The organism is Pseudomonas sp. B21-015 (assembly GCF_024749285.1).
Classification (GTDB): domain Bacteria; phylum Pseudomonadota; class Gammaproteobacteria; order Pseudomonadales; family Pseudomonadaceae; genus Aquipseudomonas.
In genome coordinates, this window is record NZ_CP087196.1 from 4,629,726 (window position 1) to 4,745,068 (window position 115,343).

General features: G+C 59.7%; 112 protein-coding genes and 1 pseudogene (2 of these 113 cut by a window edge). 21 read left to right on the forward strand and 92 right to left on the reverse strand.

Going from position 1 to position 115,343, the window contains the following annotated elements; genetic code table 11:
• Positions 1-257, forward strand: the 3' portion of a protein-coding gene (locus LOY38_RS21155) for a DUF3108 domain-containing protein (protein WP_258696894.1). Its footprint begins 457 nt before the window's first position; 257 of the gene's 714 nt are visible here — the last part of the coding sequence; its start codon lies off the left edge, out of view; the stop codon is at positions 255-257.
• Between the two features lie 69 nt (positions 258-326).
• Here the strand turns inward: LOY38_RS21155 and LOY38_RS21160 are convergent, their stop codons facing one another.
• Positions 327-791 (reverse strand): DUF3859 domain-containing protein, encoded by a 465-nt coding sequence (locus LOY38_RS21160; RefSeq protein WP_258696895.1) that lies wholly within the window; start codon positions 789-791, stop codon positions 327-329.
• 214 nt (positions 792-1,005) lie between these two features.
• Between LOY38_RS21160 and LOY38_RS21165 the strand changes: the two genes are divergently transcribed.
• Both LOY38_RS21165 and LOY38_RS21170 read left to right on the forward strand, forming a co-directional pair.
• Positions 1,006-1,422: an OsmC family protein gene (locus LOY38_RS21165; protein ID WP_258696896.1), complete on the forward strand. Its 417-nt coding sequence runs from the start codon at positions 1,006-1,008 to the stop codon at positions 1,420-1,422.
• Positions 1,423-1,486: 64 nt separating this feature from the next.
• Positions 1,487-2,374 carry a pirin family protein gene (locus LOY38_RS21170; RefSeq protein ID WP_258696897.1) on the forward strand — a complete coding sequence of 296 codons (888 nt, stop codon included), beginning with the start codon at positions 1,487-1,489 and terminating at the stop codon, positions 2,372-2,374.
• Positions 2,375-2,524: 150 nt separating this feature from the next.
• Here LOY38_RS21170 and htpG read toward each other — a convergent pair whose 3' ends face one another.
• From htpG to LOY38_RS21185, 3 genes are all read right to left on the reverse strand, one after another.
• Positions 2,525-4,429: a molecular chaperone HtpG gene (gene htpG, locus LOY38_RS21175; protein WP_258696898.1), complete on the reverse strand. Its 1,905-nt coding sequence runs from the start codon at positions 4,427-4,429 to the stop codon at positions 2,525-2,527.
• 81 nt (positions 4,430-4,510) lie between these two features.
• Positions 4,511-4,963 (reverse strand): PaaI family thioesterase, encoded by a 453-nt coding sequence (locus LOY38_RS21180; RefSeq protein WP_258696899.1) that lies wholly within the window; start codon positions 4,961-4,963, stop codon positions 4,511-4,513.
• Positions 4,960-5,436: a PaaI family thioesterase gene (locus LOY38_RS21185; RefSeq protein ID WP_258696900.1), complete on the reverse strand. Its 477-nt coding sequence runs from the start codon at positions 5,434-5,436 to the stop codon at positions 4,960-4,962. The genes LOY38_RS21180 and LOY38_RS21185 overlap by 4 nt, the downstream gene beginning before the upstream one ends.
• 157 nt (positions 5,437-5,593) lie before the next feature.
• Between LOY38_RS21185 and LOY38_RS21190 the strand changes: the two genes are divergently transcribed.
• Positions 5,594-5,839, forward strand: coding sequence for a hypothetical protein (locus LOY38_RS21190; RefSeq protein ID WP_123496139.1), 246 nt, complete (start codon positions 5,594-5,596; stop codon positions 5,837-5,839).
• Positions 5,840-5,916: 77 nt separating this feature from the next.
• Here the strand turns inward: LOY38_RS21190 and LOY38_RS21195 are convergent, their stop codons facing one another.
• The 12 genes from LOY38_RS21195 to sdhC form a co-directional block, all read right to left on the reverse strand.
• Positions 5,917-6,318 (reverse strand): MAPEG family protein, encoded by a 402-nt coding sequence (locus LOY38_RS21195; RefSeq protein ID WP_258696901.1) that lies wholly within the window; start codon positions 6,316-6,318, stop codon positions 5,917-5,919.
• Entirely contained in the window at positions 6,318-7,055 is a 738-nt protein-coding gene (locus LOY38_RS21200; protein ID WP_007936050.1) for a DUF599 domain-containing protein, read from the reverse strand. The genes LOY38_RS21195 and LOY38_RS21200 overlap by 1 nt, the downstream gene beginning before the upstream one ends.
• A gap of 227 nt (positions 7,056-7,282) precedes the next feature.
• Entirely contained in the window at positions 7,283-8,596 is a 1,314-nt protein-coding gene (gene brnQ, locus LOY38_RS21205) for a branched-chain amino acid transport system II carrier protein (protein ID WP_258696902.1), read from the reverse strand.
• Between the two features lie 384 nt (positions 8,597-8,980).
• Positions 8,981-9,862 carry a succinate--CoA ligase subunit alpha gene (gene sucD, locus LOY38_RS21210; RefSeq protein WP_007919877.1) on the reverse strand — a complete coding sequence of 294 codons (882 nt, stop codon included), beginning with the start codon at positions 9,860-9,862 and terminating at the stop codon, positions 8,981-8,983.
• Positions 9,862-11,028: an ADP-forming succinate--CoA ligase subunit beta gene (sucC, locus tag LOY38_RS21215; RefSeq protein WP_007919879.1), complete on the reverse strand. Its 1,167-nt coding sequence runs from the start codon at positions 11,026-11,028 to the stop codon at positions 9,862-9,864. The genes sucD and sucC overlap by 1 nt, the downstream gene beginning before the upstream one ends.
• A 196-nt stretch (positions 11,029-11,224) precedes the next feature.
• Complete coding sequence (gene lpdA, locus LOY38_RS21220; RefSeq protein WP_258696903.1) at positions 11,225-12,661, reverse strand: dihydrolipoyl dehydrogenase; 1,437 nt, start codon at positions 12,659-12,661, stop codon at positions 11,225-11,227.
• Between the two features lie 110 nt (positions 12,662-12,771).
• Positions 12,772-13,992 (reverse strand): 2-oxoglutarate dehydrogenase complex dihydrolipoyllysine-residue succinyltransferase, encoded by a 1,221-nt coding sequence (odhB, locus tag LOY38_RS21225; protein ID WP_258696904.1) that lies wholly within the window; start codon positions 13,990-13,992, stop codon positions 12,772-12,774.
• 42 nt (positions 13,993-14,034) lie between these two features.
• On the reverse strand, positions 14,035-16,866 hold the full coding sequence (locus LOY38_RS21230; protein ID WP_258696905.1) for a 2-oxoglutarate dehydrogenase E1 component: 2,832 nt from the start codon (positions 16,864-16,866) through the stop codon (positions 14,035-14,037).
• 262 nt (positions 16,867-17,128) lie between these two features.
• Entirely contained in the window at positions 17,129-17,833 is a 705-nt protein-coding gene (locus LOY38_RS21235) for a succinate dehydrogenase iron-sulfur subunit (protein WP_018925107.1), read from the reverse strand.
• 11 nt (positions 17,834-17,844) lie between these two features.
• Positions 17,845-19,617 (reverse strand): succinate dehydrogenase flavoprotein subunit, encoded by a 1,773-nt coding sequence (gene sdhA / locus LOY38_RS21240; RefSeq protein ID WP_258696906.1) that lies wholly within the window; start codon positions 19,615-19,617, stop codon positions 17,845-17,847.
• Between the two features lie 3 nt (positions 19,618-19,620).
• Positions 19,621-19,989, reverse strand: a complete 369-nt coding sequence (gene sdhD, locus LOY38_RS21245) for a succinate dehydrogenase, hydrophobic membrane anchor protein (protein WP_003210573.1) — start codon at positions 19,987-19,989, stop codon at positions 19,621-19,623.
• On the reverse strand, positions 19,983-20,357 hold the full coding sequence (gene sdhC, locus LOY38_RS21250; protein ID WP_015096190.1) for a succinate dehydrogenase, cytochrome b556 subunit: 375 nt from the start codon (positions 20,355-20,357) through the stop codon (positions 19,983-19,985). The genes sdhD and sdhC overlap by 7 nt, the downstream gene beginning before the upstream one ends.
• A 363-nt stretch (positions 20,358-20,720) precedes the next feature.
• Here sdhC and gltA point away from each other — a divergent pair, with 363 nt between their 5' ends.
• On the forward strand, positions 20,721-22,010 hold the full coding sequence (gene gltA / locus LOY38_RS21255) for a citrate synthase (protein ID WP_105339798.1): 1,290 nt from the start codon (positions 20,721-20,723) through the stop codon (positions 22,008-22,010).
• A 1,016-nt stretch (positions 22,011-23,026) separates the two neighbouring features.
• On the opposite strand, the gene LOY38_RS21260 is transcribed toward gltA, so the two are convergent.
• The 3 genes from LOY38_RS21260 to LOY38_RS21270 all read right to left on the reverse strand — a co-directional run bounded on the left by LOY38_RS21260 (position 23,027) and on the right by LOY38_RS21270 (position 26,140).
• Positions 23,027-24,685, reverse strand: coding sequence for a cation acetate symporter (locus LOY38_RS21260; RefSeq protein WP_258696907.1), 1,659 nt, complete (start codon positions 24,683-24,685; stop codon positions 23,027-23,029).
• Entirely contained in the window at positions 24,682-24,993 is a 312-nt protein-coding gene (locus LOY38_RS21265) for a DUF485 domain-containing protein (RefSeq protein ID WP_007939152.1), read from the reverse strand. Before LOY38_RS21265 ends, LOY38_RS21260 begins: the two co-directional genes overlap by 4 nt.
• Positions 24,994-25,288: 295 nt before the next feature.
• Positions 25,289-26,140, reverse strand: coding sequence for a glycine betaine ABC transporter substrate-binding protein (locus LOY38_RS21270; RefSeq protein WP_258696908.1), 852 nt, complete (start codon positions 26,138-26,140; stop codon positions 25,289-25,291).
• 286 nt (positions 26,141-26,426) lie between these two features.
• On the opposite strand from LOY38_RS21270, the gene LOY38_RS21275 reads away from it, so the two are divergent.
• Positions 26,427-28,022 carry a beta (1-6) glucans synthase gene (locus LOY38_RS21275; protein ID WP_258696909.1) on the forward strand — a complete coding sequence of 532 codons (1,596 nt, stop codon included), beginning with the start codon at positions 26,427-26,429 and terminating at the stop codon, positions 28,020-28,022.
• Between the two features lie 99 nt (positions 28,023-28,121).
• Here LOY38_RS21275 and LOY38_RS21280 read toward each other — a convergent pair whose 3' ends face one another.
• Positions 28,122-28,490 (reverse strand): hypothetical protein, encoded by a 369-nt coding sequence (locus LOY38_RS21280; protein ID WP_258696910.1) that lies wholly within the window; start codon positions 28,488-28,490, stop codon positions 28,122-28,124.
• A gap of 224 nt (positions 28,491-28,714) precedes the next feature.
• Between LOY38_RS21280 and LOY38_RS21285 the strand changes: the two genes are divergently transcribed.
• Together LOY38_RS21285 and LOY38_RS21290 are read left to right on the forward strand one after the other, a co-directional pair.
• A complete protein-coding gene (locus tag LOY38_RS21285; protein WP_258696911.1) occupies positions 28,715-30,013 on the forward strand; it encodes a serine/threonine protein kinase in 1,299 nt (432 codons plus the stop codon).
• Positions 30,006-30,794, forward strand: a complete 789-nt coding sequence (locus tag LOY38_RS21290) for a VacJ family lipoprotein (protein ID WP_258696912.1) — start codon at positions 30,006-30,008, stop codon at positions 30,792-30,794. The genes LOY38_RS21285 and LOY38_RS21290 overlap by 8 nt, the downstream gene beginning before the upstream one ends.
• A 175-nt stretch (positions 30,795-30,969) precedes the next feature.
• Here LOY38_RS21290 and LOY38_RS21295 read toward each other — a convergent pair whose 3' ends face one another.
• Positions 30,970-31,884: a DUF808 domain-containing protein gene (locus LOY38_RS21295; protein ID WP_258696913.1), complete on the reverse strand. Its 915-nt coding sequence runs from the start codon at positions 31,882-31,884 to the stop codon at positions 30,970-30,972.
• A 134-nt stretch (positions 31,885-32,018) separates the two neighbouring features.
• On the opposite strand from LOY38_RS21295, the gene LOY38_RS21300 reads away from it, so the two are divergent.
• Complete coding sequence (locus LOY38_RS21300; protein WP_258696914.1) at positions 32,019-32,627, forward strand: TetR/AcrR family transcriptional regulator; 609 nt, start codon at positions 32,019-32,021, stop codon at positions 32,625-32,627.
• A 125-nt stretch (positions 32,628-32,752) separates the two neighbouring features.
• On the opposite strand, the gene LOY38_RS21305 is transcribed toward LOY38_RS21300, so the two are convergent.
• Positions 32,753-33,211, reverse strand: coding sequence for an REP-associated tyrosine transposase (locus LOY38_RS21305; RefSeq protein WP_258696915.1), 459 nt, complete (start codon positions 33,209-33,211; stop codon positions 32,753-32,755).
• 211 nt (positions 33,212-33,422) lie between these two features.
• Entirely contained in the window at positions 33,423-33,863 is a 441-nt protein-coding gene (locus LOY38_RS21310) for a heme-binding protein (RefSeq protein WP_258696916.1), read from the reverse strand.
• 266 nt (positions 33,864-34,129) lie between these two features.
• On the opposite strand from LOY38_RS21310, the gene gcl reads away from it, so the two are divergent.
• From gcl to LOY38_RS21350, 8 genes are all read left to right on the forward strand, one after another.
• On the forward strand, positions 34,130-35,905 hold the full coding sequence (gcl, locus tag LOY38_RS21315) for a glyoxylate carboligase (RefSeq protein ID WP_258696917.1): 1,776 nt from the start codon (positions 34,130-34,132) through the stop codon (positions 35,903-35,905).
• A 146-nt stretch (positions 35,906-36,051) separates the two neighbouring features.
• Positions 36,052-36,834: a hydroxypyruvate isomerase gene (gene hyi / locus LOY38_RS21320; RefSeq protein ID WP_258696918.1), complete on the forward strand. Its 783-nt coding sequence runs from the start codon at positions 36,052-36,054 to the stop codon at positions 36,832-36,834.
• A 153-nt stretch (positions 36,835-36,987) separates the two neighbouring features.
• Positions 36,988-37,878, forward strand: a complete 891-nt coding sequence (locus LOY38_RS21325; protein ID WP_258696919.1) for a 2-hydroxy-3-oxopropionate reductase — start codon at positions 36,988-36,990, stop codon at positions 37,876-37,878.
• 163 nt (positions 37,879-38,041) lie between these two features.
• Positions 38,042-39,322 (forward strand): glycerate kinase, encoded by a 1,281-nt coding sequence (locus LOY38_RS21330; protein ID WP_258696920.1) that lies wholly within the window; start codon positions 38,042-38,044, stop codon positions 39,320-39,322.
• The gene (gene pyk, locus LOY38_RS21335; RefSeq protein WP_258696921.1) at positions 39,312-40,727 is read left to right on the forward strand and encodes a pyruvate kinase; all 1,416 of its coding nucleotides are present in this window, start codon (positions 39,312-39,314) and stop codon (positions 40,725-40,727) included. The genes LOY38_RS21330 and pyk overlap by 11 nt, the downstream gene beginning before the upstream one ends.
• 141 nt (positions 40,728-40,868) lie before the next feature.
• Positions 40,869-41,783 (forward strand): urea transporter, encoded by a 915-nt coding sequence (locus LOY38_RS21340; protein WP_258696922.1) that lies wholly within the window; start codon positions 40,869-40,871, stop codon positions 41,781-41,783.
• A gap of 21 nt (positions 41,784-41,804) precedes the next feature.
• Positions 41,805-42,629 carry an ion transporter gene (locus LOY38_RS21345; RefSeq protein ID WP_258696923.1) on the forward strand — a complete coding sequence of 275 codons (825 nt, stop codon included), beginning with the start codon at positions 41,805-41,807 and terminating at the stop codon, positions 42,627-42,629.
• Between the two features lie 215 nt (positions 42,630-42,844).
• Positions 42,845-43,843, forward strand: coding sequence for a sulfate ABC transporter substrate-binding protein (locus LOY38_RS21350; RefSeq protein WP_258696924.1), 999 nt, complete (start codon positions 42,845-42,847; stop codon positions 43,841-43,843).
• Positions 43,844-43,930: 87 nt separating this feature from the next.
• Here LOY38_RS21350 and LOY38_RS21355 read toward each other — a convergent pair whose 3' ends face one another.
• The gene (locus LOY38_RS21355) at positions 43,931-44,560 is read right to left on the reverse strand and encodes a hypothetical protein (RefSeq protein ID WP_258696925.1); all 630 of its coding nucleotides are present in this window, start codon (positions 44,558-44,560) and stop codon (positions 43,931-43,933) included.
• A gap of 235 nt (positions 44,561-44,795) precedes the next feature.
• On the opposite strand from LOY38_RS21355, the gene LOY38_RS21360 reads away from it, so the two are divergent.
• Positions 44,796-46,001, forward strand: a complete 1,206-nt coding sequence (locus tag LOY38_RS21360; RefSeq protein ID WP_258696926.1) for an MFS transporter — start codon at positions 44,796-44,798, stop codon at positions 45,999-46,001.
• A gap of 164 nt (positions 46,002-46,165) precedes the next feature.
• Positions 46,166-47,053, forward strand: coding sequence for a LysR family transcriptional regulator (locus tag LOY38_RS21365; protein WP_258696927.1), 888 nt, complete (start codon positions 46,166-46,168; stop codon positions 47,051-47,053).
• Positions 47,054-47,123: 70 nt separating this feature from the next.
• Here the strand turns inward: LOY38_RS21365 and LOY38_RS21370 are convergent, their stop codons facing one another.
• The 10 genes from LOY38_RS21370 to ccmA all read right to left on the reverse strand — a co-directional run bounded on the left by LOY38_RS21370 (position 47,124) and on the right by ccmA (position 54,501).
• Positions 47,124-47,519, reverse strand: a complete 396-nt coding sequence (locus LOY38_RS21370; protein WP_258696928.1) for a hypothetical protein — start codon at positions 47,517-47,519, stop codon at positions 47,124-47,126.
• A 14-nt stretch (positions 47,520-47,533) separates the two neighbouring features.
• Positions 47,534-48,754 carry a c-type cytochrome biogenesis protein CcmI gene (gene ccmI / locus LOY38_RS21375; protein WP_258696929.1) on the reverse strand — a complete coding sequence of 407 codons (1,221 nt, stop codon included), beginning with the start codon at positions 48,752-48,754 and terminating at the stop codon, positions 47,534-47,536.
• Positions 48,747-49,220, reverse strand: a complete 474-nt coding sequence (locus LOY38_RS21380) for a cytochrome c-type biogenesis protein (RefSeq protein WP_258696930.1) — start codon at positions 49,218-49,220, stop codon at positions 48,747-48,749. Before LOY38_RS21380 ends, ccmI begins: the two co-directional genes overlap by 8 nt.
• A complete protein-coding gene (locus tag LOY38_RS21385; RefSeq protein WP_258696931.1) occupies positions 49,217-49,753 on the reverse strand; it encodes a DsbE family thiol:disulfide interchange protein in 537 nt (178 codons plus the stop codon). The genes LOY38_RS21380 and LOY38_RS21385 overlap by 4 nt, the downstream gene beginning before the upstream one ends.
• Positions 49,750-51,738, reverse strand: coding sequence for a heme lyase CcmF/NrfE family subunit (locus tag LOY38_RS21390; RefSeq protein WP_258696932.1), 1,989 nt, complete (start codon positions 51,736-51,738; stop codon positions 49,750-49,752). Before LOY38_RS21390 ends, LOY38_RS21385 begins: the two co-directional genes overlap by 4 nt.
• Positions 51,739-51,741: 3 nt before the next feature.
• Positions 51,742-52,197: a cytochrome c maturation protein CcmE gene (gene ccmE / locus LOY38_RS21395; protein ID WP_258696933.1), complete on the reverse strand. Its 456-nt coding sequence runs from the start codon at positions 52,195-52,197 to the stop codon at positions 51,742-51,744.
• Positions 52,194-52,370, reverse strand: a complete 177-nt coding sequence (ccmD, locus tag LOY38_RS21400; RefSeq protein WP_008145547.1) for a heme exporter protein CcmD — start codon at positions 52,368-52,370, stop codon at positions 52,194-52,196. Before ccmD ends, ccmE begins: the two co-directional genes overlap by 4 nt.
• Positions 52,367-53,122, reverse strand: coding sequence for a heme ABC transporter permease (locus LOY38_RS21405; RefSeq protein WP_258696934.1), 756 nt, complete (start codon positions 53,120-53,122; stop codon positions 52,367-52,369). The genes ccmD and LOY38_RS21405 overlap by 4 nt, the downstream gene beginning before the upstream one ends.
• A 78-nt stretch (positions 53,123-53,200) precedes the next feature.
• Positions 53,201-53,869, reverse strand: coding sequence for a heme exporter protein CcmB (gene ccmB / locus LOY38_RS21410; RefSeq protein ID WP_093225052.1), 669 nt, complete (start codon positions 53,867-53,869; stop codon positions 53,201-53,203).
• Positions 53,866-54,501, reverse strand: coding sequence for a cytochrome c biogenesis heme-transporting ATPase CcmA (gene ccmA, locus LOY38_RS21415; protein WP_258696935.1), 636 nt, complete (start codon positions 54,499-54,501; stop codon positions 53,866-53,868). The genes ccmB and ccmA overlap by 4 nt, the downstream gene beginning before the upstream one ends.
• A 197-nt stretch (positions 54,502-54,698) precedes the next feature.
• Between ccmA and LOY38_RS21420 the strand changes: the two genes are divergently transcribed.
• Together LOY38_RS21420 and LOY38_RS21425 are read left to right on the forward strand one after the other, a co-directional pair.
• Positions 54,699-56,273: a flagellar hook-length control protein FliK gene (locus tag LOY38_RS21420; protein ID WP_258696936.1), complete on the forward strand. Its 1,575-nt coding sequence runs from the start codon at positions 54,699-54,701 to the stop codon at positions 56,271-56,273.
• Positions 56,270-56,599, forward strand: coding sequence for an EscU/YscU/HrcU family type III secretion system export apparatus switch protein (locus tag LOY38_RS21425; protein ID WP_258696937.1), 330 nt, complete (start codon positions 56,270-56,272; stop codon positions 56,597-56,599). The genes LOY38_RS21420 and LOY38_RS21425 overlap by 4 nt, the downstream gene beginning before the upstream one ends.
• Before the next feature lie 108 nt (positions 56,600-56,707).
• Here the strand turns inward: LOY38_RS21425 and LOY38_RS21430 are convergent, their stop codons facing one another.
• The 58 genes and pseudogenes from LOY38_RS21430 to LOY38_RS30215 all read right to left on the reverse strand — a co-directional run.
• Positions 56,708-57,100: a DUF2802 domain-containing protein gene (locus LOY38_RS21430; RefSeq protein ID WP_105339832.1), complete on the reverse strand. Its 393-nt coding sequence runs from the start codon at positions 57,098-57,100 to the stop codon at positions 56,708-56,710.
• A complete protein-coding gene (locus tag LOY38_RS21435; RefSeq protein WP_258696938.1) occupies positions 57,101-57,586 on the reverse strand; it encodes a chemotaxis protein CheW in 486 nt (161 codons plus the stop codon). It lies immediately after the preceding gene.
• Positions 57,587-57,674: 88 nt separating this feature from the next.
• Positions 57,675-58,541: a CheW domain-containing protein gene (locus LOY38_RS21440; protein WP_258696939.1), complete on the reverse strand. Its 867-nt coding sequence runs from the start codon at positions 58,539-58,541 to the stop codon at positions 57,675-57,677.
• 120 nt (positions 58,542-58,661) lie between these two features.
• Positions 58,662-59,450, reverse strand: coding sequence for a ParA family protein (locus LOY38_RS21445; RefSeq protein ID WP_258696940.1), 789 nt, complete (start codon positions 59,448-59,450; stop codon positions 58,662-58,664).
• 43 nt (positions 59,451-59,493) lie between these two features.
• Entirely contained in the window at positions 59,494-60,387 is an 894-nt protein-coding gene (gene motD, locus LOY38_RS21450) for a flagellar motor protein MotD (protein ID WP_258696941.1), read from the reverse strand.
• Positions 60,388-60,402: 15 nt separating this feature from the next.
• Positions 60,403-61,143, reverse strand: a complete 741-nt coding sequence (locus LOY38_RS21455; RefSeq protein WP_030130561.1) for a flagellar motor protein — start codon at positions 61,141-61,143, stop codon at positions 60,403-60,405.
• The gene (locus LOY38_RS21460; protein WP_258696942.1) at positions 61,143-62,279 is read right to left on the reverse strand and encodes a chemotaxis response regulator protein-glutamate methylesterase; all 1,137 of its coding nucleotides are present in this window, start codon (positions 62,277-62,279) and stop codon (positions 61,143-61,145) included. The genes LOY38_RS21455 and LOY38_RS21460 overlap by 1 nt, the downstream gene beginning before the upstream one ends.
• A 49-nt stretch (positions 62,280-62,328) precedes the next feature.
• Entirely contained in the window at positions 62,329-64,584 is a 2,256-nt protein-coding gene (locus tag LOY38_RS21465) for a chemotaxis protein CheA (RefSeq protein ID WP_258696943.1), read from the reverse strand.
• Between the two features lie 55 nt (positions 64,585-64,639).
• Positions 64,640-65,428, reverse strand: coding sequence for a protein phosphatase CheZ (locus tag LOY38_RS21470; RefSeq protein WP_258696944.1), 789 nt, complete (start codon positions 65,426-65,428; stop codon positions 64,640-64,642).
• A 22-nt stretch (positions 65,429-65,450) separates the two neighbouring features.
• Entirely contained in the window at positions 65,451-65,822 is a 372-nt protein-coding gene (locus LOY38_RS21475) for a chemotaxis response regulator CheY (protein ID WP_167331167.1), read from the reverse strand.
• Between the two features lie 167 nt (positions 65,823-65,989).
• Complete coding sequence (gene fliA / locus LOY38_RS21480; RefSeq protein WP_007894214.1) at positions 65,990-66,730, reverse strand: RNA polymerase sigma factor FliA; 741 nt, start codon at positions 66,728-66,730, stop codon at positions 65,990-65,992.
• Positions 66,727-67,557 carry a flagellar synthesis regulator FleN gene (gene fleN, locus LOY38_RS21485; RefSeq protein WP_003222917.1) on the reverse strand — a complete coding sequence of 277 codons (831 nt, stop codon included), beginning with the start codon at positions 67,555-67,557 and terminating at the stop codon, positions 66,727-66,729. The genes fliA and fleN overlap by 4 nt, the downstream gene beginning before the upstream one ends.
• 116 nt (positions 67,558-67,673) lie before the next feature.
• A complete protein-coding gene (gene flhF, locus LOY38_RS21490) occupies positions 67,674-68,999 on the reverse strand; it encodes a flagellar biosynthesis protein FlhF (protein WP_258696945.1) in 1,326 nt (441 codons plus the stop codon).
• A gap of 11 nt (positions 69,000-69,010) precedes the next feature.
• On the reverse strand, positions 69,011-71,140 hold the full coding sequence (gene flhA, locus LOY38_RS21495) for a flagellar biosynthesis protein FlhA (protein ID WP_258696946.1): 2,130 nt from the start codon (positions 71,138-71,140) through the stop codon (positions 69,011-69,013).
• Positions 71,141-71,373: 233 nt separating this feature from the next.
• Positions 71,374-72,513: a flagellar biosynthesis protein FlhB gene (gene flhB, locus LOY38_RS21500; protein ID WP_258696947.1), complete on the reverse strand. Its 1,140-nt coding sequence runs from the start codon at positions 72,511-72,513 to the stop codon at positions 71,374-71,376.
• A gap of 3 nt (positions 72,514-72,516) precedes the next feature.
• Complete coding sequence (gene fliR, locus LOY38_RS21505) at positions 72,517-73,299, reverse strand: flagellar biosynthetic protein FliR (RefSeq protein ID WP_258696948.1); 783 nt, start codon at positions 73,297-73,299, stop codon at positions 72,517-72,519.
• Positions 73,300-73,302: 3 nt separating this feature from the next.
• Complete coding sequence (gene fliQ / locus LOY38_RS21510; RefSeq protein WP_258696949.1) at positions 73,303-73,572, reverse strand: flagellar biosynthesis protein FliQ; 270 nt, start codon at positions 73,570-73,572, stop codon at positions 73,303-73,305.
• Positions 73,569-74,327, reverse strand: a complete 759-nt coding sequence (gene fliP / locus LOY38_RS21515) for a flagellar type III secretion system pore protein FliP (protein WP_258696950.1) — start codon at positions 74,325-74,327, stop codon at positions 73,569-73,571. Before fliP ends, fliQ begins: the two co-directional genes overlap by 4 nt.
• Positions 74,327-74,776, reverse strand: a complete 450-nt coding sequence (fliO, locus tag LOY38_RS21520) for a flagellar biosynthetic protein FliO (protein ID WP_258696951.1) — start codon at positions 74,774-74,776, stop codon at positions 74,327-74,329. Before fliO ends, fliP begins: the two co-directional genes overlap by 1 nt.
• The gene (gene fliN / locus LOY38_RS21525; RefSeq protein WP_008039811.1) at positions 74,777-75,235 is read right to left on the reverse strand and encodes a flagellar motor switch protein FliN; all 459 of its coding nucleotides are present in this window, start codon (positions 75,233-75,235) and stop codon (positions 74,777-74,779) included.
• Between the two features lie 68 nt (positions 75,236-75,303).
• A complete protein-coding gene (gene fliM / locus LOY38_RS21530) occupies positions 75,304-76,272 on the reverse strand; it encodes a flagellar motor switch protein FliM (protein ID WP_007938639.1) in 969 nt (322 codons plus the stop codon).
• 9 nt (positions 76,273-76,281) lie between these two features.
• On the reverse strand, positions 76,282-76,782 hold the full coding sequence (fliL, locus tag LOY38_RS21535) for a flagellar basal body-associated protein FliL (protein ID WP_258696952.1): 501 nt from the start codon (positions 76,780-76,782) through the stop codon (positions 76,282-76,284).
• Positions 76,783-77,008: 226 nt separating this feature from the next.
• Positions 77,009-78,376: a flagellar hook-length control protein FliK gene (locus LOY38_RS21540; protein ID WP_258696953.1), complete on the reverse strand. Its 1,368-nt coding sequence runs from the start codon at positions 78,374-78,376 to the stop codon at positions 77,009-77,011.
• Between the two features lie 105 nt (positions 78,377-78,481).
• A complete protein-coding gene (locus LOY38_RS21545; RefSeq protein ID WP_258696954.1) occupies positions 78,482-78,829 on the reverse strand; it encodes an Hpt domain-containing protein in 348 nt (115 codons plus the stop codon).
• 31 nt (positions 78,830-78,860) lie between these two features.
• Positions 78,861-80,564, reverse strand: coding sequence for a fused response regulator/phosphatase (locus LOY38_RS21550; RefSeq protein WP_258696955.1), 1,704 nt, complete (start codon positions 80,562-80,564; stop codon positions 78,861-78,863).
• A 5-nt stretch (positions 80,565-80,569) separates the two neighbouring features.
• The gene (locus LOY38_RS21555) at positions 80,570-80,875 is read right to left on the reverse strand and encodes an STAS domain-containing protein (RefSeq protein WP_258696956.1); all 306 of its coding nucleotides are present in this window, start codon (positions 80,873-80,875) and stop codon (positions 80,570-80,572) included.
• Positions 80,876-81,041: 166 nt separating this feature from the next.
• Positions 81,042-81,491 carry a flagellar export protein FliJ gene (gene fliJ / locus LOY38_RS21560; protein ID WP_258696957.1) on the reverse strand — a complete coding sequence of 150 codons (450 nt, stop codon included), beginning with the start codon at positions 81,489-81,491 and terminating at the stop codon, positions 81,042-81,044.
• A gap of 6 nt (positions 81,492-81,497) precedes the next feature.
• Positions 81,498-82,856, reverse strand: coding sequence for a flagellar protein export ATPase FliI (fliI, locus tag LOY38_RS21565; RefSeq protein ID WP_258696958.1), 1,359 nt, complete (start codon positions 82,854-82,856; stop codon positions 81,498-81,500).
• On the reverse strand, positions 82,846-83,655 hold the full coding sequence (gene fliH / locus LOY38_RS21570; RefSeq protein ID WP_258696959.1) for a flagellar assembly protein FliH: 810 nt from the start codon (positions 83,653-83,655) through the stop codon (positions 82,846-82,848). The genes fliI and fliH overlap by 11 nt, the downstream gene beginning before the upstream one ends.
• A 7-nt stretch (positions 83,656-83,662) precedes the next feature.
• Positions 83,663-84,682 carry a flagellar motor switch protein FliG gene (fliG, locus tag LOY38_RS21575; protein ID WP_003184041.1) on the reverse strand — a complete coding sequence of 340 codons (1,020 nt, stop codon included), beginning with the start codon at positions 84,680-84,682 and terminating at the stop codon, positions 83,663-83,665.
• A pseudogene (gene fliF, locus LOY38_RS21580) lies at positions 84,675-86,461 on the reverse strand (flagellar basal-body MS-ring/collar protein FliF). The gene fliG and the pseudogene fliF overlap by 8 nt, the downstream one beginning before the upstream one ends.
• A gap of 15 nt (positions 86,462-86,476) precedes the next feature.
• A complete protein-coding gene (gene fliE, locus LOY38_RS21585; protein WP_258696960.1) occupies positions 86,477-86,806 on the reverse strand; it encodes a flagellar hook-basal body complex protein FliE in 330 nt (109 codons plus the stop codon).
• 276 nt (positions 86,807-87,082) lie between these two features.
• On the reverse strand, positions 87,083-88,468 hold the full coding sequence (gene fleR, locus LOY38_RS21590) for a sigma-54-dependent response regulator transcription factor FleR (protein WP_258696961.1): 1,386 nt from the start codon (positions 88,466-88,468) through the stop codon (positions 87,083-87,085).
• Positions 88,469-88,473: 5 nt separating this feature from the next.
• Entirely contained in the window at positions 88,474-89,679 is a 1,206-nt protein-coding gene (locus LOY38_RS21595; RefSeq protein ID WP_258700771.1) for a PAS domain-containing sensor histidine kinase, read from the reverse strand.
• 128 nt (positions 89,680-89,807) lie between these two features.
• Positions 89,808-91,283: a sigma-54 dependent transcriptional regulator gene (locus LOY38_RS21600; RefSeq protein WP_258696962.1), complete on the reverse strand. Its 1,476-nt coding sequence runs from the start codon at positions 91,281-91,283 to the stop codon at positions 89,808-89,810.
• Positions 91,284-91,455: 172 nt separating this feature from the next.
• On the reverse strand, positions 91,456-91,752 hold the full coding sequence (locus LOY38_RS21605; RefSeq protein ID WP_258696963.1) for a flagellar protein FliT: 297 nt from the start codon (positions 91,750-91,752) through the stop codon (positions 91,456-91,458).
• 10 nt (positions 91,753-91,762) lie between these two features.
• Positions 91,763-92,158 (reverse strand): flagellar export chaperone FliS, encoded by a 396-nt coding sequence (gene fliS, locus LOY38_RS21610; RefSeq protein ID WP_258696964.1) that lies wholly within the window; start codon positions 92,156-92,158, stop codon positions 91,763-91,765.
• A gap of 129 nt (positions 92,159-92,287) precedes the next feature.
• Positions 92,288-93,703 carry a flagellar filament capping protein FliD gene (gene fliD / locus LOY38_RS21615; protein ID WP_258696965.1) on the reverse strand — a complete coding sequence of 472 codons (1,416 nt, stop codon included), beginning with the start codon at positions 93,701-93,703 and terminating at the stop codon, positions 92,288-92,290.
• A gap of 82 nt (positions 93,704-93,785) precedes the next feature.
• Positions 93,786-94,142, reverse strand: coding sequence for a flagellar protein FlaG (locus tag LOY38_RS21620; RefSeq protein WP_258696966.1), 357 nt, complete (start codon positions 94,140-94,142; stop codon positions 93,786-93,788).
• 74 nt (positions 94,143-94,216) lie between these two features.
• Entirely contained in the window at positions 94,217-95,065 is an 849-nt protein-coding gene (locus tag LOY38_RS21625) for a flagellin domain-containing protein (RefSeq protein WP_258696967.1), read from the reverse strand.
• A gap of 245 nt (positions 95,066-95,310) precedes the next feature.
• Complete coding sequence (locus LOY38_RS21630) at positions 95,311-95,583, reverse strand: hypothetical protein (protein ID WP_258696968.1); 273 nt, start codon at positions 95,581-95,583, stop codon at positions 95,311-95,313.
• Complete coding sequence (locus LOY38_RS21635) at positions 95,580-96,872, reverse strand: motility associated factor glycosyltransferase family protein (RefSeq protein ID WP_258696969.1); 1,293 nt, start codon at positions 96,870-96,872, stop codon at positions 95,580-95,582. Before LOY38_RS21635 ends, LOY38_RS21630 begins: the two co-directional genes overlap by 4 nt.
• 86 nt (positions 96,873-96,958) lie before the next feature.
• Entirely contained in the window at positions 96,959-97,885 is a 927-nt protein-coding gene (locus tag LOY38_RS21640; RefSeq protein ID WP_008072591.1) for a ketoacyl-ACP synthase III, read from the reverse strand.
• A gap of 230 nt (positions 97,886-98,115) precedes the next feature.
• The gene (gene pseI, locus LOY38_RS21645; RefSeq protein ID WP_258696970.1) at positions 98,116-99,168 is read right to left on the reverse strand and encodes a pseudaminic acid synthase; all 1,053 of its coding nucleotides are present in this window, start codon (positions 99,166-99,168) and stop codon (positions 98,116-98,118) included.
• Entirely contained in the window at positions 99,165-100,667 is a 1,503-nt protein-coding gene (pseG, locus tag LOY38_RS21650) for a UDP-2,4-diacetamido-2,4,6-trideoxy-beta-L-altropyranose hydrolase (RefSeq protein WP_258696971.1), read from the reverse strand. The genes pseI and pseG overlap by 4 nt, the downstream gene beginning before the upstream one ends.
• Positions 100,664-101,371 (reverse strand): pseudaminic acid cytidylyltransferase, encoded by a 708-nt coding sequence (pseF, locus tag LOY38_RS21655; RefSeq protein ID WP_258696972.1) that lies wholly within the window; start codon positions 101,369-101,371, stop codon positions 100,664-100,666. The genes pseG and pseF overlap by 4 nt, the downstream gene beginning before the upstream one ends.
• Positions 101,368-101,988: a pseudaminic acid biosynthesis-associated methylase gene (locus LOY38_RS21660; RefSeq protein WP_258696973.1), complete on the reverse strand. Its 621-nt coding sequence runs from the start codon at positions 101,986-101,988 to the stop codon at positions 101,368-101,370. Before LOY38_RS21660 ends, pseF begins: the two co-directional genes overlap by 4 nt.
• A gap of 32 nt (positions 101,989-102,020) precedes the next feature.
• On the reverse strand, positions 102,021-103,178 hold the full coding sequence (pseC, locus tag LOY38_RS21665) for a UDP-4-amino-4,6-dideoxy-N-acetyl-beta-L-altrosamine transaminase (RefSeq protein ID WP_258696974.1): 1,158 nt from the start codon (positions 103,176-103,178) through the stop codon (positions 102,021-102,023).
• Positions 103,175-104,176 (reverse strand): UDP-N-acetylglucosamine 4,6-dehydratase (inverting), encoded by a 1,002-nt coding sequence (gene pseB / locus LOY38_RS21670; RefSeq protein ID WP_258696975.1) that lies wholly within the window; start codon positions 104,174-104,176, stop codon positions 103,175-103,177. Before pseB ends, pseC begins: the two co-directional genes overlap by 4 nt.
• A 30-nt stretch (positions 104,177-104,206) precedes the next feature.
• A complete protein-coding gene (locus LOY38_RS21675; protein WP_258696976.1) occupies positions 104,207-107,125 on the reverse strand; it encodes a TIGR00180 family glycosyltransferase in 2,919 nt (972 codons plus the stop codon).
• 55 nt (positions 107,126-107,180) lie between these two features.
• A complete protein-coding gene (locus LOY38_RS21680) occupies positions 107,181-107,918 on the reverse strand; it encodes a cephalosporin hydroxylase family protein (protein ID WP_258696977.1) in 738 nt (245 codons plus the stop codon).
• A gap of 17 nt (positions 107,919-107,935) precedes the next feature.
• The gene (locus LOY38_RS21685) at positions 107,936-109,006 is read right to left on the reverse strand and encodes a class I SAM-dependent methyltransferase (RefSeq protein WP_258696978.1); all 1,071 of its coding nucleotides are present in this window, start codon (positions 109,004-109,006) and stop codon (positions 107,936-107,938) included.
• Positions 108,996-109,853 carry an NAD(P)-dependent oxidoreductase gene (locus LOY38_RS21690; protein ID WP_258696979.1) on the reverse strand — a complete coding sequence of 286 codons (858 nt, stop codon included), beginning with the start codon at positions 109,851-109,853 and terminating at the stop codon, positions 108,996-108,998. The genes LOY38_RS21685 and LOY38_RS21690 overlap by 11 nt, the downstream gene beginning before the upstream one ends.
• A complete protein-coding gene (locus LOY38_RS21695) occupies positions 109,850-111,076 on the reverse strand; it encodes a class I SAM-dependent methyltransferase (protein WP_258696980.1) in 1,227 nt (408 codons plus the stop codon). Before LOY38_RS21695 ends, LOY38_RS21690 begins: the two co-directional genes overlap by 4 nt.
• Entirely contained in the window at positions 111,073-111,633 is a 561-nt protein-coding gene (locus tag LOY38_RS21700; RefSeq protein WP_258696981.1) for a dTDP-4-dehydrorhamnose 3,5-epimerase family protein, read from the reverse strand. The genes LOY38_RS21695 and LOY38_RS21700 overlap by 4 nt, the downstream gene beginning before the upstream one ends.
• Entirely contained in the window at positions 111,630-112,712 is a 1,083-nt protein-coding gene (gene rfbG / locus LOY38_RS21705; protein ID WP_258696982.1) for a CDP-glucose 4,6-dehydratase, read from the reverse strand. Before rfbG ends, LOY38_RS21700 begins: the two co-directional genes overlap by 4 nt.
• Positions 112,694-113,467 carry a glucose-1-phosphate cytidylyltransferase gene (rfbF, locus tag LOY38_RS21710; RefSeq protein ID WP_258696983.1) on the reverse strand — a complete coding sequence of 258 codons (774 nt, stop codon included), beginning with the start codon at positions 113,465-113,467 and terminating at the stop codon, positions 112,694-112,696. Before rfbF ends, rfbG begins: the two co-directional genes overlap by 19 nt.
• Before the next feature lie 300 nt (positions 113,468-113,767).
• Positions 113,768-115,343, reverse strand: partial view of a calcium-binding protein gene (locus LOY38_RS30215; RefSeq protein ID WP_309475855.1) — the 3' portion only. It continues 1,025 nt past the right edge of the window; the window shows 1,576 of its 2,601 coding nt (coding positions 1,026-2,601); its start codon lies off the right edge, out of view — the gene reads right to left on this strand; it ends in the stop codon at positions 113,768-113,770.

A 115,343-nucleotide genomic window follows, 5' to 3' on the forward strand; every position in this document is an offset into this window, starting at 1 on the left:
ATGACGGCGAAGTCGATACCTACGACTTCCGCGTGCTGGGTTCGGAGAAAGTCGACACCAAGGCTGGCCAGATCGATGCGATCAAGGTCGAGCGCGTGCGCGATCCGACACAAAGCAAGCGCATCACCGTGCTGTGGTTCGCCAAGGATTGGGATTACCTGCTGGTCCGTCTGCAACAGGTCGAAACCGACGGCAAGGAGTACAACATCATGCTCCTCGACGGTACGGTCAACGGCAAGACGGTGAAAGGCAGCTGATCCGCAACGACATGAAAGCCCCGCAAACGCGGGGCTTTTTTTCGTCTGGCGTTTCGTTGAGCGGAGCGATCAGCGCACTGTAAAGCGTTGCTGAGCCAGCAGACGATCGCCCTGGAACACCATGAAACGCCATTCACCAGGAACGACTTCGTGACTTTCAGTGAACTCGAAGGCCATCAGGTCCAGCGGAGCGCCTGGCACCAGTTTCTGAATCACTTCCAGTTTGTCGTGACGCACACCATCCGGGGTGCGGATGCCCGGCGTGAAATAGAGCAAAGTCAGCGGCTCACCTTCGGCGACTTTGCCGGCCAACTGGTAACGCATACCGAATTTTGTGCCCAGTTTCGCCGGGACGATTTCGGTCTGCTGAATCTGTTCATTGCTGCGGCGCAAAACTCGCTCGCCCGATTGCAGTTCGGCTTTCGCGCTGGCGAACACGCCGTATTCCACCGAACCTTCGACGCGGACTTCGGCACTGGCCAGAGCACTGACGAACATCAACGTGGCCAGGGCAGTTAAACGGGTGAGGTGCATGGTGCGCTCCTTGATTGAGATGAGCGCGAGGGTATGACGCGGGGGTGACAAGACGATGACAACCTTGAGTTCCGCGCAATCCTGTGGGAGCGAGGCTTGCCCCTCGCGGTCAAATCACCCGGCAAGAAAGTGGAACGCTAACGTGAAGGAATTCTCTATAACTTCAGGGTCTTTTTTGATCGAATGACTTTTCCTGTTGCCTACGAGGTTTCCCATGACCGTTACCGTCAATACCGTCTCCGCCGAAGGTTTTCGTCACAGCGTCCAGATCGATGACCATGAACTGTTTGCCGATGTACCCAAGTCGTCCGGCGGCGAAGGCACGGCACCCGAGCCACACGACTACTTCGATGCAGCCCTCGGTGCCTGCAAGGCCCTGACACTGAAACTGTATGCGAAGAAGAAGGACATCCCACTGACCGGCGTCGGGGTTGAGGTCAAGCGCGACAACAGTGAAGAGCAGAAAGGCAAATACGTCCTGCACGTCAAACTCACGCTCAAGGGCGTACTCACCGACGCCCAGCGCGAAGAGCTGCACCGCGTGGCCGACCGCTGCCCGGTACACAAGCTGATGACCACCTCCGAGGTCAGCATCGAGACTCATCTGTCGGAAGGCGCCTTCAGCCAATAGCGGCAAGGGCTGCGCAAGCGGGTTATGCTCACGGCGTCACCCGCTCAGCCTGGAATGCAGCACCATGAACACTCCGCTCGTGATCCGTCCCCGCGCCGAAGATGTCGAAGGCCAGCCGATTCTTCGGACGCTGCCGTCAGCCAAATGCCGCAACGTCGGACCTTTTGTGTTTTTCGACCACATGCTCGAAACCCGTTATCCACCGGGTAAAGGCATGAACATCCGCCAGCATCCGCACATCGGCCTGTCCACCCTGACCTACCTGTTCGAAGGGCAAATCCAGCACAAGGACAGCCTCGGTTCCGATCAACTGGTGAATGCCGGCGATGTCAGCTGGATGACCGCCGGCAGTGCGATTGCCCACATCGAACGCACGCCCGACGCATTGAAGGACAGCGGCGGTACGATGCACGGCTTACAGATCTGGCTGGCGTCACCCAAGGACCGTGAACACGGTCCGGGACACTACAGCCACCATCCGGCAACCACGCTGCCCGTCAGCGATAACCTTGGCGTGAAGATACGGATGATCGCCGGATCAGGCTTTTGCCTCGAGTCGCCGGTCCCAGTGCTTTCTCCTACGCTATATGCCGAATTGAACCTGCAAACGGCAACCACGCTGCTGATTCCCACCGAGCATGAAGAACGGGCACTGTATGTGCTGAGCGGTGAGGTGCAACTGGACGGCGAACTGCTGGAACCGCACTCGCTGGTGGTGTTGCCGGTCGGGGAAGAAATGACGTTGTTCGCCGAGAGTGACTGCCATGCCGTGCTGTTTGGCGGAGCGCCATTGGATGGGCCGCGACGGATCAACTGGAATTTCGTGGCCAGCGATCCGGCATTGATCGATGAAGCACGTCGACACTGGGCTGCCGGGGAGTGGCCGACAGTGCCGGGGGAAAGTGAGCGGATTGAGCTGCCGAAACACCGAAGCCCGCCAACTCCCTTGTAATTGATCGGCTGGTCGTTCCCATGCTCTGCGTGGGGATGCAGCCCGTGACGCTCCGCGTCACTGGACGCGGAGCGTCCCTAGAGGCATTCCCACGCAGAGCGTAGGAACGATCAAAAAACCCGCCGAAGCGGGTTTTTTTCTACAACGCGGTTAAACCGACAGTTCAACCAACAGCTTGTTCAAACGGCGCACATACGCGGCCGGGTCTTTCAAGCTGTCGCCGGCCGCCAGGGCCGCCTGATCGAACAGGATGTGCGACAGATCGCCGAAGCGCTCGTCGCTCTGCTCGTTGTCGAGTTTCTCGATCAGCGGGTGAGCCGGATTGAATTCGAAGATCGGCTTCGAATCCGGAACCTTCTGACCACTGGCTTCCAGGATCTGACGCATTTGCAGGCCCAGGTCCTGCTCGCCGATCGCCAGAATCGCCGGGGAATCGGTCAGACGGTGGGAAACCCGCACCTCAGCAACGGACTCACCCAAAGCGGTCTTGAGACGCTCAACCAGACCTTCTTTGGACTTGGCGACTTCTTCCGCGGCTTTCTTGTCTTCTTCCGAGTCCAGGTTGCCGAGGTCCAGGTCACCGCGTGCCACGTCGACGAAGCTCTTGCCGTCGAAGTCGCTGAGGTAGCTCATCAGCCACTCGTCGATGCGGTCGGTCAGCAGCAGCACTTCGATGCCTTTCTTGCGGAAGACTTCCAGGTGCGGGCTGTTTTTGACTTGCGCGTAGGTTTCGCCAGTCAGGTAGTAGATCTTGTCCTGACCTTCCTTGGCACGGGCCAGGTAGTCGGCCAGACCCACAACCTGCTCGCCGTCGTCGCCCTGAGTGGACGCGAAGCGCAGCAGACCGGCAATTTTTTCTTTGTTGGCGAAATCTTCTGCCGGGCCTTCTTTCATGACCTGACCGAAGTTCTTCCAGAAGCCTTTGTATTGCTCAGGCTCGTTCTTCGCCAGTTTTTCCAGCATGTCCAGAACGCGCTTGGTCAGCGCCGATTTCATGGTGTCGATGATCGGGTCTTTCTGCAGGATTTCCCGCGACACGTTCAGCGACAGGTCGTTGGAGTCGACCACGCCTTTGATGAAGCGCAGGTACAGCGGCAGGAACGACTCGGCCTGATCCATGACGAACACACGCTGCACATACAGCTTCAGGCCTTTTGGCGCTTCACGCTGGTACAGATCGAACGGAGCACGGGTCGGTACATAAAGCAGCGAGGTGTACTCGAGCTTGCCTTCGACCTTGTTATGGCTCCAGCTCAGCGGGTTCTCGAAATCGTGAGCAACGTGTTTGTAGAACTCCTGGTATTCCTCATCCTTCACTTCAGTGCGAGGGCGAGTCCACAGGGCGCTGGCGCGGTTGACGGTTTCCCACTCAAGCGCAGGCTCCTCTTCGCCTTCGGCGGCTGCCACTTCTTTCGGCAACTCGATCGGCAAGGCGATGTGGTCGGAGTACTTCTTGATGACGTTGCGCAGACGCCAGCCATCAGCGAACTCGTCTTCACCAGACTTCAGGTGCAGGACGATGCGAGTACCACGGTCGGCTTTCTCGACGGTGGCGATTTCGAATTCGCCTTCGCCCTTGGACGACCAGTGCACACCTTCGCTGGCAGCAAGGCCGGCACGGCGGCTGAATACGTCAACTTTATCGGCGACGATGAAGGCCGAATAGAAACCGACACCGAATTGACCGATCAGGTGCGAGTCTTTTTTCTGATCGCCAGACAGGTGCTTCATGAAATCGGCAGTGCCGGACTTGGCGATGGTGCCCAGATGGGTGACCGCATCCTCACGGCTCATGCCGATGCCGTTGTCTTCGAGGGTGACGGTTTTAGCGTCCTTGTCGAAGCTCACACGGATTTTCAGTTCAGCGCCGCCTTCCAGCAACTCAGGCCTGGCCAGCGCTTCAAAGCGTAATTTATCGACAGCGTCAGAGGCGTTCGAGATCAATTCGCGAAGGAAGATTTCCTTGTTGGAATACAGCGAATGGATCATGAGGTGCAGCAGTTGCTTCACCTCGGTCTGGAAGCCCAGGGTTTCCTTTTGAGTTTCCACACTCATGGTCATCAAACTCCAATCAGATGGCAGTGGCCGCGACCTTGAGGGTCGGCGGCGGGTTGTCATCAAAGTTGGGGGCTTAGATCAGGATTTCAAGGGCTCTTCGATTTTGAAGTGGGCCCGGGCCGTGGCAATGGGCTCGGCTTCAGTGCTTTGCCAGGCGGTAATCGCCACGTTTGCCACCCGGCGCCCCTGTCGGCAAACCAGGCATCGGGCCCAGGTATCGCGAAATTGCCCCGCGCGCAGGTAGTCGAGGGAAAAGTCGATAATCTTCGGCACGCCGGGCGAACCGGTGAAAATCAACAGGTGCAGCGCCGCCGAAAGCTCCATGAACCCGGCAATCACCCCGCCATGAATCGCCGGCAATAAAGGGTTACCAATGTTGTCCTTGTTGGCCGGCAGACGAAACAGCAGCTCATCTCCTACCCGCGAACATTCGACGCCGATCAGCTCGGCGTAAGGAATCAGCTGCAACAGCGCTGTGTAGTCCCCCTGCGCATGAGCCTGTTGGAGTTGCTCCTTGAACGTGTCGGTCATTTCGCACCTCCAGCAATGACACCACCAAAGCCCTTGGTGCCTTTGACGCCCTTGCCCATGCGCATAAAGGTGCCCACCACGTGGGCGATGGGCTGTTCGGGGTCGTCCTGATAGGCAAAACCGCGCGCGAAGATCACGTCGGTGGTCACTCGGTAACATTGGGCGAAGCCGTACACGTCCTTGTGCGGCTCAGCGGCGTGCATGTAGTCGATGCGCAAGTCGAGCGTCGGACAGACTTCGAACTTGGGCAGCACGCAAAGGGTGGCCATGCCGCAGGCGGTGTCCATCAGTGAGGTCAGCGCACCGCCATGAATCACCCCGGTTTGCGGGTTGCCAACGATTTGCGGGCTGTACGGCAGAATCACCGTCAGCCCTTCGCTGCTGGCACTGTGAACGCGCATTCCGAGAACCTGACAATGCCGCAATGCCGACAGGAATCGCGTCGCACGCTCAAAAACGGGGTTTTCGGCCATTTGATAAAACTCTTCTTAGTATCCAGACAAAGTAGCAGGCTAGTGGGCAAAAGTTCCGTGGCAAAACAAACATATATATCTGTGTGAACTGAGGAACTTAACCCTGATCACCGCGCTCGAAAGGCCAGTAGATATTTTCCATCAGGAGAAACACCCCATGCGTAAGACTTTAGCTATTGCCTTGATGTTGACCGCTTCCCTCGGTCTCGCTGCTTGCGATAAAAAATCCGAGGACAAAGCTCAAGATGCTAACCAACATGCCGAGCAAGCTCAGGAAAAAATGAGCGAAGCTCAGGATAAAGTGAACGAGGCAGCAAAAGAAAACGCCGAAGCTGCCAAAGCTCAGGCCGAATCGAACGCAGCAGCGACAAAAGAAGCCGCGCCAGAAGCACCTAAAAACTAAAAGCGTTTTTAGTGATAAAAGAAAACCCGCCAAGTGCGGGTTTTCTTTTATCGGCGGCTTTTGTTTGCAATGCAGTATTAGATCAAAATCGTCCTAAAAGTCGGACTAATCATCAGCAACAACGAACACACTAAACCCACGAACCACACCAGACTGCGCTGCCAGGCCAGATCTGCCCAATAGCACAGCAAGTAAATGATGCGTGTGATCACGAAGATGATTGCCAGCGTATCGATCAGCCACCCCGCCGTCTGCGTGGTGTGCGCCATCAACACCCCAACCGCAAATATTATGAACGCCTCGAAACTGTTCTGGTGGGCCGCCAATGCACGAGCACCGAAGCCTGTAAGTTGCGCCTGTTGCTGGCGCGGCAGGTGATTGTTGTAACCGCCCTGCGCGCTCATGGCCTTGGCCACTGGCATGCGCGCCACGAAAATCAACAAGGCGCTGATAAACACACACCAGAACGGAATACTCATCAAGCCGCCTCTTTGTTCAGCTCAGGCAATGGCGCCTCTGTAGGGGTATAGACCATCACGTCAAGAACGTCGGAGTGAAACTCGCGGCGATACAACACAAACACGACACCGGCGCTCATCAACATGAACAACCAGGGGCTGACAAACCACGCCAACATGGTCATGCCGAAGTAATAGGAACGCAGACCGAAGTTGAACTGGTTGGCCGCCATGGAAATGACACGAGCGGCTCGGGAAGCAAAGGCTTTACGCTCTTGCTCGGACACATGGCGCTCACCAATCATCGGTGCCGAGCCCACAAGAATGGCCGCAAAGTTGTACTGACGCATGCACCAGCTGAACGTAAAGAACGCATAGACAAACACCAGCGCCAGACACAACAGCTTGATCTCCGACATGCCTTGGGAGGCCTGTTGCACCATCGGGATATCCGCCAGCAATGACACAGCTCTTTCGGACGCGCCCAATACCGTGAGGATGCCGGCCAGGATAATCAACGTACTGGAAGCGAAGAACGAGGCGTTGCGCTCAAGGTTGCCGATCACGCTGGCATCGGCAATGCGGTTGTCGCGCAACAGCATGCGGCGCATCCAGTCTTCACGATACAGGTGCAGCACACTGGCCAGGCATGCAGTGTCACGGCCCTTCCATGTCGCGTAACGGGTGTAGCCACCCCAGCAGACGACAAACCAGAGCGCGGCGAGGATATGGATCAGATTAGCGTGGATGAACGACATGCAGTTCCTTGTGAGATCAGTGTGAAATACCGGGATCCTGTGGGAGCGGGCTTGCTCGCGAAAGCGGACTTCCAGTCAACATCGCTATTGAATGTTAAGCCCTCTTCGCGAGCAAGCCCGCTCCCACATTTGATCTTCGCACGCCCATAAAAAATGCCCCGTATCGATTGATACGAGGCATTTCAATTTGCAGCTCAAAGCCCGCTTGTGGCGAGCCATGAAGCAGTTTAAGCCAGCGCTTCTTCGCGCTTGCCCAGCAGACGGTCGCAGACCACGGCGACCGCCAGGGTCATGACCGACGGCACCAGCCACGCCAGCCCCTGCTCGCTCAGCGGCAGGTGAGCCAGTTGCGTCGGCATCCAGTCGGCCAGACCGGCGCCTTTGAGGGCGTCGATCAGGCCGAAGATGAACGACACCAGCATCACCGGACCGACGATGCGGCCCTGCTCATGCCAGAAGTCCTTGCAGAAGCTCAGGGCGACCAGGGCGATGCACGGCGGGTAGATGGCGGTCAGCACCGGGATCGAGAACGCGATCAGCTTGGTGAGGCCCAGGTTGGACACCAACAGGGAGAACGCAGCCAGGATGATCACCAGCGTCTTGTAGGACAGCGGCAATACACCGCTGAAGTATTCGGCACAGGCGCAGGTCAGACCGACCGCTGTCACCAGGCAGGCCAGGGAGATCAGCACCGCGAGGAAACCGCTGCCCAGGGAGCCGAAGGTGTGCTGCACGTACGCGTGCAATACCGCCGCGCCGTTGGTAGCACCGGCGGCCACTTCATGGCTGCCCGAACCGAGCCGGAACAGACTGACGTAAACCAGCGCCAGACCCACGCCGGCAATCAGCCCGGCAATGATCGCGTAACGGGTGATCAACACCGGCGAATCCACGCCACGAGAGCGGATCGCATTGACGATGACAATGCCAAATACCAATGCGCCCAGGGTATCCATAGTCAGGTAACCATTGATGAAGCCCTGGGAGAACGGTGCTGCCACGTATTCAGGGGTGGCCACGCCGATGTCGCCAGCCGGCAGCGCGAACGCCGCGATACCGAGAACGGCCAGGGCGATGATCTTCAGCGGTGCGAGGAACCGTCCTACGGTGTCCAGCAGACGGCCTGGATAGAGCGAGATGAAGAACACCAGCAGGAAGTACACCGAGCTATAGAGAAACAGCGCCAGCGGGCTCTCGCCAGTCAGCGGCGCCAGACCTACTTCGAACGACACGGTCGCGGTGCGCGGCGTCGCGAACAACGGGCCGACAGCCAGGTAGCACGCGGCTGCCAGCAGGCCGCCGGCGATTTTACCGATCGGGCTGCTCAAGGCATCCATTGCGCCGCCGACCTTGGCCAGGGCGACAACGGTGATCACCGGCAGACCGACTGCGGTGATCAGGAAACCCAGCGCCGCCATCCAGACATTAGGCCCGGACTGCAAACCGACGATAGGCGGGAAAATGATGTTGCCGGCCCCGACGAACAGGGCAAACGTCATAAAACCCAGTGCCAGGATGTCCTGGCCTTTCAACACTTTCATTAAGGAAATACCACACTACTGAATCGGAATTTAGAGAGGGATTTCCCTTATGGGTGAGGGAAATGCTGTCGATCCGTATAGGACCGACCCGTTTAGCGCGTCGCTGCCTTGTGGGCCGCGGACGCAAAAATGGCTGCTAGCCTAACGAATTTGTCTGACAAACGCACTATTACAGGGCGAACTATCCGATACGCGACATTTCAATGTCGCGCTTACATATCTAATTTTCCTTGAAAATCAAAAGATCGCAGCCTTCGGCAGCTCCTACATGGCATCGCATTCACTGTAGGAGCTGCCGAAGGCTGCGATCTTTTGATCTTCAGAAACAACAAAGGCCACCCGAAGGTGGCCTTTGTCTGGTGAAGCGTCAGTTAAGCCCGAGGCTTACTTGACGGCCCAACCGGTCAGCTCGGCCAGGGCCTTGCCGATGTCTGCCAGCGAACGCACGGTTTTAACACCTGCGTCTTGCAGTGCAGCGAATTTCTCGTCTGCAGTGCCTTTGCCGCCAGAGATGATTGCGCCAGCATGGCCCATGCGCTTGCCCGGAGGAGCAGTCACACCAGCGATGTAGGAAACAACCGGCTTGGTCACGTGTGCCTTGATGTAGGCAGCCGCTTCTTCTTCAGCCGAACCGCCGATCTCGCCGATCATGACGATCGCTTCGGTCTTCGGGTCTTCCTGGAACAGCTTCAGGATGTCGATGAAGTTCGAACCCGGGATCGGGTCACCACCGATGCCGACGCAAGTCGACTGACCGAAACCAGCGTCAGTAGTCTGCTTCACAGCTTCGTAGGTCAGGGTGCCGGAACGGGAAACGATACCGACCTTGCCTGGCAAGTGAATGTGACCTGGCATGATGCCGATCTTGCATTCGCCTGGAGTGATCACGCCTGGGCAGTTAGGACCGATCAGGACTACGCCCAGCTCGTCGCACTTGACCTTGGCATCCAGCATGTCCAGGGTAGGAATGCCTTCGGTGATGCAAACGATCAGCTTGATGCCGCCGAATGCTGCTTCCAGGATGGAGTCCTTGCAGAAAGGAGCTGGAACGTAGATCACGCTGGCGGTGGCGCCAGTGGCTGCTACAGCGTCTTTCACGGTGTTGAACACTGGCAGACCCAGGTGCTCGGTGCCGCCTTTACCAGGAGTTACACCACCGACCATCTTGGTGCCGTACTCGATGGCTTGCTGGGTGTGGAAACTACCTTGCGAACCGGTAATGCCCTGGCAGATAACTTTGGTGTCTTTATTGATCAGGACGCTCATTATTTGCCCTCCGCAGCTTTAACGACTTGTTGAGCAGCGTCGGTCAGGCTGGTAGCAGCGATGATGTTCAAACCGCTTTCTGCCAGTACTTTAGCGCCCAGCTCAGCGTTGTTGCCTTCAAGGCGAACAACAACCGGGATTTTCACGCCGACTTCTTTCACGGCGCCGATGATGCCTTCGGCAATCATGTCGCAACGAACGATGCCGCCGAAGATGTTGACCAGTACTGCAGCGACGTTAGTGTCGGACAGGATGATCTTGAACGCTTCGGTAACGCGTTCTTTGGTAGCACCGCCGCCCACGTCGAGGAAGTTGGCTGGTTTGCCGCCATGCAGGTTGACGATGTCCATGGTACCCATGGCCAGGCCAGCACCGTTGACCATGCAACCGATGTTGCCTTCCAGTGCCACGTAGTTCAGTTCGAACTTGGCAGCGTGCGCTTCGCGCGGATCGTCTTGCGACGGATCGTGGAAAGTCTTCAGCTTAGGCTGACGGTACATGGCGTTGGCGTCGATGTTGATCTTGGCATCGAGGCAATGCAGATCGCCGTCAGCCTTGATCACCAGCGGGTTCACTTCCAGCAGAGCCAGGTCGTGATCCTTGAACAGCTTGGCCAGACCTACGAAGATCTTGGCGAACTGAGCGACTTGCTTGCCTTCCAGACCCAGCTGGAATGCCAGCTCGCGACCCTGGAATGGCTGAGCGCCAACCAGTGGATCGATAGTGGCCTTGAGGATTTTCTCAGGGGTGTCGTGAGCGATTTTCTCGATGTCCACGCCACCTTCGGTGGAAGCCATGAACACGATGCGACGGCTCGAACGGTCAACGACAGCGCCCAGGTACAGCTCTTTAGCGATATCAGTGCACGACTCAACCAGGATCTTGGTGACTGGCTGACCATTGGCGTCAGTCTGGTAAGTCACCAGACGCTTGCCCAGCCACTGCTGTGCGAAGGCTTTGGCGTCTTCTTTGCTGCGAACCAGCTTGACGCCGCCCGCTTTACCGCGACCACCGGCGTGAACCTGGGCTTTGACAACCCATTCGCTGCCGCCGATTTTGTCGCAAGCTTCTGCTGCTGCTTCCGGGGTGTCTACCGCGTAACCGGTGGATACTGGCAGGCCGTACTCAGCGAACAGCTGCTTACCCTGATACTCGTGAAGATTCATGCTTATTACCGTCTTCGTTAGGTACTGCGCATTCGGTGCTGCACTCATTCAAGTGCCGCACCACCTGTGACTGCTGCTTGCGTAACCTTTCCGGGTACCCGGTGCAGCTACGCAAGACTGCGTCCAGCGGACATTCCGCGGTGAGTCTTGCATGCAAGGCTCACGACGGGCCGTACCGCCGTGGTTTCTTATTGTCTTAGCGTTTCTTGCGGTTGGCGATGTGGATGGCGCCGCCATTCACTGCCAACGCAGCTTCGTGCAAGGCTTCAGACAGGGTCGGATGGGAGAAAACCATCATGCCCAAGTCTTCAGCGCTGGTGCCGAATTCCATGCCGATCGCGCCCTGCTGAACCAGTTCTGCGGCGCTCGGGCCAATCACGTGGACACCCAATACGCGGTCAGTCCTGGCATCAGCGATGACCTTGACGAAACCACCGGTATCGTTGGCGGCCATGGCACGGCCAGAGGCTGCGAACGGGAAGGTGCCGACGTTAACTTCTACGCCTTCAGCTTTCAAGGCCTGCTCGGTTTTACCGACCCACGCGATTTCCGGGTGAGTATAAATAACCGAAGGGATCAGGTCATAGTTCATCTGGGCTTTATGGCCCTTGATGCGCTCGACAACCATGATGCCCTCTTCCGAGGCTTTGTGAGCCAGCATCATGCCGCGAACCACGTCACCGATGGCGTAAACGCCCGGTACGGTGGTGGCGCAGTGATCGTCAACGTGCACGAAACCGCGCTCGTCGAGGGTCACGCCGCAATCGGCAGCCAGCAGATCAGTGGTCACCGGACGGCGACCAACGGCTACGATCAGCTTGTCGAAAGTGATGTTCTGTTCGCCGTTGGCATCGGTGTAGTTCACAACGACTTCGTCGCCGTTCACTTTGGAACCGGTCACGCGAGCGCCCAGCTTGATGTCCAGCCCCTGTTTGGTCAGGGTTTTCAGCGCTTCCTTGGAAACAGCGGTGTCCGCTGCCATCAGGAAGGTATCCAGCGCTTCGAGAACGGTGACTTCGGCGCCCAGACGGGACCATACCGAACCCAGTTCCAGACCGATAACACCAGCGCCGATCACACCCAGGCGTTTTGGTACGGATTGGAATTCCAGAGCGCCAGTCGAATCGACGATCACATTCTGGTCGACCGGAGCCGGTGGAATGTCGATCGGACGCGAGCCCGGAGCCAGGATGACGTTTTCGGCTTCGATGACTTCAACCGAACCGTCAGGCTTGGTGACTTCGACTTTCTTGCCGGCCAGCAGTTTGCCGTGGCCCTGGATCGAAGTGACGCCGTTAGCCTTGAACAGGGTGGCAACGCCAGAGGTCAGGCCTTTGACGATGTTGGCTTTACGGCCGACCATTGCTGGTACGTCCATGGTCACGCCAGCGTGGTTGATGCCGTGGATCGCGAAGCCGTCTTGCGCTTCGTGGAACTTCCAGGAGCTGTCCAGCAGCGCCTTGGATGGAATGCAGCCGACGTTCAGGCAAGTACCGCCGAGGGCCAGTTTGCCTTCCTTGTCGGTGTATTTCTCGATGCAGGCAGTGGTGAGGCCCAGTTGCGCTGCTTTAATGGCAGCCACGTAGCCGCCAGGGCCCGCGCCAATCACTACCACGTCGAATTTCTGAGTCATGTGTCATTCCTTCTCGAATCAAACCGGACGGCCCCTTTTGGGGACCGTCGTGGGACGAAGCTGGTCATTACAGAAGGGCCGCCCATCGCTGAACGGCCCGTGCAACGAAATCAGATATCCAGCAGCAAACGAGCCGGGTCTTCCAGCAGGTTCTTGATGGTAACCAGGAAGGTCACAGCTTCTTTGCCATCGATCAGACGGTGATCGTAGGACAGTGCCAGGTACATCATCGGACGGATAACGACTTGACCGTTGATCGCCATAGGACGCTGCAGAATGTTGTGCATGCCCAGGATGGCCGCTTGTGGCGGGTTGACGATCGGGGTCGACATCATCGAACCAAAAGTACCACCATTAGTGATGGTGAAAGTACCGCCGGTCATCTCGTCCATCGACAGTTTGCCGTCACGAGCCTTCTTGCCGAAGGTGGCGATGCCGCCTTCGATTTCAGCCAGGCTCATCAGTTCGGCGTTACGCAGAACCGGAACAACCAGACCGCGGTCGCTGGAAACAGCTACACCGACGTCAGCGTAGCCGTGGTAAACGATGTCAGCACCGTCGATCGACGCGTTGACAGCCGGGAAGCGTTTCAGCGCTTCGGTGGCCGCTTTCACGAAGAACGACATGAAGCCCAGGCGCACACCGTTATGGCTCTTCTCAAAGAGATCCTTGTACTTCGAACGCAACGCCATGACTTCGGTCATGTCGACTTCGTTGAAAGTGGTCAGCATTGCCATGTTCGATTGAGCTTCAACCAGACGCTTGGCGACGGTGGCCCGCACGCGGGTCATCGGTACGCGCTTCTCGATGCGATCGCCGGCAGCGAACACTGGAGCAGCAGCGGCAGGAGCAGCCGCCTTGGCAGGCGCGGCAGCCGGAGCGGCTTTCTTGGCAGCTACAGCGGCAACAACGTCTTCCTTGGTCACACGACCGCCTTTGCCAGTGCCGGCAACGGAAGCGATGTTGATGCCGTTTTCTTCAGCCAGCTTGCGAGCAGCCGGTGCAGCAACAGGATCATCTTCGCCTTCAGCGGCTGGAGCAGCAGCTTGTGCAACGGCCGGAGCAGCGGCGGCAGCTGGAGCGGCAGCTGCGCCGCCTGCTTCGATGGAGCCCAGGACTTCGTCGGACAGAACGGTGTCGCCTTCGTTCTTGACGATAGCGCCCAGCACGCCATCAGCGGTGGCCAACACTTCCAATACGACTTTGTCAGTTTCGATGTCGACGATCAGGTCATCGCGCTTGACGGCGTCGCCCGGTTTTTTGTGCCAGGTGGCAACGGTGCCATCGGCAACCGATTCCGGGAAAGTGGGGGCTTTGATTTCGATAGCCATTATCTGTGGGTCCTTAAATTCGGTTTCAGGTGCGCGAAGGCGTTAAACAGTGAAAGCATCTTGCAGCAGTTGTTCCTGCTGCTCGGCGTGCATCGATGCGTAACCGCAAGCAGGTGCGGCAGACGCCTCACGACCAGCGTATTCCAGGACCAGGCCTTGTTTATGGTTGGTCAGGCTGCGACGCATGTGATGCTGGCTGCTGTACCAGGCGCCCTGGTTCATCGGCTCTTCCTGGCACCAGACCACGTTTTCGAGGTTGGTGTAAGGGGCGAGCGTCTCCATCAGGTCGTCCTCAGGGAACGGATACAGCTGCTCGAGACGCACGATGGCGATGTCTTCACGACCTTCGGCACGGCGTTTTTCCAGCAGGTCATAGTAGACCTTGCCGCTGCACAGGATCATGCGAGTGACCTTTTTCGGGTCAAGTGCATCGATTTCCGGGATAACGGTCTGGAACGAACCTTCGGCCAGATCTTCCAGGGTCGAAATGGCCAGTTTGTGGCGCAACAGCGACTTCGGAGTCAGAACGATCAATGGCTTGCGTAGCGGGCGAATGACCTGACGACGCAGCAAGTGATAGATCTGAGCCGGCGTAGTCGGTACGGCTACCTGAATGTTGTGCTCGGCGCACAGCTGCAGGTAACGCTCCAGACGAGCCGAGGAGTGCTCAGGCCCCTGACCTTCGTAACCGTGCGGCAACAGCATGGTCAGACCGCAGAGACGGCCCCACTTGTGTTCGCCACTGGTGATGAACTGATCGATAACCACCTGGGCACCGTTGGCGAAGTCGCCGAACTGGGCTTCCCAGATCACCAGCGCATCAGGCGTGGTGGTCGAGTAACCGTATTCGAACGCCAGTACGGCTTCTTCGGACAGGAACGAATCGTACAGGTCGAAACGTGGCTGGCCGTTATACAGGTTCTGCAACGGGATGTAGGTGCCCGCGTCTTTCTGGTTGTGCAAGACAGCATGACGGTGCGAGAACGTACCGCGACCGATGTCCTGACCCGTCATGCGAATCGGGTGACCTTCGAACGCCAGGGTCGCGTACGCCATGGTTTCGGCGTAACCCCAGTTGATCGGCAGGCCGCCGGCTTGCATCTTCTGACGGTCTTCGTAGATTTTCGCGACCTGGCGCTGAACCACGAAGCCTTCAGGAATTTCCAGCAGCTTGGCGGACAGTTCCTGCAAGGTTTTCAGATCGAAGCGAGTGTCGTGACGCGCAGTCCAGGCATGGCCCAGATACGGACGCCAGTCCACGAACAGCTCTTTGTTCGGCTCTTTGACCAGACTTTTTACAACATGCAGACCGTTGTCCAGCGCGTTGCGGTATTCGTCGATTTTCGACTGCACACGCTCTGCGTCCAGCACACCGCTCTGGGTCAGGCGATCGGCATACAGCTCACGGGTAGTGCGCTGTTTGGTGATCTGCTGATACATGATCGGCTGGGTACCGCTTGGTTCGTCAGCCTCGTTGTGGCCGCGACGACGGTAGCAGACCAGATCGATCACCACGTCACGCTTGAACTGCATGCGGTAGTCGATGGCCAGCTGGGTCACGAACAATACAGCTTCCGGATCATCACCATTCACATGGAGGATCGGCGCCTGGATCATTTTCGCGACGTCGGTGGCGTACTCGGTGGAACGCGAGTCCAGCGGGTTGCTGATGGTGAAACCGACCTGGTTGTTGATCACGATGTGCACGGTGCCGCCGGTTTTGAAACCGCGGGTCTGCGACATCTGGAAGGTTTCCATGACCACGCCTTGACCTGCGAATGCAGCGTCACCGTGGATGGAGATCGGCAGAACCTTCTCGCCGGTAGGATCGTTACGACGGTCCTGACGGGCGCGAACCGAACCCTCGACCACCGGAGAAACGATTTCCAGGTGAGACGGGTTGAACGCCATGGCCAGGTGAACTTCACCGCCAGCGGTCATCACGTTGGACGAGAAGCCCTGGTGGTATTTAACGTCACCGGAACCCAGCTCGACCTTCTTCTTGCCTTCGAACTCGTCGAACAGCTCGCGCGGGTTCTTGCCGAAGGTGTTGACCAATACGTTCAGACGACCACGGTGGGCCATGCCGATGACGATTTCCTTGGTGCCGTAGGAACCGGAACGCTGGATCAGCTCGTCAAGCATTGGAATCAGGCTTTCGCCGCCTTCCAGACCGAAACGCTTGGTACCCGGGTATTTGGTGCCCAGGTATTTTTCCAGGCCTTCACCGGCGGTCACGCGCTCGAGCAAGTGGCTCTTGATGTCGGCGGAGTACGTCGGACGACCGCGCACGCTTTCCAGACGCTGCTGGAACCACTGGCGCTGCTCGGAATCGGTGATATGCGTAAATTCAGCACCGATGGTGCGGCAATATGTCTGCTGCAACGCTTCGTGAATTTCGCGTAGGCTCGCCTCCTCTTTGCCGATGAACAGGTCGCCGGCACGGAAGGTCGTATCAAGATCGGCATTGGTCAAGCCGTAATGATTGATTGACAGGTCTGCAGGTGCAGGACGCTGCCACAGCCCCAGCGGGTCAAGCTGGGCTGCCTGGTGGCCACGCATACGGTAGGCCTGGATCAATCGCAGCACTTCAACTTGCTTCTTCTCGTGCTCACTGCTCACGCTGCCGGCGGAAACCGGTTGGGCGCGGCGCTGGTTCTTTGCCAGCAAGACGAAATGATCGCGAATTGTGGAGTGCGAAACATCGGTAGCAGTGTTGCCGTCAGCAGGCAACTTCTGGAAGTAGGTGCGCCACTCTTCTGGCACAGCGTTAGGGTCGTGCAGGTAGAGCTCGTAGAGCTCTTCCACATAGGCAGCGTTACTACCGGAAAGGTAGGCGCTGTTCCACATGCGCTGCATCACGCTTTCTTGCATGCTTGGTCACCCTCGGTTAGGGGAACACCACCGGCGTCGACACCGAGCAAACTTGCAGAAGTCCGAATGCAGCGACTAAAACAAGCCACTTAGGATCACGCTGATAGTCCGGGTACCAGCCCGGATGCCCCTGCTTGTCTCATTTCTTCAAAATAAGAGCCGCAGCCTTATGGGCTGCTGCTCAGGTTAAAACTACGGCGCCGGTTGAAGCCTGCGCCGTAGCATCTACGGGTATTGCGGTCCTACGGGTACAGCAGCTGAATCACACGCCGCTTTGCAGCAGCATGTTACGGATGTGACCGATGGCCTTAGTCGGGTTCAGGCCTTTCGGACAAACGTTGACGCAGTTCATGATCCCCCGGCAGCGGAATACGCTGAACGGGTCATCCAGCGAAGCCAGACGCTCGGACGTTTTGGTGTCGCGGCTGTCTGCCAGGAAGCGGTACGCTTGCAGCAGAGCAGCCGGGCCCAGGAACTTGTCCGGGTTCCACCAGAAGGACGGGCACGAAGTCGAGCAGCAAGCGCACAGGATGCACTCGTACAGACCGTCGAGCTTTTCACGCTCTTCTGGGGATTGCAGACGCTCGATGGCCGGAGCCGGCGTGTCGTTCTGCAGGTATGGCTTCACCTTTTCGTATTGCTTGTAGAAGATGCTCATATCGACGACCAGGTCACGGATAACCGGCAAACCTGGCAGCGGACGAACGATCAGCTTGTTACCTTTTACGACGGCAGACAGCGGCGTGATGCACGCCAGACCGTTTTTGCCGTTGATGTTCATGCCGTCGGAACCGCAAACACCTTCACGGCAAGAGCGACGATAGGAGAAACCTTCGTCCTGCTCTTTGATCAGGGCCAGCACGTCCAGCACCATCAGGTCTTTACCACCGGTATCAACCTGGAATTCCTGCATGAACGGCGCAGCGTCCTGATCAGGGTTGTAACGATAAACACTGACTTGCAACATGGCGGCCACCCTTAATAAGTCCGAATCTTAGGTTCAAAAGTCGGAACAGTCTTCGGCGAGAAGTTCACTGCACGCTTGGCAACGCGCTTCTCACCCGGGAAGTACAGGGTGTGGCACAGCCAGTTTTCGTCGTCACGGTCTTCGAAGTCTTCACGGGCGTGAGCACCGCGGGACTCTTTGCGTACTTCTGCAGCGATGGCGGTAGCTTCGGCCACTTCCAGCAGGTTCTGCAGTTCCAGCGCTTCGATACGTGCAGTGTTGAAAGCCTGCGACTTATCGTTGATCTTCACGTTGGCGATGCGCTTGCGCAGGTCAGCCAGCTGGGCAATACCCTTCTGCATGTATTCGCCGGTACGGAATACACCGAAGTAGTTCTGCATGCAGTTCTGCAGCTCGCGACGCAGGGTAGCCACGTCTTCGCCTTCGGTACGGTTGTTCAGAGCGTTCAGACGCGACAGGGCAGCTTCGATATCGGCTTGGGTAGCGTCGTCGTATTCGATGCCGTCGGTCAGCGCCTTTTCCAGGTGCAGGCCGGCAGCGCGGCCGAATACCACCAGGTCGAGCAACGAGTTGCCGCCCAGACGGTTGGCACCGTGAACCGATACGCAAGCCACTTCGCCCACGGCGAACAGACCTGGGATGATGGCGTCGACACCTTCGTCGTTCTGGGTGATTGCCTGGCCATGAATGTTGGTGGCAACGCCGCCCATCATATAGTGGCAGGTCGGAACAACCGGAACCGGAGCGACGACCGGGTCAACGTGCGCAAAAGTTTTCGACAGTTCGCAGATGCCTGGCAGACGGCTGTGCAGCACTTCCTCGCCCAAGTGGTCGAGTTTGAGCATTACGTGGTCGCCATTCGGGCCACAGCCGTTGCCGGCGATGATTTCTTTAACCATCGAACGGGCAACAACATCACGACCTGCAAGGTCTTTGGCGTTCGGAGCATAACGCTCCATGAAACGCTCGCCGTGCTTGTTGATCAGGTAACCACCTTCACCACGGCAACCTTCGGTAACCAGTACACCAGCGCCGGCGATACCGGTCGGGTGGAACTGCCACATTTCGATGTCTTGTACCGGTACGCCAGCACGCAGAGCCATGCCGACGCCGTCACCGGTGTTGATCAGGGCGTTGGTGGTGGACGCATAGATACGACCTGCACCGCCGGTGGCCAGAACGGTAGCCTTGGCACGGATGTAGGTGGTTTCGCCGGTTTCGATGCAGATGGCAATCACACCGACAAAAGCGCCATCCTGGTTTTTCACCAGGTCAACAGCGTAGTACTCGTTCAGGAACGTGGTGCCGGCTTTCAGGTTGCCCTGATAAAGGGTGTGCAGCAGCGCGTGACCGGTACGGTCGGACGCAGCGCAAGTACGGGCAGCCTGGCCACCCTTACCGTAATCCTTCGACTGACCGCCGAACGGACGCTGGTAGATACGACCTTGCTCGGTACGCGAGAATGGCATACCCATGTGGTCCAGCTCGTAAACGGCAGCCGGGCCTTCCTGACACATGTATTCGATCGCGTCCTGGTCACCGATGTAGTCGGAACCCTTGACGGTATCGTACATGTGCCAGCGCCAGTCATCGTTCGGGTCGGCCGACGCGATGGCGCAGGTGATGCCGCCCTGGGCCGATACGGTGTGCGAACGGGTCGGGAAAACCTTGGTGATCACGGCAGTCTTGTGACCGCCTTGTGCCAGTTGCAGCGCAGCGCGCATGCCGGCACCGCCGCCACCAATAATGATGGCGTCGAAAGAAATCGTTGGAATGTTAGCCATGGATCAGATACCCCAGAGAATCTGCACACCCCAGACGAAGTAAGCGAACATCGCAACGCCGCATACCGCCTGGAAAAGGAAACGTACTGCAGTCGCGGACTTGCCCAGCGCCATCGGCGTCAGGTAGTCGGTCGCGATGGTCCACATGCCGACCCAGGCGTGAGCGCCCAGGGCCACAAGGGCCAGCAGACTGAAGATACGCATCCCGTTGTGGGCGAACAGGCCATGCCATTGGGCGTAGCCAATGCCAGGATTCGCCGCGAGGTATCCGATCAGGAAGATGAAATAAGCCGCGAGAACAACCGCAGACACACGTTGCGCCATCCAGTCATAGAGGCCCGAACGCGAAAGGTTCGTAACGCTGGTTACCATATCCAAACTCCTGCCAGAACGATCAACACCACGGAAACGGCGATGATAATTTTCGAGCCCAGGCGGCCGCCTTCAAGCGTCTCGCCGATGCCCATATCCATGATCAAGTGGCGCACGCCGGCTACCAGGTGATACAGAAGAGCGGACAGGAGGCCCCATGCTACGAACTTGGCCAGCGGACTGGTCAAGCATGCCTTCACCTCGGCAAAACCTTCCTCGGAACCCAGAGACTTGCCCAATGCATACAGCATGAAGCCAAGGCCCAGGAAGAGGATGATGCCGGAAACACGGTGAAGAAACGACGTAACGCCGGTGATGGGGAGTTTGATGGTCCTTAGGTCTAGGTTTACAGGTCGTTGGCTTTTCACGGCTTTTTTTTCACACTGAAGAGCCCCTAACAATCAGGGCAAAGTTGTTGGGGAGTGCACTGGTCAGGTAACCACCACCCAGGGATGCGACCCCCAATAAAGCAGGCCCAAAAGCCCCTGGCGGTCGGTGGCCGAGTATAGACAGTTAGGCTACTAATGACAACGCGTTCACCTTCCCCTAATAGCTGATTGCACAAGTCAGATAAAAGGCGTAAACGGCAGTCAATTTCGAGGAAAAAGTCCGGTTAAAGCCTTCTGGAGCAAGACTTTAGGCAAATTGACATTCAAATTTATCTCACTATAGTGGTGCGGGCCCTGCGTGGGGGGTCTGTCTGATGATTTCAAGCATAAATAGGAGGCCACATGGCTGACAAAAAAGCGCAGTTGATCATCGAGGGCGCAGCCCCCGTCGAGCTGCCCATTTTAACCGGCACCGTTGGTCCCGATGTTATCGACGTTCGGGGCCTGACGGCCACGGGCCGTTTCACCTTTGACCCTGGTTTCATGTCGACCGCCTCCTGCGAGTCGAAGATCACCTATATCGACGGCGACAACGGCATTCTGCTGCACCGCGGCTACCCGATCGAACAGCTGGCTGAAAAGTCGGACTACCTGGAAACCTGCTATCTGCTGCTCAACGGTGAATTGCCGACCGCAGAACAGAAGGCCCAGTTCGTCGGCACCGTGAAGAACCACACCATGGTTCACGAGCAATTGAAGACCTTCTTCAACGGCTTCCGTCGCGACGCCCACCCGATGGCCGTCATGTGCGGCGTAGTGGGCGCCCTCTCGGCGTTCTACCACGACTCCCTCGACATCAATAACCCGCAGCATCGCGAAATCTCCGCGATCCGCCTGGTTGCCAAGATGCCGACCCTGGCCGCAATGGTTTACAAGTACTCCATGGGCCAACCCATGATGTACCCGCGCAACGACCTGTCGTACGCGGAAAACTTCCTGCACATGATGTTCAACACCCCGTGCGAGATCAAACCGATCAGCCCGGTACTCGCCAAGGCCATGGACCGGATCTTCATCCTCCATGCCGACCACGAGCAGAACGCATCGACCTCCACCGTACGTCTGGCCGGTTCGTCGGGTGCCAACCCGTTCGCCTGTATCGCCGCCGGTATCGCTGCACTGTGGGGCCCTGCCCACGGCGGTGCGAACGAAGCCGTGCTGACCATGCTCGATGAAATTGGCGATGTCTCGAACATCGACAAGTACATCGCCAAGGCCAAGGACAAGAACGATCCGTTCAAACTGATGGGCTTCGGTCACCGGGTTTACAAAAACCGCGACCCACGCGCCACCGTCATGAAGCAGACCTGCGACGAAGTACTGAAAGAACTGGGCATCACCAACGATCCGCAACTCGAACTGGCCATGCGCCTGGAAGAGATCGCCCTGACCGACCCGTACTTCATCGAACGCTCGCTGTATCCGAACGTCGACTTCTACTCGGGGATCATCCTCAAGGCGATCGGCATTCCAACCAGCATGTTCACCGTGATCTTCGCCCTGGCGCGGACCGTCGGCTGGATCTCCCACTGGAAAGAAATGCTCTCCAGCCCGTACAAGATCGGCCGCCCGCGCCAGTTGTACACCGGCTACGAGTCGCGTGACATCACCCGGCTTGAAGACCGCAAATAAGACCTGTCTTGCGATAACGTCTTGAGCTGTACCGGAAACGGCCTCTATTTAGATAGAGGCCGTTTTTGTTTGTGCCTGACATTGAGTGACGCGGCGGCCTGAGGGCCGACCGGACTCTATGGCTGTGTACATATCCGTTTCTTCGGTTGCGCCAGCTGGCGGTTCCGCTCTTACAGCGGGTCACTTTCGAAAAGCGCGAAAGTAACCAAAGCGCTTCTGCCCCTTTCGTTCGGTGCCTCGCCCAGGCTCGGCATGCCCTCGCTCCGGTCCTGCTCCGTGGGCCCGCCGCGATCGGCCATCCATGGCCGTGCGCGGCTAACCCGGCATCCATGCCGGGTTGCCCACTGCGCAGAACCTCCTCTCGGCCTCTCGAGGGGGCGGTGCGTCAAGATCAAAAGCTGCAGGCGAGCTAACGCTCGACCTGTTGAGTGGTGAAAAGCAGAGCGGATATGCTCTGATTTTTTGTGGGAGCTGGCTTGTCGGGTCGCCGCATCGCTGCGATGGCGGCCTGTCAGCCGACCAATCGTCCCCCGGATATACCCAGTCCAACTGTGGGAGCGAGCCTGCTCGCGAAGCTGTTGATCTTGCTGTTGCTGTTGCTTTGGCTTTTGATCTTGATCTGTCTGCCCCTTTCCCAGAGGCCGAACGCAGGTATTGCGCAGGGGGCACCGCGGCAAGGATGCCGCGGTAGCCGCCCCCGGCCATGGATGGCCGATGGCGGCGGGCCCCCGGAGCAATGCCGGAGTGAGGGTATGCCGAGCCTAGGCGAGGCACCGAATGGTGGGGCAAGACCTTTTGGTTACTTTTGGGGCGTTTGCCAAAAGTGACCCGCTGTAAGAGCGGAACCATAAGTGGCCGTTACCACAGAAACGGATATGTACTCGATCAAAGAGCCCGGTCGGCTATCAGGCCACCTCCGCGAAAAAGCCATACACTGTGCGATAACCGCCCAATAAAAAAATGCCCCGATCTCTCGACCGGGGCATTCGTTTTAGCGCGGCTTATATATAGAAGCCTTAGTGCGCAACCGCCCCACTCGCCCCCAACCCGGTCTGCGAACGAACGAACTGCGGGAAGAACAGCGCCCGCTCGTTCACGCCCTCGGCGGACTTGTCAGTGACCGAGAAGAACCAGATCCCGACAAACGCAATGGCCATGGAGAACAGCGCCGGGTATTCATACGGGAAGATCGCCTTCTCGTGACCCAGGATCTGCACCCAAATGGTTGGCCCCAGCACCATCAAGCCAACAGCACTGACCAGACCCAGCCAGCCGCCGACCATCGCGCCGCGAGTCGTCAGCTTCTTCCAGTACATGGAAAGCAACAGCACCGGGAAGTTGCAGCTCGCCGCGATGGAGAACGCCAGGCCCACCATGAACGCGATGTTCTGCTTCTCGAACAGAATGCCCAGGCCGATCGCCAGCACCGCCAGGGCGATGGTGGTGATTTTCGAGACACGGATCTCGTCCTTCTCGTTGGCCTTGCCCTTCTTGATCACGCTGGCATACAAGTCATGGGACACCGCCGAGGCACCCGCCAGGGTCAGGCCGGCCACGACCGCCAGGATGGTCGCGAACGCTACCGCCGAGATGAAGCCCAGGAAGATACTGCCACCCACCGCGTTGGCCAAATGCACCGCCGCCATGTTGTTGCCGCCCAACAGCGCACCAGCCGCATCTTTAAAGACCGGATTGGTGCTGACCAACAGGATCGCACCGAAACCGATGATGAACGTCAGGATGTAGAAGTAGCCAATGAAGCCGGTTGCATACAGCACGCTTTTACGCGCTTCTTTCGCGTCACTCACGGTGAAGAAGCGCATCAGAATATGCGGCAGGCCAGCGGTACCGAACATCAGTGCCAGGCCGAGGGAGAACGCCGAGACCGGATCTTTCACCAGACCGCCCGGGCTCATGATCGCTTCACCTTTAGGGTGAACCTTGATCGCCTCGGAGAACAGCGCGTTGAAATCGAAGTTGACGTGTTTCATCACCATCAGCGCCATGAACGAGGCACCGGACAGCAACAGCACCGCCTTGATGATCTGCACCCAAGTGGTCGCCAGCATGCCGCCGAACAGCACGTACAGGCACATCAGGATGCCCACCAGGATCACCGCAACGTGGTAGTCCAAGCCGAACAGCAGCTGAATCAGCTTGCCGGCACCGACCATTTGCGCGATCAGGTAGAACGCCACCACCACCAGCGAGCCGCACGCCGACAGCGAGCGGATCTGGGTTTGCCCCAAGCGATAGGACGCCACGTCGGCAAAGGTGTACTTGCCCAGGTTACGCAGACGCTCGGCGATCAGGAACAGAATGATCGGCCAACCCACCAGGAAGCCGATCGAATAGATCAGGCCGTCGTAGCCGGAGGTGAACACCAGGGCGGAAATCCCCAGGAAAGACGCCGCGGACATGTAGTCACCGGCAATCGCCAGACCGTTCTGGAACCCGGTGATCTTACCGCCCGCCGCATAGTAGTCGGCCGCCGATTTGTTGCGCTTGGACGCCCAGTAGGTGATGCACAGGGTTGCCCCCACGAACACCACGAACATCAGGATCGCGGAAACGTTGAGCGGTTGTTTCTGTACCGCGCCCGTCAGGGCTTCAGCCGCCCAGGCGCCAGGTGCGAAGGCTGCGATGCTCAATAGAGCCATTAGACGCCGGATCATTGCTGAGCCTCCTTGAGAATCGCATTGTTCAAGTCGTCGAATTCGCCATTGGCGCGTCGCACGTAGATGCCTGTCAGGACAAAGGCCGAAACAATCAGCCCGACACCGATCGGAATACCCCAGGTAATCGATGACTCAGGGCTGATTTTCGCGCCCAGAATATGCGGCCCGTAAGCAATCAAAAGGATGAATCCGGAGTACAGCCCAAGCATGATCGCTGAAAGAATCCAGGCGAATCGTTCCCTCTTGCTAACCAGCTCCTTGAAGCGTGGGCTGTTTTGAATCGAGAGGTAAATGCTGTCGTTCATTGTTTTTATCCTCGCAGCACAGATTTTAGTTGGAACGCTATCTACTCTATGCGGCTGCCGGACAGGTTCCAGACGACCTTAGTATTAGAACGACATGACAGACTCGCCATTTCCCAGCAGGCGTTAAACAATGTGGGAGCGAGCCTGCTCGCGATTACGGTGTGTCAGTTAACATCAATGCCGACTGATACATTGCAATCGCGAGCAGGCTCGCTCCCACAGGGAAAAGCAAAAAGCCCCTTGGCATTTAAGCCAAGGGGCCTTGATAGGTGCTGACCAGACGCTTCAAGTCAAATCATTTGGTCCAGTCGGCAACGCGATCCGGGTGTTTGGCCACCCAGTCTTTCGCTGCGGCTTCAGGTTTGGCACCGTCCTGAATCGCCAACATGACTTCGCCGATTTCGTCTTTCGACGCCCACTGGAAGTTCTTCAGGAACTTCGCAACTTCAGGCGCTTTGGTTGCCAGTTCTTTGCTACCGATGCTGTTCACGGTTTCAGCCGCGCCATAAACGCCTTTCGGGTCTTCCAGGAAGCGCAGTTTCCACTTGGCGAACATCCAGTGCGGCACCCAACCGGTGACGGCAATGGATTCGTTTTTCTTCTCGGCACGGGTCAGCTCGGCAATCATGCCGGCGCCGGAACTGGCCTTGAGGGTGTAATTGTCCAGACCGTAATCCTTGATGGCCTGATCGGTCTTGAGCATCACGCCTGAACCGGCGTCGATGCCGACGATACGGCCCTTGAAGCTCTCGTCGGTTTTCAGATCCGCAATCGACTGGGCCTTGACGTACTCCGGCACGATCAGACCGATTTTCGCATCCTTGAAGTTCGGGCCGTAGTCGACGACCTGATCCTTGTTCTTCGCCCAGTATTCGCCGTGAGTCACAGGCAGCCACGCCGACAGCATGGCGTCGAGTTTGCCGGTGGCCACACCTTGCCACATGATCCCGGTGGCAACCGCTTGCAGTTTCACGTCATAACCGAGCTTCTGTTTGATCACTTCAGCAGCCACGTTGGTCGTGGCGACGCTGTCCGACCAACCGTCGACATAACCGATCGTTACTGCCTTGCCTTCAGCGCTGGCTACGGTAGAACTGATCGCCAGCACCAAAGCGGCACCTGCGCCCAAGAGTCGTCGCATCTTCATCGTTACTTCCCCGAAAGTGCTGCACTCGACGGATGCCGAGTCGCTCAACGTATTTTTATGGTGCACAGCGCCCCCATCACGCCGACCGCAAACTCGCTCGATCGTCAGTGGAGTACTGACGTGTCGATCATCAACCTGACGCCAACAGTGACCTGCTCTGTCAGCGACCTCAAGGCATCGAGAAACGACATCAGAACGCCATTAATCGTGCCCCGTGAAAGTACGCACGCCAACCCCGCCCAAACTTTGCATGTCAAAATTATGCGGGCCACCAAGCACGGGACAAATGCAGGTAACATGCGCGACTTTGCTCCCAGACGGCCTGACCATGCCCGCGACATCCCGCTTTCCTTTTTTGGCTTATCTCTTCGCTTGCCTGCTGGGGTTTTTTGCCCTCGGTGGCTTCTGGTATGGCCTCGGCAAACCGGTGATCCTGCCGGACGCGGCCAGCGCGACGCACAAGCTGCAATGCGCCTCCTACACCCCGTTCGACAAAGACCAATCGCCATTCGATGTGCCGTTCAAACTGCGCCCCGAGCGCATGGACGCTGACCTCGCGCTGCTGGCAACCCGTTTCGAATGCATTCGCACCTATTCCATGACCGGCCTCGAGGCTCTGCCCGATCTGGCACGCAAACACGGCTTGAAGCTGATGATCGGCGCCTGGGTCAACAGCAACCCGGTGGACACCGCCAAGGAAGTCGATCTGCTGATCGCCTCGGCCAATGCCAACGCGGATGTAGTGACCTCGGTAATCGTCGGCAACGAAACCCTGCTGCGCAAGGAAGTCACCGGCGCGCAGTTGGCGACGCTGATTAACAAAGTCAAAAGCCAGGTCAAACAACCGGTGACCTACGCCGACGTCTGGGAGTTCTGGCTCAAGCACCCGGAAGTCGCCCCGGCGGTGGACTTTTTGACCATTCATTTGCTGCCGTACTGGGAAGACGAGCCATCGAACATCGACGCCGCGCTACAGCATGTGGCCGAAGTACGTCAGGTGTTCGGCAACAAATTTGCGCCCAAGGACGTGCTGATTGGCGAAACCGGCTGGCCAAGCGAAGGCCGTCAGCGCGAAACCGCCTTGCCGAGCCGGGTCAATGAAGCCAAGTTCATTCGCGGTTTTGTCGCCATGGCTGAGCAGCAAGGCTGGCATTACAACCTGATCGAGGCGTTCGACCAGCCCTGGAAACGCGCCAGCGAAGGTGCGGTGGGCGGTTATTGGGGACTGTTCGATGCCGATCGCCAGGACAAGGGCGTGCTCGCCGGGCCGGTCTCGAACGTACCGTACTGGTCGCAATGGCTGGCGCTGGGTGGCTTGATCTTCATCGGCACACTGATCCTCGGCGGTCGCGTTCGCAGCACTCGCGCGGCGTTGGTTCTGCCGCTGCTCGGTGCGTTGGCGGCCTGTTCGATTGGCGCCTGGGGTGATCTGGCCCGCGTTACCACCCGGTTTGCCAGTGAATGGTTGTGGGTTGCCTTGCTGACGGGGTTGAATCTGTTGGTGCTGGCCCATGCCGCGCTGACCTTGAGCGCCCGCACCGGTTGGCGTGAACGCGCCTTCAATGCACTGGAACGTCGAGCCGGCTGGTGGCTGGCAGCGGCAGGTTTTGCCGCGGCGGTAATGATGCTGGAGCTGGTGTTCGACCCGCGTTATCGCAGCTTCCCGAGTGTCGCGTTCATCCTGCCGGCGCTGGTGTACCTGTGCCGTCCGGTGAGCGTGCCACGTCGGGAAATCGCCCTGCTGACCTTTATCATAGGCGCCGGCATTGCGCCGCAGCTGTATCAAGAAGGTTTGCAGAACCAGCAGGCCTGGGGCTGGGCGCTGGTGAGTGTGTTGATGGTGGCGGCGTTGTGGCGCAGCCTGCGGGTTCGCAAGGGCTGATCTTCAGCGCGGCAACCGGCCCTCGCTCCCACCGTTAACCGCGTTCTCATGCTGGATGCGGTCGAATGTGGGAGCGAGCCTGCTCGCGATGACGGACTATCAAACCCCGCGGGACGCCCGGACCAAACGCAAAGCAGCAATCACCACCGCAAACACCGCCAACGTGGTGGTGTACAACGCCAGCGCCGGAAACCCGAACACCAGCGCCAGCACCGCCAACCACCACCCCGCTCGCTCCGGCAGCACAAAACCGATCACGGCGGCGGCCACTGCCGTCCAGCCCAACACCTTGAAATGAATCATCAAGCCCAGATTCGAACGAATCTGACATTCCCAGCGACTGGCCTCGTCAACGCAGATGCCGACCCATTGAGCATCCTCCATGAAGCCGTAACGGGCGCCATAACTGGCGGCCAGCCACAATGGCAGAAGAACGAGCAGCAGAATCACGGGCAGACGGCGGGACATGAAACACTCCAATAAACGAAATCGGCGGCCAGCTTAATCTCCCGACAGCCTTACGCAAGCGCTAACAACAGTTAACTGGCCAGCCAATCACTGCAAAGTGTATCGTCCCGCTACCGTTGCTCCGAAATCAGCCTGTTTTGGTGCCGATGCATGGCACTTTGACGCAAATCCGATGGTCATAGCCTGCGAACTTCATCCGGCACCTTCCTCTAAGGGATCTAGTCATGCTCCGTTCCTTGCGCTTCGCCGCCCTGTTTGGCGGCTTGATTTTAAGTGCGTCCGTACTGGCGGCCGACATTGACGCCGCCAGCTATGGCTATCCCCTGACCAATCCGTTCGAGGCGACCATTGCCACGACACCACCGGATTTGCGCCCGGAATTGCCGCTGGACGAAGACATCAATCAGTCGGACCGCAGTGTCACCTTGCGCCCGGAGCGTGAATTCAGCCTGCCGGACAACTTCTGGCCGGTAAAGAAGCTCACCTACCGCATCGCCACGCAAGATAAAGCTGCTCCGTTGATCTTCCTGATCTCCGGCACTGGTGCACGCTATGACAGTACCCTTAACGAGTACCTGAAAAAGCTCTACTACAAGGCCGGCTATCACGTGGTGCAGCTGTCGTCGCCCACCAGCTTCGACTTCATGACCGCCGCCTCGCGCTTCGCTACACCGGGCGTGACCAAGGAAGATGCCGAAGACATGTACCGGGTGATGCAGGCTGTGCGGGCGCAGAACCCGAAATTGCCGGTTACCGATTATTTCCTGACCGGTTACAGCCTCGGCGCACTGGATGCGGCGTTTGTTGCGCATCTGGATGAAACCCGTCGCAGCTTCAATTTCAAGAAAGTCTTGCTGCTCAACCCGCCGGTCAACCTTTACACCTCGGTCACCAACCTGGACAAACTGGTACAGACAGAGGTGAAGGGCATCAATAACACCACCACTTTCTATGAGCTGGTGCTGGACAAACTGACCCGTTACTTCCAGCAGAAGGGCTACATCGACCTCAACGATGCCTTGCTCTACGACTTCCAGCAGTCCAAGCAGCACCTGAGCAACGAACAGATGGCCATGCTGATCGGCACCTCGTTCCGTTTCTCGGCGGCGGACATCGCCTTCACCTCGGACCTGATCAACCGTCGCGGCCTGATCACGCCACCGAAATACCCGATCACCGAAGGCACCACCCTCACACCGTTCCTCAAACGCGCACTGCAATGCGACTTCGACTGCTACATCACCGAGCAGGTCATCCCGATGTGGCGCGCCCGCACTGACGGCGGCAGCCTGCTGCAACTGATCGATCAGGTCAGCTTGTATGCGCTCAAGGACTACCTGCACGACAGCCCGAAAATCGCCGTCATGCACAACGCCGACGACGTGATTCTCGGCCCTGGCGACCTAGGGTTTCTGCGCCGGACCTTTGGCGACCGCTTGACTGTTTATCCATTGGGCGGCCATTGCGGCAACCTCAACTATCGCGTCAACAGCGACGCCATGCTGGAGTTTTTCCGTGGCTAAATACCCCCTGCTGATCGCAGCGTTACTCTGTGCAGGCGTCGCCAATGCCGACAACAGCAAAGCCAACGCCCCGGTGGTGGTCGATAAAGACGGTTTCAAGGAACCGCTGAGCAAACTCAAATTCAACCCGGGGCTGGATCAGCGCGAATTCGAACGCTCGACGCTCAATGCGCTGAACGTCTATGACCCGCTGGAAGAGTGGAACCGCCGCGTCTACCACTTCAACTACCGTTTCGACCAATGGGTGTTCCTGCCCGTGGTCAACGGCTATCGCTACGTCACCCCAAGTTTCCTGCGCACCGGCGTCAGCAACTTCTTCAACAACCTCGGTGACGTGCCGAACCTGGTGAACAGCCTGCTGCAATTCAAGGGGCAGCGCTCGATGGAAACTACCGCACGCCTGCTGCTCAACACCACCATCGGTGTCGCCGGCCTGTGGGACCCGGCCACCGCCATGGGGGTGCCGCGCCAGAGCGAAGACTTCGGCCAGACCCTGGGTTTCTACGGCGTACCGGGCGGCGCCTACTTCGTGCTGCCGATCCTCGGCCCGTCGAACCTGCGTGACACCGCGGGCCTGGCGGTCGATTACACCGGCGAATCGGCGATCAACTTCCTGAACGTTTCCGAAGTCAGCTCCAACCACCCGGAAATCTGGGTACTGCGCGGTATCGACAAGCGCTATCAGAACGGCTTCCGCTACGGCCAGCTGAACACACCGTTCGAGTACGAAAAAGTGCGTTACGTGTATACCGAGGCGCGCAAGCTGCAGATCGCCGAGTAACGTCGTCGGCAACAAAAAAGGCCATTCGATGCAGATCGAATGGCCTTTTTTATGCGCGATGTTCCAAGCACCGCCAACCTACTGTGGGAGCGAGCCTGCTCGCGATAGCGGTCTAACAGTCAACATTGATGGCGAATGTTATGAACTCATCGCGAGCAAGCTCGCTCCCACAGGTTCAGGCCTTTACCGTTTTCCAGATCTTGCTGACAGCCATCACCCCAACCAACACCGCCGCACCCGCCACAATCCCGGCCACCGCATTCAGCAACGTCGGCACGATAAATCCGGCCCCACCAGCACCTGCGGTGATACCCTCGATCCAGTGATGAACCACCGGCACGCCGTGGGTCAGAATCCCGCCGCCGACCAAAAACATCGCCGCCGTGCCGATTACCGACAGGCTTTTCATCATGTACGGCGCCGCACGCAGAATCCCGCCGCCGATGCTTTTGGCCATCTGGCCGGGCTTCCGGGTCAGCCACAGACCGAGGTCGTCGAGTTTGACGATGCCCGCCACCAGCCCGTACACGCCGATGGTCATGACGATGGCGATGCCCGAGAGCACGATCACTTGTTGGGTCAGCGATGCATCAGTCACAGTGCCCAGGGTGATGGCAATGATTTCCGCCGAGAGAATGAAGTCGGTACGGATCGCCCCTTTGATCTTGTCCTTCTCGAACGCCACCAGATCCACCGCCGGGTTGGCCACAGCCTCGACCAGCTCTGCGTGTTCGGCCTGATCTTCGGCTTGGCTATGCAGGAATTTGTGGGCGAGTTTCTCGAAGCCTTCGAAGCACAGGTAAGCGCCACCGACCATCAACAACGGCGTGACCAGCCACGGAATGAACGCGCTGATGGCCAACGCCGACGGCACCAGGATCAGCTTGTTGAGGAACGAGCCCTTGGCCACCGCCCATACCACCGGGATTTCCCGCTCGGCACGCACGCCGGAAACCTGCTGGGCGTTGAGCGCCAGATCGTCGCCCAGTACACCGGCGGTCTTCTTCGCGGCCATTTTGGTCATCAACGCCACGTCGTCCAGTACGGTGGCGATGTCGTCGATCAGCACCAGCAAACTGCTTCCTGCCATGAATCGGGTTTCCTTCTTGAGTGAATGGCGCGCAGCATAACGCGACCCGAGGCCACACGGGGCATTCTTGAGCGCCGCGCGAGGCCGGTGCTACCATGCGCAACCGCCAGAACAGGCAAGGAACCCCCTGGTTTATGAGCACTATCCGCGAGCGCAACAAAGAACTGATCCTGCGTGCCGCCAGTGAAGAATTTGCCGACAAGGGCTTCGCTGCGACCAAAACCAGTGACATCGCAGCCAAAGCGGGGCTGCCCAAGCCCAACGTCTACTACTACTTCAAATCCAAGGAAAACCTCTACCGCGAGGTCCTGGAAAGCATCATCGAGCCAATCCTGCAGGCCTCGACACCGTTCAACGCCGACGGTGTGCCCAGCGAAGTGCTGAGCGGCTACATTCGCTCGAAAATCCGCATCTCCCGTGATCTGCCCTTCGCCTCCAAGGTATTCGCCAGCGAAATCATGCACGGCGCCCCGCACTTGAGCCCCGACCTGGTCGAGCAGCTCAACGGCCAGGCCAGGCACAACATCGACTGCATCCAGACCTGGATCGACCGCGGCCAGATCGCCCCGATCGACCCCAACCACTTGATGTTCAGCATCTGGGCCGCGACCCAGACCTACGCCGACTTCGACTGGCAGATCTCTGCGGTGACCGGCAAGGCCAAGCTGGATGAAGCCGACTATGAAGCGGCGGCGCAGACGATTATCCGGTTGGTGCTCAAGGGGTGTGAGCCCGACCGATAAATCGCGGCACGGCCATCGCGGGCAAGCCCGCTCCCACAGAATCTCTTGGTGTACACAAAATCTGTGAACACTCTCGATTCTTGTGGGAGCGGGCTTGCCCGCGATGAAGGCGACTAGGAACTCAATCAAACCCAAATAGCATCCCACAGCGGATAGTCGCCCAGTCGTTCAACGAGCCCTGCCCGCAAAGGGTTAGCGACAACATACCGCGCCATCTTCACCAAGTCCTCCTCTCGCCTCAATGCCCGATCGTGATAGCCCTGCTGCCAAAGTGGCCCATTTCGATTGCTGGAAAGATTCACCTCTCGAACAATCAATGACTTGGTTTGACGCATCAGATTACTGAGCGAACATTTTTTCAGTTCGACAAGCCAGTGGAAGTGATCAGGCATAACGACCCATGCCAGTGAGTTCACTAACCCTGTGTTTTGTGCTTGGCGAAATTGATGAACAACCAATCTGCCCAATGCGAAATCCGCAAAAACCGGCTCGCGATCAAGTGTATTGGTAGTCAGTAAGTAGATTCGATTGGGTTCGGCATAGCGGCCCGTTCGCAGGCGATGTGAAGCAGGAAGATCAGGCAATCCGTTGCCCCTTCATGATGGATTCATCGGAAGACTAGACCTGAGCGGCCCATAGACCGCGACAATCCGTTATCTGGATGTGTCCATGAGGCCGCCATCGCGGGCAAGCCCGCTCCCACAAGGATCGAAGGTGTTCACAGATTCTGTGTTCACCAGCAGGAACCTGTGGGAGCGGGCTTGCCCGCGATGACATTCGTTCAGCCCCTGAAGATCAACCAACCACCCCCGCATCCGCCCTCAACCCCTGCGCCTCGATCGCCCTGATCGCACACTGCTCATCAACATCAGACAAATCGCCGCTGATGCCCACCGCCCCCAACACACTCCCGTCCTGATCCCGAATCAACACGCCGCCCGGTACCGGGACGACGCTGCCCTGCCCCAGGCTATTCAGCGCGGCGAAGAAGGCCGGGCGTTGTTGGGCGTCTTGAGCCAGCAGCCGTGAGCCTTTGCCCAGGGCGATCGCGCCCCAGGCTTTGCCAATGGCGATCTGCGGGCGCAGCAGGCTCGCGCCGTCTTCGCGTTGCAGCGTTATCAAGTGCCCGCCGGCGTCCAGCACCGCAACGGTCAATGGCGCGGCAGAGATTGCACGGCCTGCGGAGATGGCCTGATTGGCCAGGTTGACTGCGATGTTCAAGGTTAAAGCGCTCATGGTGCCGTCCTCATTTTGTTATTGGGAAAGCCGTTGGACTGTTTTGTATTGCGCAATCCGATGCGACAAATAGAACACAATGAGTAGTTTATTTGTATACAATAATTATAGAAAAACGCCATTTTCGACGAAAAACCACACTTCACGAGGCTTCCGACGAATGAAACAGCTGCTTGAGAAAATGGATTGACCTGCGCCGTCCGCCGTGAATACACTCTGCGCAAAGCCACTTGTATACAATTACAGAACGTAAGAGGCACAAAACCATGAGCAAAATGAGAGCAATCGAAGCCGCCGTTCTGGTGATGCGCCGTGAAGGGGTCGATACCGCTTTTGGCATCCCGGGCGCCGCGATCAACCCGCTGTACTCCGCCTTGCAGAAGGTCGGTGGCATCGATCACGTCCTCGCTCGCCACGTTGAAGGCGCCTCGCACATGGCCGAGGGCTACACCCGCACCAAGGCCGGCAACATCGGCGTGTGCATCGGCACGTCCGGCCCGGCCGGCACCGACATGGTCACCGGGCTCTACAGCGCCTCGGCCGACTCGATCCCGATCCTGTGCATCACCGGCCAGGCACCACGGGCCCGCATGCACAAGGAAGACTTCCAGGCCGTCGACATCACCAGCATCGTCAAGCCGGTCACCAAGTGGTCGACCACCGTCATGGAGCCGGGCCAGGTGCCTTACGCGTTCCAGAAAGCGTTCTATGAAATGCGCTCCGGCCGCCCAGGCCCAGTGCTGATCGACCTGCCGTTCGACGTGCAGATGGCTGAAATCGAATTCGACATCGACGCCTATGAGCCGCTGCCGCTGGCCAAGCCGACGGCTAATCGCGTGCAGATCGAGAAGGCTCTGGCCATGCTTGATCAGGCTGAGCGCCCATTGCTGGTCGCCGGTGGCGGCATCATCAATGCCGACGCCAGCGAGTTGCTGGTGGAGTTCGCTGAGCTGACCGGCATTCCAGTGATCCCTACCCTGATGGGCTGGGGCACCATCCCGGACGATCATCCACTGATGGTCGGTATGGTCGGCCTGCAAACCTCGCACCGCTACGGCAACGCGACGATGCTGAAGTCCGACATGGTGCTGGGTATCGGTAACCGTTGGGCCAACCGTCACACCGGTTCGGTCGACGTTTACACCGAAGGCCGCAAGTTCATTCACGTCGACATCGAGCCGACTCAGATTGGCCGCGTGTTCACCCCGGACCTGGGCATCGTTTCCGACGCCGCTGCCGCGTTGACCGTGTTCATCGAAGTCGCTCGCGAATGGCAAGCCGCCGGAAAGCTGAAAAACCGCAGCGCCTGGCTGCAAGACTGCCAGCAGCGTAAAGCCAGCCTGCAGCGCAAGACTCACTTCGACAACGTGCCGGTCAAGCCGCAGCGCGTGTACGAAGAGATGAACCAGGTGTTCGGCAAGGACACCTGTTACGTCAGCACCATCGGTCTGTCGCAGATTGCCGGCGCGCAGTTCCTGCACGTCTACAAACCGCGTCACTGGATCAACTGCGGTCAGGCCGGCCCGTTGGGCTGGACGATTCCGGCAGCACTCGGTGTGGTCAAGGCTGAGCCGACCCGCAAAGTGGTGGCGCTCTCGGGCGACTACGACTTCCAGTTCATGATCGAAGAACTGGCGGTGGGCGCGCAGTTCAAGCTGCCGTACATCCACGTGGTGGTGAACAACTCGTACCTGGGGCTGATCCGCCAGGCTCAGCGCGGCTTCGACATGGACTACTGCGTGCAGCTGTCCTTCGACAACCTCAACGCTCCGGAACTCAACGGTTACGGTGTCGACCACGTCGCTGTCGCCGAAGGCCTGGGTTGCAAGGCGCTGCGGGTATTCGAACCGGACCAGATCCAGCCTGCCCTGCGCAAGGCTCAGGAACTGATCGAGGAGTTCAAGGTGCCGGTGATCGTCGAGATCATTCTGGAGCGCGTGACCAACATTTCCATGGGCACCGAGATCAACGCCGTCAACGAATTCGAAGACTTGGCGCTGGTCGGCAACGACGCGCCAACGGCGATTTCGCTGCTCGATTGATGATCGTTGATCGTTCCCACGCTCTGCGTGGGAATGCATCCAGTGACGCTCCGCGTCACATAACGGCTGGACGCAGAGCGTCCGGGGCGGCATTCCCACGCAGAGCGTGGGAACGATCAGCCCTCACACATATACGGGAGACCACCATGCCGCGTTTCGCAGCCAACCTGTCCATGCTGTTCACCGAGCAGGATTTTCTTGCCCGTTTCGACGCTGCCGCCAAGGCCGGCTTCAGTGGTGTCGAATACCTGTTTCCCTACGACTTCAGCTCCGCCGACATCAAGGCCAGGCTCGATGCCAACGGCCTGACCCAGGTGCTGTTCAACCTGCCGGCCGGTGACTGGGCCAAGGGCGAGCGCGGTATCGCGTGCTTGCCGGATCGGGTCGAAGAATTCCGCGCCGGTGTCGATCTGGCCATCGCTTACGCCAACGTGCTGGGCAACACCCAGATCAACTGCCTGGCCGGTATTCGTCCACAAGGCGTCGACGATGCCACGGTGGAAAAGACCTTCGTCGCCAACCTCAAGTACGCGGCCGACAAGCTGCAAGCGGCGGGCATCAAACTGGTGATGGAAGCGATCAACACCCGTGATATCCCCGGCTTCTACCTGAACAACACAGCGCAAGCCCTGTCGATTCGCGAACAGGTCGGCAGCGCCAACCTGTTCCTGCAATACGACATTTATCACATGCAAATCATGGAGGGTGACCTGGCCCGCACCATGGCTGCGCACCTGGACGAGATCAACCACATCCAGTTGGCCGACAACCCAGGGCGCAACGAACCGGGCACCGGTGAAATCAATTACCGCTTCCTGTTCGAACACCTGGACCGCATCGGCTATCAGGGTTGGGTTGGCTGTGAATACAAGCCGCTGACCACCACCGAAGCGGGTCTGGGCTGGTTGAAAACCCATAACGCGATTTGACGCAAAACCTGTGGGAGCGAGCCTGCTCGCGAAGAGGCCGGCACATTCAACATCCATGTTGCCTGGCACACCGCTATCGCGAGCAGGCTCGCTCCCACAGAAAGCGGTCTCCCTATTTGCTTGAAGCAGCAACAAAAACAAGAGGATTTTCTCATGGCTAAAATCGGATTTATCGGCACCGGCATCATGGGCCACCCAATGGCGTTGAACCTGCAGAAAGCCGGTCACAGCCTGTTCCTGTCGGCGCACCACGACGCCGCCCCTGCCGACCTGATGGCCGCTGGCGCCGTCGCGCTGGCGAACCCGAAAGAAGTCGCCCAGGAAGCCGAATTCATCATCGTCATGGTCCCGGATACCCCGCAGGTCGATGACGTGCTGTTCCGCGCCGACGGCGTTGCCGCAGGCGTGAGCAAAGGCAAAATCGTGATCGACATGAGCTCGATCTCGCCGACCGCCACCAAAGCCTTCGCTGCCAAGATCAACGAGAAAGGCGCGCAGTACCTCGACGCGCCAGTGTCCGGCGGTGAAGTCGGCGCCAAGGCGGCGACCCTGAGCATCATGGTCGGCGGCGAAGCCGATGCCTTCGAACGCGCCCTGCCGCTGTTCCAGGCCATGGGCAAGAACATCACCCTGGTCGGTGGCAACGGCGATGGGCAAACCGCGAAAGTGGCGAACCAGATCATCGTCGCGCTGAACATCCAGGCTGTGGCCGAAGCTCTGCTGTTCGCCTCGAAAAACGGCGCCGATCCAGCCAAAGTACGCGAAGCGCTGATGGGCGGCTTCGCCTCGTCGAAGATCCTTGAAGTTCACGGCGAACGCATGATCAAAGGCACCTTCGACCCGGGCTTCCGCATCAGCCTGCACCAGAAGGACCTGAACCTGGCCCTGGCCGGCGCACGCGAATTGGGCATCAACTTGCCAAACACCGCCAATACCCAGCAAGTGTTCAGCACCTGCGCGGCCATCGGTGGCAGCAACTGGGACCACTCGGCGCTGATCAAGGGCCTGGAACATATGGCGAATTTCTCGATTCGCGATAAATAACACCTGCCCCCTACTGATCGTTCCCACGCTCTGCGTGGGAATGCATCCCGGGACGCTCCGCGTCCCTGCCGAGCGGACGCGGAGCGTCCAGTTGAGGCATTCCCACGCAGAGCGTGGGAACGATCATTTGCGCTAAACAAAACAATAAGACTGGGAGCCCGCCATGTCGGTCGATCCGCAACAACTGCTGCGCGAGCTGTTTGCCACAGCCATCGACGCGGCCCATCCGCAGCACGTCCTCGAAGATCATTTGCCAACCGATCGCAGCGGCCGGGTGATCGTCATCGGCGCCGGTAAAGCCGCAGCCGCCATGGCCCAGGTGGTCGAGCGCTGCTGGCAGGGTGAAGTGTCCGGCCTGGTGGTGACCCGTTATGGCCACGGCGCCCCGTGCGAAAAAATCGAAGTGGTCGAAGCTGCTCACCCGGTGCCGGATGCGGCTGGTTTGGCTGTCGCGAAACGGGTGCTGGAACTGGTCAGCGACTTGAGTGAAGACGACCGCGTAATCTTCCTGCTCTCGGGCGGTGGCTCTGCCCTGCTCGCCTTGCCTGCCGCCGGCATCACCCTGGCCGACAAGCAATCAATCAACAAAGCCCTGCTCAAATCCGGCGCGACCATCGGCGAGATGAATTGCGTGCGCAAGCACCTCTCGGCGATCAAGGGCGGTCGTCTGGGTAAAGCCTGCTGGCCGGCCACGGTTTATACCTATGCGATTTCCGATGTACCGGGCGACCTCGCCACGGTCATCGCGTCCGGTCCTACGGTGGCCGACCCGAGCACCTCGTCCGAAGCGCTGGCGATCCTCAAGCGCTATGGCATCGAAGTCCCGGCCTCGGTGCGCAACTGGCTGCAAAGCCCGGAATCGGAAACGGTCAAACCCGGCGATCCGAGCCTGGCCCGCAGTCACTTCCAATTGATCGCCCGCCCACAGCAATCGCTGGAAGCGGCGGCGGTGAAAGCCCGTCAGGCCGGTTTCAGTCCGTTGATCCTCGGCGATCTGGAAGGCGAATCCCGGGAAGTGGCGAAAGTCCACGCCGGCATTGCGCGACAGATCGTCCAGCACGGCCAGCCGCTGTCGGCACCGTGCGTGATTCTGTCCGGCGGCGAAACCACCGTCACCGTGCGCGGCAATGGCCGTGGCGGGCGCAACGCCGAATTCCTGCTGAGCCTGACCGACAGCCTCAAAGGCTTGCCCGGCGTCTACGCCCTGGCCGGTGACACCGACGGTATCGACGGTTCCGAAGACAACGCCGGCGCGATCATGACCCCGGACAGCTACGCCCGCGCCATCGCCCTTGGCTTGAGCGCCAGCGACGAGTTGGACAACAACAATGGCTACGGTTATTTCGAGGCACTGGACGCCCTGATCGTCACCGAGCCGACCCGCACCAACGTCAACGACTTCCGCGCCATTTTGATTCTCGAGAGCCCTAAACATGACGCCTGACAAGAAGGTCAAAATCCTCGCTACCCTTGGCCCGGCCACCGACGGGATCGAAGACATCCGTGAATTGGTGCAGGCCGGGGTCAATATCTTTCGCCTGAACTTCAGCCATGGCGATCACGCCGACCACGCGCAGCGCTATCAGTGGATTCGTGAAGTCGAGCGCCAGCTGAATTACCCCTTGGGGATTCTGATGGACCTGCAAGGCCCGAAATTGCGGGTCGGCAAATTCGCCCAAGGCAAAGTGCAGCTGCATCGCGGTCAGGCCTTGCGTCTGGATCTGGATGCGACACCGGGGGATGAACGCCGGGTCAACCTGCCCCATCCTGAAATCATCGCCGCTCTGGAGCCCGGCATGGACCTGCTGCTGGACGACGGCAAGCTGCGCCTGCGAGTGGTGACCAAGTACGCCGATGCCATCGACACCACGGTGCTCAACGGTGGCGAGCTGTCGGATCGCAAAGGCGTCAACGTGCCGCAAGCCGTGCTGGACCTGAGCCCGCTGACCGCCAAGGACCGTCGCGACTTGAGCTTCGGTCTGGAACTGGGCGTGGATTGGGTCGCGCTGTCGTTCGTGCAACGCCCGGAAGACATCCGCGAAGCCCGCGCGCTGATCGGCGACAAGGCGTTCTTGATGGCGAAGATCGAGAAACCATCGGCCGTGACGCAACTGCGGGAAATCGCTGAATTGAGCGATGCGATCATGGTCGCGCGCGGTGACCTGGGTGTGGAAGTGCCGGCCGAAAGCGTGCCGCAGATTCAGAAAAACATCATCAGCACCTGCCGGCAACTCGGCAAACCGGTGGTGGTGGCGACGCAGATGCTGGAGTCGATGCGTTTCTCCCCGGCCCCGACCCGTGCCGAAGTCACTGACGTCGCCAACGCCGTGGCCGAAGGTGCGGACGCGGTGATGCTGTCGGCGGAAACCGCGTCCGGCGAGTACCCGCTGGAAGCCGTGCAAATGATGAGCAAGATCATCCGTCAGGTGGAAAACGGTCCGGACTATCAGACCCAACTGGACGTGAGTCGGCCGAAGGCTGAAGCCACGGTGTCGGACGCGATCAGCTGCGCGATCCGCCGCATCAGTAACGTACTGCCGGTGGCGGTGCTGGTGAATTACAGCGAGTCCGGCGCGTCGAGTCTGCGGGCGGCGCGGGAACGGCCGACGGTGCCGATCCTCAACTTGACGCCAAACCTGCAAACCGCCCGGCGATTGACGGTGGCGTGGGGCGTGCATTCGGTGGTCAACGATCGGCTGCGGCAGGTGGATGAAGTGTGCTCGACGGCACTGGAGATTGCCCAGGCACAGGGGATGGCTCAGCGGGGGGATACGTTGCTGATTACTGCTGGGGTGCCGTTCGGGCAGCCGGGGTCGACCAATTCGTTGCGCATCGAGACATTAATCTAACTCCCCCCACACAATGATCGTTCCCACGCTCTGCGTGGGAATGCAGCCCGGGACGCTCCGCGTCCCAAGAGCAGACGCAGAGCGTCCATTGAGGCATTCCCACGCAGAGCGTGGGAACGATCTGTACTGACTGCCCCCATCATGCCTGCCAACCACTTCCACACCCACTGCCCCGACTGGGCCACCGCCCTGCTCAACGGCTTCAGCCAGATCTTCCTCCAGCGCCATCCGCTGTGCGGCCTGCTGTGTCTGTTGGCGATCCTGTTCAGTGCGCCGGCCCTGCTCGGCGGTGCGTTACTGGGAGGAGTCGCCGGGTTGCTCACCGCGCAACGTCGCGGGTATGCCAAGGCTGATCGTCAGGCCGGGCTGTTCAGTTACAACGGTGTTTTGCTCGGCTTGCTGCTGAGCCTTTATTTCCCTTGGTCAGCGCTGCTACCACCGTTGATCATCGCCAGTGGCGGTCTGAGCGCGATGCTCACCCGGCAATGGCTCAAAGACGCTGACGATCATCAATGTCTACCGGCCTATACCGCACCTTTCGTTGGGTTGAGTTGGTTATTGCTCGGCTTTGCCGCACCGCAGCAACCCGCTCCGCTGATCGAACTGAACACCCTCAACCTGCTCGCCGCCGAATTGAAAGGCCTGGGGCAAGTCATGTTTCTCGGTCATCCCCTGGCCGGCGCGCTGATTGCCGCCGGGTTGCTGATCGCTGACCGCCGCGCCTTCCTGTGGGCGCTGCTCGGCTCTGCTGCCGGCCTTGGCTTCGCCTTGCTGCATCACGACACCTCCAGCGCCTTGCAGGGCTTGAGCGGCTACAACCCGCTGCTCGCCGCCCTCGCCTTAAGCCCGCAACGCCGCCAACCGTGGCTGCCGCTGCTCGGCATTCTGCTGGCAGTGTTGCTCACGCCGGGATTTGCCGCACTGGGTCTGGCAGCGCTGACCGCGCCCTTCATCCTTGCCTGCTGGCTGATTCGCGCAGGCTGCAGAGTGCTGCGTCAGGCCGCCATAGACAGCGCGCCTTGCGCTACCGGGGAGAATCACCCTAGGCTTCGCTGATTCTCGATTCAGGCGTTATCCATGGACAGCAGCAAAAACTGGCGTGAAGCGCTTTACGTCATGATTTTCCAGACCGATACCCAGGCCGGTCGGCGCTTCGACAGCATCTTGCTGTTGATCATCCTCGCCAGTCTGGTGATCGTGGTGCTAGACAGTATCGACAGCGTTCACCAGAACTACGCCGCTGTGCTGGCGTACATCGAATGGGGCTTCACCGTCATTTTCGTCATCGAATACGGCCTGCGCCTGTACTGCTCGCCCAAGCCGCTGCGCTACGCGTTCAGCTTCTACGGGCTGGTGGATTTGCTGGCGATCGTGCCCGGGGTCCTCGCGCTGTATTACAGCGATGCGCAGTACCTGCTGATCATCCGGATCATTCGGATGCTGCGGATTTTCCGCGTGCTCAAGCTCAGCCCGTATCTGAAGCAAGCCAACTACCTGATGCTGGCGCTACGCGGCAGCAAGCAGAAAATCGTGGTGTTTCTGCTCAGCGTCAGCACCCTGGTGACGGTGTTCGGCACCTTGATGTACGTGATCGAAGGCCCGGAGCACGGCTTCACCAGCATCCCCAAAGGCATCTATTGGGCCATCGTCACGCTGACTACCGTGGGTTTTGGCGACATCGTGCCCAGGACGCCGTTGGGTCAGGTGGTTTCGTCGCTGGTGATGATCACCGGTTACTCGATCATCGCCGTGCCAACAGGGATCTTTACCGCGGAACTGGCCAACGCCATGCGCGGTGAACAATTGCAACACGATTGCCCGACCTGCCAGAAAAACAGTCACGAACACAACGCGGCGTTCTGCTCCCGCTGCGGCAATGCGCTGTTTAAGAAACTGGAATGAGCAAAGTGCTTTTTAATCTTTAAACGACTATGCGAGCCCGGCTATAGTCGCTGGCAAAACGGTGGCAACCGCTCTTCAATGACTGACAACTAACCCGTAGAAGCTGCCGCAGGCTGCGATCTTTTGACTTTGATTTGTGTCGGCTATTCAAGATCAAGAACGAAATCAAAAGATCGCAGCCTGCGGCAGCTCCTACAAAAGACAAGGAATGCGCAGTGAAAAAACTCTTTGGCGCCTCACTTCTGGCCGCTGGCCTGGCCTTGGGCAGCGTGGCTCAGGCTGCACCGACCCTGCTTAACGTTTCCTACGACGTGATGCGAGATTTCTACAAGGACTACAACGCTGCCTTCCAGAAACACTGGCAAGCCGAGCACAACGAGAACATCACGCTGCAGATGTCCTTCGGCGGTTCCAGCAAACAGGCCCGTTCAGTGATCGATGGCCTGCCGGCTGACGTCATCACCATGAACATGGCCACCGACATCAACGCCCTGGCGGATAACGGCAAACTGGTCCCGGACAACTGGGTCACGCGCCTGCCGAACAACAGCGCGCCATTCACCTCGGCGACCGTGTTTATCGTGCGCAAAGGCAACCCGAAAGCCCTGAAAGACTGGCCGGACTTGCTCAAGGACGGCGTGCAGGTGATCGTCCCCAACCCGAAAACCTCGGGCAACGGCCGCTACACCTACCTCTCGGCCTGGGGCTATGTGCTGAAAAACGGCGGTGACGAAAACAAGGCAAAAGCTTTCGTCGGCAAACTGTTCAAACAAGCGCCAGTGCTGGATACCGGTGGCCGAGCAGCCACCACCACGTTCATGACCAACCAGATCGGTGACGTGCTGGTGACCTTCGAAAACGAAGCGGAAATGATTGCCCGCGAGTTTGGTCGTGATCAGTTTGAAGTGATTTACCCGAGTGTTTCCGCTGAAGCTGAACCACCGGTGTCCGTGGTCGACAAAGTCGTCGAGAAGAAAGGCACTCGCGCTGCCGCTGAGGAATATTTGAAGTACCTGTGGTCGCCGGAAGGTCAGGAGATTGCGGCTGCCAACTACCTGCGCCCACGTGATCCGGCCGTGTTGGCCAAGTACACCGATCGCTTCCCGAAAGTGGACTTCCTTTCGGTGGAGAAGACCTTTGGTGACTGGCGCACTGTGCAGAAGACTCACTTCAATGATGGTGGGATCTTCGATCAGATATACAGCGGTCAGTAATGCCTGAACCCAACGAAAAGGCGACCTGTGAAGGTCGCCTTTTTTGTGGGTGCATGCTTGTGTGGCGAGGGGTATTGCGTCATGCCGTTACATTGGCGGGGTTATGCCGTCCTTGCCCGCTGCAATCGATTGGGCGGTGAGTGTCCCGTCGGCACTCTGGGTCACAAACGTCACGATCTTCACGCCCACCTTCAGCAAGCTCCGATCACCCGGCACCACGTTCACAATCGGCACATCCTCCGGCACCAGAATCGTCTGCTGCCCACCCTTGTAGTTGACGGTCAGAACCCGGCCGTTGCTGACCACCAGATCACCCACGCTGCCGTTGGTCATGCTGCTGCCCTTGACCAGATCAAAAGGCCGATGGCCGTCGCCGCTGCCGGCCAGCTCCGGCGGGAACACATGGACTTCCAGGGCCTTGAGGGTGCCATCTTCCTGGGGCACGGCAGCCGAGCCGATGTAGCTGCCGGGCTTGATGTCTTCGATATTGGCCAGGGTGACGGCGTGGGTTTTGGTGTCCCTGGTCAGGTTGATCACCACATTTTCGCCGCTATTGACGTGGATTTTCATGACGTCTGCGCTGATGCCGGTGATCTCGCCGCGCACGCCTATGCGCATCCCCGGTGCGTCGGCGGCCTGAGCGAAACCTGCCGTGAACACGCCGATCAAGGTAACAACTGAAGCGCCGCGGATCAGGTGTCGGAACATCGCATTCATATTGGAGTGCCTTCCAGTTTATCGAGCATAAGAGAACATAAGCACGCTATCGAAGAGGATGTAAGTGAATGTATCATCGGATCCCAGTGTTCGGACGCATGGTTCATCGACAGGCAGCGCACACGTGCGTCACTCATTCCGCAAAGGAATGATTACTATCACTCCAAACCCTCTTCCGCCGCTCTAGCCAGCCAATTAGCCTCTGCGCATTCCTTCTTGTTCAGCGAGCCACGTTATGAATCCAGCGACTCAGGTATCCCACGGTGCCGCGACAATGACCCGAGGCATGGTGCTGCTCTTCGCCTTCTGCTGCGGCGCCATCGTGGCCAACATCTACTACGCCCAGCCGATCATCGGCCTGATCGCGCCCGACATCGGCCTGACCGACACCATGGCCAGCCTGATCGTTTCGCTGACGCAGATTGGTTATGCGCTGGGTCTGTTCTTCCTGGTGCCGCTGGGTGATCTGCTGGAAAACCGTCGCTTGATGATCATCACCACCGTGGTGGCGATTGCCAGTCTGCTGGGCGCGGCGTTCACCGATCAGCCGAACGTTTTCCTGCTGATTTCGCTGCTGGTGGGGTTCAGTTCGGTGTCGGTGCAGATCCTGATTCCGCTGGCCGCCCACCTGACGCCGGAAGCGTCGCGCGGTCGCGTGGTTGGCGGGATCATGGGCGGTCTGCTGCTGGGAATTCTGCTGGCCCGGCCGGTGTCCAGCGTAGTGGCCGACCACTTCGGCTGGCGCGCAATGTTCGTCATTGCAGCGGTGTTGATGGCAGCGATCAGCATCGTCCTGGCCCTGACGGTACCCAAGCGCCAGCCTGATCACAACGCCTCTTATGGCCAGTTACTGGGTTCGCTCTGGACGCTGCTGCGCCAGCAACCGGTTTTGCGTCAGCGGGCGTTTTATCAGGCTTGCATGTTCGCCACGTTCAGCCTGTTCTGGACCGCCGTACCGTTGGAGCTGGCGCGCAATCATGGCCTGTCGCAAACCCAGATCGCGATCTTCGCTCTGGTCGGAGCCATCGGCGCGATTGCCGCGCCCATCGCCGGTCGACTGGCCGATACCGGCCACACCCGCCTCGCCTCGCTGCTGGCGATGCTGTTCGCCAGCTTGAGCTTCCTGCCGGCCTTCATCCACCCGGCCTACAGCGTCATCGGCCTGGCCGTCACGGGCGTGGTACTGGATTTCTGCGTGCAGATGAACATGGTCCTCGGCCAACGCGCGGTCTACACCCTCGATGCCAAGAGCCGCGGCCGTCTGAATGCGCTGTACATGACCAGCATCTTCATCGGCGGCGCGTTTGGCTCATCGGTGGCCAGTGCGGTGTACGAACATGGCGGCTGGTTGTGGATCGTGATTGTCGGCAGCGCGTTTCCATTGCTGGCGCTGTTACGGTTTTTGAGTGCTTCAGGGAAGCCTGCACTGGCGACGGCGTAACAACGTTAAAAGCACCACGATCAAACGCAAACCCCTGTGGGAGCGGGCTTGCTCGCGAAAGCGCCAGGTCAGTCAACCTCTGCGCTGAATGTCACACTATCTTCGCGAGCCGCCGCTCCCACACGCGATCTGCGGCACTAACGCGACCTGCATAAGGACTTACGATGGACCGCCTCGCCGCAATGGAAACCTTCGTCTACGTGGTGGAAACCGGTTCGTTTTCCGCTGCGGCCAGGCGCCTGAATATCGGCCAGCCCGCCGTATCGAAAGCCATCGCGCAGCTGGAAACACGGCTCGCTGTGCGGCTGCTGTTGCGCTCGACGCGCGGCCTGACACCCACCGAGGCCGGGCTGGCCTTTTTCGAGCGGGCCAAACGCGCCATCGAAGAAGCCGACGAGGCCGACAATGCAGCTCGCGGTGCCGCCACCGGCCTGAGCGGTAACCTGCGGATCTGCGCCGCGGTAACCTTCGGCCGGCTACACATCGTTCCGCATCTGGGGCCGTTTCTCGATCAAAACCCGCAGTTGAACATCGACCTGATGCTGGATGATCGCAACGTCAATCTGGTGGAAGAAGGCGTCGACGTTGCCCTGCGTATGGGCACCTTGAACGACTCCGGCCTCACCGCCCGCAAGATCGCCGAATGCCGGCGCGTGGTGCTGGGTACGCCGGCGTACTTCGAAGAACGCGGCGAACCCACTTGTCCTACCGACCTGACCCAACATCAAGCCGTGGTCTATACCTTGGGCGGCGGCGCCCATTGGCAGTTCAGCAAGGACAGCGAAGAACAATCGGTGATCATCAACGGCAGAATTCGCGTAAACGCCGCCGAGGGATTGCGTGAAGCGGTGTTGGCGCATCAGGGGCTGACCATGGCGTCTGAGTGGATGTTTGCACCGGAGCTGGCCAGCGGTGCGGTCAAGGCAATAATGAGCGATTGGTCTTTGCCGAGTCTGGACCTTTGGGCGGTGTTTCCGACGGGAAGAATGGCCAGCGCGAAGGCTCGGGCGTTTGTCGATTACGTCCAGACCTTGCTGATAAAAGAAGCCTGAGGAAGCACTCAATCAAGATCTTTTCAAACCCCAAAAAGCAAAACGGCGATCCTCGGATCGCCGTTTCCATTCACTGCCCGAATTGCCTACCCAACCCACCCGGCACACCGTGGATGTCCGTCTCTTCCCACGGCCCGTTCGGGCTGATCGAGCGGCTCCAGCCGTTGTTCCAGCGGTAGTAGGTGCGCTGGCGGTAGAAGGTGTTGGTCTGATTGTCGAGGACGTAAACGCCGAGTTTCGCGTCCCAATGGCTATTACCGCCCGGTGGCGGGGCGAAGCTGGCGGAGGTGCGTGGTACCGGTTTCGATGGTTTGATCGGCGTGCCCGGCTTGCTCGGTGTAGTCGGTTTGGTGCTCGGCTGCGAGGGCGGAATCGGCGGCAACCGTTCGGGTTCGTGCTCCTGGACCGCACAAGCGCTTAGCCCCAAAACCATACTGAGGAGAGTGATACGAGCGATGGCGGTCATGGTCGCGTTTCCTGTTATTTATCCGGGCTGTCGATGGTCAGGTTTTGTTGCGCGGTGGTGCTGGTGGCCAAGGGCTGGCTGCGACCGATCCATTCGCCGGCAGTCGGTTGGCCGGCGCGGGAGATGCGCGCAACCAGTTGGACTTCAGGGAAGTTCGACAGTTTCAACTGCGGCATCATTGCGTCGGCATCGCCCAGCTCGACGGTCACCGGCAGGTCGGCAACGGTCAGACGCTTGGCGGCCAGTGGTGCGGGTGGACCGGAGATGGCGCGGGCGAAGATGAACACGCTGTCGCCGGGCTGGACCTTGGCTTTCAAGTCCGGCGCCAGATCGACACGGACCTTGAGCAGTGCGGCGACCTTCGCGGCTGAAGCTGGAGCCTCAGCCTGAACTTGAGCCACCTTGCCACCGCTGGCTTCCAGCTTCTCGGCGGCCCGAGCGATGCCGCCTTGCAGCGCGACACGGGATTGATCATCCGGCGGCAGTTGCGCCAGCAGGCGACTCCAATAGTCGATGGCTGCCTGGTAACGCTCGCCTTCGAAGGCCGCGATGCCCAGCAGACCGAGACTGGTGACTTCCTTTGGATCGGTTTTCAGCGCTTCGTCGGTCAGGGCCTGGACCTTGTCCGACCACTTCTTGCCATCGGCAAAGTATTGGGCCTGAGCCCACTGCCCGAGCAGTTCCGGCTGACGACCGGCCAACGTCACGGTGCGTTCGAAGATCTTCGCTGCATCGGCCGGACGGTCCTGAGCCATGTAAGTGCGGCCGAGGAAGTACAGGCCTTCGGCCGAATCCGGTTGGGCGGCAACCGCACGTTCCAGGCGACGGGTCATCTCTTCCATCGACTGCGGCGCCTGAGCGAATTCGCGGGTCAGCTCGACTTTGTCGCTGGCGCCGAAATGCAGGTACAGCCCAAGGCCCAGCACCGGTACCAGAATCGCCGCCAGCAATGGCAATGGTTTGCCCAGACGCGACACACGCGGCGCCTCGACGCCCTCGGTGTCAGCGAGCAGTTCACGGGCAGCTTCGGCGCGGCCGGTGTCCATTTGTTCGGCGTTGAGCACGCCCTCTTCCTGCTGAGTCTGCAACTCAGCCACGCGCTCCTGATAAAGCGCGACGTTCAGTGCCGTGCGGTCCTCTTCAAGCTGAGCGCGGCGACCACGCAGAACGGGGATCAGCAGAAAACTCAGGGCAATCAGGAGCAGCAGGCCTGCAGCGAGCCAGAAATCAATCATTCTTGGTTTTATCCAACAGGTGGTCGAGGCGCTCGCGCTCATCAAAGGAAAGCGCATCCGGGCTGTCAGTGCGTTGCACGCGACGACGGCGGATAATCACGGCGATGACTACAAAACCGCCCAGCAACAGGCCAGCGGGGCCGAACCAGAGCAATGCGGTTTTAGCGTTCAACGCGGGTTTGTAGCGGACGAAATCACCGTAGCGGTCGACCATGAAATCGATGATCTGCTGGTTGTCCTTGCCCTCGCCGAGCATGCGGAAAATCTCTTTGCGCAGGTCGGCGGCGATCGGTGCGTTGGAGTCGGCGATGTCCTGATTCTGGCACTTGGGGCAACGCAGCTCCTTGGTCAGCTCACGAAAACGCTCGCGGTCGCCTTCTTTGGCGAACTCATAGGTGTCGATGGCCGCGTGGGCCACACCGGCCATGCTCAAACCCAGCACGGCGGCGGCAATCCAGCGCTTCATGGCTTGGCCTCGTCGACCAGCGCCTGATATTTGGCCGCCAGTTTTTCGCGCCAGACTTGTTCGTCGATCACGCCGACGAATTTGTCGCGGATGATGCCCTTGGCGTCGATGAAAAAGGTTTCCGGTGCACCGTACACGCCGAGGTTCAGGCCCAGGGTGCCGGCATCGTCACGGATGTCCAGTTGATACGGGTTGTGAAACTCGGCCAGCCACTTCAAGGCATCTGCGTTGGTGTCCTTGTAGTTGATGCCGTAGATCACCACGCCCTTCTCGGCCAGTTTGTTCAACACCGGGTGCTCGACCCGGCAGGAAATGCACCAGGTGCCCCAGACGTTGACCAGTGCCGGTTTACCCAGAATGTCTGCTTTGCTCAGGGTTTTGTCGCCCTGCACCGACGGCAGGGAAAACTCCGGGAACGGTTTGTTGATCATCGCCGAGGGCAACTCGGCCGGGTCCAGGTACAGCCCGCGATACAGAAAAACAGCAACCACCAGAAAAATCGCCAGTGGCAACAGCATCAACCAACGTCTCATGCAGTGGCTCCCGTCATGCCGAGTGCTTCACGCACGCGGCTTTTCACCTTGACCCGATAACGACGATCCAGCGCCGCCAGTAACCCGCCCAAGCCAGTGAGCAACCCGCCGAACCAGATCCAGCGCACGAACGGTTTGACGTGCACGCGGACCGCCCAGGCGCCCTCGCCCAGCGGCTCGCCCAAGGCGACGTAAAGATCACGGGTGAAACCGGCGTCGATCCCGGCTTCGGTCATCACCGAGTTCTGCACGGTGTAGAGGCGTTTTTCCGGGTGCAGCACGCTGACTTCCTTGCCGCCCTTGATCACCCGTACGGTGCCCTTGTCGGACGTGAAGTTCGGCCCTTCGAAGTGCTTGGCGCCTTCGAACACAAATTGATAACCGGCCAGGCTCATGGACTCACCCGGCGCCAGGCGCAGATCACGCTCGGCACTGTTCTGGCTCGACAACACGACACCCAGCGCGCACACGGCGATACCCAAATGGGCGAGTTGCATGCCCCAATAGCTGCGGGTCAGGGTCGGCAGACCTTTGATCAGGCCCTTGTGGCGAGTCTTGTCGAAGATATCCCGCACACCGGCCAGCAACACCCAGGCAGCCAGCATGAAGGTCGCCAGCACCGCCCAGTTGAAATCGCCATAAGCGACGCCCGCCACCACGGCCAACGCAGCACTGCCGAGCAACACCGGGGTCAGCATGCTCATCAGCCATTTGACCGGGGTGTCTTTCCAGCGCACCAGCATGCCGACCGCCATCACCACCATCAGCAACGCCATCAATGGAATGAACAGCGCGTTGAAGTACGGCGGGCCGACCGACAGCTTGGCGCCGGTCAGCGCATCGAGAATCAGCGGGTACAAGGTGCCCAGCAGGATCATCGAAGCGGCCACCACCAGCACCAGGTTATTGCCCAGCAGCAGGGTTTCCCGGGACCAGAGGTTGAAGCCGACATGGCTCTTGACCACCGGAGCGCGCAGAGCGAACAGCGTCAGCGAACCACCGACCACGAACAGCAGGAATATCAGGATGAACACGCCGCGCTCAGGGTCGGACGCAAACGCGTGAACCGAGGTCAGCACGCCGGAACGCACCAGGAAGGTTCCGAGCAAGCTCAACGAGAACGCAGCGATGGCCAGCAACACCGTCCAGCTCTTGAACACGCCGCGTTTTTCCGTGACCGCCAACGAGTGAATCAGCGCCGTGCCCACCAGCCAAGGCATGAAGGACGCGTTTTCCACCGGATCCCAGAACCACCAGCCGCCCCAGCCGAGTTCGTAGTAGGCCCACCAGGAGCCCAGCGTAATACCGATACCGAGGAAGGCCCAGGCGACGATGGTCCACGGACGGGACCAGCGCGCCCACGCCGCATCGAGACGACCGCCCAGCAGCGCAGCAATGGCGAAGGAAAACGCCACGGAGAAACCGACATAGCCCATGTACAGCATCGGCGGGTGAACGATCAGGCCGATGTCTTGCAGCAGTGGATTAAGGTCGCGCCCATCCGCCGGCATCTGCGGCAGGATCCGGGCGAACGGGTTGGACGTCATGATCAGGAACAGCAGGAAACCGGTGCTGATCATGCCCATCACTGCCAGCACCCGGGCCAGCATCACTTGCGGCAACTGCCGGGAGAACACCGACACCGCGAAGGTCCAGCCGCCGAGGATCAACGCCCACAGCAGCAACGAACCTTCGTGAGCGCCCCATACCGCGCTGAATTTGTAATACCACGGCAAGGCGCTGTTGGAGTTGCTGGCCACATAGGCGACGGAGAAGTCGTCCACCATGAACGCGTAAGTCAGGCAACCGAAGGCGAACAGCAAAAACGCGAACTGCCCCCACGCGGCCGGCTGGGCCAGGCTCATCCACAAGCGATCGCCACGCCAGGCACCGAGCAATGGCACCACCGCTTGAACCAGCGCGAAACACAGCGCGAGGATCATGGCCAGGTGGCCCAGCTCTGGTATGAAGATGCCGGAAGTCATGGATCAACCCTCCTTCGCGGGTGTAGGGGCGGATTGACCACTATCTTTCAACGCCTTGGTCACTTCCGGTGGCATGTACTTCTCGTCGTGCTTGGCCAGCACTTCGTCGGCCACCACCACGCCGTCGGCGTTGAGCTTGCCGAGGGCAACGATGCCCTGCCCTTCGCGGAACAGGTCCGGAAGGATGCCGCGGTAGCTGATGGTTACGGATTTGTTGAAGTCGGTGACGATGAACTTCACGTCCAGGGAATCGCCGGAACGTTGCAGCGAACCTTTCTCGACCATGCCGCCGGCGCGAATGCGCGTGTCGTGCGGGGCTTCGCCGTTGGCGATCTGGGTCGGGGTGTAAAACAGATTGATGTTCTGCTTCAAGGCGCTCAAGGCCAGGCCGACGGCGGCGCCGACACCGAGCAGGATCGCGAAAATGATGATAAGACGCTTTTTACGCAGCGGATTCACTTGCCGTTCTCCCGGCGCAAACGACGCGCCTCTTGTTGCAGATACCGCTTGCGGGCCAGGATCGGCGCCGCCACGTTGAGGGCCAGCACCGCCAGGCAGATGCCATAGGCTGACCAGACATACAGGGCATGATGGCCCATGGCGAGGAAGTCGCCGAATGAAGCAAAACTCATCGAGCGGCCTCCAGACTGTTCTGCACTTCGGTTTTCACCCAGCTCGCCCGAGCTTCGCGCTTGAGCACTTCAAGGCGCATGCGCAGCAACAGCACCGCGCCGAAGAAACAGTAGAAACCCAGCGCCGTCAGCAGCAGTGGCAGCCACATCTCGGCGGGCATCGCCGGTTTTTCGGTGAGGGTGAACGTCGCGCCCTGGTGCAGGGTGTTCCACCACTCCACCGAGTATTTGATGATCGGGATGTTGATCACGCCGACGATCGCCAGCACCGCGCAGGCCTTGGCCGCGCTGTCACGATTGCTGATGGCGTTGCCCAGCGCAATAAGACCGAAGTACAGAAACATCAGAATCAGCATGGACGTTAGTCGCGCATCCCAGACCCACCACGAACCCCAGGTCGGTTTGCCCCAGATCGCACCGGTGACCAGCGCCACGGCGGTCATCCAGGCACCGATGGGCGCCGCGCATTGCAGGGCGACGTCGGCCAGTTTCATTTTCCACACCAGCCCGACAATGCCGCACACGGCCAGCATCACATAGATGGACTGCGCCAGCATGGCGGCGGGAACGTGGATATAGATGATGCGAAAGCTGTTGCCTTGCTGGTAGTCCGGCGGCGCGAAGGCCAGGCCCCAGACCACGCCGACGCCGATCAGCAGCAACGCCGCGACGCTCAGCCACGGCAGCAGTTTGCCGCTGATGCCGTAAAACCATTTGGGTGAGCCGAGCTTATGAAACCAGGTCCAGTTCATTGCTGTTTCCATCACGGGTGCTGCTCGTTGTCCCAAGCAGCCAAGGGTCTTTACTGATCAATAATTGACCAGACCTCATTATTCGCCGACGCTGATCTTCAGGCCAGCAGCTATTGCAAAAGGTGTAAGGGTTATCGCCAGGGCGGTCAGGCTACCAAGCCACAAGAGATAACCAGTCGCCGGCATGCCCTGCAATGCCGCCTGCAAGGCGCCACTGCCAAGAATCAACACCGGGATGTACAGCGGCAGAATCAGCAGCGCCAGCAACAGGCCACCACGTTTCAATCCTACCGTCAGCGCCGCGCCCACCGCGCCGAGCAGGCTCAGCACCGGTGTACCCAGCAATAAGGAAAGCAGCAACACCGGCAGACAGGCGGCAGGCAAACCGAGCATCAACGCCAGCAAGGGCGCGAGCAAAACCAGTGCCAGGCCGGAAAAGGCCCAGTGTGCCAGTACCTTGGCCAGCACCAGAAGAGGCAGAGGGTGCGACGAAAGGACCCACTGTTCAAGGGATCCGTCTTCGAAATCACTGCGGAAAAGCCCGTCCAGCGAGAGCAGAACCGATAAAAGCGCCGCCACCCAGACCAGTCCCGGAGACAAGGTTTGCAACAATTGAGACTCGGGGCCGACCGCTAATGGGAACAGCGAAACGACGATGGCGAAGAATACGAGCGGATTGGCCAGTTCCGCAGGACGGCGGAACAGCAAACGTGCCTCGCGGGCGACCAACAGGCCGAAAACACTCATACGGCCCAGTTCCCCAAATCAATGTCACGATAGCCGGCCGGCATCCGGGTCAGGGTGTGGTGAGTGGTCAGAACGATCATACCTCCGCTCTCGCAGTGCGCGGCCAGGTGTTCTTCGAGTTGCGCCACGCCTTGTTTGTCGAGCGCGGTGAACGGCTCATCGAGGATCCACAGCGGCGGGCTGTCCAGATACAACCGCGCCAACGCCACGCGACGTTGCTGGCCGGCAGACAGGGTGTGGCAGGGAACATCCTCGAAACCGCGCAGTCCCACCGCCGCCAGTGCCTGCCAGATCGCCTCATGGGAGGCTGGTTGATGCAAGGCGCAAAGCCAACTGAGGTTTTCTTCGGGGGTCAGCAGGTCCTTGATCCCGGCGGCGTGGCCGATCCACAACAGGTTGCGCGCCAGTTCGCCGCGTTGCTCGTTCAATGGCTGGCCGTTGAGCAATACTTGACCGGCGGTCGGGTGCATCAAACCGCAAAGCAGGCGCAAAAGGCTGGTTTTTCCACTGCCGTTAGGGCCGCTGATCTGTAACATTTCGCCACTGGCCAGTCGCAATTCGAGATTTTCGAAGAGCAGCCGAAGGTCTCGCTCACAGGCAAGGGCAACGGTTTGCAGGACAGGACTGGTCAAGAGATCACGGGCCTTATACGGTTCAAGTCGGCTCGGGCACGGCCGTTAAAGAGATGCAGCATAGATGCAATGACGGCTTGTTCTAGAGAGCTGCGTCAAACAATTGCAATGTTTTCGCCACTCAGCGAAAGACGGGCGGCATTATACATGCCGTACCTTACTCTCAAGAGTGCAATTTCCTCAGGTTGTGTCCGCGTATGACAGGCGAAATGAACATCCTCCCGCTGCCGCAGACCACGCCCGCGACATCGCGGCCGCTGGTGGTGAGCGGTGATCTACTCAAGCTGCTGACGCCGATGGAGGGCCTGATCTCCGTTGGGCAAACCGCCAAGGCTGAAGTGCTCTCGCTCAAGCAGACGGATCAGACTTTTCAACTGTTACTCAAAGTCACCCTCGACAGCGGCCGCCAAGCTACCGTTCAGGCCACCAGCACCCAGCCGCTGCCCCAAGGCACCAGCCTGGCGATTACCCAGCCGTCGGCGGGTAATCTGGCGGTCACGGTGCAACAGGCCATCGCCTCCAGCGTCGCCACCCTCACCCGCATCGACACGGCGCAACTGCCGGTCGGCACCCTGCTGCAAGGCAAAGTGCTGACCTCTCAGGTGATGCCGCAAGTGCCAGGCCAGCCGACGGTGTTTCGTTCGATGGTGAGCCTGCTCAACACCGCGCTGAGCGGCAGCACGCTGAGCATCGACAGCCCGACGCCGCTACGCATCGGCACCTTGCTGAGCGCCTTGGTGCAGGACACCCAGACACTGAGATTCGTGCCATTGAGCAGCCGTCAGGAGCAGCTGGCGGTGACCCAACAACTGGTCAGCCAGCAAAGTCGCCAGGGTTCTCTGGATGGCTTGATCAAAGTCCTGCAAAACCTGCCGCCGTCGGATCAGACCTCCAGCGACCTGCGCGCCGCCGTAGACAAACTGCTTGCCGGCCTGCCGGACGTCCAGCAACTGAGTACGCCTAAAGGCCTGGCCCAGGCGTTGGCCAACAGCGGCCTGTTCCTCGAAGCCAAATTGCTGACCGGACAAAACCCGACGCTGACGCCTGACATGAAAGGCGACCTGCTCAAGCTGATCGCACAGCTGGCGCCGGGCCTGCCAGCCAACACCAACCTCAACGCAATCATCGCCGCCAATACACTGGCGCAGGCGCTGCCGAGTTTCGTGCGCAGCGCCCTCGGCATGCTCGGGCAAGTCAGCGCCAAGCCGCAGCCGACCAGCTTCCCCCTGCCCGCGCGCTTGCTGCAAAGCCAGGACGGAGAAGGCGATCTGGAGCACCTGCTGCGCCTGGCCGCGGCGGCCGTCTCGCGCCTGCAAAGCCATCAACTGTCGAGCCTGGAACAGACTGGCGTCACCGACGACGGTCGACTGCTCAGCACCTGGCAGCTGGAAATCCCCATGCGCAACCTGCAGGACATCGTGCCGTTGCAGGTCAAATTCCAGCGCGAAGAAGCGCCCGAGAAAGAACAACCGCACGAACGTCGCGACGAACGCGAACCCAAGCAACAGCTGTGGCGCGTCGAGCTGGCATTCGACATGGAACCGTTGGGGCCGTTGCAGATTCAGGCCCAGCTGATCAAAGGCAGCCTCTCCAGCCAGCTCTGGGCCGAACGGCCGTACACCGCAAGCCTGATCGAAAGCAATCTGGCCGGGCTGCGCGAACGCCTGCTGGCGTCAGGCCTGAACGTCGGCGATCTGGACTGCCACCTCGGCACACCGCCACAAGGCCCTCAAACCCGCCTCGAACAACGCTGGGTCGACGAAACCGCATGAACGATTCCACCGCACCACGCCAGGCCATCGCCCTCAAATACGACGGCACCCACGCCCCGACCCTCACGGCCAAAGGTGATGAAGAACTGGCCGAAGAAATTCTGCGGATCGCCCGGGATTATGAGGTGCCGATCTATGAAAACGCCGAGCTGGTGAAACTGCTGGCGCGGATGGAACTGGGGGACAGCATTCCGGAGGAGTTGTATCGCACGATTGCCGAGATTATTGCGTTTGCGTGGAATTTGAAGGGCAAGTTTCCGGCGGGGCATGATCCGCATGTACCAATGGTCGAGAAGGATGTCACCGATCGCGGGGACGATTACTGACAGGGCGTTTTAAAAGCAAAAGATCGCAGCCTTCGGCAGCTCCTACAGGAATACGTAAACCCATGTAGGAGCTGCCGAAGGCTGCGATCTTTTGATCTTTTGCTCTTCTCAGTTTCTGTGCAACTTACTCATCAACTCCGCCTCAGCCTGGGTCAACCCGCAAGACTGAGTCAGTTCATCGACGCTGGCCCCCATCCCCACCAGGCGCGCGGCCTGGGCGAAGGAAAGGCTCGACGGATCACGCTGTTCCAGCTGAGCCAGTTTGTCCGGCAACGGGCCGACGACCGCGCGCAGTTCGTGCAGGTCTTCACCCATGCGCACGTTGCCGTTCTGGTAGTCGTCGACGCGCTTGGCCAAGTCCTTGATGCGCTGATCGCGCAGCGCATCGCCCTGGGCCTGCTGCGCGGCGATCTGCCTTTGAGCGCGGATGTACGCCAGGAACATCGCCAGCGTGCCTGCCCACAAGAGGAACAGGACAATCACAGCCACCTCAAGAATCAATCAGATACTCTCCAGTTCCGACCATTCTTCTTCGCTCATCATCTTGTCCAGCTCGACCAGGATCAGCAATTCGTTGTTCTTGTTGCACACGCCTTGAATGAACTTGGCGGACTCTTCGTTACCGACGTTCGGCGCGGTCTCGATTTCCGACTGACGCAGGTAAACCACTTCGGCCACGCTGTCGACCATGATCCCGACCACTTGCTTGTCGGCTTCAATGATGACGATACGGGTGTTGTCGCTGACGTCGACCGTGCCCAGGCCGAAACGCTGGCGGGTGTCGATCACGGTGACCACGTTGCCGCGCAGGTTGATGATGCCCAGCACGTAGCTCGGGGCACCCGGCACCGGAGCGATTTCGGTGTAGCGCAGGACTTCCTGAACGCGCATCACGTTGATGCCGTAGGTTTCATTGTCCAGTTTGAAGGTCACCCATTGCAGGATCGGATCTTCAGAACCTTTTGCATTCGTCGCTTGACTGCTCATACCTGACCCCTCGAAAAACCGCTCTTGGCGGTGTGTGTTCTGTGTGGCGGCATTCAACAATGCCGTCGCCTGCTTGTTATGTCGGCTGTTACGTCGATTTGTGTAGCGGCTTACTGCCGCCCATGTGCTTCGCCCCGCCGCTGGCGATCAATTCGGCCAGTGCGGCGACATCGAGCAAAGCGCACATGTGTTCAATCACCGTGCCGGCGAGCCATGGCCGCTGACCCCGATGACTTCTCCATTTGATTTCGTTCGGGTCCAGGCGCAACGAGCGGCTGACCTGATGCACCGCCAGCCCCCATTCGTAGCCCTGAACCGAAATAACGTATTGCAGGCCCTGGCGAAAATCATCACGGTAGCGGTCCGGCATGACCCAGCGCGCGGTGTCCAGGACTTTCAGGTTGCCGGCCTGGCTCGGCAGGATCCCGAGGAACCATTCCGGCTGACCGAACAGCGGCGTCAGCTCGTGCCCGGCCAGGGAATAAATCGAGCCCAGGCACACCAGCGGCACCGCCAGGGTCAACCCGGCGACGTCGAACAACAGGCATTCGAACGGCTCGGCAGCCCAGGCCGGACGGCCATCGGTTTCCACCGGAGGCGGCGTGTTGCTCGGCGGCAGATGAACTTCCACCACCGGCGGCACCAACGCTTGCAGCAACGGTGCAATCGTCGACACGGGCGCCAGAATCGGTGTCGGCGCTTCGATCACGGCCACTGGTGCTTTCACCGCTGGCGCGACGATTGGCGCTGCCACCACGGCGGGTTTCTGCGCATCGCGAGCCTGCTCTTCGAGCACCGCCGCCTGGAACTCGTTCAGAGAGGCTTGCGGCTCGACAACCTCGGGCAATACCTCGATTTCTGGCAACAACTCTTCGGTCGCTTCCTGCAGCAAGCCGTCCAGATAGGACTGGAGGGCCAGTTGCGGGCGCGAGGTGATCTGCACCGGCCGATTCACTGGAACACTTCCGTAGGAGCTGCCGAAGGCTGCGATCTTTTAACGGTTTCGAAGACGCCACAAAGCCAGATCAAAAGATCGCAGCCTGCGGCAGCTCCTACAGGGATAATTGGGTTCATCTCAAGCCACCTGCGGAACAAGTTGCTGCGCCAGCAGATGCTTGAGCAGTGCACGGTACGCGAGGACACCACGGCTCTTGCCGTCGAATTGCGAAGGCGTCAGCCCCGCCCGGCTCGCGTCACGCAAGCGGGTATCGATCGGAATGTAGCCTTGCCAGATTTCTTCCGGGTACTTGTCGCGCAGCACACGAAGGGTACCGAGAGAAGCCTGGGTGCGGCGGTCAAACAGGGTCGGCACGATGTTGAACGGCAGCGCCAGTTTGCGCGAGCGGTTGATCATCGCCAACGTGTTGACCATGCGTTCCAGACCTTTGACCGCCAAGTGTTCGGTCTGCACCGGGATCACCAACTGCTGGCTCGCCGCCAAGGCATTGACCATCAGCACGCCGAGCAACGGCGGGCTGTCGATCACGGCGTAATCGAAGTCCTGCCAGAGTTGCGCCAGGCTCTTGGCGATCACCAGGCCCAAACCACTCTGGCCCGGCGACTGGCGCTCAAGGGTTGCCAGCGCCGTGCTCGACGGCAACAGGGAAATGCGCTCGTCACTGGTGGGCATCAGCAACTGACCGGGCAAGCCTTGCGGCACGCTGCCCTTGTGCAGAAACAGGTCGTAGCTGCTGTGTTCCAGGCTGTCGGGGTCGTAACCGAAGTAGCTGGTCATGGAGCCGTGGGGATCGAGATCGACCATGACCACACGCTTGCCCGCCTCAGCCAGCAAACCGGCTAAAGCGATGGAGGAAGTGGTTTTACCGACACCACCCTTTTGATTGGCGACTGCCCAGACTCTCATTCGGATTGTTCCTCCCGGTCGAAATGGTCGACCGAGAAATAGCTCAACGTATTAATGCGGGTGACGGAGAATTGACGGCACTCTCTCGTCCCGGCGACTTGACCGGGGTCGGTGCAGTTTGTGTGCCAGCACGCTTCAACGCGGCATCCGGTTTCGCATTGGCGGTTCCGGTGCCGGTGAGGCTGCGGCGTACATCGAGGTTTCGTGACACCACCAGCACCACCCGACGGTTGCGCGCCCGACCCTCGGCAGTGGCGTTACTGGCCACTGGCTGGAATTCGCCATAACCCACCGACGCCAAGCGGCCAGGGTTCACGCCCTGCATCGCCAGCATGCGCACGATGCTCGCCGAACGGGCCGAGGACAGCTCCCAGTTGGTCGGGTATTGAGCGGTGCGGATCGGCTGATCGTCGGTGAAGCCTTCGACGTGGATCGGGTTGTCGAACGGCCGGAGGATCGCGGCGACCTTGTCGATGATGTTGAACGCGATGTCGCTGGGCATGGCGTCGCCGCTGCCGAACAACAGGCTGGAATTGAGCTCGATCTCGACCCACAACTCGTTGCCGCGCACGGTCATCTGGTTGGAGCTGATCAAATCACCGAACGCCGCGCTGATGTCATCGGCAATGCTTTTGAGCGGATCGTTGGCGGCCTGGGCAATGCCGGCGTCGATCTGTTCGCTGTCCTTGACCAGCGGCTTGGCCGGGGTCACGGTCTGCGGTCGCTCTTCGCCGATGGGAATCGGCTTGAGGGCGCGGTCGGAGTCGGTAAACACCCCGATCAACGCCTCGGAAATGACCTTGTACTTGCCTTCGTTGATCGACGAGATCGAGTACATCACCACGAAGAAAGCGAACAGCAACGTAATGAAGTCGGCGTAGGAAACGAGCCAGCGTTCGTGGTTTACGTGTTCTTCAGGTTGCCGACGACGAGCCATAATCCATTTCCCCCATCAATCCATGAAGCCCTGAAGCTTCAACTCGATAGAGCGAGGGTTTTCACCTTCGGCGATCGACAGAATCCCCTCCAGCAACATCTCGCGATAACGCGACTGCCGTAACGCGATGGATTTGAGCTTGGCGGCAATCGGCAGCAGCATCAGGTTGGCACTGGCCACGCCGTAGATGGTGGCGACGAAGGCGACGGCAATGCCGCTGCCCAGTTGCGACGGATCGCCCAGGTTGCCCATGACATGGATCAGGCCCATCACCGCACCGATGATGCCAATGGTCGGCGCATAGCCGCCCATGCTTTCAAAGACTTTGGCGGCCTCGATGTCACGGCTTTCCTGGGTGTAGAAATCCACTTCCAGAATGCTGCGAATCGCTTCCGGCTCGGCGCCGTCCACCAGCAGTTGCAGACCTTTTCGCGAGTAGCTGTCGGGTTCGGCGTCGGCCACCCCTTCCAGACCGAGCAAACCTTCCTTGCGGGCGGTCAGGCTCCAGTTCACGACGCGATCGATGCCGCCGGCCAGGTCCACGCGCGGTGGAAACAGAATCCAGGCGAGAATCTGCATGGCGCGCTTGAAGGCGCTCATCGGCGATTGCAGCAGCGCCGCACCGATGGTCCCACCGAGTACGATCAACGCCGCCGGGCCGTTGGCCAGCGCGCCGAGGTGACCGCCTTCAAGGTAGTTGCCGCCAATGATGGCGACGAACGCCATGATGATCCCGATCAGGCTGAGCACATCCATCAGATGCAGGCCTCAACCAGGTGCCGGCCGATATCATCCAGGCTGTACACCGCGTCCGCGAGCTCGGCTTTGACGATGGCCATCGGCATGCCGTAGATCACGCAGCTGGCTTCATCCTGAGCCCAGATCGCACTGCCGCCCTGCTTGAGCAGACGCGCGCCTTCACGACCGTCGGCGCCCATGCCGGTCAGTACCACCGCCAGAACTTTGTCACCGTAGGACTTGGCCGCGGAGCCGAAAGTGATGTCCACGCACGGTTTGTAGTTCAGACGCTCGTCGCCCGGCAGGATTTTCACCGCGCCACGGCCGTCGATCATCATCTGCTTGCCACCCGGTGCCAGCAGCGCCAGGCCCGGACGCAGGATGTCGCCATCCTCGGCTTCCTTGACGCTGATGCGGCACAGCTTGTCCAGACGCTCGGCGAAGGCCTTGGTGAAGGCTGCCGGCATGTGCTGGATCAACACGATCGGTGCCGGGAAATTGGCCGGTAACTGCGTCAGCACCCGTTGCAGCGCAACCGGGCCACCGGTGGAGGTGCCGATGGCGACCAGTTTGTAGGCTTTGCGTTTCGGCGCTGGCGACGATGGCGTCGCGGCATGGCTGCGAGCCGGAATCGGTGCCGGTGCCGGTGCCGGACGCGCAGGCGCGCTGCTGCCGTAACTGCCGACGCTCGAAGGCGCAGGTGTCGGGGCTGGCGCGGCTACTGGAGCCGGAGGGGTGTAGGCACTGACACGACGGTTACTGCGCGAGATGCTGAGAATCTTCTCGCACAGCAGTTGCTTGACCTTCTCCGGGTTACGGGAGATGTCTTCGAAATTCTTCGGCAGGAAGTCCACCGCGCCGGCGTCCAGCGCATCGAGGGTTACCCGGGCGCCTTCGTGGGTCAGCGAGGAGAACATCAACACCGGGGTCGGGCAGCGCTGCATGATGTGCCGCACCGCCGTGATGCCATCCATCATCGGCATCTCGTAGTCCATGGTGATCACGTCGGGCTTGAGGGCCAGTGCCTGATCGATTGCCTCTTTTCCGTTGGTCGCCGTACCGACGACCTGGATATTCGAATCCGCTGCAAGAATTTCCGAGACGCGGCGGCGGAAAAACCCCGAATCGTCCACCACCAGGACCTTGACTACCATAAACACTCCATTAGACGGGGCGAGGCTCAGTCGCCCCGCTCCCCCAGAATCAAATACGCCGTGCGGCGTAACGCTTGAGCATGCTCGGAACATCGAGAATCAGCGCAATACGGCCGTCACCGGTGATGGTGGCGCCCGACATGCCCGGGGTTCCCTGGAGCATTTTGCCCAATGGCTTGATGACCACTTCTTCCTGACCCACCAGTTGATCGACGACGAAGCCGATCCGCTGAGTGCCCACCGAAAGGATCACCACATGGCCTTCGCGCTGCTCTTCGTGAGCGGCGGAGCTGACCAGCCAGCGCTTGAGGTAGAACAGTGGCAGCGCCTTGTCCCGCACGATCACCACTTCCTGGCCGTCCACCACGTTGGTGCGCGACAGGTCGAGGTGGAAAATCTCGTTGACGTTCACCAGCGGGAACGCGAACGCCTGGTTGCCGAGCATGACCATCAGCGTCGGCATGATCGCCAGGGTCAACGGGACCTTGATGACGATCTTCGAGCCCTTGCCCTTGGTCGAGTAGATATTGATGGTGCCGTTGAGCTGGGCGATCTTGGTTTTCACCACGTCCATGCCCACGCCGCGCCCGGACACGTCGGAAATCTCGGTCTTGGTCGAGAAACCCGGCGCGAAGATCAGGTTGAAGCAATCGGACTCGCTGAGACGGTCCGCTGCATCCTTGTCCATCAGGCCTTTCTTCACGGCGATACCGCGCAGAACATCGGCATCCATGCCCTTGCCATCATCGGAGATGGACAGCAGGATGTGGTCGCCTTCCTGTTCAGCGGACAGGATCACCTTGCCGCTGCGGGGTTTGCCCATCGCTTCGCGATCAGTCGGCTCTTCGATACCGTGGTCGACCGAGTTGCGCACCAAGTGGACCAGCGGGTCGGCCAGGGCCTCGACGAGGTTTTTGTCGAGGTCGGTTTCTTCGCCGACGAGTTCCAGGTTGATCTCTTTCTTGAGCTGGCGCGCCAGGTCGCGAACCAGGCGCGGGAAGCGCCCGAAGACTTTCTTGATCGGCTGCATCCGGGTCTTCATGACCGCGGTTTGCAGGTCGGCCGTGACCACGTCGAGGTTCGACACGGCCTTGGACATGGCTTCGTCGCCGCTGTTGAGGCCCAGACGGACCAGACGGTTACGCACCAGTACCAACTCGCCGACCATGTTCATGATCTCGTCGAGACGCGCGGTATCGACCCGCACGGTGGTCTCGGCTTCGCTGGCCGGTTTTTCCGGTGGCGGCGCGGCCGGGGCACGAGCAGCAGCCGGTGCCGCGGCAGCAGCAGGCTTTGGCGCTTCGGCTTTTGGCTCGGGCGCTTTGGCGACAGGTGCAGGCGCAGCAGCCTTGGCCACGGGTGCAGCGACCGAGGCAGTCGCCCCGACAGCGGCGCCCACTTCAGTGAACTTGCCTTTGCCGTGCAATTCGTCGAGCAGCGATTCGAATTCGTGATCGGAGATCAGATCGCCGCCGGCCGCTTTAGCGGTTGGCGCAGCCGGGGTCGGGACCGAAGCGATCGCCGATTCCAGCGCATCGACCGCAAAGGTGCCTTTGCCGTGCAACTGGTCGAGCAGTGCTTCGAACTCGTCATCGGTGATGTCGGAGCTATCGCCTGCCGCTTTCGGGGCTGCCGGTGCGGCGGGCGCCGCGGCCACTGCATCGGCGGCGAACTGGCCTTTGCCGTGCAGTTGATCGAGCAACGACTCGAATTCGGCATCGGTGATTTCGTCACTGGCCGCCGCATCGCTGGTCGGCGCCGGTACTGGAACAGCGGCGGGTGCCTCGGCCTGAGCCTTGACGGCATTCAGCGAGTCCAGCAACTGTTCGAATTCGTTATCGGTGATGTCACCGGATTCACTTTCGGCGGCAGGCTCTTGCACCGCCTCAGCGACAGGTGCCACTTCATCACCGGTTTGCGGCTCGGCCAGACGGGCCAGAGCGGCCAGCAATTCAGGCGTGGCAGCCGTGATCGGGCTGCGTTCGCGGACTTCGCTGAACATGCTGTTCACCGCGTCCAGCGCTTCGAGAACCACGTCCATCAATTCCGAGTCGACGCGACGCTCACCCTTGCGCAGGATGTCGAACACGTTCTCGGCGATGTGACAGCACTCCACCAGCTCGTTGAGCTGGAGGAAGCCGGCGCCCCCTTTTACAGTGTGAAAACCGCGAAAAATTGCATTGAGCAAGTCCGCATCATCCGGCCGGCTTTCAAGCTCGACCAGCTGTTCGGACAGTTGCTCTAGAATCTCGCCGGCCTCAACCAGGAAATCCTGAAGGATCTCTTCATCGGCGCCGAAGCTCATTAAGGGGGTGCTCCTAACAGGTCTAAAAACCTAAAAAACCTAAAATTCTAAAATTCTAAAATCCCAGGCTGGATAGCAAATCGTCCACATCGTCCTGACCGGACACAACGTCTTCTCTTTTATCGGCATGAATCTGCGGACCTTCACCCTGAGAGAGATGTTTTTGCGGATCTTTTTCAGCCAGCATCGCTTCACGGTCATGTTCGATACCCGCAAAGCGGTCGACGTGACTGGCCATGAGCACGAGCTTGAGCAGGTTGCTTTCAACTTCGGTGACCAATTGGGTCACGCGTTTGATCACCTGACCGGTGAGGTCCTGGTAATCCTGAGCCAGCAGAATGTCGTTGAGGTTGCTCGACACAACGCGATTGTCTTCGCTGCTGCGTGTCAGGAAACCGTCGACCCGCCGGGCCAGTTCGCGGAACTCTTCAGCCCCGACCTCGCGACGCATGAACCGTCCCCAATCCGTGCTCAGTGCCTGAGCTTCGTCGCTCAGGCTGTTGATCAGCGGCGTGGCGTTTTCCACCAGGTCCATGGTGCGGTTGGCCGCGGCCTCGGTCAGCTTGACCACATAACCCAGACGCTCGGTGGCATCCGTGATCTGAGACACTTCCTCGGCTTGCGGCATGTGCGGGTCAATCTGGAAATTGACGATCGCGCTATGCAGCTCGCGGGTGAGCTTGCCCACTTCCTGATACAGGCCACGGTCACGGGTCTGGTTGAGCTCATGGATCAGTTGAACAGCGTCGCCGAACTTGCCTTTTTCAAGGCTTTCGACCAGTTCGACCGCGTGTTTTTTCAGGGTCGACTCAAAATCGCCCTGTGAAGATTCGATATGCTCCATAGCTCCCCCGTGGCGCAGTTTCTCAACCGATGCGTTCGAAAATCTTCTCGATTTTTTCTTTCAACGCCTGGGCCGTGAAGGGTTTGACCACATAGCCGTTAACACCGGCCTGGGCCGCTTCGATGATCTGCTCGCGCTTGGCTTCAGCGGTCACCATCAGCACCGGCAGGTGCTTGAGCCTTTCATCGGCGCGCACCGCACGAAGCAGATCGATGCCGGTCATACCGGGCATGTTCCAGTCGGTGACCAGAAAATCGAAGTTACCGCTTTGCAGCATCGGCAACCCGGTCAGCCCGTCATCGGCCTCGGCGGTGTTGGTGAACCCAAGGTCACGCAACAGGTTTTTTATGATCCGCCGCATCGTTGAGAAGTCATCAACGATGAGGATTTTCATGTTCTTGTCCAATTCGACCTCCAAGCAGTCTTAAACGCGCCCAGCACCTGGACGCGCCATTTCAATCAATCCGGCAAAGCACTCAATGACTGTCTGGAGCACAACAGATCGAGACCGGCGCAGTTCAACACCACACAGGCTCCATTCGCAGTGTCCCCACACTGCCTTCAGCGCGCTCGCCACTCCCCCAAACGCCCCCGCAAACGGGCCGCGCACTGGCTGTGTAACTGGCTGACCCGCGATTCGCTGACCCCCAGGACCTCACCGATTTCCTTGAGATTCAACTCTTCGTCGTAGTACAGCGCCAACACCAGTCGCTCACGCTCCGGCAAATTGGCAATCGCGTCCGCCAGCGCCGCCTGGAAGCGTTCATCTTCCAGATCACGTGACGGCTCGAGATGAGCACTCGCGCCATCCTCATGCAGCCCTTCGTGTTCGCCGTCCTGCAACAGATCGTCGAAACTGAATAACCGGCTGCCCAGGGTGTCGTTCAAAATCCCGTAATAATCGTCGAGACTCAATTGGAGTTCGGCCGCAACCTCGTGATCTTTAGCATCACGGCCGGTTTTAGCTTCAATCGAGCGAATCGCGTCGCTGACCATGCGGGTATTGCGGTGAACCGAACGTGGCGCCCAGTCCCCCTTGCGCACTTCATCAAGCATTGCGCCGCGGATTCGTATGCCCGCGTACGTCTCGAAACTCGCGCCTTTGCTGGCGTCGTATTTGGTCGATACTTCAAGCAGGCCGATCATCCCGGCCTGGATCAGGTCTTCAACCTGGACACTGGCCGGCAAACGGGCCAGCAAGTGGTAGGCAATGCGTTTGACCAGTGGCGCGTAACGCTCGATCAGTTCGTACTGCGCGTCACGCGCCGACTTCTTGTAAAGGTTGTAACCGCTGGCTGTCATAGCACGGGTCCTGCCGTTTGTTGCACGAGGCGCTCGACGAAAAACTCCAGGTGCCCGCGCGGGTTGGCCGGCAGCGGCCAGGTATCGACCTTCTGCGCAATGGCCTTGAACGCCAGGGCGCACTTGGAACGCGGAAAGGCTTCATAGACGGCACGCTGCTTCTGCACGGCCTTGCGCACGCTTTCGTCGTAAGGCACCGCACCGACGTATTGCAACGCGACGTCGAGGAAACGATCCGTGACCTTGGTCAACTTGGCGAACAGGTTGCGGCCTTCCTGCGGGCTCTGCGCCATGTTGGCCAGGACGCGAAACCGATTCATGCCGTAGTCGCGGTTAAGCAGTTTGATCAGCGCGTAGGCGTCGGTGATCGAGGTCGGTTCGTCGCACACCACCAGCAAGACTTCTTGCGCTGCGCGCACGAAGCTGACCACCGAGTCACCAATGCCCGCAGCGGTGTCGATCACCAATACGTCGAGGTTGTCGCCGATGTCGCTGAAGGCCTGGATCAGGCCGGCGTGCTGGGCCGGGCTCAGATGAACCATGCTCTGGGTGCCGGACGCGGCCGGGACGATGCGGATACCGCCAGGCCCCTGCAACAGCACGTCGCGCAGTTCACAGCGGCCTTCGATCACGTCGGCCAGGGTGCGTTTGGGTGTCAGCCCCAACAGGACGTCGACGTTCGCCAGCCCCAGATCGGCATCCAGCAGCATGACGCGCCGGCCGAGCTCAGCTAGAGCCAGGGACAAGTTCACTGACACGTTAGTCTTCCCGACGCCACCTTTGCCGCCGGTCACCGCGATCACCTGTACGGGATGCATGCTGCCCATGTTATTTCTTTACCTTGTCTTACTTAGACGGAGGCCACATTACTGGCTGCGCGTTCACCATTGGAACAATGCATGGCAGACCATCGATGTAGGTACAAAAACTGTTCATTAATACCTCAGCCAACCCGCTTGGTCGGGCTGTGGTAAATATCAGCGAACATGTCAGCCATGGCTTCTTCGCTGGGTTCTTCCTGCATTTGCACGCTAACGGCGCGGCTGACCAACTGATGACGACGCGGCAGATGCAAATCATCCGGAATCCGAGGGCCATCGGTCAGGTAAGCCACCGGCAACTCATGGCTGATGGCCAGGCTCAACACCTCGCCCAGGCTTGCCGTTTCATCCAGTTTAGTCAGGATGCAGCCGGCGAGGCCGCAGCGTTTGTAACTGTGATAAGCGGCGGTTAGAACCTGTTTCTGGCTGGTGGTTGCCAGGACCAGATAATTTTTTGATTTGATGCCCCGTCCGGCCAGGCTTTCGAGTTGCATGCGCAGTGCCGGGTCGCTGGCTTGAAGGCCGGCGGTATCGATCAGCACCACGCGTTTGCGCAGCAAGGGTTCCAGCGCCTGCACCAGGGATTGGCCCGGATCGACGTGGGTGACCGACACATTGAGGATGCGACCAAGGGTCTTGAGCTGTTCCTGAGCACCGATGCGATAGCTGTCCATGCTCACCAGTGCGATGTTCTGCGCGCCGTACTTGAGCACGTAACGGGCCGCGAGCTTGGCCAGCGTGGTGGTCTTGCCCATGCCGGCCGGGCCGACCATGGCAATCACACCGCCTTCTTCCAGTGGCTCGACTTCCGGGGTGGCGATCATTCTCGCCAGGTGCGCGAGCAACATGCGCCAGGCCTGGCGTGGTTCTTCAATGTCGGTAATCAGCGCCAGCAGATCCCGCGACAACGGGCCGGACAGGCCGATGCGCTGCAGGCGACGCCAGAGGTTGGCCTGGGCCGGACGGCTGCCTTGCAGCTGATTCCAGGCCAGCGAACCGAGTTGCACTTCCATCAGTTCACGCAGGCTATTGAGTTCGAAACGCATCGAATCGAACGCACGCGGGTCCACGCCGGTCGCCGCGGCAGGTGCGGGCGCAGGGCGCCGAGGCTCGGCCAGCGTCGGTTCGATCAGCGGCTCGGCGGCGGTCAACGGCAAACCGGCGAACAACTGGCGGTTGGTGGTCTTGTCGCTCTCGCCATCGCTACGCAGGCTCAGTTCGGCCTGGGCGGTGACGATCCGCGACTGGGTCTTGCGCAGCTCATCCTCGAGTTCCATGTTCGGAACACGCGGGGCCAGCGCCGACAATTTGTAATCCAGGGCAGCCGTCAGCTCGACACCGCCAGCGATCCGGCGGTTGCCAATGATGGCGGCATCGGCGCCCAGCTCATCACGAACCAGTTTCATGGCCTGACGCATATCGGCGGCGAAAAAACGCTTAACTTGCATAAACCACTACCTCAGCCGTTGGGCCCTACTGTCGCAACGATGGTCACTTGCTTGTTGTCAGGAATTTCCTGGTAAGCCAACACATGCAAACCCGGGACTGCCAGTCGGCCAAATCGCGAGAGCATCGCGCGAACCGGGCCGGCTACCAGCAGAATCACCGGTTGACCTTGCATTTCCTGACGCTGCGCCGCGTCGATCAACGAGCGTTGCAGTTTCTCTGCCATGCTTGGCTCCAGCAGAACACCCTCTTCCGAGCCTTGTCCTGCCTTCTGAAGACTATTGAGCAATATTTGTTCCAACCTTGGCTCCAAGGTGATCACAGGCAGCTCAGACTCAGTGCCTACAATGCTTTGCACGATTGCACGGGATACGCCGACGCGCACCGCCGCCACCAAAGCGGCAGTATCTTGACTCTTGGCGGCGTTGTTCGCGATGGCTTCGGCGATGCTGCGAATGTCCCGTACCGGCACCTGTTCGGCCAGCAACGCCTGCAAGACTTTGAGCAGTTGCGACAGCGAAACCACCCCCGGCACCAGCTCTTCGGCCAGCTTCGGTGAGCTTTTGGCCAGCAATTGCATGAGTTGCTGGACTTCTTCGTGGCCGATCAGCTCGCTGGAGTGCTTGTACAGAATCTGGTTCAAGTGGGTCGCCACTACCGTACTGGCATCGACCACGGTGTAACCGAGCGATTGCGCCTGGGCACGCTGGCTGATTTCGATCCAGACCGCTTCCAGACCAAAAGCCGGATCTTTGGCGGTGATGCCGTTGAGCGTACCGTAGACCTGCCCCGGGTTGATCGCCAGTTCGCGGTCCGGGTAAATCTCGGCCTCGGCCAGGATCACGCCCATCAGGGTCAGGCGATAGGCGCTAGGCGCCAGGTCGAGGTTGTCACGGATATGCACTGTCGGCATCAGGAAGCCCAGGTCCTGTGAGAGCTTTTTACGCACCCCCTTGATCCGTGCCAGCAACTGCCCCCCCTGGTTGCGATCCACCAGCGGAATCAGACGGTAACCGACTTCCAGGCCAATCATGTCGATCGGCGTCACGTCGTCCCAGCCAAGCTCCTTGGTTTCCTGAGCACGGGCCGGCGATGGCAGCAGTTCCTGCTGACGCTTGACCTCTTGCAGAGCCTGGACCTTGACCGCGTTCTGTTTCTTCCAGAACAAGTAAGCGCCACCGCCCGCCAGGGCCGCCATGGACAGAAAGGAGACGTGCGGCATGCCAGGCACCAGGCCCATCACCGCCATCAAGCCAGCAGCCACCGCCAAGGCTTTTGGCGAGGCGAACATCTGACGATTGATCTGCTTGCCCATGTCTTCCGAACCGGAAGCACGGGTCACCATGATCGCGGCAGCGGTCGACAACAGCAGTGATGGCAATTGCGCCACCAAACCGTCACCAATGGTCAACAAGGCGTATACCCGACCGGCATCGCCAAAGCTCATGCCGTGCTGGAAGATACCGACCGCCATGCCGCCGATCAGGTTGATGAACAGAATCAGCAGGCCGGCGATGGCGTCACCGCGCACGAACTTGCTGGCACCGTCCATGGAACCGTAGAACTCGGCTTCCTGAGCCACTTCCATCCGGCGCAGTTTCGCCTGGTTCTGGTCGATCAGGCCGGCGTTCAAGTCGGCGTCGATGGCCATCTGTTTACCGGGCATTGCGTCGAGGGTGAAACGTGCGCTCACCTCGGAAATCCGCCCGGCACCCTTGGTCACCACGACGAAGTTGATGATCATCAAAATCGCGAACACCACGATACCGACCACGTAGTTCCCGCCGATCACCACCTCACCGAAGGCCTGAATCACCTTACCGGCGGCGGCATGGCCGTCCTGACCGTGGAGCATCACCACCCGCGTCGAGGCCACGTTCAGTGCCAGTCGCAACAACGTCGCCACCAGCAGAATGGTCGGGAACACGGCGAAATCCAGCGGCCGCAAGGCGTACACGCAGACCAGCAACACGACGATGGACAAGGCAATGTTGAACGTGAAAAACACGTCCAGCAGGAACGGCGGCACCGGCAACATCATCATGGCCAGCATGACCAGCAGCAACAGCGGCACACCCATATTGCCCCGACTGAGGTCGGCAACGTTTGTGCGGGCACTGTTGATTAACTGAGAGCGATCCACCGGTTTTCCCCGTTCCTTTAAAGCAAACTTTTGACGCCTGAAGCAGGCGCAGGGCGGCTATTGCAAGAAGCCTTCCAACTTTTGCCGAGGCTTGAAATAGAGGTTTATGCAGACCCAAAAAGATCAAAAGATCGCAGCTTTCGGTAGCGCCTACGGATTAGGTTCACACCGCAACATCGCGGGTAACTCACGATCCGTGCAGGAGCTGCCGAAGTCTGCGATCGTTTGATCTATCAGGAATCGCGCCGCAGATCCGGTGGAATCGGCAGATCATCCTTGAGCGGATCCGGGCGCTTGCCCTTGCCCGCGCGGTATTGGCGGATCTGGTAGACGTAAGCCAATACCTGAGCCACGGCCAGATACAGCCCGCCAGGAATTTCCTGCTCCAGCTCCGTGGAGTAGTAGATAGAACGCGCCAGGGCAGGCGACTCCAGCAGCAGCACTTCGTTGGCCACGGCGATTTCGCGGATCTTCAAGGCCAGGAAGTCGCTGCCCTTGGCGATCAGCATCGGCGCCCCGCCCTTTTCAGGATCGTACTTGAGCGCCACGGCGTAGTGGGTCGGGTTGGTGATGACCACGTCAGCCTCGGGGATGGCGGCCATCATCCGCCGCTGAGACATCTCGCGCTGAAGCTGGCGAATCCGCTGCTTAACCTCTGGCCGCCCTTCCTGATCCTTGTGCTCGTCGCGTATTTCCTGCTTGGTCATCAACAATTTGTTGCGGCTTTCCCAGAGCTGCACCGGCACATCGACCGCGGCGATGATGATCAGCCCGCACGCCATCCACAAGGTGCTCCAACCGACCACTTGCAGGCTGTGAATGATCGCCATGTCCAATGGTTCGCGGGAGATGCGCAGTAGATCGTCAATGTCCGACGACAAGACCGCCAACGCCACGAACAACACGATGAAAAACTTCGCCAGGGCCTTGAGCAACTCCACCAGCGCCTTGGTCGAGAACATGCGCTTGAGGCCCGCGACGGGGTTCATACGACTGAACTTGGGCGCCATGGAGCCAGCCGCGAACAGCCAGCCCCCCAGAGAAATCGGGCCAATCAGCGCGGCCAACAGCAAAGTGATCATCACCGGCTGAACCGCCAACAGAGCGATCTGCCCCGAGTGCAGCAGATAAGTCGCCATAGAGCGCTGATCCAGAATCACCTCCCGCGAGAGCGAGAAGTTCATGCGCATCAGCTCCATCAGATCCTGAGCCAGGGCGCCACCGAAAATCAGCAACCCGCCGGCACCGGCGAGCATGACCGCGAAGGTGTTGAGTTCCTTGGAGCGCGCAATCTCGCCCTTCTCACGGGAGTCCTTTTTGCGCTTCTCCGTGGGGTCTTCTGTTTTGTCCTGACCGCTTTCGCTCTCAGCCATGACTCAGCGCGCCCGTGCCAGTTCGCGTAACAACTGCAAGGCCTCGGAGGCCAGCGGTTGATACTGATTGAGAATGTCCGCCAGGGCGATCCAGAGGATGACCATCCCAAGCACCAGGATCAGCGGGAAGCCGATCGAGAAAATGTTCAACTGCGGCGCCGCCCGGGTCATCACGCCAAAGGCAATGTTGACCACCAGCAACGCGGTGATCGCCGGCAACACCAGCAACAGCGCCGCACCGAGTACCCAGCCAAGCTTGCCGGCCAGCTCCCAGAAATGATTGACCATCAACCCGCCACCGACCGGCAATGTGGTGAAGCTTTCGGTGAGGACTTCGAACACCACCAGGTGGCCGTTCATCGACAGGAACAGCAGCGTCACCAACATCGTGAAGAACTGCCCGATCACCGCCACCGATACGCCGTTCGTAGGGTCGACCATCGACGCGAAACCCATGCCCATCTGGATCGCGACGATTTGCCCGGCGACCACAAAAGCCTGGAAGAAAAGCTGCAAGGAGAAGCCCAACACCGCGCCGATGATGATCTGCTCGGCGATCAGCAGCAGCGCGCTCAGGTCCAGCGCATTGACCGGCGGCATCGGCGGCAGACCGGGAGCGATCACGAAGGTGATCGCCAGGGCCAAGTACAAGCGCACACGCTGGGGCACCAGCGTCGTACCGAAAATCGGCATGACCATCAGCAACGAGCCGATGCGAAACAGCGGCAACATGAATGTCGCCACCCAGGTGCTGATCTGGGTATCGGTCAGCTGCAGCAGCGACATGGCTTAACCGATGACCTGAGGAATGCTGTGGTACAGCTGCAGAATGTATTCCATGAAGGTCTGCACCATCCACGGGCCGGCAACGATCAGCGTCACCAGCATCACCAGCAGACGCGGCAGGAAGCTCAGGGTCTGTTCGTTGATCTGCGTGGCCGCCTGGAACATCGCCACCAACAGCCCCACCAGCAAGCTCGGAATCACCAGCACGGCGACCATCATGGTGGTCAGCCACAGCGCTTCGCGAAAGATGTCTACGGCAACTTCCGGCGTCATGGTGAAACGCCGCCGAAGCTACTGGCCAAGGTGCCGATGATCAACGCCCAGCCATCCACCAGCACGAACAGCATGATTTTGAACGGCAAGGAAATGATCAATGGCGAGAGCATCATCATCCCCATCGCCATCAGCACACTGGCCACCACCAGGTCGATGATCAGGAACGGAATGAAGATCATGAAGCCGATCTGGAACGCGGTTTTCAGCTCAGAGGTCACGAAAGCCGGCACCAGAATCGTCAGCGGCGCCTGATCCGGCGAAGCAATGTCGGTACGCTTGGACAGGCGCATGAACAGCTCCAGGTCGCTGCTGCGAGTCTGGGCCAGCATGAAGTCCTTGATCGGCACCTGGGCCTTGGCCACGGCATCCTGCGCGGTGAGTTTTTCCGCCAGATACGGCTGCAAGGCATCCTGATTCACCCGATCGAACACCGGCGCCATGATGAACATGGTGAGGAACAGTGCCATGCCGGTGAGGATCTGGTTCGACGGTGTCTGCTGCAGGCCCAGGGCCTGACGCAGGATCGAGAAAACGATGATGATCCGGGTGAAACTGGTCATCAGCATGACAAACGCCGGGATGAAACTCAGCGCGGTCATGATCAGCAGGATTTGCAGGCTGACCGAGTACTCCTGCGCGCCTTCGGCGTTGGTGCCCAGGGTGATTGCCGGGATCGACAACGGATCGGCAGCGAACGCCAGCGGCGCGGCCAGCATCAGGACCAGCGTCAAGACGATGCGTAACGCACCCATTACTTCTTATCCTTCTGATCCTTGCCCAACAACTCCAACAGGCGCTGGGCGAACTCCGGGGTCGCTTTTTCAGTCCCGCTCGGCACTTGCACCGGCTCCTTGAGCACATGCAACGCAGTGATGGTGCCCGGGCTCAGGCCAAGCAGAATCTGCTCGTTGCCCACCTGCACCAGCATCAAACGGTCACGGGGACCCAGCGCCCGGGAACCGATCAGCTCGATCACCTGCCCCTTGCCGGCCGGCCCGGCCTGCTGAACCCGGCGCAGCAGCCAGGCAAGGAAGAAGATCAACCCCAGCACCAGCAGCAAGCCGAACACCAATTGCGTCAATTGCCCAGCCACACCGCTGCTGACGGCCGGCGCGGCAGCCGCTGTCGCAGCCGTCGTCACCGGCTCGGCAGCCAGCACACTGAATGGCAGGGCCAGCACAAAACCCAGAACCTTTTTCACTCAGCGCAACTTCTTGATGCGTTCACTTGGGCTGATCACGTCGGTCAGGCGGATGCCGAACTTTTCGTTGACCACCACCACTTCGCCGTGGGCGATGAGCGTGCCGTTGACCAGCACGTCCAGCGGCTCACCGGCCAGACGATCGAGCTCGATCACCGACCCCTGGTTGAGTTGCAGCAGGTTGCGGATGTTGATGTCGGTGCTGCCGACTTCCATGGAAATCGACACCGGGATGTCGAGAATCACGTCCAGGTTCGGACCGTCCAGCGTCACCGGATCGTTGTTCTTCGGCACGCTGCCGAACTCTTCCATCGGCAGACGGTTGGACGACGAACCGGCGGCGTCGGCGGCCAGCAAGGCATCGATATCGTCTTGCCCTGCATCACCGGTTTCTTCCAGGGCCGCAGCCCACTCATCAGCCAGTGCCTGGTCGTCCTGGGTATTCATATCGTCAGCCATCATTTGTCCTCGGCAGGCAACCTTCAATCAGAAGCCGTCAGTTAAAAGCGAAAGGGTTGAAGCGCCGGTCAGCGGCGCTCGATCGGTTCGATCACTTGCAACGCGAGGTTGCCTTTGTGCGAGCCCATCTTGACCTTGAAGGCCGGCACGCCGTTGGCGCGCATGATCATTTCTTCCGGCATCTCGACCGGGATCACATCCCCCGGCTGCATGTGCAGGATGTCGCGCAGGCGCAACTGGCGACGGGCAACGGTGGCCCCGATCGGTACGTCGACGTCCAGCACATCCTGGCGCAAGGCGTTGATCCAGCGCTCGTCCTGATCGTCGAGGTCCGACTGGAAGCCGGCGTCGAGCATTTCGCGCACCGGCTCGATCATCGAGTACGGCATGGTGACGTGCAGGTCGCCGCCACCGCCATCGAGTTCGATGTGGAACGTTGACACCACAATGGCTTCGCTCGGGCCGACGATGTTGGCCATGGCCGGGTTCACTTCCGAGTTGATGTACTCGAAGTTCACTTCCATGATCGCCTGCCAGGCCTCCTTCAAATCGACGAAGGCCTGCTCCAGCACCATGCGCACCACACGCAGTTCGGTGGGGGTGAATTCACGCCCTTCGATCTTCGCGTGACGGCCATCGCCGCCGAAGAAGTTGTCCACCAGCTTGAACACCAGTTTGGCGTCGAGGATGAACAGCGCGGTACCGCGCAGCGGTTTGATCTTGACCAGGTTGAGGCTGGTCGGCACGTACAGCGAGTGCACGTATTCGCCGAACTTCATCACCTGTACGCCACCGACGGCAACGTCCGCCGAGCGGCGCAGCATGTTGAACATGCTGATGCGGGTGTAGCGGGCGAAACGCTCGTTGATCATTTCCAGGGTCGGCATGCGTCCACGGACGATGCGATCCTGGCTGGTCAGGTCGTAGCTTTTGACGCTGCCGGGTTCGGCAGCGTTATCGGTCTGTACCAGACCATCGTCGACGCCATGCAACAGCGCATCGATCTCATCCTGGGACAGCAGGTCCTGCACGGCCATGTCGTGTTCCTACTGCAGTACGAAATTAGTGAAAAGCAACTGTTCGATCACCACTTTGCCAAGCTCTTTCTGCGCCACTTCCTGGACGCTGGCCGTGGCCTTCTGACGCAACATCTCCTGACCGACCGGGGTCGCCAGCGTGGCGAAATCCTGACCGGAAAACAGCATGACCAGGTTATTGCGGATCACCGGCATGTGGACTTTGAGCGCCTCCAGATCAGCCTGATTGCGGCCCAGCATGGTGATGCTCACCTGCATGTAGCGCTGACGGCCGTTCTGGGTGTAGTTGGCCACGAAGGCCGGAGCCATGGGCTCGAAGATCGCCGGCTGCTTGCCGACCACAGCGGTTTCAGCCGCGGCGGCAGGCTTGCTCTGGGCGCTGTGCATGAAGTACCAGGTCGCCCCCACGGACAAGCCGATCGCCAACACCAAGGCCACGACGACCACAATGATCAGCTTGATTTTGCCTTTGGTTGCGGGGTCTTTTACTACTGCTTCGCTCTTCGCCATGCCAATAATCCGTCACTATTCGGGTTTTCACAGTCGCACGGCAAGGCAAGAGCAAGTGTTATGCCAGAAGTGTCGGGAGGGAGTGGAGGCAGAGGATCATCAGCCACCACAAAACAAATGTGGGAGCGAGCCTGCTCGCGATAGCGGTGCAACAATCAACGCAAGTGTTGAATGTTACTGCCTCATCGCGAGCAGGCTCGCTCCCACACAAGGGGTTGGCGTTTGATCAGGCGTAATAATCGACCGCGCTGGAACCGATCACGCTGGTGGTGTTGGCGGCTACTTCAGCAACCGTCGCAGGAAGCTCTTCATCGACGGAATCGAGGCGACCGCCACTGGAATGGGTACGTCCACCCTGCCCTTGTTGAGCCTGTTCCTGACCCTGGCCTTGCCAGCCACGGGACTGATCGGAAACGTTGACGTCAACCTGGCCCATGCCCTGCTGCGCGAACATGTCACGCAGGCGATGCATTTGCCCGTCGAGTGCTTCGCGAACGCTTGGATGTGCGCTCATGAAGGTCACCTGGGTCTGCTGATCCGGAACCATGTTCACCCGAATATCGAGGCGTCCCAGCTCGGCCGGTTGTAGCTGGATATCCGCCGCCTTGAGATTGGCGCTGGACAGGTACATGACCCGATTGACCACCTCTTCGGTCCAACCGCTCTGATGCATGGCGATCGGCTGGTTCACCGGCAATGCATTGGCCGTCTTCGGCGTTGCGGCCTGGGTCAACGCCGCCAGACGGTTGGCGAAGTCATCGACACGGGTATCGCTGCTGGCGGACTTGAGGTCCTTGAGACCATCATCGATCAGGCCACTGAAAGCCTTCTCGCCGCCCTGGCTGGTGCTGTCCTGATCGGTCTGCACATCAAGCATGCTCGCCATGCCCGCGGCAAAGTTTTGTGCCGAAGTCAGCTCGCCGTCGGCTTGAGCCGGGGTCGGAGCCGCTTTTGGCTGGGCCTGGCTGGCGGCCGAAACGTGCCCACTCTGTTCCATGGCCATGCGAACCGCTGGCAGTGCATCGAGAGGATCGGCTTCGGGATCGAAATCAGAATCGGCGGTGGCAACAGCCTGCGTCACTACTGAGGTAACGGTGACTGCGACAGGTGCTTCAACTTGTGGCTGCACAGACGCCACAACCGGCGGGGCTTCCGGTACAGGAGCTGGCACCACCGGCTGTGCAACTTGCATCAACGCAGGATCGAGGGACGGATCGACAGGCGCGGTATCGGCCACCGACGTCGACGACTCAGCAGTATCCTGCGCGTCATCGCTGGCTGTCTTGTCGTCGGTCTGCGCCGGTTTATCGGCGGGCAAGGATTTGCCGCTATCGGCAACCGTCGGTTCCGGGGCGGCAGACTGGTCGTTGTTCACGTCCTTTTTGCTGGCGTTGTCCGTAGTTTTGTCGCGTACGGGCTTAGTCGATCCGTCCGCCACGACCGAGGGCTTGTTCTGGGCCTGATTGGCGTAGACCTGAGCGAAGCTGGACGCCTTGTCCCCGGGCTCAGCCGCCAGTGCCGGTGTATTGGCGGACACGGCTTGAGTCTTGGCCGCAGCGGCGGCCTGAAGAAGAATGTTGGGGGTAACGGGCATAAAACGGTCTCCGCTGCACTGGGGTCGTAGGTACAGTTGAGCAAGTTGACTGCAAAGGTCGAGCCAGCTTTGCTCGCTAGCCGCTAAAAGCGTCGGACGGTTGCGTTATTCAGCGAGGGAGCGCTGGCGCTCCGCTTCGTAGAGCGGGCGGATAATGGCGAATTCGCCGTCAATTTCTCCGACCAGCGCTTCAATACCTTCGAGGCTTTTTTGCTTGGCTCGCTGCTCCAGCTCATGACACAGCTCGGCCAGCCGGGTAGCGCCCATATTGCTGCTGCTGCCTTTGAAGCTGTGCGCAGCGGCGCCCAACTTCTCGGCATCGTCAGCTTTTCGCAGCAGGCTTAAGCGCTCTTCGGAATCAGCGAGAAAGGTATCGAGCAATTCTGGATACCCGTCCTCCATAACTTCCTGCAACGCGCTCAGCACGTCGCGATCCAGATGTGTGTCAGCCACTTGTTCACTCCTTGATCAAGAACGCCTGGGATTATGCCAGAGCCTCCCAGAAAAACTCCACGCGAGCACTTCGACCATTATCGGACCAGCTCGCATTTTGACTCAACTGGCGGATCAAATTGATTCCGCGTCCCGACAGACGGACATCATCGACGGGACGCGCCATTACCCGCGCCACATCGAAGCCCTTGCCGCTGTCTTCGACCCGGACCGTCAGGCAACCGCCCTCGCCTTTTGGCATCACCTGCAAATGCACCCGCACATAGCCGTCCCGCAATTCGTCCAGGCGTGTGTTGCGCTGCTGATAATAACGCGCAAACCCCGACGCATCGCGTTTCAGATTTGAATCCAACCCCAGCACGCCGTGCTCCAGAGCGTTGGAATAAAGCTCTGCCAGCACACTGTAGAGTGTGCCACTCTGAGCCCGCAGGCCATGGACCTCAAGCAGCAGTTGCAACAGATACGGCAGTGGATTGAAGCGTTTGAGGGTGGCGGCGCGGAACTCGAAACTCACCGACCAGTCCAGCGGGGAGGACTGGCCGCTGTCGGAATACACGGGCGTCGGCGGGCTCAATTTCGCCACCTCCAGCAGGCGGACCTCGACCATGCTCACGTCATCCCGGGCCTCGCCGCGAAAGTCCCGCAGGGCCTGTTCGATTTCTTCGAACAGCGCATCAGGCTGACGATTGGCTGCAAACACCTGCTCCAATCGCTCTACGCCAAACAACTGTTCATTGGCATCGCAAGTATCGATCACCCCGTCAGACAGCAAGAACACCCGATCGCCGACGGCCATCGGGAACACCTCGGTGCGATCATCGAAGGCTTGCGGGCTCAGCACCCCCAGCGGCAAGTGCCGTGCCGTCAGCGCCATACGTTCGCCGCTGGCGGTGTTGTGCAAGTAACCGTCCGGCATCCCACCGTTCCAGACCTCCACCGAACCTCGCTGAAAGCTCAGGCACAGCAGGGCCGCACAGCAGAACATGTCCACCGGCAGGATGCGCTTGAGCTTGGCGTTCATTTCACGCAGGGTTTCGGACAAGCCATAGCCCTTGGCCGTCATGCCGTAGAAGACTTCGGCCAACGGCATGGCGCCGACGGCAGCCGGCAAACCATGACCCGTAAAATCGCCGAGCAGCACGTGCATGTCGCCGGCCGGGGTGAACGCAGCCAGCAACAGATCGCCGTTGAACAGCGCATAGGGTGATTGCAGGTAACGGATGTTCGGCGCACTCAGGCAACCGGAGTGGGCGACCTTGTCGAACACGGCTTTGGCGACGCGCTGTTCGTTGAGCAGGTAATCGTGATGCCTGGCGATCAGGTCTCGCTGCTCCAGCACCGTGGCCTGCAAACGCCGCAAGCGGTCCATCGCCTTGATCTTGGCGGCGAGGATCACCTGGTTGTAAGGCTTTGCCAGAAAGTCGTCGCCCCCGGCCTCCAGACAACGGGCCAGGGCTTCGCTCTCGGTCAACGACGTCAGAAAGATGATCGGCACCAGGGTTTCGCCGGCCAGCGCCTTGATTTGCTGCGCAGCCTCGAAACCGTCCATCACCGGCATCATGGCGTCCATCAGCACCAGGTGCGGTCGTTGCCAACGGAATGCTTCGACCGCCTCGGCACCGTTGGCGGCCGTCAGCACTTCATGACCCTGGCGCCGGACGATAGTCGACAGCAGCAAGCGATCGGCCGCGCTGTCTTCAGCGATGAGTACTGTCAGCGGCTCGAGCGGCTGCATGACGATCAACTGATGTCGAACAACTTGTCGAAGTTGGAGATGGCGAGAATCTTCTTCACATCGGAACTGCTGTTGACGACGCGAATATCGGAACTGTCGCCACCGGCGTGATCACGCAGCAAGAGCAACATGCCCAGAGCAGAGCTATCGAGATACGTGGCTTCCTTCAGGTCCACCACAATGGAATCGGGTTTCTTTTTGAGTTTTTCGTAGGACTCGCGAAACTCCTGATGTCGACCGAAATCGAATCGCCCCTTGATCGAGATCGTCAGCTTTTGCCCATCTGGAGATACTTCTGTAACGACTGACATTTCACGGCTTCCTTGTCATTGGCGAACGTACGTGTAGAAGGTTTAGCACCTGATGGGGGCAGGAGCAAGGTCAAAAGATCGCAGCCTTCGGCAGCTCCTACATTGACCGTATGCAAACCCGATCCTGTTGGAGCTGCCGAAGGCTGCGATCTTTTAAAACCGACACTCAATACGGATCCTGTCGCGGCAACCGCTGGGACAGTTCATCCAGCAGCTTCTGCTCACGCTTGTCTTCCAGTTGCCGTGCCTCATCCATGTAGCGCTGAACCAGCTTGCGCAAGCCTTCGACCCTGGCAAACGCCTGCTGCCAGGCTTCCCGGGCCTTGTTCAGGTTGTTTTGATGCCAGTTCAGGCTCTGGCGCTGCTGGTCGATGGCTGTGCCCAGTTGCGCGAGAAAGCCCTGATAACCCAGCAGCCACTGGCCCGAGACGCCACTGCTGCCGCGCACGATCCATTGCTCCTGGTATTCCAGGCGGAACTTTTCCAGGTCGGCCAGTTTGCTTTCCGCCAGACGAACCTGGCCCTGGAAGTGTCCCAGGCGCTGAACGGCGGTTTTCTCGGCCTTTTCAGCCATTTCCACCACGGGCGCCAGGCGTGCTGCGCGGCTCTGGGCCATGGCCGGTTAGCCACCGGCCGCCGGGGCGAAGATCGACCCGAGGTGCGCTTCGCTTTCGCCCAGGCTGATGCTGTCGTTCAGCCCCTGACGCTGGTACTTGACCAACTGCGGTTGCAGCGAAATCGCCAGGTCGGTTTCCCGGTCACCGCCGGCCACGTAGGCACCGACGCTGATCAGGTCGCGACTCTGCTGATAACGTGACCACAACTGCTTGAAATACTGTGCGCGGGCCATGTGCTCCGGCGTCACCACCGACGGCATGACCCGGCTGATAGACGCTTCGATATCGATGGCCGGGTAATGCCCTTCCTCGGCCAGGCGCCGGGACAGCACGATGTGCCCGTCGAGCACACCCCGCGCCGAGTCGGCGATCGGGTCCTGCTGGTCGTCGCCTTCAGACAATACGGTGTAAAACGCCGTGATCGAACCGCCGCCCTTTTCGGCGTTACCGGCCCGCTCCACCAGTTTCGGCAACTTGGCGAACACCGACGGCGGATAGCCCTTGGTCGCTGGAGGTTCGCCGATAGCCAGGGCGATTTCCCGCTGGGCCTGGGCGAAACGGGTCAGGGAATCCATCAGCAACAGGACATTCTTGCCCTTATCACGAAAATATTCGGCGATTCGCGTGCAATACATGGCCGCGCGCAGACGCATCAGCGGCGCATCGTCCGCGGGTGAAGCCACCACCACCGAACGCTTGAGCCCTTCTTCGCCAAGGATGTGCTCGATGAATTCTTTAACTTCTCGACCCCGCTCGCCGATCAGCCCGACCACGATAATGTCGGCCTCGGTGAAGCGGGTCATCATGCCCAGCAGCACACTCTTGCCCACGCCAGTACCGGCGAACAACCCGAGCCGTTGACCGCGACCGACCGTCAACAAACCGTTGATGCAACGAATACCGACGTCCAGCGGCTGGCTGATCGGGTCACGCTTGAGCGGGTTGATGGTCGGGCCGTCCATCGGCACCCAGTCTTCAGCCTTCATCCCGCCCTTGCCATCCAGCGCACGACCGGCACCGTCGAGTACCCGCCCGAGCATGCTCATGCCCATCGGCAAACGACCGTTGTCCGCCAGGGGAACCACGCGCGCCCCAGGGGCGATGCCGGCAACGCTGCCGACCGGCATCAGAAAAACTTTGCTGCCAGAGAAGCCCATGACCTCGGCTTCGACCTGCACCGGGTGATAGCTGTCATCGTTGATGACCATGCAGCGGCTGCCCATGGCGGCGCGCAAGCCTTCGGCTTCGAGGGTCAGGCCGACCATGCGCAGCAGGCGACCTTCAAGGATTGGCGCGCCAGCCAGCTCCGTGGCCTCGGCGTAGCTACCGAGGCGCTTGGCGAAGCTGGTGCGATCAAGGCGCATCGGGATCGTCCAGTTCTGGCTCGACCGGGGCAACCGCCGGCCTTTCGTCAGTCGGCAGCTCCAGGCTCAGGTCTGGCGCGGCCGGGTGCAGCGCCTGATCGTGCAATTGATCGAACAGCTTGGCCATGACCTGGGTCACACGGGTTTCGATGGTGGCGTCGATACGGCTGTGCTCCGTCTCGACCCGGCAACCGCCCGGCAACAGGGATTCGTCCTCGACGATGCGCCAGGTTTCTTCATGGCGCTCGCGCAAGGCTTTGACCTGTGCGAAATCCTGCGGATTGACGTACAACCGCACGTTGCCTACGCCCAGCGGCAAGAGCTTGAGCGCTTCGCGCATGACGTGTTCGATCTGCGTCGAGTCGAAGGCCAGTTCGCGCTGAATCACTTGTTTGGTGATGTGCTGCACGAGGTCGACCAGCGACTTTTCGATCTGCATGTCCTGCTCGGCAATGGGCTCGAACAGGTTGACCATCAATTGTTCCAGGCCAGCGATCTTGGCCGCCAGGGCCACATCGGCTTCCTGACGGACCTTGAGCGTAGTGCTGTGGAAACCTTCTTTTTCACCGATGGCGAAGCCCTCGTTGTAGGCCTCCTGGCGAATGCTTTCGAGCTCTTCAAGGGTCAGTGGCTGGACTTCTTCCAGCGGCACTTCTTCCATTTCCGGCGGTTCGGGTTCCGGCTCCGGCTCGGGTTCCGGCACGAACGGGTCGAAGCTGGGCAACGACCAGACGTCAAAACCACTGACGTCCTTGGCACGGATCAGGTCGGTATTGGACTCATCATGTTTGGACGACATAGTGACCTTAGATCATCTCTTCGCCGCCCTTCCCGCCGAGAACGATTTCTCCGGCTTCGGCCATACGGCGGGCAATGGTGAGGATTTCTTTCTGCGCCGTTTCCACGTCGCTGACGCGCACCGGGCCTTTGGCCTCGAGGTCGTCGCGCAACAGTTCGGCCGCCCGTTTGGACATGTTCTTGAAGATCTTTTCCTTGACGCCTTCGTCCGACCCCTTGAGGGCCAGCACCAGAACGTCCGAGGACACTTCGCGCAACAGCGCCTGAATGCCACGGTCGTCGACATCGGACAGGTTGTTGAACACAAACATGAGGTCTTCGATCTGACCGGACAGGTCTTCGTCGACTTCGCGGATCGAGTCCATCAGCTGACCCTCGATCGAACTGTCGAGGAAGTTCATGATGTCGGCCGCGCGCTTGATGCCACCCAGGGTGGTTCGCGAGGCATTCGAGTTGCCGGAGAACTGCTTCTCGAGAATCTGGTTGAGTTCTTTCAGGGCCGCCGGCTGCACGGTGTTCAGCGAGGACACCCGCAGAATGATATCCAGCCGGACCTTGTGGTCGAAGTTGCCCAGCACTTCACCGGCCTGATCCGGGTCGAGGTACGCCACCACGATCGCCTGGATCTGCGGGTGCTCGTAACGGATCACGTCGGCAACAGCACGCGGCTCCATCCACTTCAGGCTGTCGAGGCCACTGGTGTTGCCGCCCAGCAGGATCCGGTCGATCAGGCCGTTGGCCTTGTCTTCGCCCAGGGCCTGGGTGAGCATTTTGCGCACGTAGTCATCGGAGCCGACGCCCAGGCTGGTCTGATCGCCGACGATGTCGACGAACTCGCTCATGACCTGTTCGACCTGCTCGCGGTGCACGTTACCCATCTGGGCCATGGCCACACCCACACGCTGGACCTCTTTGGGCCCCATGTGGCGCAGCACTTGCGCGGCGTCTGTAGAACCCAGGGACAGCAGCAGAATCGCGGCTTTATCAACCCGGGACAGTTTGGCGACAGCGGCTCGGTTATCACTCATCTGCGTTAATCCACTCTTTCACGACCTGGGCCACGCGACCCGGATCTTCTGCCACCAGACTCTTGATTGCGTTCAACTGTGCGTCATAGCCTTCGCTCGGGCTCGGCAGCAGAATGCTGGTCGGGCCACCGAGGCTGACGCGGTCGTTGGCCAGTTCGCCGTCCAGACCGCCCACGCCACCGAGCTCCATGTCGCTGCCCAGGCCTGCCAGTTGCTTGTCTTTGCCGCCACCGGTGATGTTGTTGAGCACCGGACGCAGCACACCGAACACCAGCACCAGGATGAACAACACACCCAGCACTTGCTTGACGATGTCCCAGAACCACGGCTGGGAGTAGAACGGAATATCGGCAATCACTTCACCGCGCTCGGCGGAGAACGGCATGTTGATCACACTGACGCTATCGCCACGGCTGGCGTCGAAACCGACCGCATCCTGCACCAGACGGGTGAAGCGCGCCAATTCATCGGCACTCCATGGCGCACGAGTGGTTTCACCGTTGGCCGCGTTGACCTTGACCTGATCATCCACCACCACCGACACCGACAGGCGATTCAAACGGCCCTGTTGTTGTTTGGTATGGCTGATGGAACGGTCGAGTTCGAAGTTCTTGGTGGATTGTTGACGCTTGTCCGCCGGATACGGCGCCAGCATCGGCTGGCCGGTGGCCGGGTCCATGATTTGCTGACCGTTGGCATCGAGCAATGGCTGGCCTGGCTGCACCATACCGGCCGACGCGGTGGCGCCACCGGTGGTTTGCGGCGCCGAGGCTGGCGAAGGAGGCTGGTTACTCAGGGCACCCGGCACGCCTTGCGGGCCATTGCTGGCAGTGCGCTGTTCGTTGACCGACTGCTCGCTGCGCAATGCCGGCTGGTCCGGGTTGAACTGCTCGGAAGTCGATTCGACGGCGCTGAAATCCACGTCGGCGGAAACTTCGGCTTTATAGCGGTCGTTGCCGAGCACCGGTTGCAGGATGTTGTGCACACGCTGAGTGAGCATGCTTTCCATGCGACGACTGTAATCGAATTGCTTGCCGGCCATGGTCAGTTCGGAGTTTTCCGCCTGATCCGACAGCAGGTTGCCCTTCTGGTCGACTACGGTGATCTGCGATTTGCTCAGTTCAGGAACGCTGGTCGCCACCAGATTGATGATGGCGACGACCTGACCTGGCTCCAGCGAGCGCCCGGAATACAGCTCAACCAGAACAGAAGCGCTGGGCTTGCGCTCATCACGCACGAACACCGAGCTTTTCGGAATCGCCAGGTGCACACGGGCACCCTTGACGTTGTTCAGGCTGGAAATGGTCCGGGCCAGTTCGCCTTCGAGGCCGCGACGATAACGGGTCGCTTCCATGAACTGGCTGGTACCCAGCCCCTGGTCCTTGTCGAGGATCTCGAAACCGATGTTACCGTCGCTGGGAGTGACACCAGCGGCCGCGAGCTTGAGCCGCGCACGGGACAGGTCATCGGCCTTGACCAGCAAGGCACCGGAGTTCGGTTCAACGGTATAGGGAATATCAGCTGCGGCCAGGGTTTCCATGACCTGCTTGGCGTCCATACCGGCAAGGCTGCCGTACAGAGGCCGGTAGTCCGGTTGCTGGGACCACAACACCACGGCAAAACCAATCGCCACGCTCGCAGCCAGGCCGACCAACAGGCCCACCTGACGCAACATGGTCATCTCGGAGAGGTTTTCAGGAAGGACAACCCGAACAGCGGCGGTTTGCCGCCTATTGGAGTGGCCTTGGCCGGAACATTATCGACGACTGCTTCTGCCATGACTCAATCTCGTCCTTAAACCGGCATCTGCATGATGTCTTGGTAAGCCTGAACCAGCTTGTTACGCACTTGGGTCAGCGCCTGAAAAGACACGCTGGCCTTCTGTGAGGAAATCATCACGTCCGTCAGGTCGACGCCGCTTTTACCAATCTCGAAGGCACTGGCCAACTGATTGGACGCCTGCTGGGTGTCGTTCACTTTATTGACGGCCTGACCGAGCATGTCGGAAAAGCTGCTGCCACCCATTTCAGGGACTGCGGCAGTCGATTTCGGCGCAGACATCGCATCCATTTGCATGGAGCGCATGTCCAGCATCAACCGATTGAATTCAATACCTTGGCTCATGGTTTCTCTCTTTGACGAAGCTACGTCTTTGGCTACCCGCAATTTTTTTGACACTCACTCGGCGGGTAGTGAGGTGTTAGCAACAAGGGTGCCAGCTCCGTGGCCGCTCTAAACAAAAGCTTCCGAGCTTTGCCTTAACCGTGAATCACCGCAAAACCATTGTGGGAGCGAGCCTGCTCGCGAAGAGGGAGTGTCAGTCAACATTTATGTACCTGTTACACCGCCTTCGCGAGCAGGCTCGCTCCCACATTTAGATCGGTGTGCTTGCGTCAACTTTCACGTGGCGAACAAGTACGCTTCTACATCCATTCCGGCGTCGCGCATTTGCGCCAGCTTGTAGCGCAAGGTGCGCGGGCTGATGCCCAATCGCTCGGCGGCTTCCTTGCGACGGCCACGCTCGGAGCGCAAGGTGTCGATGATCATCTGGAATTCACGACGCCGCAGGTCATCGCCCAGCGCCCCCGCCGATTCCGCTTCGACTTCTACAACACGCGCTGGCGTCGCCGCCAACATCGGCAGCGGCGCACACGCCACGGGCCCGGCGAGACAGAAATCCTGCGGCTGGATCAAACCGCCCTGCTGCAGAATCAAGGCACGCTGGATCGCGTTGTCCAGCTCTCTTACATTACCCGGCCACTGATAGCCGATCAGACACGCCTGCGCCTCAGGCGACAGCCTCGCCGCGGCATGCTTCATTTTATTGACGTGTTTGACCAACAGACGCTCGGCCAGCGGCAGGATATCGGCGGTGCGCTCGCGCAGCGGACGCCAGGCCAGCGGGAACACCGACAGGCGATAGTAAAGGTCTTCGCGAAAACGCCCCGCCGCCACTTCAGCAGCCAGGTCGCGGTTGGTGGTGGCAACCACTCGAATGTCCAGTGCGATTGGCTTGCGGGCGCCGACTCGCTCGACTTCACGCTCCTGCAATACGCGCAGCAACTTGGCCTGAAGGCCGAGGGGCATTTCGGAAATTTCGTCGAGCAGGATCGTCCCGCCATCAGCCTGCTCGAACTTACCGGCCTGCGCCGCGATGGCGCCGGTGAACGAACCCTTCTCGTGACCGAACAAAGTGGCTTCAAGCATGTTGTCCGGGATCGCTGCGCAGTTGATCGCAATGAACGGCTGACAGGCGCGATGGGAGTGCTGATGGATGTAACGCGCCAACACTTCCTTACCGGTCCCCGACTCACCGGAGATCAACACCGTGGAGTCACTGCGCGCCACGCGCGCGGCCAATTCCAGCAATTGCGCACTGGCCGGCTCGAACGCCACAGGCCCTTCACTCTCGGTCGCGCCGAGATTGCCCAGCGCGTGACGCGCCACCAGATCGAGCAAGGCTTTGGGCTCGAACGGTTTGACCAGATAATCCGCCGCGCCTTGACGCATCGCATCGACCGCTCGATCGACAGCGCCATGCGCCGTCATGAGCAACACCGGCAATTGCGGCTGACGAGCCCGCAGCAATCCGAGCAGTTGATGACCGTCCATGCCCGGCATGTTGACGTCACTGACTACCAGATTGAACGCCTCGGCGCCGACCACAGTCAGCGCCTCTTCCGCCGAACCGACAGCGATGTATTCGTGCCCGGCGAGCAATAGCGTATCGGCCAATGCCTCCCGAAGCGCACGGTCATCCTCGACCAGTAAAACCTTGATTGCCATGGCCTTCATTCCATTCCTTGAACGCTGGGCTGCCCACTGGAAAAAAGCGGCAGGATCACCTGCGCGCAAGTGCCACGCCCCGGCCGCGAGCGCAACTGCAGTTCTCCATGATGAGCACGGGCCACCGCCTTGACCACGGTAAGTCCCAGGCCGGTACCGGTGGTTTTGGTGGTAAAAAACGGCTCACCCAAACGCGCCAGCACCACCCCGTCGATACCGCTGCCGCTGTCGCTGACGCACAGGCGCAGGTTGTTGCCGCGGGTATACAGGTGAACCTTCAAACGGACGCCGCCGACACTGGCCTGAATGGCGTTCTCGATCAGATTGAGGATCGCCCCGACCAACGTGTCGCGATTGCACAGCAACTCACCGGCATGGCTGTCGCACTGCCAGCGAATCGGCAGATCCTGAACATGGGTCAGTGCGGCCGCTTGCAGCGCCTGCATCAACAGTTTGGGCGTCACCCGATCGGTCAACGGCAGCTCGCCGCGAGCAAACACCAGCATGTCGCGAACCTGGTGTTCAAGCTCATGCAGACGCTCTTTCAGACGGCCGGCAAAACGCTGCTGCGTGGCGACCGGCAACTCCTGCTCAGTCAAATGACTGGCGTAGAGCAACGCGGCGGACAACGGCGTGCGAATCTGATGAGCCAACGACGCAACCATGCGCCCGAGAGACGACAGGCGCTCGTGGCGAGCCAGTTGATCTTGCAGATGACGGGTTTCAGTCAGGTCGTTGAGCAGCACCAACTGACCGGGTTCGGCATCCAGCGAGCGGGTAGCGATCGACAGACGCCGACCGTCCTTGAGAGAGATTTCGTGACCGTCGTCTTCGCGGGGCGCAAAGCATCGAGCAATCACCTTGCGCCACAACTCACCCTCAAGGGGCAGACCGAGCAGTTCACGCGCGGCGGGATTGGTTTCGCGCACGATCCCTTGGGCATCGATGACAATGACGCCGCCGGGCAATAGATCGAGGAGGTTTTGCAGACGGTTGGCCAGACGCTCTTTTTCCGCCAGTTCCTGCATGCGCTGAGCGCTGACCACCGCCAGCTCGCCCTTGAGCTCGGTGACCCGGGCTTCAAGCATGCTGTAGGAATCGGTCAATTGGCTCGACATCTGATTGAACAGCGCAAACGCCTGCTCAAGGCCAAGCCGGCTTGCCTGCTCTACGGACGACGGTTGCCCCGAAGCATCAGGGACAGGAGACATCTGGGCGGCTTGGGGCATCGTGCTCTCTCGCGTGGTTGACCGTCAGTTAAACGGAACGTTGCGAGGGATGTAGCAATACCCGTGCCTAAAAAAAACCGCCTATAAATGAAGGGGTTGAAAAACAGGCGTCAATCATCCGCCTGTTCATCACCGTCACGACGGCTCATGCCGTACTTGCGCATCTTCTCCACCAGGGTCGTGCGACGAATGCGCAGCCGTTCGGCCGCCCGCGCCACAATGCCATTGGCATCATCCAGCGCCTGCTGAATCAACCCCTGCTCCAGACCGCCGAGGTAGTCCTTCAGATCCAGACCTTCCGGCGGCAGCAGGGCGTTGGCGGTGAAATCCGGGGTATGACCGTTGATGGCCACCCGCTCTTCGAGATCGCTGCGCAGGCTGTCGACCAACTGCTCGTCTTCGTCGTCGACGTAGCGGAATTTCTTCGGCAACTCGACCACGCCGATCACCCCGTACGGGTGCATGATCGCCATGCGCTCCACCAGGTTGGCCAGCTCACGAACGTTACCCGGCCAGCCGTGACGGCACAGCGACATGATCGCCGCCGAGTTGAAACGGATCGAACCGCGCTTCTCGTGCTCCATGCGCGAGATCAACTCGTTCATCAGCAACGGGATGTCTTCGACGCGCTCGCGCAACGGCGCCATCTCGATCGGGAACACGTTCAGGCGATAGTAGAGGTCTTCGCGGAAGGTGCCGATCTCGATCATGCTTTCGAGATTCTTGTGAGTCGCCGCGATGATCCGCACATCGACGCTTTGAGTCTTGTTGCTGCCCACACGCTCGAAGGTGCGCTCCTGCAAGACACGCAGCAGCTTGACCTGCATCGGCAGCGGCATGTCGCCGATCTCATCGAGGAACAGGGTACCGCCGTTGGCCAGCTCGAAACGCCCGGCACGACTGGTGATCGCCCCGGTGAAGGCGCCCTTCTCGTGACCGAACAATTCGCTTTCCAGCAACTCGGCCGGGATCGCCCCGCAATTGACCGGAACGAACGGCGCGTCACGACGCTTGGAGTGGTAGTGCAAGTTACGCGCGACCACTTCCTTGCCGGTCCCGGACTCGCCGAGAATCAGCACACTGGCGTCGGTGTCGGCGACTTGCTGCATCATCTGACGGACGTGTTGAATCGCCCGGCTGGTGCCGACAAGGCTGCGGAAAAGATTGGGTTCACGGTGACGACCGCGCTCACGGGCCTGGTCATACATCTCGCGATAGACCTGGGCACGATGCAGCGAGTCGAGCAATTTGCTGTAGCTGGGTGGCATTTCGAGGGTCGAAAGCACTCGGCGACGCTGGTCTTCCGGCAAGTCAATGGAAGAATTATCGCCCATTAACAAAACTGGAAGGAACTCATCCCAGGTTGAGAGTGTCTTTAACAAGCCCATGAGTGCACCAGGAGCATTGACCGTCCCGATGAGGACACAGATTACTTCACGACTTGATGACAAAGAGCCGACAGCCTGCTGCCAGTCATGGCTGCCACAGGGTAAATTTTCTTCACCGAGAAAATTTAAAATCACCGCCAAATCGCGGCGGCGGACGCTATCGTCATCAATCAGCAGAATTTTGGTTTCACGCCACATGCAATAGCAACTTCCCTAGTCAACTCAATGCCCAAAATGAGGGGCAAGCTAGACGCTTGCAGACACAGTGTGCCTGTAGACGCCTGAAATCTGGAACCAGCCACTAGTTAAGTCAAAAAAACGTGCACAGTCAAATTTATGGCGCACTATGTTTGGATTAACTGAGGGTTAATTAACCAAACAGATGGTAAACCTTTGCCGCGCTCTGTGCTTGGTGGATCTGCGACATCTCGTCGACTATTGCCTGCCGCTCACCCGTCGCCGCCGCCAGAAGCTGTTTATACACCCCCAGCAACTCCTCAAGGTTGTCGCGCAACGCGGCCTCGTCCACCGAAGCTTCACTCAAAACGTCTTCCATGCAGGAACGGCAAGCCAGGTCCAACTCACCAATGGCCTCCCAATTGCGCTCGGCCAATGCATCGACCAGGGCGTCCCGGGTTTGTTCGATTCGCTGCAAGACAAGACTCATGGTGATCTCCTTAAAACTGCGGACCCGGCGCGGCAATAGCATCCCAGCCTTCTTTCACCGTGCGCAGCAAACCAGCGACTTCATCGAGAATCCGAGCATCGCTCTTGATGTTGGCCTCGGCGAGACGCTTCATCATGTAGGCGTAAAGACGATCGAGTTCACCGACTGCCTCAGCCGCCTGTTCAAGATCCAGACCTTCACGCAAACCGCCGATAATTCCAATCGCCTTGCCGATGGCTTCGCCCTTGGCAGGAATATCCTTGCGATCAATGGCGCCCTTGGCCTGGGCGATGCGATCCAGCCCGCCTTCCATGAGCATTTGCACCAGACGATGCGGACTGGCCTCGGAGGTCTGAGCCTGGGCTCCAACCTTCTGATATTGCCGAAGGGCTAACATCGGATTCATGTTCTACCTCATCACAACTCAAGAGTTCGTATAGGCAATGTATCGTCTACGAACCGGAATACTTTAGAGCGAATGGCAAAAACCCGGCATGCATGAAAATGCAGCCGGGTTTTTGGCATCAGCTTATGGTTAGCTGCTGGATTGCTGTGCATTCAACGTATCGAAGAAGGACGTGATACTGGTCGCCGTCGCCTTCATTTGCCCGACCAATAGATCCATTGCGTTGTATTTGGCCGTCAGCATAGCGGTCAGGTTGGTGATCCGCAGGTCAAGCGCATCTTGCTGGTCGGCCAGATCGCTCTTTTGCTTGCTCAGGTTAGTGGAGCGCTGAGCGAGAATACCGTCGCCGGCCTTGGTATAAGGCTCGATCGCCGCACTCATGCGCGAGATCAGGCCATTGGTGCTGTCGGTGCCGTTGAACAGGGTCTGAATTTCACCGCCCAGCCCTTTGTCCATCGCCGCAGTGAATTTGGTGCTGTCCAGACTCAACGTACCGTCGCTCTGACTCGTCCGAATCCCGAGCTGCGCCAACACCGACAGCGAACTGCCGGCCCCTGGGGCAACCAGCTCGTTGCGCACGGCTGCAATCAGCGAGCGCGGCATGGAGTCGCCTGTCAGCGCGGCGGCCACGGTCAGATTGCCATCGCTGTCCTCGGTAGCCTTGGTCAAGGTATTGATGCTGGTGATCAGCCCGTTATAGGCATCTATAAACGACTGGAGCGAGGTTTTCAGGCCGGCGGTGTTGTTGGCTACTGTCACGGTTACGGGCGTAGTACTGGCCGCCACCAGTGTCATGTTCAGACCACCAACGGCCTGACTGATGGTATTGCTTGCGCTGGTGACTGTCAGACCGTCGATTTCGACGGTCGCATCTGCGGCCAGACTACCGATATAACCGGCGCTGGTCGTGGTGCCATCCATTTTGGTACTGCCGTCGATTTCCAGCCCGGCGATGCCACTGACAGAGATATCGGAGCCCGCACCGGTGGTGGTCGAGCCGATCACCAGGCGCGAGCCATTGGTATCGGTGACGATGTTGGCGGTAATGCCTTTGGTTTGCAGCGTGGTATTGATCGCATCGCGGGTCGACTGCAGCGTCGCACCGGATGGGATAGTCACATCGTAGTCAGTGCCATTTTGACTGATTTTCAGAGTACCACTCGGAATGGCACTGGTAGTTCCACCGGCAAAGGAGGCACTGGCAACTTTCGAACTGGTGGCCAGGTTCTTGACCGTAACGGAATAGCTACCGTTTACAGCGGTGTTGTCGGACGTTGCCGTCAAGACGCTGGTTGCCGAAGAGGTCGCAGCAAACCCCGAAAACGCCGGAGTCGTGGTGCTTTTGAGCGTGGTCATGGCAGTCTGGAAGGTTGTCAGAGCACTCTTGAGCGAGCCGACAGCGGAAATCTTCGCAGTATTGAGCGTCGCCTGAGTGTTGATCTGGGTCTGCTTGGCCGACTTGTCAGCATTCACCAACGCCGTAACGATCGAACTGACATCCAGGCCGGAACCAAGACCCGTACTCGTCGTAATTGGACTTGCCATGTAACTCTCCCTATCGGTCTGTCGCCGAACTTTTGACCATCAGTGTCGGCAAACGTATTGCAAACACTATTCGTGCCAGTTGTCAGGCTTTTGCGTCGAACAACACATTACTTGCAGTATTCAAGCTGTCCGCCAGCTTCAAGGCTTCTTCGGAAGGAATTTGCCGCACCAATTCTCCCGATTCGGTGGCAATCACTTTCACGACCACCTTGCCCGAGCTTTCGTCAATCGAGAATTCAAGATTGCGCTTGATCGACTGCACGAACTTTTCGATTTCCTGAACGGCCGTTTTCAACTTTTCCGGATCAGAATTCGAACCCTTGTTGGTTGCAACAGCCTTGACACTGTCGACCCGAGGCACCTCAGCCGGGTTGTCCGCAACAGGATTGACCTGTTTCGCGGCCGGGTAAGACAAGTTCAGCTTGACGCTCATATCCATGTCCATCACCTCTTGAAAGTAAAAAAGCGAGAGAGCACGACTAGCGCGCCCCCCCGCCAATACTCATTCCGGAATTACTGAAGCAGTTTCAGTACGGAAGAAGGCAGCTGGTTGGCTTGAGCCAGAACTGCGGTGGAAGCTTGTTGCAGAGTTTGCTGTTTGGTCAGGTTAGCCGTTTCAGCAGCGAAGTCGGTATCCTGGATACGGCCTTGTGCAGCAGTCACGTTTTCAGTGATGTTCTGCAGGTTGGAGATGGTGCTGGTCAGACGGTTTTGCGAAGCACCGAGGTTTGCACGAGTGGCGTTGATGGTCGCCAGAGCCGCGTCAATTGCGGTGATTGCGTTGTCGATGTTACCGCTGGCAGTGGCGCTGGTGCCGCTGATCACAACAGAACCGCTGGCTACGGACAGAGTGGCGGCGTCGAACGCGCTGCTCAGAACCAGGTCGATACGGTTGGACGAGCCAGTGTTGGAACCCACTTGCAGAGCCATGGTACCAGCGGTGCCGTCCAGCAGGTTCTTGCCGTTGACCTGGGTGGAGTTGGCGATACGGGTCAGTTCGTCCGACATCTGAGCAAATTCAGAGTTCAGAGCGGTACGGTCAACGCTGCTGTTGGTGTCGTTTCGCGACTGGACAGCCAGTTCACGCATACGTTGCAGGATGTTGGTGGACTCTTGCAGAGCGCCTTCAGCGGTCTGAGCCATCGAGATACCGTCGTTGGCGTTCTTCACGGCAACGTTCTGGCCACGAATCTGGCTGGTCATACGGGTAGAGATCTGCAGGCCGGCGGCGTCATCTTTGGCGCTGTTGATTTTCAGGCCAGAAGACAGGCGGCTCATCGAAGTGGACAGTGCATCGGCAGCCTTGTTCAGGTTCTTCTGAACAGCCAAAGATGTAACGTTGGTGTTTACGGTTAAAGCCATGACGAAATCCTCGTTGGTTGGGTACTGCGGCTTCCGGCCCTGGCAACCGCCGGGTGTGGCCTAGAGAACCTTCGTAATAGTTATCGTCGGGTTGGCAGGTTGCTTGAGGGCTTTTTTGAATTTTTTTGCCATCACACTGCCACCCCCTGAAAACAAAGGCCTCCAAGGCAACGAGGGGAGAAAAAATGACGTCAGTAAACCGCCGATGAAAACACAACGAGCAAAAATGAAGCCGTAGACAGGCGTCAATAAGACGCGCGGGCGGCCTCCAGTAAATCGACCAGCTCGTATTCCATCGAATCGGCCAACCCCAGCCAGTCCTGCGCTTCCTGGCAATCGAGCATGCCGGCCAGTAACCGGGCCCATTGCTGCTGGATGTCCGGCTCCGCCCCTTGAACGACCGCCTGCACATGCTCGAACACCTCGACCATGTTCAGCACCGCTTCGACATCACGTCCCAGCCGAAACAGCCCGGCGCATTGCCGGCACTCACGCGCACATTGCTCGATTCGGCTCATTGCACGAACTCCGGGTTGAACGCTGCGCCCATGATCATCGCCCCCTCGCGACTGCTGTTATAGAAACGCGCTTCAGGGTGCCCGGCGATGTAACGCTCCAACTCGCACAGATAGCTGCGGAAATTCAGTTGAGTCTTGACCCGCTTCCCATATCCATCGAGCACCCAATGCCTGGCCACGTTCAGCGTCGGCCCCAGATCCCCATCGCCCCATCCGGCGTGAGTCTTGTTCATCGGGAAGGCGAAGTCGGCACCGAACAGCGTGACTCGATCCGCCCCCATCTGTACCGCCAGATCCACTGCCGGATGGATCACACTGCCGCCGACATAGAGCTGAGCCCTTTGGATTTGCTGGCGGACGTTCCTGTAAACGGGGCTGGCGGAGTAACCGACGTAGCGCGGACCGCGCCAGGCGCCCAGAACCTGTGGGTCGATCATTGGCAAATAGACCAGCGGGATGTCGGCAGAATCCTCCGCCGACAAATGCCGCGTACTGATGCGGTGATCGATACTGACCACCAGATCCGGCCGGATGCCGTGCCTGAGCAAAGGCAGAAACGCCGTGTCGACACAGATGAACAGCGGCCGCTGCGCCTGAGCGCCAATGGCCCGCAATTTTTCGAAGTGCTGCTCCAGGCTCGGGCCGGTGCCGATGACATAGGCTTCACGCCCCGGACAAGTGGCAAACAGCTCAGCCACATCACGGTCGGCACGCAACAACTCGAGACTGGCCTGCAAGCGCTCGATGACCTTGGGGTTGTGCGGGTCGAACTCACGGTTGTTGAAACTCAGGTGCACTTCACTGATCAGACGATCGCGAATCCGGGCGTTGAATTCATCTGCCAGCACCAGCTCGGCAGGCAACGCAAAGAACGGCAGGCAGATTTCTGCCGCGTCCCCTGCGTAAACCAGTTCGACACGCGGATCCTCGAGCCATTGCTGCTGGTCGAGCAACCGCAGTACCAGCGCGAACACCGCGCCGTTGAGAATGTGGACATGCAGGCGCTCAAGCTCTGGACGCAGCAGCAGCTGCTGCTGCAAATCCCCAAGGCCGGTGCCGTACACATGCAGTTGCGGGCAGCCGGAAGGCAGACTGTTCGCCTGAAAACGGGCTTCAGCCACACGATCATGTCGACTGGTCAGCTGAACACCGCCAATGCGCAGGGTCGAGCCCAGACCCTCGACCAGATCCGCCTGCAGCGAGGCACTGTCTTCAGCCATCAACCGCTCAAGCAGTGCCGGCCAGCGGGCCCCTACCACCCGGGCATTACCCTCAAAACTGTCGCTCATGCTGCCTCGTTCTTGATTCATGCATAAAAAAATAGCGCTCAAGGTTACACCTTGAGCGCTATTTTTTAACTGCCGGGACGTTCAGGTCACGGGCGATAGATGATCGCCGAACCCCAAGACAAACCAACACCGAAACCGCTGAGTGCCACACGCTTCCACTTGGAGTCGAGCACGTGTTTTTCCAGCAGCAACGGGATGCTCGACGATACGGTATTACCGGTCTCGACCATGTCCTTGATGAACTTCTCAGGCTCGCCCTCGAAACGCCGTGCCACGGCATCGACAATCGCCGCACTGCCCTGGTGAATGCAGAAGGCATCGATATCGTCGGCCGTCAGGCCCGAGTCAGCGAGCAGCTCATGCAAATGCGCCGGCACTTTGAGCAGCGCAAAGTTGAACACTTGACGGCCGTTCATGAAGAAAACCCCGTCGGAAACCTTCAGGTGCGGCGCGCCGGAACCGTCGGTGCCGAACTTGGCCTTGCCCAACTGCCATGGCGCGTCTTCGCCCATCCAGGTGGCGGTGGCGGCGTCGCCGAAGAGCATGGTGGTGTTGCGGTCTTCCGGGTCGACGATCTTCGAGTACGGATCGGCGGTCACCAGCAGGCCATTCTTCAGGCCCGCGGCTTCCATGAAACCTTTGATGGCGTAGATGCCATAGACGTAACCGGAGCAGCCCAGGGAAATATCGAACGCGGCCACGGTCGTCGGCAGACCCAGTTTGTCCTGAACGATGGCGGCGGTGTGCGGCAGACCTTCTTCGTCGCCGTTCTGGGTGACGACGATCAGCACGTCGATGGCTTCACGCTTCAAATCAGGGTTGTTGGCGAACAGCGCGTTGACTGCTTCGACACACAGGTCCGAAGTTTCTTGCCCGGCGTCTTTGCGCGGCAGGAAGGCCGAACCGATCTTGCCCAGGATGAACTCTTCATCCTTTTCGAATTTTGCACCTTGTGCGTAATTGTCCACGCCGGCTACAGGAACGTAGCTCGCAATGCTCTTTATGCCAATCATTACGGCTTCCCAATAATAAACAGCCCAATACCACCGCTCGCAAGGATTCGAGGGGCGCCGACAAACAACGAATAACGTCGCCCTCAAGGGGGTGACAGAGGGAAGAGTAAAGGGCCATCACTGGGCTAAAAAACAGACCAGGCGCCATCTCCCCTTTTTATACAATACAGTGAAGATGCGCGTTATGACTCGCAGGTCACGCTATTTCGCCGAATCAGCCCCACAAGCGGTTATTCGACCAACGACCATTCCAGCGGCGTTCCGCGCTTGATGGCCTGGCGGGCGCGGCGGCCCAGAAGGGTTTCAGCGTGTTTGGGGGCCAGCCCCAGGCCAGGGCGGATGGCCCGTAGATTGGCGACGGTGAAGGGTTCACCGGCAACCATGTCCTGGGTGACATACAGCGACCGACGGTACACCAGGGACTTGCGCTCGGCTTCAGTCACGCCGTAATGCACCTGGCCCATGGCCTGCCAGGCGCGTTCGGTTTCGATCACCAGGCTGGCGAGTTCGGCCGGTTCCAGGGAGAAACTGGCATCCACCCCACCGGCGGCGCGGTCGAGGGTGAAATGTTTTTCCACCACTGTCGCCCCTAGCGCCACCGCGGCGACGGACACCCCAACGCCCATCGAATGATCGGACAAACCGACTTCACAGCCAAACAGTTCACGCAGATGAGGGATCGTGCGCACATTGCTGTTGGCCGGCGTTGCCGGGTAAGTGCTGGTGCACTTGAGCAACACCAGGTCCTTGCAACCGGCCTCACGGGCGGCGCGCACGGTTTCATCGAGTTCGGCGATGCTGGCCATGCCAGTGGAAATGATCAGCGGTTTGCCGGTGGCGGCGACCCGGCGGATCAGCGGCAGATCGGTGTTCTCGAAGCTGGCGATCTTGTAGGCCGGCACGTCGAGGCTTTCGAGGAAGTCCACCGCCGTATCATCGAACGGTGTGGAGAACGCCAGCATGCCCAGTTCCTTGGCCCGGGCAAAAATCGGCGCGTGCCATTCCCACGGCGTGTGGGCCTTCTCGTACAGCGCGTACAGCGAAGACCCGGCCCACAGGCTGTTGGGGTCCTTGATGAAGAACTCGCCTTCGGCCAGGTCCAGGGTCATGGTCTCGGCGGTGTAGGTTTGCAGCTTCAAGGCGTGGGCGCCGGCCTTGGCCGCCGCTTCGACGATTTGCAGCGCCACCTCCAGCGACTGGTTATGGTTGCCGCTCATCTCGGCAATGATGAACGGCGGCGCATCGGCACCGATCGAGCGATTGCCGATCTTGAAGCTAGTCATTGTTTTGGATCCTTCAATACGCGCGTGAACGCGCAAGTATTCTGAGTAAAACCTGCCTCGCGGAAAACCTTCAGCGATGGCTGATTGGCCGGCAACACCTGAGCGGTGATGGCCTCAAGTTGTGGCCAATGAGCAGTAACGAACGCTTCACCCCGCGCCAGCAGCGCCCTGCCCCAGCCCAGGCCGAATCGGCCTTCGAACAGATAAATCGAGACTTCGGCCCGAGTACCGTCAAGGTCATAGCGCAGCACGCCGACCGGGCCGTCATCCGCCTCGGCGATCAACAGCAACCGCCGCGGATTGCTCAGGCTCGCAGCCAGCCAGGCCTGATGCCGCTGCCAATCGATGACGTGGGTGTCCAGCGACCAGCGCCGTACCGCCTCGGCATTACGCCCCTCGAACAACCCTTGCGCGTCGTCCTGAGTGGCCCGGCGAACCTGCAGCACCGCACCCGCCAGCGCTGCCGCCACCCGTTGCGCCCCACGGCCATCGACCAGCTGCCGCGAACGTTCGGCCAGACTCTGACGAACCCCCTGATTGCCCACGACAAAACCGATGGCCTGGCGCAGCTGCTCGACGCTGACCTGCTCGCGGTTGCCCAGGAACACATGAGCCCCCGAGGTCGCCATCACCTCGCCGTTGGCCTGCTGATTATTCGAGACCGCAATGCAAATCGTCGGCAGCCCCATGGCCGCTCGCTCCCAACTGGTGCCGCCACCGGCACCGACGAACAAATCGGCCTCGGTCATCAACCGGTAGAAGTCACTGACAAAACTGTGCAGGCGCCAGTTCGGGCGATAGTCCGCCAACGTCTGCATCTGCTCCCAGGCCGGGTTGTCGGCACCCGCCACGAAATCGACCTCCAGCTCATGGAAATCCGCCAGCGCCAACATCGCGTGGTGGGTCTGCATGGCCGCATCGAAGCCGCCGAAGTTCACCAGCACTCGCCTGGCCCGAGGTTTGATCTCGATCGCCGGGCAGCAAAACTCATCGCGCAGCAGGGCAAACCGTGGGCCGAGCAATGTCTGGCAGTCGGGCGTCAGCAGTGAGCCATAGGACTCTGGCGTGCCCGACAGATTCTGGTTGAGCAGCAGGTCGACGCGGTACTGCCGAGTGGCCAGGTCGTCCACCGCCGCGATTCGTGGTGCCCAGCGGCGGGCGGCGGTCTGCCAGTGATGATCGAGGCCATAGTGGTCGACGATGATCCAGTCGAAAGCCGTATGGCCTTCCAATGCTTGCGCCAGCGCGGCAATGTCCGCCTGCCACGGCAACATCGACTCGATGGCCTGCTGCGGGTCTTCATCGCGATAACGGTCCGGCAGCGCGAAGGTCTCGAAACCCTCGCTTGCCAGGTTGTCCAGTCGATGCCCCGGCAACAGCCGACACGCAAAGGCTACATGCGCGCCCTGCTTGCGCAACACCCTGGCCAAGGTCAGGCAGCGGGCGATATGGCCGCTGCCAATGGTCGGCGACGCGTCGGCGCGGATCAGCACCCTCATTGCAACTCACCACCGGCCTTCAATGCGGCGTAAAGGTATTCGGCGCGTTTCCAGTCCTCCAGGGTGTCGATGTCCTGCACCAGATGTCGCGGCAGAATCACCGGCAGGCTCGCCGGCGAGAACAACACATCGCCACGCAACCAGGCCTCGCTGCGCCCCCAGTAGAACTGACCGGCATCCTGATAGGCCGCTGGCAAATCCTGCGAGCGGGTGTCGCGAAACTCCGGGTACAACGCGGTTAATGCGCCTCGATCGTCAACGGTCAGGGCACGCTGTACCGCAAAGCCGAAATCGCACACCGAGAACGCGAAGGATTTTTCCGGATGCTGCTCCAGCAGATTCAACCCTTGATGCAGGAACCGCGTCTGCAGTAGCGGCGCCGTGGCGTAGATGCAACAGGCATAGTCAAAATCCTGACCCTGTCGATGTAATTCATCCAGAGCGTGCGCAATCACCGCGGCAGTGCCAGTGAAGTCATCGGCCAGGACCGCAGGCCGCATGAACGGCACCTGCGCACCACTGGCACGGGCCAGCTCGGCAATTTCTTCGTCGTCGGTGCTGACCACTACGTGAGCAAACAGCCCTGAGCTGATCGCCGTCTGAATCGAGCGGGCAATCATCGGCACACCGTCGAACGGCTTGAGGTTCTTGCGTGGTATGCGTTTGCTGCCACCCCGAGCCGGGATGATTGCGACGCTGTTCACCGGCGTTTTTCCAGAAGGAACCAGGTGATGTCATCCACCGGGAATTGCGGGTCGCGATGGTAACCAAAACCGTAATCGACCAATTGCAGGTCCTCATAACGATCAAGCATTTCGCCGGCAAAATCGCGCTTGAACAGCTTGCCGCTGTTACCACGATACGACACCTCGACCGGCGCCGGATTGTAGTACTCGGCGATCAGCACGTAACGATTGCTCAACTCATACAGCTGCGCATAAGCGGCGGCCAGCAACTCTGGCGCCAGATGAATCAGCACGCCTTTGCTCAGTGTCAGGTCAAAGGTGCGCTCGCGAGGAAAATCGAATAGCGACCCCTGCCAGATCTGCGCGATTCCCAGTGCCCGGGCCTGGGCGCAAGCACTGCTATTGATTTCCACCCCAAACAAATCGCACTGAGGCAACAGCTGACGTAACGCCTGCAGGTTGTTACCGGCATTGGTACCCAGCTCGACCAGGCTCTCAATCCGCCCTGCCCGGGTCAGTGCCTTGGCAAACAATGCCAGGTTGGCAGCCACCAGGGGCTGCCCGACATTGCGCTCGACATACTGATTACCAAAGTCGCCCTGCCAGAATTTTTCCTGTTCACTCAGTTCACGCATCACACTTTCCCATCAGCGGCCCATGGCAGCATTTATTCGGTCAGCCGTCGCAGTTGCTCGACCACATAGTCCTGTTGTTCATCGCTCAGCAGAGGAAACAGCGGCAGGCTGATGGCCTCGGCGTAATAACGTTCGGCCTGGGGGAAATCCCCCTCGGCAAAACCCTGGTCGCGATAGTACGGCTGCAAGTGCAGCGGAATATAGTGCAGGTTCACACCCACTCCGGCCGCTCGCAAGCCTTCGAACACCTGTCGATGGCTGAGGGTGATCCGCTCCGTCTGCAAGCGCACCACGTACAGATGCCACGCCGACTCGGCTTCAGGCTGCGCACTGGGCAAGGTCAGCGGCAAGTACGCCAGCAACCGGTCATAACGCGCCGCCAGTTCGCGACGACGCTCGATGAAACCATCGAGCTTGTTCAACTGCGACAGGCCGAGGGCCGCTTGCAGGTCGGTGATCCGGTAATTGAAGCCCAGTTCCACTTGCTGGTAGTACCAGGGGCCGTGGCTGGGCTCGGTCATCTGCTCGGGGTCACGGGTCATGCCGTGGCTGCGCAGGCGCTGCAAGCGCTCGGCCAGTTCCGGGCGATTGGTCAGCACCATGCCGCCTTCGGCGCTAGTGATGATCTTCACCGGGTGGAAACTGAACACGGTCATTGCCGCGAATTCGCCGCAACCCACCGGGCGCCCGGCATAGGACGCACCGACCGCGTGGGAGGCATCCTCGATCACCGTGAAACCGTAACGCTCGGCCAGTTCGGCGATCATGCGCATATCGCAGCTCTGCCCGGAGAACGCCACCGCCACCAACACTTTCGGCAGCGTGCCGTCGCGTTCGGCGATTTCAAGCTTCGACGCCAAGGTGTAGGCGTCGAGGTTCCAGGTCAGCGGATCGATGTCGACAAAATCGACGTCGGCGCCGCAGTAGCGACCGCAGTTGGCCGAGGCCAGAAAGGTGTTCGGCGTGGTCCATAACCGATCGCCCGGCCCCAGGCCCGCGGCGAGACAGGCAATGTGCAACGCCGCCGTGGCATTGCACACCGCTACCGCGAAATCGGCCTGGCAACGCTCGGCCATGGCCTGTTCGAAACGCTCGATGGTCGGCCCTTGAGTCAGCCAGTCGGACTGCAACACGGCGACCACCGCATCGATGTCCGCCTGATCGAGGCTTTGCCGACCGTAGGGAATCATGCCGACAGCTCCGCGTGCAGGTCGGCGATCTGGCCCACCGAAAGGAAGTGCGGGTTGGTGTCGGAGCGGTACTCAAAGTCTTCGCTCACCGGCTGGCCCTGCTCGCCCAGTTTGTCGACGGCAAAATCCACGTCGACGCTGGTGAAACGGATCGACGGCTGAATGGTGTAGTGATCATCGAACTCCAGGGTCATGCGCGCGTCGTCCAGCGGCACCATCAGTTCATGGAGTTTTTCCCCCGGACGAATGCCGACGTGTTTGTGCGGCAAATGTTCAGCCATGCCCAGCGCCAGATCGACGACGCGAATCGACGGGATCTTCGGCACAAACACTTCACCGCCGTGCATGCGGGCGAAGCTGTCGAGCACAAACTTCACACCGTGATCCAGGGTGATCCAGAAACGCGTCATGCGCTCATCGGTGATCGGCAGCTCTTTGGCGCCCTCGGTAATCAGTTTGCTGAAGAACGGCACCACCGAACCCCGCGAGCCGGCCACGTTGCCGTAGCGCACCACGGCAAAGCGGGTTTGCTGTTCGCCGGCAATATTGTTGGCGGCCACGAACAGTTTGTCCGACAGCAGCTTGGTCGCGCCATACAGGTTGATCGGGCTGGCGGCCTTGTCGGTGGACAGCGCGACGACTTTTTTCACGCCATTGTCGATGGCTGCGGCAATGATGTTTTCCGCGCCGTTGACGTTGGTGCGGATGCATTCAGTGGGGTTGTATTCCGCCGCCGGCACTTGCTTCAGCGCCGCAGCGTGCACCACGTAATCAATACCGCGCATGGCCTGGCGCAAACGGTCGGCGTCACGCACATCACCAATGAAGTACCGCATGCACGGTGCGTTGAACGTTTGTTGCATCTCGTACTGCTTGAGCTCATCGCGGGAAAACACCACCACCCGCTTGGGCTGGTATTGCTCCAGCAACCGGCGGATGAAATTACGTCCGAACGAGCCGGTGCCGCCAGAGATGAAAATCGATTTACCGTTGAACATGCCTTGAGTCCTTCTACCTGTCAGCCAGGCTTATGCGAGCAGCTGCGCCCAGTTCACCGGGGTACTTTCACCCAGGGCAAAACCCTTGCCGGTCAGCGCCAGATTGGCGTTGTAGGCCTGGTCCTGCGCGAAGGCAGCGGTCCATTTTTCACGCAGGGCGTCGAGCACCTCTGGAGCCTGCGCCACCACGCCCGGGTGAATGACCTGAACCATCGGCGTCCACACGGTGAGGTAACCCGCCTGACCAGCCTTGAGGCACAGATCGACGTCACTCAAGCCGTCTGCAAATGTCTCGTCATCCAGGCCACCCAGGGCGTCGAACAGCTCTTTGCGCACCATCAGGCACACCTGCGACACTGCCGAGTAGTTCTGCTCCAGCACCAATCGCTGCAGATAGCTGTTGCTGGCGTCATACCGATCACCGATAAAGGCCGACCCCACGCCGCCATTCATCCCCAGAATCAAACCGGCTTGCGTGACCTTGCCTTCGCGATCGACGAGCTTGGCACCGACAATGCCCACTTCAGGACGCTGGGCATGGTTGAGCAGTGACTCGATCCAGTTCGGATTGACCACTTCACCGCCCGCAGCCAGCAGCACCAGGTATTCACCCCGCGCTTGCTGACTGGCGGCGTTGTACAACGCCACATTGCTCAGCGTTCGGTCGGCATACAGCACACGTACTTTGGCGTTCTGCAGCGTGCCCAGCCAATCATTGAGCTCGGCCGACTGAGTCGGATTTGCCGCGATCAGCACTTCGTAGTGGGTGTAGCGGGTACGCAGCAACACGCCTTGCAAGCACTGTCGCAGCAGGGCCAAGTCGTCCCCGGCCGGGATGATGATCGAGACCAGCGGACGCTCAGTGTGACGGTAGTCGATCTGATAGGTGCCAGGGGTCGCTGAGGTGATTTTGGCCTTGTAGCCACGGTTGCCCAGATGACGCAGCAACGCCAGGCGTTCATGGGCATTCTCTTCCCGCACCGGTGCCTGAGTGATCAGCAATGGCTCGTCGAGGTGGGCCAGACCGCTCAGGCCACCCGCCTCGATGATGCGCAGCAGCAGGTCGAACTCCAGGGCCTTGCTGAAGTCAGGCTGGTAACCACCGGCCTCAATCAACACATCGCGACGGATCAACCAGTGCCGCGCCATCAAGGCCGGCAGGCTTTGCAGCAGGTCAGGATTGAAGCCCGGACGGAACACATCCACCAGTGCGCCATTGTCGGTACGCTGGATTTCGTCGGTGGCCACGGCGCGACAGTCGTCGGCAGACAACAGCTCCAGACTGGCACGTAACAGACCGCCCGCGGTGAACTCATCACCCGCCTCGGCCAGCAACAGCCAGTCACATGGCGACTGACGGGCGCTCTGGTTCAGCTTGTCGACAAAGCTGCCTGGCGTGACTCGGACAAAGTGCAGCGTGTTCTGTGCCGTGGTCGCCGCCGGCGCTTCGCCGGTAGTGAAGACTACGACCTTGAACGCCTTGCTGTGGCCTTCAAGCAGGCTATCGAGAGTGACCTGCAATTTCTCGACGTTGTTATCCAGGTCCAGCAAAAGGATGCCGAACTGTGGGCCACCATCATTGGCTGCCAAGTGCCGGGCAATCGACTCAGCCTGTTCGGTGTCAGGTTGACGGGACTCCAGCCACTTGAGCAGGCGCCCCGAGCGCATGGTGTCGAACGTTGGGTGATGATCCACGACCGACAACGCATCAAGGCGCCCGCTCCAGTCCCGCATCGACTGCGCCTCTTCGTCTTCGCCCAACACCTCCAGTTGCGCCGCCAGCCGCTTGACCACCGTTCGGTTGAATCCATTGGCGTCGTAGGCCTGCCACAAACGGTCGACCACACTTTCCGGCGTGTCGTTGTTGCGCGGGCTCAGCAAGTGTTCCTGACGAGTCCACACGCCTTCAAGCTGTTCTAACTGAAGACGCCCGGCCGGCATCGCGTGAAGCATGAATTCGAACTGAGTCAACTGATCGAAAAATGCCTGATTGTAGAACGGCATTTCGACGTACTGCTGTGGCCCGAAACGACGATCAGGTGCCTTGAGGGCGTTGTTCCAGATGGACTGGAAAATCAGCTCCGCGGTTAGGGCGCGTCCGGTTTGCAGGCTGTCGATCATGGCGTCGAAACTTTCCATGACGAAGGCTTTGCCCTGCACCGGGTCGAGGCCCTTGATCCCGGTTGGCAACGAGGCCAGGAACTCGGCAAAGGCGTCACGCTCGGCCACCGATTTGGCATCGGTGTAGGTCAACGAGTGATACACCTCGGTGTTGTGCTCGGAGTTGCCGTAGTTGATCTCACGCACCACATAAGCAGTCGGCAGGATCCGCGCCTTGGCGCACGCCAGCATGTAGTACACATGACCGATTTCCTGCCACTGGAAACTGGTGCCCGGTGGCAACAACGAATACCAGGATTTCATCAGCGAGGTACGGGTCACGGCGTAAAACGGCGGCAGGTACTGGCCCATGTACTCGACCACGCGATCCTGAGGACGCTCGGAGGAATAGTCCTCGCACACCTTCTTGTCGCGGCGGTAGTAGCTCACGCTGCCAGCGAGGGTCAGGTACATCAGGCAATAGCCATGGCACATCCCGTAGTCGCGGTTTGCTTCCAGGAAGTCCACCGACTCGGCCACCGCCTCATGCACGATGAAGTCATCGTCGGCTGCCAGCACCATGTACGGGGTGGTCACTTGCTCCACGCCATAGGCGATTTTGGCCTGGAAGCCACTGTAGGCAAACTGCGGCACGTGTCGGTATTCGACGTCAGGGATCTCGCCCTTGAAATGCTCGGTGGCGGAATCGAGCACCAGCACTTTGCAAGGCAAGTCGCCGTAATACTTCATCGCCCTGCGCAAAAAAGCCGGACGGTTGTGGGAAATCAACACCACCGTCAGCAACTCATTGAGTGGCAACGTGTGCTCAGAAACGGACTTGCCTTGCATAACCTCTCCCACAACCGGCGAATCGCCTGGTTAACGCTTTAATGATGTGCCGAAATCAACGAACGCGACGCAGGTAGCCGTCCGGAGCAACGGTGAGCAGCAGTTTGTTCTGCATCTGCTGGTCGATCTCGAAGTCCTTGTTTTCTTCCAGGTACTTCCACACCGCAGTTTTCGGGTTATCACCCGGGCCCCACGGACGATCCGGGAAGAAATCGGCCGGCATGTCTTCGACCACGGTGTCCATGACCACGCAGTAGCTGTCCACCGAAACCAGTGGTGCGTACAGGCGCAGCTCTTCGAGCACGTGATCGTGGGTGTGGTTGGAGTCCAGTACCAGAATGACTTTCTTGCCTTCGGCAATGGCACGTACTTGCGCGGCAATCGCAGGATCGATGCTCGAGCCTTCGATCATCGAAATGCGCTTGCTCATCGGGTGGCTTTCGATGGCTTCACGGTTGTGCGGACGAATGTCGAGATCGATGCCCAGCACTTCACCGTGGCCTTGCAGCTCCAGCAGCGAGGCGTAGTAGATGATCGAACCGCCGTGGGCGATACCGCATTCGATCACCAGGTCCGGTTTGACCTGCCAGATGATCTCTTGCATCGCCATCATGTCTTGGGGCAGCTGGATGATCGGACGGCCCATCCACGAGAAGTGGTAGCTGTACTTGTGTTTGGCCGATTCGTTGAAGAAATCCCGGGCCAGGCCGGTGAGTTTCTGGTTGTCACCCTGCTGGGCGATCTGTTCCTGGCACTCGGCTTCGAAGGCTTTATTAATGCTGTTGTCGGTCATTTTCAAAATCTCAATAGTCACTGGAACGAAGCGCTGTCGACGGCGTGATAGACGTAGCGTCCACCGGTCATCCGCTTGATTTCTTCGAGGTAGTTGGAGTTCATCACAAACAGGTTGGCGCCTTCGGGCAAGGCATCCATGGCCTCTTGCGGCGAAGACACCCGCACGCCACTCAGGGGCAGATATCGGCCCTGTTTGGCCGGATTGATGTCCACCACACGATCTACCGCCACGCCCGCTCGTTGCAGGAACAGCGAATAGATCACGCCTTTGGACGACGCCCCCCAGATCGCCGAACCTTGCTCCGGGTTTGCCTGAATGATCTGCACCGCGCGCTCGAGGCTGCGGGTGAAGTTGTCGGGCAGGTCCAGGCGTGGCACCGGTTGTTCCGGGGTCAGGCGCAAGGTCGCCAGGTCGGCGACGATGTACAGGTATTGGCCACCGAACAGGTGACCGGTCTCATGCACGGTGCCGAACATCCGGCGCAGGTCATCGAGGCGGAAATAATTGACGTGCTCATAGAACAGATCGAACCAGGCACGGTGCTCGAGGATCCAGTCAAAGCACGGCACTTCGATGTAGATCTGCCCGCCCTGATTGGCGTCGGCCATTTCGGCGAGGAAATTCACCGGGTCCTGGATATGCTCCAGCACATGCCGCAGCACGATGGCGTCCGCCGACAGCCCCAGGCCGCGAGTGAACGGCGCCTTGATCACGTCGGCGTTGTCGCCCTCGTAGGCCGGGTCGATGCCGGTGATGGCGTAGCCCAGGCCTTTTAGCAGTTCAAGAAAGTAGCCTTTGCCGCAACCGACTTCGATCAGTTCCTGGCCCTTGAAGTGACGGGCAATGATCCCTTCGACATCGCTCAGGTGCTGCTGGAACTGGCCGGAATGCGCCTGCTCGTTCTGATAGTCGGCGTCGTAGCTGAGCTTGTCGGCGTCGAAGGCCTGATTGAAGATCAGCCCGCTCGTCTCGTCTTGCACCAACACCATGTCGGCGCAGGCCGAAGCTTTCGCCGATTGCGCGTCGGCAAAGGTACGGTTCTGCAACACCGGCAGGTCGGCGACCCGATACAACTCATGCCTCATACTCTGCTCCCAGTAGCTGTTGCAAGCGGTCCGCCACGCCCCAGAACGCCATCGGCTCATGGGTCGGGTATGGGTAATGGCCCAGGTTCAAACGGATCGACGCGCCGCGCTCACGCAGCCGCTGCTCGACTAGCGCTCTGACCGATATCGGCTGGCCGCTGGAGCAATTGATCACACCGTCGAATTCGCGCTGTTGCAGGATCGCGGCGAGGTAATGGGCGGCCGTGTCGATCGCCAGGTAATCGCGCAACTGCTCACCGGCCGACATGTTGAAGCTGTCGTCCCCGGCCTCGATCGCCCGGTCCAGCGCCGCCAGCAAACTGTTGGGGTTTTGCCCGGCGCCGTGCAGGTAAAACAGCCGCGCCCATTGCAGGGTGAAGGGCTGTTGGCGCTGCAGGTTTTCGAGGAACAGACGCAAGGTGTTCTTGGCCAGCCCATAAGGGTTACTTGGCTGTGCCTCGGTCTGCTCACTGAGCGGCCCGCTCTGCAGGCCGTATTCGAAACAGGTGCCGGTGACCAACACTTGCGACACGCCCGCCTCGACCGCACCTTTGATGAACCGGTAATCAGCCATCAGGTTGTGCTCGAAGTGAAACAGCGCCTGATAATTCGGCAACCCCGGCCAGGCGAGATGTGCCAAGGCATCGACGCCATCGGTCAGCGTGGCAATGTCCAGGTCGGCGGCATGAATATCCGCCGCGATGAATTCCACCTCATTGATCCACGGCAAACCCGCAGCAGTCTCGGCATTGCGCGCCACGGCGCGAACGTCGCAACCCCGGGCGAGCAATGCCGCGACCAGATGCCGGCCGACGAATCCGGTAGCGCCGGTGACCAGCACCTTCACAGGACGGTCAACTCGGGAACGGCAATCACGAAGCGGCCACCCCACTCACGCACCTGGGCCAGTTGCTGACTGACTTCGTGTAACAGGTTCCATGGCAGTACCAGGATGTAGTCCGGCTTTTCCAGATCGATCTGTGCCGGTGAAACGATCGGAATGCGACTGCCCGGCAGGTACTTGCCCTGTTTGTGCGGGTTGGCATCAGCGACCCAAGCCAACAGATCCGGTTTGACCCCGGCATAGTTGAGCAAGGTGTTGCCCTTGGCCGCCGCGCCATAACCGACCACGCGCTTGCCGTCGGCCTTGGCCTGCAACAGGAAGCGCAGCAGCTCGTGCTTGATGCGTTCGGCCGCTGGCGCCAGGGTCGCGTAGTACTCGGGGGTTTTCACACCCGCCGCAAGTTCGGCCTGCAACTGCTGCTGAACGGCTGGCCGCACCTCACGGCGAACACCGTCGGCACGCTGGACGAACACCCGCAACGAACCGCCATGGGTCGACAGCTGGCTGACGTCAAACACTTCCAGGCCATTGCGCTCGCACAAGGTTTGCACGGCGGTCAGGGACAGGTAGGAATAGTGCTCGTGATACAGCGTGTCGAACTGCTGCCCGGCCATCAGCGTCAACAGTTGCGGAAACTCGAACGTCGCCACACCGGTCGGCTGGAGCAAGGTGGCGAAACCACCGAGGAAATCATTGATGTCCGGGACGTGGGCCAACACGTTGTTGGCGGCCATCAGGTCGGCAGCCCAGCCTTCGTTTTTCAGCTGCGCAGCGGTGTCGCGACCGAAGAACAGCTCGCGAATCTCCAGGCCTTTTTCCCGCGCCGCTTGCGCGGTGCTGCGGGTCGGCTCAACGCCCAGACAAGGGATGCCGCGCCCGGCGACGTACTGCAACAGGTAACCGTCGTTGGCGGCGATTTCCACCACACGGCTGTCGGCGGTCAGGCCGAAGCGCTCGACCATCTCCGTCACATAGCGCTCGGCATGGGCCAGCCAGGTGCTGGAGAACGAACTGAAATAGGCATACTCGGCGTCGAACAGGCTGTCGGCGCTGGTGTAATCCTCGGTCTGCACCAGCCAGCATTGCTGGCACACCGCAACTTTCAGCGGCACCCATTGCTCGGCTTGCTCCAGCTGATCGGCGCGCACGTAGGCATTGGACGGCGGCGAAGTGCCGAGATCGATCAGCGGCAAGGCCAGAGGAGTACCGCAACCACGGCAGTTCATAGACGCACTCCAGCGAAGTGTTCATCGAGCAAGGGATGGCTGGAATCCCTGGCCGACAGATTATTGACAGGCAACGGCCAGGCAATCGCCAGCCGTGGATCGTTCACCGACAACCCACCCTCATGCGCAGGCGTGTAATCGGCGCTGTGCAGGTAGAGCAATTCGGCGTCGTCGGTAAGGGTCTGGAAACCATGGGCGAACCCGGCCGGGATCAACAGGCTGCGACCGTCACCGGCCCGCAGGTGTTCGGCGTGCCAGTGCAGGAACGTCTCGGAGTCGGGGCGCAAGTCCACCGCCACATCCCAGACCTCGCCGCGCAAGCAGGTAATCAGTTTGGCTTCCGGCGCATTGGAATTCTGATAATGCAGCCCCCGCACACTGCCCCGCTCACGGGTGCAGGAGTGGTTGATCTGGCGGATATGAAACGGCTGGCCGAAAGCGCTCAGGCTGCCTTCGCAGAACAGCCGGGCGAAGTGCCCGCGATCGTCTTCAAAGCGTTTGTGCTGCACGCTGAACAGACCGGCCAGCGGCAAGGCTTTCAACAGAAATTCGCTCACAACGCGCCTCGGTACAGGTTCAACTGGCCCAGGGTGACTTCACGCATGTCATCGCCGTTCTGCCACGCCAGATGCCAATCGAGGGTCTGGGTCAGGCACTGCTGCAACGACCAGCGCGGTTGCCAGGCCAACAGTTGACGGGCGCGACTGCTGTCCAGACGCAGCAGGCCGGCCTCATGCAGATCACTCGGTTCGATACGCAATCCGCGCGCTTGCGGCCAGCGGTTGGCGAGCAACTCGACCACTTCGCCGACGCTGCACATGTCTGCTTCGCTCGGACCGAAGTTCCACGCGCCGGCAAACTCCGGGCCTTGCTCATAGAGGCCAGCGGCCAGTTGCAGATAACCGGCCAGCGGTTCCAGCGCGTGCTGCCAGGGGCGCACGGCCTGCGGGTAGCGCAGGGTCACTGGCTGGTCGGCCGACCAGGCCTTGAGCACATCGGGAATAAGACGCTCAGGCGCGAAGTCGCCACCACCCAGCACGTTACCGGCGCGCGCGGTGGCCAACGCCAAGCCATGCTCGGCATATTTGTCGGCCGGGAAAAACGATGCGGCGTAAGACTGTGCCAACAATTCGCAGCAAGCCTTGCTGCTGCTGTAAGGATCGTGACCACCCAGGGCCTCGTCCTCGCGGTACGGCCACAGCCATTCCTTGTTGGCGTAGACCTTGTCGGTCGTCACCAAAACACAGGCGCGCACGCCGCCGACCTGGCGGATCGCTTCGAGCAGATTGAGGGTGCCCATGACGTTGCTGGAATAGGTGCCGAGCGGGTCGCGATAGCCTTCGCGAACCAGCGGTTGGGCCGCCAGGTGCAGGACGATTTCCGGCTGCACGTCGGCGATCAATTCCAGCAAGGCGCCGAGGTCACGCAGGTCGCCGCGCTGATCGTTGATGCCTTCGTGCACCCGGGCCAGTTCGAACAGGCTCGGCTCGGTCGACGGATCGAGCGAAAACCCGCTGACCTCGGCTCCGAGGCTTTGCAGCCACAACGTCAGCCAGCTGCCCTTGAAACCGGTGTGGCCGGTCAGCAGGACGCGCTTGCCGCGCCAGAATTCCGGGCTCAGTCCCATTGCTTCCATGGGGCCTCCCCGCTCTGCCACAACGCTTCAAGGTGATTTTTGTCGCGCAGGGTATCCATCGGGTGCCAGAAACCTTCGTGCTGGAAGGCCTGCAACTGATCCTCGGTGGCCAGGGCCGCCAGCGGCTCGGCTTCCCAGGAGGTTTGATCGTCAGCGATGTACGGCAAGACCTTGGGTGACAATACGAAAAAGCCGCCATTGATCCAGCCGCCGTCGCCACGGGGTTTTTCGGTGAAACCCAATACCTTGTCGCCATCACGTTCCAGTGCGCCGTAACGTCCCGGTGGCTGCACCGCCGTCACGGTAGCGAGCTTGCCGTGGGTCAGGTGGAAGTCCACCAGGGCGCCGATATTGAGGTCCGAAACACCGTCGCCGTAGGTGAAGCAGAAGGCCTGCTCACCTTCCAGATAACGGGCAGCACGGCGCAGGCGGCCACCCGTCATGGTGTCATCGCCCGTATCGACCAGCGTGACGCGCCACGGCTCACTGTAGTTCTGGTGAACGTCCATACGGTTATTGCACATGTCGAAGGTGACGTCGGAGGTGTGCAGGAAGTAGTTGGCGAAGAAGTCCTTGATCGCATAGCCCTTGTAGCCAAGGCAGATCACGAAATCGTGGATTCCGTGCGCGGAGTACTGCTTCATGATGTGCCAGAGAATTGGCTTGCCGCCGATCTCGATCATCGGCTTGGGCTTGAGGTGCGACTCTTCGCTGATTCGCGTGCCCAGGCCACCCGCCAAAATAACTGCCTTCATCGTCTCCCCTCTTGTTCGTCACAGGGCTCAGCCAAGCTGTATCAAGCTTTTGCAGGCCTTCTGGATAAAACGCTCAACGCCGTTGTGTGCACTGCCCGCTACGCTGCAAGTGCTCGTTTTATGGCGATATAAAGGGGGACTTGCAGGAAACGCGCCAGCTCCATGAACCCGGAAGACGCCCAGTGAAGAGAACCTGCTCGCGAAGGCAATCGGTCATCCGACATTGATGTCGACTGACATACCGCTTTCGCGAGCAGGCTCGCTCCCACAGGGGATGATGCTTAAACGTAGATCAGGTCATCAGCCGAACATGGCGAAGGCATCGGCGTTGGCCGGCAGGTTGAAGGCCTGGCCGTCAGCGGTCTGGATGTGTTCGATGGTCGCGAAACCAGCGAACCAATCCTGGAGCTTCACGCCGTTATCCGGAGCCGCTCCCGACGCAGGGTTGGTGTTACTGAGGTAAAGATCATCGCCAACCCGCATGACATTCAGGTCGGCAGCGGTGGCGACGTTGTTCAGTATCAGTGTGTCATTGGAGAACATGCCCTGGCCGTCATCACGGATCGTCACCAGGTTGCTGGTGTTGACGATATAGGTGTCGTCATTCTCCCCGCCATTGGCAAAGCCGCCGGCGTTCATGATCAACTGGTCGTAGCCCTCACCGCCCAGCAACACGTAGTTGTTGCTCGTGCCGGTCAACACATCTTCACCGCCACCACCATCGGCCGTGCCGCTGGCCACCGCGATGGTGTCATTGCCACCTTCGCCATAGGCGAAGCTTCCCCGATCATCGACAGCGGTAACAATGACGTCGTCACCTTCGCCGCCATACAGCATGTCGGCCTGGGGAACACCGTCAGTATCGGCCTCGGTGGAACGCCCGCTCAATGGCCCCAATCCGCCATAGAGGTGATCGGCGCCATAACCACCGTAGATGACGTCATCCCCCAGACCTCCCTCAAAGTAGTTATCGCCGACACTGCCTGTCAGCGTGTCATTGAAGTGGCTGCCGCGCAGGATTTCGATATCCAAATACCGGTCATACATCGCGATACCGGAATGCTCCCATGTCGCCAGATTGAGGGAGATCCCGATGTTGCTGTCGCCATAACTGACAACATCCACACCGTCGCCACCAACGAAGGTGTCTGCACCACCGCCTCCGAACAGCACGTCGTTGCCTGCACCACCGGTAATGGTGTTGTCCGTTTCATTGCCGTAACCGGTGAAGTCCCCGGCGCCGGTGTACGTCAGGTTCTCGATGAACGAGTCCAGGGTCTTCACCGCCAGGTTGGTGCGCAACTCATCGGTGCCGCCGAGGAAATCCTGTTCGATGATTTTCACGTCCTCGGCATTGATGTTGTAGACGTCGTCGCCCCGGCCACCTTCGAAAATGACGCCGCCGATGGAACTGGTGAAGGTGTCGGCATCGAACGAACCGATGACCTTTTCCACATGGGTCAACGTATCGCCCTCAGCGTCAGCGCCGATGCCAGGCATGCCGACACCTTCGCGGATGTCGATGGTCACCGCACCATTGGACCAGGAGTAATCCACAGTATCGAAGCCGTCCCCGCCGTCGAAGCCGATCGGCAAGTCATTCGCCCGGAAATAGTCGTCGTAGTTCGAGCCACGAATCAGCTCGATACTGGTGTAGGTATCACCCACCGCCACGCCTGTGCTCCGCTGCCCGGATATCAGGTCAACCGTCACACCTTCTGTGCTGTCGGCGTAGCTCGCGGTGTCCAGGCCAGCGCCGCCGACCAGGTGGTCCGCGCCCTCGCCGCCCACCAGCACGTCGTTACCGGCGCCGCCGGTGAGGGTGTTGTCGCCGGCATTGCCATAACCGGTAAACGAGCCTTCTCCGGTATAGGTC

Bases quoted from the DNA above. Each gene is read 5' to 3' on its own strand.
- LOY38_RS21620 (WP_258696966.1), bottom strand. From the start codon at position 94,142: ATGGATATGAGCGTCAAGCTGAACTTGTCTTACCCGGCCGCGAAACAG.
- htpG (WP_258696898.1), bottom strand. From the start codon at position 4,429: ATGAGTGTGGAAACTCAAAAGGAAACCCTGGGCTTCCAGACCGAGGTG.
- LOY38_RS21340 (WP_258696922.1), top strand. From the start codon at position 40,869: ATGCCTGCCAACCACTTCCACACCCACTGCCCCGACTGGGCCACCGCC.
- LOY38_RS21280 (WP_258696910.1), bottom strand. From the start codon at position 28,490: ATGTCCCGCCGTCTGCCCGTGATTCTGCTGCTCGTTCTTCTGCCATTG.
- LOY38_RS21385 (WP_258696931.1), bottom strand. From the start codon at position 49,753: ATGAGACGTTGGTTGATGCTGTTGCCACTGGCGATTTTTCTGGTGGTT.
- LOY38_RS21475 (WP_167331167.1), bottom strand. From the start codon at position 65,822: ATGAAAATCCTCATCGTTGATGACTTCTCAACGATGCGGCGGATCATA.
- fliL (WP_258696952.1), bottom strand. From the start codon at position 76,782: ATGGCGAAGAGCGAAGCAGTAGTAAAAGACCCCGCAACCAAAGGCAAA.
- LOY38_RS21380 (WP_258696930.1), bottom strand. From the start codon at position 49,220: ATGAAGCGCTGGATTGCCGCCGCCGTGCTGGGTTTGAGCATGGCCGGT.
- LOY38_RS21555 (WP_258696956.1), bottom strand. From the start codon at position 80,875: ATGTCAGTCGTTACAGAAGTATCTCCAGATGGGCAAAAGCTGACGATC.
- LOY38_RS21275 (WP_258696909.1), top strand. From the start codon at position 26,427: ATGCAGGTAACATGCGCGACTTTGCTCCCAGACGGCCTGACCATGCCC.
- fliH (WP_258696959.1), bottom strand. From the start codon at position 83,655: ATGTCGTCCAAACATGATGAGTCCAATACCGACCTGATCCGTGCCAAG.
- LOY38_RS21625 (WP_258696967.1), bottom strand. From the start codon at position 95,065: ATGGCTTTAACCGTAAACACCAACGTTACATCTTTGGCTGTTCAGAAG.
- LOY38_RS21660 (WP_258696973.1), bottom strand. From the start codon at position 101,988: ATGCGTGAACTGAGTGAACAGGAAAAATTCTGGCAGGGCGACTTTGGT.
- fliN (WP_008039811.1), bottom strand. From the start codon at position 75,235: ATGGCTGACGATATGAATACCCAGGACGACCAGGCACTGGCTGATGAG.
- LOY38_RS21310 (WP_258696916.1), bottom strand. From the start codon at position 33,863: ATGAGCGCTTTAACCTTGAACATCGCAGTCAACCTGGCCAATCAGGCC.
- sucD (WP_007919877.1), bottom strand. From the start codon at position 9,862: ATGAGCGTCCTGATCAATAAAGACACCAAAGTTATCTGCCAGGGCATT.
- LOY38_RS21265 (WP_007939152.1), bottom strand. From the start codon at position 24,993: ATGAACGACAGCATTTACCTCTCGATTCAAAACAGCCCACGCTTCAAG.
- LOY38_RS21680 (WP_258696977.1), bottom strand. From the start codon at position 107,918: ATGACCGACAACAGCATTAATAAAGCCTTCGAAGCCGAGTGCCAGGAA.
- fliM (WP_007938639.1), bottom strand. From the start codon at position 76,272: ATGGCCGTGCAGGACCTGCTGTCCCAGGATGAGATCGATGCGCTGTTG.
- fliR (WP_258696948.1), bottom strand. From the start codon at position 73,299: ATGTCGCTGCTGCAGCTGACCGATACCCAGATCAGCACCTGGGTGGCG.
- LOY38_RS21260 (WP_258696907.1), bottom strand. From the start codon at position 24,685: ATGATCCGGCGTCTAATGGCTCTATTGAGCATCGCAGCCTTCGCACCT.
- sdhD (WP_003210573.1), bottom strand. From the start codon at position 19,989: ATGGTAACCAGCGTTACGAACCTTTCGCGTTCGGGCCTCTATGACTGG.
- LOY38_RS21470 (WP_258696944.1), bottom strand. From the start codon at position 65,428: ATGGAGCATATCGAATCTTCACAGGGCGATTTTGAGTCGACCCTGAAA.
- fliD (WP_258696965.1), bottom strand. From the start codon at position 93,703: ATGGCAAGTCCAATTACGACGAGTACGGGTCTTGGTTCCGGCCTGGAT.
- LOY38_RS21355 (WP_258696925.1), bottom strand. From the start codon at position 44,560: ATGAATGCGATGTTCCGACACCTGATCCGCGGCGCTTCAGTTGTTACC.
- LOY38_RS21600 (WP_258696962.1), bottom strand. From the start codon at position 91,283: ATGTGGCGTGAAACCAAAATTCTGCTGATTGATGACGATAGCGTCCGC.
- LOY38_RS21455 (WP_030130561.1), bottom strand. From the start codon at position 61,143: ATGGATGTGCTCAGCCTGATCGGGATCATCATGGCGTTCGTCGCCATC.
- LOY38_RS21360 (WP_258696926.1), top strand. From the start codon at position 44,796: ATGAATCCAGCGACTCAGGTATCCCACGGTGCCGCGACAATGACCCGA.
- flhF (WP_258696945.1), bottom strand. From the start codon at position 68,999: ATGCAAGTTAAGCGTTTTTTCGCCGCCGATATGCGTCAGGCCATGAAA.
- fliA (WP_007894214.1), bottom strand. From the start codon at position 66,730: ATGACAGCCAGCGGTTACAACCTTTACAAGAAGTCGGCGCGTGACGCG.
- LOY38_RS21270 (WP_258696908.1), bottom strand. From the start codon at position 26,140: ATGAAGATGCGACGACTCTTGGGCGCAGGTGCCGCTTTGGTGCTGGCG.
- pseI (WP_258696970.1), bottom strand. From the start codon at position 99,168: ATGACTAGCTTCAAGATCGGCAATCGCTCGATCGGTGCCGATGCGCCG.
- fleN (WP_003222917.1), bottom strand. From the start codon at position 67,557: ATGGGCAGCATGCATCCCGTACAGGTGATCGCGGTGACCGGCGGCAAA.
- fliS (WP_258696964.1), bottom strand. From the start codon at position 92,158: ATGAATCCGATGTTAGCCCTTCGGCAATATCAGAAGGTTGGAGCCCAG.
- LOY38_RS21295 (WP_258696913.1), bottom strand. From the start codon at position 31,884: ATGGCAGGAAGCAGTTTGCTGGTGCTGATCGACGACATCGCCACCGTA.
- pyk (WP_258696921.1), top strand. From the start codon at position 39,312: ATGACGCCTGACAAGAAGGTCAAAATCCTCGCTACCCTTGGCCCGGCC.
- rfbF (WP_258696983.1), bottom strand. From the start codon at position 113,467: ATGAAGGCAGTTATTTTGGCGGGTGGCCTGGGCACGCGAATCAGCGAA.
- LOY38_RS21200 (WP_007936050.1), bottom strand. From the start codon at position 7,055: ATGTCGTTCATCCACGCTAATCTGATCCATATCCTCGCCGCGCTCTGG.
- LOY38_RS21365 (WP_258696927.1), top strand. From the start codon at position 46,166: ATGGACCGCCTCGCCGCAATGGAAACCTTCGTCTACGTGGTGGAAACC.
- LOY38_RS21180 (WP_258696899.1), bottom strand. From the start codon at position 4,963: ATGACCGACACGTTCAAGGAGCAACTCCAACAGGCTCATGCGCAGGGG.
- LOY38_RS21190 (WP_123496139.1), top strand. From the start codon at position 5,594: ATGCGTAAGACTTTAGCTATTGCCTTGATGTTGACCGCTTCCCTCGGT.
- LOY38_RS21345 (WP_258696923.1), top strand. From the start codon at position 41,805: ATGGACAGCAGCAAAAACTGGCGTGAAGCGCTTTACGTCATGATTTTC.
- LOY38_RS21390 (WP_258696932.1), bottom strand. From the start codon at position 51,738: ATGACTTCCGGCATCTTCATACCAGAGCTGGGCCACCTGGCCATGATC.
- odhB (WP_258696904.1), bottom strand. From the start codon at position 13,992: ATGGCTATCGAAATCAAAGCCCCCACTTTCCCGGAATCGGTTGCCGAT.
- LOY38_RS21635 (WP_258696969.1), bottom strand. From the start codon at position 96,872: ATGAGCGACAGTTTTGAGGGTAATGCCCGGGTGGTAGGGGCCCGCTGG.
- sucC (WP_007919879.1), bottom strand. From the start codon at position 11,028: ATGAATCTTCACGAGTATCAGGGTAAGCAGCTGTTCGCTGAGTACGGC.
- fliP (WP_258696950.1), bottom strand. From the start codon at position 74,327: ATGGGTGCGTTACGCATCGTCTTGACGCTGGTCCTGATGCTGGCCGCG.
- LOY38_RS21165 (WP_258696896.1), top strand. From the start codon at position 1,006: ATGACCGTTACCGTCAATACCGTCTCCGCCGAAGGTTTTCGTCACAGC.
- hyi (WP_258696918.1), top strand. From the start codon at position 36,052: ATGCCGCGTTTCGCAGCCAACCTGTCCATGCTGTTCACCGAGCAGGAT.
- ccmI (WP_258696929.1), bottom strand. From the start codon at position 48,754: ATGATTGATTTCTGGCTCGCTGCAGGCCTGCTGCTCCTGATTGCCCTG.
- pseG (WP_258696971.1), bottom strand. From the start codon at position 100,667: ATGAGGGTGCTGATCCGCGCCGACGCGTCGCCGACCATTGGCAGCGGC.
- LOY38_RS21330 (WP_258696920.1), top strand. From the start codon at position 38,042: ATGTCGGTCGATCCGCAACAACTGCTGCGCGAGCTGTTTGCCACAGCC.
- LOY38_RS21550 (WP_258696955.1), bottom strand. From the start codon at position 80,564: ATGCAGCCGCTCGAGCCGCTGACAGTACTCATCGCTGAAGACAGCGCG.
- LOY38_RS21370 (WP_258696928.1), bottom strand. From the start codon at position 47,519: ATGACCGCCATCGCTCGTATCACTCTCCTCAGTATGGTTTTGGGGCTA.
- LOY38_RS21300 (WP_258696914.1), top strand. From the start codon at position 32,019: ATGAGCACTATCCGCGAGCGCAACAAAGAACTGATCCTGCGTGCCGCC.
- LOY38_RS21435 (WP_258696938.1), bottom strand. From the start codon at position 57,586: ATGAGCAGTCAAGCGACGAATGCAAAAGGTTCTGAAGATCCGATCCTG.
- LOY38_RS21630 (WP_258696968.1), bottom strand. From the start codon at position 95,583: ATGAGCCGAATCGAGCAATGTGCGCGTGAGTGCCGGCAATGCGCCGGG.
- LOY38_RS21695 (WP_258696980.1), bottom strand. From the start codon at position 111,076: ATGAACTGCCGTGGTTGCGGTACTCCTCTGGCCTTGCCGCTGATCGAT.
- LOY38_RS21420 (WP_258696936.1), top strand. From the start codon at position 54,699: ATGACAGGCGAAATGAACATCCTCCCGCTGCCGCAGACCACGCCCGCG.
- LOY38_RS21195 (WP_258696901.1), bottom strand. From the start codon at position 6,318: ATGAGTATTCCGTTCTGGTGTGTGTTTATCAGCGCCTTGTTGATTTTC.
- lpdA (WP_258696903.1), bottom strand. From the start codon at position 12,661: ATGACTCAGAAATTCGACGTGGTAGTGATTGGCGCGGGCCCTGGCGGC.
- LOY38_RS21685 (WP_258696978.1), bottom strand. From the start codon at position 109,006: ATGAGGCATGAGTTGTATCGGGTCGCCGACCTGCCGGTGTTGCAGAAC.
- pseB (WP_258696975.1), bottom strand. From the start codon at position 104,176: ATGTTCAACGGTAAATCGATTTTCATCTCTGGCGGCACCGGCTCGTTC.
- LOY38_RS21405 (WP_258696934.1), bottom strand. From the start codon at position 53,122: ATGAACTGGACCTGGTTTCATAAGCTCGGCTCACCCAAATGGTTTTAC.
- LOY38_RS21605 (WP_258696963.1), bottom strand. From the start codon at position 91,752: ATGAGTCTTGTCTTGCAGCGAATCGAACAAACCCGGGACGCCCTGGTC.
- LOY38_RS21675 (WP_258696976.1), bottom strand. From the start codon at position 107,125: ATGCAAGGCAAGTCCGTTTCTGAGCACACGTTGCCACTCAATGAGTTG.
- LOY38_RS21160 (WP_258696895.1), bottom strand. From the start codon at position 791: ATGCACCTCACCCGTTTAACTGCCCTGGCCACGTTGATGTTCGTCAGT.
- LOY38_RS21170 (WP_258696897.1), top strand. From the start codon at position 1,487: ATGAACACTCCGCTCGTGATCCGTCCCCGCGCCGAAGATGTCGAAGGC.
- LOY38_RS21460 (WP_258696942.1), bottom strand. From the start codon at position 62,279: ATGGTAGTCAAGGTCCTGGTGGTGGACGATTCGGGGTTTTTCCGCCGC.
- LOY38_RS21465 (WP_258696943.1), bottom strand. From the start codon at position 64,584: ATGAGCTTCGGCGCCGATGAAGAGATCCTTCAGGATTTCCTGGTTGAG.
- ccmB (WP_093225052.1), bottom strand. From the start codon at position 53,869: ATGAGTGTTTTCGGCCTGTTGGTCGCCCGCGAGGCACGTTTGCTGTTC.
- sdhA (WP_258696906.1), bottom strand. From the start codon at position 19,617: ATGGCTAACATTCCAACGATTTCTTTCGACGCCATCATTATTGGTGGC.
- LOY38_RS21640 (WP_008072591.1), bottom strand. From the start codon at position 97,885: ATGATTGGCATAAAGAGCATTGCGAGCTACGTTCCTGTAGCCGGCGTG.
- fliJ (WP_258696957.1), bottom strand. From the start codon at position 81,491: ATGGCCCAGAGCCGCGCAGCACGCCTGGCGCCCGTGGTGGAAATGGCT.
- ccmD (WP_008145547.1), bottom strand. From the start codon at position 52,370: ATGAGTTTTGCTTCATTCGGCGACTTCCTCGCCATGGGCCATCATGCC.
- pseC (WP_258696974.1), bottom strand. From the start codon at position 103,178: ATGATTCCCTACGGTCGGCAAAGCCTCGATCAGGCGGACATCGATGCG.
- LOY38_RS21325 (WP_258696919.1), top strand. From the start codon at position 36,988: ATGGCTAAAATCGGATTTATCGGCACCGGCATCATGGGCCACCCAATG.
- LOY38_RS21185 (WP_258696900.1), bottom strand. From the start codon at position 5,436: ATGGCCGAAAACCCCGTTTTTGAGCGTGCGACGCGATTCCTGTCGGCA.
- LOY38_RS21595 (WP_258700771.1), bottom strand. From the start codon at position 89,679: ATGTCTCCTGTCCCTGATGCTTCGGGGCAACCGTCGTCCGTAGAGCAG.
- LOY38_RS21540 (WP_258696953.1), bottom strand. From the start codon at position 78,376: ATGCCCGTTACCCCCAACATTCTTCTTCAGGCCGCCGCTGCGGCCAAG.
- fliQ (WP_258696949.1), bottom strand. From the start codon at position 73,572: ATGACGCCGGAAGTTGCCGTAGACATCTTTCGCGAAGCGCTGTGGCTG.
- gltA (WP_105339798.1), top strand. From the start codon at position 20,721: ATGGCTGACAAAAAAGCGCAGTTGATCATCGAGGGCGCAGCCCCCGTC.
- brnQ (WP_258696902.1), bottom strand. From the start codon at position 8,596: ATGAAAGTGTTGAAAGGCCAGGACATCCTGGCACTGGGTTTTATGACG.
- motD (WP_258696941.1), bottom strand. From the start codon at position 60,387: ATGGCTCGTCGTCGGCAACCTGAAGAACACGTAAACCACGAACGCTGG.
- LOY38_RS21445 (WP_258696940.1), bottom strand. From the start codon at position 59,450: ATGAGAGTCTGGGCAGTCGCCAATCAAAAGGGTGGTGTCGGTAAAACC.
- LOY38_RS21230 (WP_258696905.1), bottom strand. From the start codon at position 16,866: ATGCAAGAAAGCGTGATGCAGCGCATGTGGAACAGCGCCTACCTTTCC.
- LOY38_RS21235 (WP_018925107.1), bottom strand. From the start codon at position 17,833: ATGTTGCAAGTCAGTGTTTATCGTTACAACCCTGATCAGGACGCTGCG.
- fleR (WP_258696961.1), bottom strand. From the start codon at position 88,468: ATGGCAATCAAGGTTTTACTGGTCGAGGATGACCGTGCGCTTCGGGAG.
- flhB (WP_258696947.1), bottom strand. From the start codon at position 72,513: ATGGCTGAGAGCGAAAGCGGTCAGGACAAAACAGAAGACCCCACGGAG.
- gcl (WP_258696917.1), top strand. From the start codon at position 34,130: ATGAGCAAAATGAGAGCAATCGAAGCCGCCGTTCTGGTGATGCGCCGT.
- fliE (WP_258696960.1), bottom strand. From the start codon at position 86,806: ATGAGCCAAGGTATTGAATTCAATCGGTTGATGCTGGACATGCGCTCC.
- fliI (WP_258696958.1), bottom strand. From the start codon at position 82,856: ATGCGCCTTGATCGCACCAGCTTCGCCAAGCGCCTCGGTAGCTACGCC.
- rfbG (WP_258696982.1), bottom strand. From the start codon at position 112,712: ATGGAAGCAATGGGACTGAGCCCGGAATTCTGGCGCGGCAAGCGCGTC.
- fliG (WP_003184041.1), bottom strand. From the start codon at position 84,682: ATGAGTGATAACCGAGCCGCTGTCGCCAAACTGTCCCGGGTTGATAAA.
- LOY38_RS21425 (WP_258696937.1), top strand. From the start codon at position 56,270: ATGAACGATTCCACCGCACCACGCCAGGCCATCGCCCTCAAATACGAC.
- LOY38_RS21285 (WP_258696911.1), top strand. From the start codon at position 28,715: ATGCTCCGTTCCTTGCGCTTCGCCGCCCTGTTTGGCGGCTTGATTTTA.